The following is a 110,936-nucleotide window of genomic DNA, read 5'->3' as shown; positions in this document are numbered from 1 at the left end:
CACCAGCGCCGACGTCGTCCACGGCATCCTGATCCAGGGCACCAACGTCAACACCATGCTGGTGCCCGGCTACATCTCCGAACAGCTCATGCGCTTTAGCAGGACCGGCGACTATCTGATGCCCTGCCAGGAGTTTTGCTCCTTCGGCCACGAGGGCATGTGGGGCAAGGTCAAGGTGATCAACAAGACCGAATTCGCCGATCGCGCGAAGGGTGGCGGGAGGCTGAGCTGTGTTGGCGAATAGGAAACTCATCCTCGCCCATTTCTGGCTGGCCTTTGCGGTGTTCGGCTTTGCGCTGACGCTCGGCGCCTGGCAGATGTTCATCCGCAGCCCGATCGGCACCTGGCTGTCCAATCCCGAGCTCTATTACCGCTCGCTGACCGCCCACGGCACGGTGATGGGCTACGTCTTTCCCACGCTCGTCGCGATGGGCTTTGGCTATGCCATCAGCGAGTCCGCGCTGGAGCAGCGCCTCGTCGGCGTGCGCTGGGCCTGGACCGGCTTCTGGCTGATCGTGGCGGGCGCGATCATGGCAATGGTCCCGGTCGCACTCGGCCGCGCTTCGGTGCTCTACACCTTCTATCCGCCGCTGATCGGCAACGTCTTCTACTACCTCGGCGTCGTGCTGGTCGTGGTCGGCTCCTGGATCTGGGTCGCGCTGATGGCGATCAATCTGCGCGTCTGGCGGAAGGCCCATCCCGGCGCACCGGTGCCGCTGGCGATGTTCGCCAATGTCGCAGGCTCCTATCTGTGGGCCTGGACCGCGGTCGGCGCCGCCCTCGAGCTGCTGCTCCAGATCATTCCCGTCGCGGCCGGCCTGAAGGCCACCATCGACGCGGGCCTTGCCCGCGTGTTCTTTTCCTGGACGCTGCACGCCATCGTCTATTTCTGGCTGATGCCGACCTACATCGCCTATTACACCATCGTGCCGCGCGCGATCGGTGGCCGGGTCTATTCCGACAGCATGGCGCGGATCTCGTTCATCCTGTTCCTGGTGGTGGCGATGCCGATCGGCATGCACCACACCTTCGCCGACCCGCAGGTCGGCGCCGGCTTCAAGTTCATCCATTCGGCCTTCACGGCGCTGGTCGCGCTGCCGACGCTGCTGACCGTGTTCACGATCTGCGCCTCCGTCGAGATCGCCGCGCGCCTGCGCGGCGGCCGCGGCCTCTTCGGCTGGATCAGGGCCCTGCCCTGGGACAATCCGATGATGCTGGCGCTGGCGTTCTCGTTCGTCATGCTCGGCTTCGGCGGCGCCGGCGGCCTCATCAACATGAGCTACCAGCTCGACGCGTCGATCCACAACACGCAATGGATCACCGGCCATTTCCATCTGATCTTCGGCGGCGCCATCGTGATCATGTACTTTGCGATCGCCTATGATCTGTGGCCGCATCTGACCGGGCGCGAACTGATCGACCTCCGCCTGATCCGCACCCAGCTCTGGCTGTGGTTCATCGGAATGATCATCACGACCTTCCCGTGGCACTGGGTCGGCATCCTGGGCATGCCGCGCCGCATGGCCTATTTCGACTTCGGCGATCCCGCGATCGCGCCGCAGGCGCTCTCGGTCACGTTCTCCGCGATCGGCGGCTTCATCCTGCTGGCATCGGGCATCATGTTCATCGTCATCCTGGCACGTGGCATGCGTGCGCCTCGGGCTGACGCCGGTCCCTATCGCTTTGCGCTGGCCGTGCATCAGTCCGCGACCGTGCCGGTCGCGCTCAACACGCACGCGCTGTGGGTGGCGCTGATGATCGTCCTCACCCTCACCAATTACGGCTACCCGATCGTGACGCTGGCGCTGACCGAGGGCACGTCGGTGCCGGCCGTCTATGTGGGAGCGCAGTGATGAGCGCGCGCGACCTCTTTACCTTCCGCAACAGCCATTTCAGGATTGGCGTCGGCGTCACCGCCGCGATCCTCGTCGTGACGGCGATCACCGGCTTCATCGTGCTGCCCTTCGCGCAGCCCTGGGTTCAGTTCGCCAATGTCTGGGATGCGATCTGCAGCGCCGCCGGCGTGCCACAGCGCGCGGCGAATGTTACTGCGCCCGAGCAGACGAAACGCCTGTCGGAGGTCGTGCTAACCTCGCATACGCTGTCGCGTCCGAGCCAGGAAGCGATCGGCCGCGGCGCGACGCTGGCGCAGCGATGCGCGATTTGCCACGGCCCGACCGGCATCAGCCGCGCGGATTCGCCCAATCTCGCCGGCCAGTACGCGGCCGTCATCTACAAGGAGCTGCACGATTTCCGCTCCGGCGCGCGCACCAATGCCGTGATGTCGCCATTCGCCGTCAATCTGACGGACCAGGAGATCGCCGATCTCTCGAACTATTATGCCTATCTGCCGCGGCCGGCAGCCTATCACCCGACGCCGCAGCTGCCGAAACCGAGCATCGTCATCTACGGCGCGCCGATGCGCGGGATCGCGCCCTGCGGCTCCTGCCATGGCAGCCTCGACAACAAGACCGGCAGTCCGTGGCTCGAAGGCCAGTCCGAAGCTTATATGAAGGCACAACTCCAGGCCTTCGCGTCCGGCGAGCGGCGCAACGACATCAGCCAGCAGATGCGCAACATCGCGCGCGCGATGACGCCGCAGGAGATCGAGCAGGCCGCGGCGTACTACGCCTCGCAGCCGCCGGATGTGGTGAAGGCGGTGGATTGAGCCTCACTGTCATTGCGAGCGCAGCGAAGCAACCCAGAATCCCTCCGCGGAAAGACTCTGGATTGCTTCGTCGCTGCGCTCCTCGCAATGACGGCGGAGAGAGTGTGCCTCGGTCGTAAAATTACGAAGACGCCAACTTCGGCCGGCCGTAGATCGCATCAGCCCGCTTCTCGAATGCGATGGAGAAGCGCGCGAACGCGGCATCGAACATCGAGCCCATCAGCATCGCCAGCATGCGGCTCTTGAACTCGTAGGCGAGGAAGAATCCGACGTCGCAGACGCCCTCACCCTTGGGCTCGAAGGTCCAGCGGTTCTCGAGGTTGCTGAACGGGCCTTGCAGATATTCGACCAGGATATTCAGATTGGCGCGGTCGAGCGTCACGCGGCTGGAGAAGGACTCCTTGACCAGCTTGAACGACACCGTCATGTCGGCGACCAGCACCTCGGTGCCGTCGGGTTTGGCCATCCGCTGGCGGATCTTGAGCGCGCTGCACAGCGGCACGAACTCCGGGTAGCGCTCGACGTCGGCGACCAGATCAAACATCTCGGACGCGCTGTGATGGACACGGCGCTTGCTTGAAAATTTGGGCATGGCGGTTCAGCGGGCAGTCGCGGCCCGTGCGGCCTTCAGTCTCGCAAAGTCCTCGCCGGCATGATGCGACGAACGGGTGAGCGGGCTCGCCGACACCATCAGGAAACCCTTGGTGTAGGCGACCTTCTCGTAGGACGAAAACTCGTCGGGCGGCACATAGCGCATCACGGCGTGGTGCTTGCGGGTCGGCTGGAGATATTGCCCGATGGTCAGGAAGTCGACGTCGGCGGAGCGCAGATCGTCCATCACCTGCTGCACCTCGTGGCGCTCCTCGCCGAGGCCGACCATGATGCCGGACTTGGTGAAGATGGTGGGATCGAGCTCCTTGACCCGCTGCAACAGCCGGATCGAGTGGAAGTAGCGCGCGCCTGGCCGCACCGTGAGGTAACGCGACGGCACGGTCTCGAGATTGTGGTTGAAGACGTCGGGCCTCGCCGCGACGACGACCTCCAGCGCGCCCTCCTTGCGCAGGAAGTCCGGCGCCAGGATCTCGATCGTGGTCGACGGGCACGCGGCCCGGATCGCACGGATGGTCTCTGCAAAATGCTCGGCGCCGCCATCGGCCAGATCGTCGCGGTCGACGGAGGTGATGACGACGTGGGCCAGCCCCAGCTTGGCGACGGCCTCGGCGACGTTCTGCGGCTCGGCCGCATCCAGCGCATTGGGCATGCCGGTCTTGACGTTGCAGAAGGCGCAGGCCCGGGTGCAGGTGTCCCCCATGATCATGAAGGTCGCGTGCTTCTTGTCCCAGCACTCGCCGATGTTCGGGCAGCCCGCCTCCTCGCACACGGTATGCAGGCCGTTGGCGCGCACGATGTTGCGGGTGTCGGCATAGCCGCGGGTATTGGGAGCGCGCACGCGAATCCAGTCCGGCTTCGGCGGCGAAGCGGAATCAGGGCGATTCACCTTTTCAGGGTGACGCGGGCGCAACGGGTTCGAGATGGTGTCGACAATAACGACCATGGGCTGTCCGGTCTGTTCAGGTCCTACCTAGTCGGTCTGGCTGCCTGCCGCAACCCGGCTCGCGCCGCTTCAGGGAACATGGCAGATATGGGCAATATCCTGCTCTGTTCTCAGGCGATTCTCACCTCGAATGGCTCCAACCTCGAAAGCCTCTCCACCGCGGCTCGGCAAGGCCCTGAAGCGCGCCTTTTTCGGCCGCAGCGTCCACGAGGTTGCGCCCGATTTGATCGGGGCCACCATGCTGGTCAACGGCGTCGGCGGCCTCATCGTCGAGGTCGAGGCCTATCATCATACCGAGCCGGCGGCGCACTCCTACAATGGCCCGACGCCGCGGAACCAAATCATGTTTGGGCCGCCCGGCTTTGCCTATGTCTACCGGTCCTACGGCATCCACTGGTGCGTGAACTTCGTCTGCGAGGAGGAAGGCTCGGCCAGCGCCGTGCTGATCCGCGCGCTGGAGCCGACGCATGGCCTGGCGGCGATGCGCCGCCGCCGCCACCTTCAGGAGGTGCACGCGCTGTGCTCGGGCCCGGGCAAGCTGACCGAAGCGCTCGGCATCACCATCGCGCACAACGCCCTTCCGTTGGACCGGCCGCCGATCGCGCTGCATGCGCGGACAGAGGAGGTCGAGGTGGTGGCCGGCATCCGGATCGGCATCACCAAGGCGGTCGAGCTGCCCTGGCGCTATGGCGTCAAGGGCTCGAAGTTCTTGAGCAAGCCGTTCCCGAAGTAGGCCTAGAACCCGTTCCGATGGAAGGGACTCTAGATTCTAGTTTTGACGCGTTTTCTTGACGCGAACCGGTTTCCACTTCGCTCGAAAACGCTCTACGACGCCTGCTTCAGCCGCTCCAGCGCATCCAGCAGCTTGGCCTTGCGGGCCAGCGCCGCCTCGCGCTTTTCGCGCTCCTCCTCGACGACCTCTTCGGCCGCATTGGCGACGAACTTCTCGTTCGCCAGCTTGGACTCGGCGCGCTTGATGTCGGCGTCGGCCTTGCCGATCTCCTTGTCGAGGCGCGTGCGCTCGGCGGCGACGTCGATCACGCCCTTCAGCGGCAGCGCGGCCACCTCGCCGCGCACGAGGAGCTGGACCGCACCATCAGGTGCGCGGTCGGCGAAGGAGATGTCGGACAGCCGTGCCATGCGCTTGATGACGTCGGTCCAGCGCGGCGCGCGTTCCTTCGTCTCGGTCGAGGCGCCCGCGAGCACCAGCGCCGTGAGCGTTGCCGGCGGGATGTTCATCTCGGCGCGCACCGAGCGGATCTGCGTGACCAGGTCGATCACCCAGCCGATCTCGGCTTCCGCCTTGGGATCGGTGAAGTCGGCATGGTCGAAGATCGGCATGATCAGGACCGGCGAGATCAGCGGATCGGTCGGCCCGGCTGCCGCGGCGAGCATCGCGAGTTGCTCCGGCGTCGGCTCGGACGGCTTCAGCGGCCATTGCGCCAGCGCCAGCAGGCCGTCGCGCTTGGCCGTCACCTCCCACAGCTCTTCGGTGATGAAGGGCATGAAGGGGTGCAGCAGCTTCAGGATCTCGTCGCGCGCCCAGGCGACCATGGCGCGGGTTTCGTCCTTGGCGGGGCTGTCCGGACCGAGCAGCACCGGCTTTGCGAGCTCGACATACCAGTCGCAATAGACGTTCCAGACGAAGCGATAGATGGCGCCTGCCGCGTCGTTGAACCGATAGGCTTCGATTGCCTCGGTCACCTCGCGCGTGGTGTGCGCGCTCTCATGCGCGATCCAGCGGTTCAGCGTCTCCTTGGCCTTCGCCGGCTCGAAACCTTCGGGCACGGCGCAGTGGTTCATCTCCGCGAAGCGCGACGCATTCCAGAGCTTCGTCGCGAAATTCCGGTAACCCTCGACGCGGCTGGTGGCGAGCTTGATGTCGCGTCCCTGCGCCGCCATGGCGGCCAGCGTGAACCGCAACGCGTCGGCGCCGTATTCGTCGATCAGGTTGAGGGGGTCGATGACGTTGCCCTTCGACTTCGACATCTTGGCGCCCTTCTCGTCGCGGACGAGGGCGTGGATGTAGATCGTCGAGAACGGCACTTCCTTCATGAAGTGCAGGCCCATCATCATCATCCGGGCGACCCAGAAGAAGATGATGTCGAAGCCGGTCACCAGCGCGTTGGTCGGGTAATAGCGCTGCACTTCCGGCGCGTCCTCGGGCCAGCCGAGCGTCGAGAACGGCCACAGCGCCGAGGAGAACCAGGTGTCGAGCACGTCCTCGTCACGCGTGATGAAGCCTTCGCGCTTGTTGCGGTCGAGCGCCATCTCGCGGCCCTGCTCGGCCGTGATGACCTCCTGCTCGACGTAATAGCCGAGCGCGTGGCTGACGGCCTCCTCCTCGGTCTCGGCGACGAACACCTTGCCATCGGGGCCGTACCACGCCGGGATCTGATGACCCCACCAGAGCTGGCGCGAGATGCACCAGGGCTGGATGTTCTCCATCCACTCGAAATAGGTCTTTTCCCAGTTCTTCGGCACGAACGTCGTTTCGCCCGAACGCACCGCTGCAATCGCGGGCTTTGCCAGCGTCTTGGCGTCGACGTACCACTGGTCGGTCAGATAGGGCTCGATCACGCTGTTCGAGCGGTCGCCGTGCGGCACCATGTGGGTGTGCGGCTCGATCCGCTCGACGAAGCCGAAGGATTCCAGCCGCTCGACGATGCGCTTGCGCGCCGCGAAGCGGTCGACCTTGTGAAACTCCTCGGCGAACTGCGAAGCGCCTTCCGGCAGGTTGCGCAGGTAATCCTCATTGTCGACGAGGTCGAGGCAACCTTCCCTGTCGATGACGCTGATCCGGCCCAGGCCGTGGCGATTGCCGACCTCGAAGTCGTTGAAGTCGTGCGCGGGCGTCACCTTCACCGCGCCCGAGCCCTTGTCCGGATCGGAATATTCGTCGGCGACGATCTTAATCTTGCGACCGACCAGCGGCAGGATCACGTTCTTGCCGACCAGCTTCTGATAGCGCTCGTCATCGGGATGCACGGCCACGCCGGTGTCGCCGAGCATGGTCTCGGGCCGCGTGGTGGCGACGACGATGAAGCTCGAGGAATCCTCGGGGCTGAACGTCTTGCCCTCGATCGGATAGCGCAGATACCACAGGTGGCCCTTGACCTCGGTCTGCTGCACTTCGAGGTCGGAGATCGCGGTCAGCAGCTTGGTGTCCCAGTTCACCAGCCGCTTGTCCTTGTAGATCAGGCCGTCGCGATGCAGCTCGACGAACACCTTGATGACGGCCTTCGACAGGCCCTCGTCCATGGTGAAGCGTTCGCGCGACCAGTCGCAGGAGGCGCCGAGGCGCTTGAGCTGGTTGATGATGGTGTCGCCGCTCTCGGCTTTCCACTGCCAGACCCGCTCCAGAAACTTCTCGCGGCCCATCTCGCGGCGGCTGGGCTGCTGACGCTCCATCAGCTGCCGCTCGACCACCATCTGGGTGGCGATACCGGCATGGTCGGTGCCGGGCTGCCACAGCACGTCGCGGCCGCGCATGCGCTCGAACCGGCACAGGATGTCCTGGAGGGTGTTGTTGAGGGCGTGGCCCATGTGCAGCGAGCCCGTCACGTTCGGCGGCGGGATCACGATGGTAAAGGGCACTGCGTCGCGGCGGTCAGGGCGGCCGGCCCTAAAGGCAAGGCTGTCCTCCCACACGACGGACATGCGGGCTTCGATATCGGCGGGCTGGTAATTTTTCTCGATCATGGGCTGCTAGAAAGCCGCGCGCGGGGGGCAAGTCAACGAAAAGGTCCGGGAGAGGATCAACGGAAAGCCCGGCGGCAAGACGGCTTTCCGGCCGGTCGGCAGGCCAAACAGGCGCATAAGCGGGGCTTTATGAGGGCTCGGGAGCCGCCCTCACCTGCCGCCGCGCGAGACCCGCTCGATTTCGGCCTTCACGATGCGTTCAACGAGGCCCGGCAGGTTGTCGTCGAGCCAGGATTTCAGCATCGGACGCAGCATCTCCTTGACCAGATCTTCCAGCGTCCGCGCATTGCTGCTGAGCACCGTGTGGGCCAGGGAATTGAAGGCGGATTCGACCGCCGAGACCGTCGATTGCGCCAGGATCGGCTGTTGAGGCGGCAGCGGCGGCGCATCGTAGTCCACCGGCGGATAGGACGGTGTCGAGCGCAGCAGCGGCGATTCGGCGAATTCCAGATCGTCGCGCGGCTCGACCTTGCGGAAGCTCGGCGGCGGTGGCGTCGGCTCTGGATCCAGCGCCATCTCGTCGGTCAATTCGAGCACGTCGGGTTCAGGTTCGGGCTCTGGCTCAGGCGCACGGACCTCGGGCGCAGGCGTAGCCGCGTCCAGCCCCGCCAGCAGAGCATCAATATCGTCCTGGTTATTGGATGCATCCGCCGCAGGTGCGGGCGGCGGCGGCGCTGGAGCCGGCTTCACAGCCACCGGCGGCGCTGGCTTCTCGGCAGCAAGTTTTGCGGGAGCGACCTTGGATGGCGGAATGTCGTTCATGGCTGGCGGCTTCGGCGCAGCTGCAGCGGGCGTGGGCTTGGCAGCTTCGGCCGGCGGCGGCTTGGCCTCATCGTCGGCAATGATGCGCCGGATCGAGGCCAGAATCTCCTCCATCGAGGGTTCTGTGACCTTTGCAGGCTGCGTCATCTCCGACTCCACATCATCAACGCCCTCGCATGCGTTGTTTTACACCAAGCACGACAGGATTGGCCGGTTCCGCAACGGACGCCCCGACATTTTCGTCGCGGCAGCCCGACTTGTCCCCAGTTCACGGCTCAACGTGCGGAGGTGCGCCCCTGCCCTCGGCACTCAAGCCTTTACGCACACGACATCAGGTGCCGGGCGAATCGACCCGCATCTTCTTGGCAAGGCTATGTCAGGGATTTTGATGATTGCAAGCAAAGCACCAGTCGGCCCCGGCTGTTTGCGAGGCCGACCGGATGACTACGGACCTTAGCGTCCGTCAGGCGTGCGCACGCCGGCCCAGCTGTCGCGGACCTGATGGTAGTGAACGCTCGGATCATAAACCGTGGTCGCAAGGCCGAGGACCTGCGGCGACAGACGGCCGATGGCGGCCAGAACCTGATAGGACGCGACCACGCGGTCGTGCTGGGCGGTGACCAGCGCGACGCGCGCGTTGACCAGCGCCTGCTGCGCGTTGAGCACGTCGAGGGTGGTACGCTGGCCAGCCTTGGCTTCTTCGCGCACGCCGTTCAGCGCGATCTCGGACGCCGTGACCTGCGCCTGCGCGGACTGCACCTGGGCTTTGCCGGCCTGTAGCGAACCCCACCACTGCACGACCGTCGCGCGGGTCTGATCGCGGGTCGTTTCGAGGTTGAGACGCTGCTGCGCCAGATTTTCCTTGGACTGACGGATCAGCGAATATGAATTGCCGCCATCGTAGAGCTGCCAATTCGCCTGCGCGATGGCGGACGCGTTGAACGACCTGTATTGAATCAAGGACTGTTCGTTCCCCTGCGTGGCCCCCACCTGCAACGCGATCGTCGGCAGCAGCGCGCCTTCGGCGACCTTGACCTGCAGAAAATTGACGTCGATGCCGAACATCGCGGCCGTGACGTTGGGATTTTCGATCAGGCCGAGCTCGACTGCCCCGGCGAGGCTTGCGGGCAGGAAACGATCCACCGGCGAGCCAGGCGCGAGGTTCGTCGGCTCGTTGCCGATGATGCGGCGGAAGTTCGCGCGCGTCGTGGTGAGATTTGCTTCGGCCGTGAGGGCCTGCGTCTTGCCGGCCGCCAGCTGCGCTTCCGATTGTGCAACGTCGGTGCGCGTCACTTCGCCGACGTTGAAGCGGTCACGCGTCTGCTTCAGCGTCTGCTCGAGCACGCGCACGTTGCTGCGCTGGACTTCGAGCGTAGCCGCATCGCGCAGATAGTCCATGTAGATCGAGGCGCCCTGGAGCAGCACGCTCTGATCCAGGCTGCGCAGCGCTTCGCGGGAGCCGGAAACCTGGCTCTCGGCGGCGCGCGTCCTGTTGCCGGTGATGTTGCCGTTATAGAGCGTCTGCGTGACGGTCACACCCACGCTGCGCGGCACGCTGGGCCCGTTGATTGGTGAGTTGCCCGGCGCCGGCGAACTCAGCGTATCCTGATATTGATAGCCGCCGTTCGCCGTCAGCGCGACCCTGGGGCGATATCCCGACAACGCCTGAGGCACGTTCTCGTCGGTCGAGCGCACCTGGGCGCGCTGTGCGTTGAGCTGCGGATTGTTCTGATAGGCCCGCACCAAGGCGGCATCGATCGTGTCCGCCAAGGCAGGCGTCGGCCCGGCAAGCGCCAGCAGCAGGACCGAAACCGCAGCTCCGGTGAAGAGCTTCACCCCATGCATCCCTTAAATTCCGTTCATTCTAACGCCCCGCTCGTGCCCGCGAGCTAGGATACCGTCTACCGAGTGGAGTCGTTGCCCCTCAGCAACATAGGCTGCCAATTGGCGCAACGGAACCACCTGAAGGTAGTTCCCGGTGGAAACTCTTCACGTGCAGCATCCGGGCCACACTTCTGATTCAGAACGGGATTTTAACGGGCCAAAGCCCTCAATCGGACCTTCAGAAGACGAAAGCGGCGGCCCGTTCCAACCCGGGAAGGACCGGAGCTGCGGCATCGAACAGCGCCCGATGGCCGAATTCACCGTGGGTATGGGTCACGATCACGGCCCGGGGGGGCGTGGACTGGGCCGACACCCCCACGAGGCGCCCGCCCTCCTTGAGCTGCCCGAGCAGCGCTTCTGGCGTCACCTCGAAGGCGCCGTTGAGGATAATGACGTCATAGGGAGCGGCAGAGGGATCCCCTTCGGGGCAGGCTGCAGCCTTGCACGTGACGTTGGAGAGGCTGGCGCAAGCATCCTTGGCCTTCGCGGCCAGGGCCGAATCACATTCCGTCGCGGTGACTTGACGGGCGAGCCTGGCCGTCAGCGCGGCGAGGTAGCCGGTGGCGCAGCCGACCACCAGCACGTTGTCACCCTCGCTGATTTCGGCGGCCTGGAGCAGCTTGCCGGTCAGTTGCGGCTTGATCAGGAACCGCTTGGCCCCACCTTCGCTCACGTCGAGATCGAGGTCGAGATAGGCCAATGCCTGCCTGGCAACCGGCACGAACGCCTCGCGCGGAACCGTGAGCATCGCGTCGAGAATACGGCGATCGGTGACGTCATTGGTGCGCACCTGGCCATCGACCATTTTTAGGCGCGCGGTCGAGAAACCGGACATTTGCGGACCCTGCAATGCGGACGATGCCGCGGACGAAATTTGGCGGCATCTTTGGAACAGGCTCCGCGAAAACGCAACACGTCCGTTGGCCCCGGCGGACCAGGATGCCAACCCACGGCGTCGAGCTGGTCGGTCAGCTATTCGATCGTGACCGCGAGGCGGCCGATCAACGCGGCGACTTCGTCGAGCCGCGCCGAATCGTGCGCCTCGACGGCGCGCGCGAGGTAGGCCAGGCATTCATCATCGCTGAGTTCGGGAACGTCCGCTGGCAGAATCGAGGGGGCCATTTCGGAACGGTCGACCAGGACGTCTTGCATGGGAATCAGCTCCGTAAAAATCCGGCACTCGCAATCTCGATTTAAATTGGGTCGAATTGGCGTCGCCCTCATGACGCGACCGCGCCCGCACGCACACAACTGCTTGAGTGCGATTCTGGGCGGGATTTGCGCGGATCACTGTTGAAACGTCGCCTGAAGTGGTGCGGTAGTGACATTAGAATGCGGGCACAGAACATTGAAAATACGTTGAAATTTCATGTGCGCTCCGCAAGCCCACCGCCGCCCGGAATGGAGCGTCCGTGCGACCGTGTCCCACCCTGCGGGTTCAGACGACGGTTGCAAGGTAGAGCTGCGTGTCGAAATAGTCTGCGGCCCGCACGGGTGCGGCGACGCCGGCATCCGTCATGAAGAAGTCGCTGACCTGCTGGAGCCATTTCACGACGGTCCCGTCGGAATAGAGCCGCTTCCATTCGCGCGAGGAATAGAGCTTCCGGGCCTTGAAGGCTTCCGCGATGTCGGCGCGACCGAGCGTCGGCCGGCCCCAGAGCTGAGCGGTCGCGACCTCAATGTCGTTGATGAGAAAGCCCCGGCCGCGGCCGAGCGCCAGATAGTTGCGAAATACGCGTTTGCTGGTTTTCTCTCCGGTCATCGGAGCTGCCTGAACGCCTCCATCAGTACTTTCGAACGATGGACTTCGCCGCCGCCGGCGCGGGCGCTGCCGGCGAGACCGAGAAAGTAACCCAGGTCGACCAGCTGTTCGGCCGGTTCTCGGTCTCAAGGTCCTTGTAGCCTCGGACATTGAGATAGCCCTGGTAGCCGTCGGACATCGGGATCATGAAGCCGATCTGCGGACCGATGCCGACCGCCTGGCCGCGGAAGCCACCGAGCTTGGCGCCGGGACCGCTATCGTCGGTGATCTGCTGGAAGAAATAGCCGGCGATGCCGATGTGAACGTTCTTGCTGACGAACTGCGAGGCAGCCCAGTCGACATGAAAATCCATGCCGTTCTGATACTGGAGGGCCCCGTTCATGAAACTATAGGTGAGGCCGCCGACGATCGAGAATTCGTGTCCGGTCTTCAGATCGAGATAGGTGTAGCCGGCACCGACGTCGATCGCGGGGAAGCCAAAACTCAGATTGGCGAGCCGGCTGGAATCATAGGTGCCGCTCGGGATGTTGCCGGTGATGTAGACCAGCTCGTTGTGGACGCCCTGATTCCATTTCAGCGTGCCCTGGTAGAACACGTCGGTCAGCGTCGTGCGGTTGTCGGTGGCGCTGCCCGAGATCGTATTGCCGCGCGGACCGGTCAGCGTCGCATCGATGCCGGCGCCAATGTTGCCGGGTGCGGTGAGCACGGTGAAGCCGGCTTGGCCGCCCAGCACCGGCATCGGCGAGGTGTAGGTGATGCCCATGACGAGCGCGTCGGCATGTGCGTTGAGGCCGGCGGTCACCGAGCCGGGGCCGGCGGCTCGACCGCATATTTGATCCTGACGCTCTGGTCGGCGATGGCGTAGGAGCCCGGCTCCTGTGGCGAGATCGCGTATTCGAACCGTACACCGGCATAAGCCACGCCATCGCGCTGCTCGCTGGTGTTGACGCTCTGCAATTGCCGCGTCACCGCGTTGCGCACCTGAAAATCCGGCAGTTCGGGCGGCGACGTCATGTAGTTCGGTGCCAGGACCAGGACACTCAACGTGGTTTTCTGGCCGATCACGACCCGCGGCGGGTCGATCGTCACGTGCACGATCGGCTGGAGCGCCACTGATTGCTGCGCATGCACAGCCTGCGGCGGGAGTGTGCCGCCGAGCAGCAGGGCGATGAAGCCGATCCAAACTCTCACTGCGACGCCCTCCCCTGGGCTGGAGCGGCCGCCTGGATCGCGAATTTGAGTTTGAGGAAATCCGCAGGTGAGGTCTGGACCTGACGCATCCAGGCTTCGGCGGCGCCGGCAGTTGTGACGTCCTGCGGTGTGATCGTGATCTTCTTTCCGCCTTTCTGATTGGGATCGACGCGCATCTCGTCGGCCTTCTCATCCGGCGGTGCAGGGTCATCCTGCTCCTGCTTGCGGCGCTTGGCTTCACGCGCATCCACGGCGGCCTGAACGATGGCGCGGTTCGTCTTCGCGGCGGCGTTGCTCGGCTGCGCCTTGAGCACCTCGTCATAGGTCTTGAGCGCTTTCTCATAAGCGTGGTTCTGCGCCTGCGCGTTGCCCAGCGCGAATTTTCCCTCCAGCGTGTCAACGCGCGAGAATTCCTCGGCAGCGGCAAGAAAATCGTACGCACGGTAAGCCGAGATTCCGCGCCACATCGGATCTGCGAATGTTGTTTTCGCAGCGGCATAGTGGCCACGGTCAAATGCAAGCCGTCCCTGCTGATCCGGCGTCAGCCAAAGATTGGTAAAGCGCGATGCCTCCTCGGCTCTCGAGGCGCTGGCGTGCGTCACGATGAAGAGAGCCAGGACCCACGTCACCGTCGTACCGCGCCGGAACCAGAGCAGACTCAACAGCGCCAGCGGCGGCAGCAGCCAATAGCCCTCATCTCGCCATTGCGTGCCGAACGCATCCCCCTGGGCGGCCTGGAAACGCGTCTCGATCCGGCGCTCCAGTCGTACGATGTCCGAGCCGTCGATACTGACCCGGATGACGTCCGCGCCGGCCGGCAGCGCCGATGTGTCCGGGCTGACCGCGAATATAACGAGACCATTGCGGCCGGCCGCCTGCCGGACCGTGGCCGCATCCGCCGTCCCGAGATCGTCCGCGACCAGCAGGACCGTTCCGGGGACCGGTTCGGCCGCCAGCGCGTCGGCCGCCAGCGCGACGGCACCCGCAACGTTCTTGCCGTCCGCCGGCATCAACCCCGGCCCAAGCGCGGCCAGAAATGGCTCGATCACGGAGCGGTCGTCGGTCGGCGGCATCACCAGATGCGCGGTTCCCGCAAAGGCCACGAGCCCGGTCCTGGCGCCCGCGCGGGCCGCAAGCAGGTCCCGGATCTTCTGCTTGGCGCGTTCGAGGCGCGAGGGCGCCACATCGGTCTCATTCATCGACGATCCGACTGCGAGCGCAATCATCAACGGTGCCTTGTCCTCGACGAAGGGCGGAAGCTCCCGGCGCCAGGTCGGACCGGACAGGCCGATGATGCCGAGCATCATGCCGGCTGCTACGAGATAGACCGGGTTGACGTGGCGTCCCTGTCCCGGCCGCACGATGAGATGCGTCAGCAGATGCGGCGCGATCACGCCACCCCATTGTGCGCGGACATCCTGCCGGCGAAGCAGCACCGCAAACACGACAGCGAGCGGGATCAGCGCGAGCAGCCAAAGCGGGCGCAACAGATGGAAGGACATGGTGGCTGCGTCACGCATGGCTGACGCTCCGCATCCGGCGCCACTCGCTGCCGAGCAGGAGCCAAAGCCACAAGAGCAGACCGATCGCGATGGCCAGGCCGAACGGCCATTGAAACAGCGGCAGCTTCGGCCGCCATGACAAGGTCTGAAGCTTGGTCGGCGCGAGGCGATCGATATCGGCATAGATCGCCTGCAACTGCGCGCCATCCTCGGCGCGGAAAAAGTGCCCTCCGGTGGTGTCTGCGACGTGCTGCAAGACGGCGAGGTCGACACGGTTCTCGCCCGAGGCTGCGGGATCACCGACTCCGATGGTGTAGACCGTGACATCGTTCTGACGAGCGATGTCGGCGGCGTGCTCGGGCGGCACCCGGCTCGCCGTATCGTTGCCGTCGGTCAGGAGGATCAGGAGCTTCTGTTTCGCCGTGCTGGCTGCAAATGTCTTGATGGCGAGCCCGATTGTGTCGCCGATCGCCGTCTGCTGGCCGGCCATGCCGACCCCTGCCTGATCGAGCAATTGCTGCGCCGTCTGGAGGTCTTGCGTGAATGGCACCTGCACATAGGCCCTGGTGCCGAACAGGATCAGGGCGACACGGTCGCCCTTGCGGCGGGCGATGAAGTCTCTGATCACGCGCTTGACGCCGTCGAGACGGGTGAGCGTCGAGCCGTCCGGCGCCTTGAAATCGCGCTGGTCCATCGATCCCGAGATGTCGATCGCCAGGATCAGGTCGCGCGCGGAGACCTCGCGCGTCACCGCGTCGCCGACCCATTGCGGCCGGGCCAGCGCCACAACCAGCAGCGTCCAGATGGCCACCGCCGCGACCATCTGGACGGCGCGGCGTTCGAGGACGACCGCGCCGCGCTGCGGTGTCTGCCCGGTCGCCGCCGCCAGCCTGTCGAAGAAGGGCACCTGGATCGAGGCCTGCCGCGCCCGGTATGGCGGCAGCAGCCACCACGCCAGGACTGGCAGCGGCAACAGCAGAAGCAGCCATGGCCAGGCGAATTCAAGCATGATGCCCCCTGATCCATCGGCGCACGAGACGGACCAGAGATTGCAGCTCGGCGCCATCAGGCGGAATTCGCTGATAAGGCCCGCTCGCGAGCAGGCGGCCCACCCCGTGAGAAAACTCCTCGCCTCCATAGCTGCGATCGAGGAAGGCCAGCCATGCCGGCCCGACCAGTGGCGCCACTCGTTCGCGCGGAAAGGCCGCGAGCGCCGTGCGCCGCACCAGCACGGTCAGCTTCGACAACAGCTCCGACGGCACCGAATTGCGCGCATGCTCGATGCTATCAAGCTCCGCGAGCGCTTCGCGGCGATAGCGGTTGACACGGCGCAGATGCGCCACGCGCCACACGGTAGCGCAGATGGCCACGAGCAGCAGGGCGATCGCAAGCCTCGCCTCCCAGGTCTGTGGCCAGAGGCTGACCTCGCGCGGCAGCGGGAAGTCGATCAGGCCGGCTACCGGGTCGGCAGTCACGGACGTAGCCTCAGCCAAGGGCCGCCTCCGTCTGGTTATGCGGGGCCGCGCGGCCACGACCGGCCGGCAAACCACCAAGAAGACGCCGAAGCTGCGCAGCGGTGTCCTCCGCCGCGCTCAACGGCAGGACAGGAATTCCGAACTCGTGGGTCCAATCGAAGATGCCCTTCAGGCGGTCCCGAGTGAGCTGCGATACGCTCTTGCGGACGCTGTCGCGGCCGACATCGAGCCGGATCTGCAACTCGCCATCGGTCACGGTCATGCTGGCCGACGGTGGCAGATCGCTTTGCAGGGGATCATGGACCATCGCGGCAATCACGTCATTGTGCCGCGCCAGCGCGGCCACCATATCGCGCGTGGCAGCGTCCGCACCGTCAAAATCGCTGATGATGATCACAGCGGCGTCGTGCGGTGCCCGACGCCTTGCATGATCGAGCGCTGTGTTGAGCATCGTCGGCGCGGACACCAGACCGCGCCCGACGCCGAGCGCTTGGTTCTGCGTGACGACGGCCGCGAGGATCTGGAGCACGGTCGCCCGGCTACGACGCGCCCTCACCTCGATGCAGTCTCGATCGTTGAACACGACGGCGCCGATGCGATCGCCGACGCCTAGCACCCGCCACGCCCCGATCGCTGCGGCCTCGGCCGCCGTCACCGATTTCATCGCATGCCGGCTGCCGAAGAACATCGACAGGCGCTGATCCACCACCAGGATCGTCTGCCGGTCGCGCTCCTCGTTGAACACCCGGATATGGGGCTTGCGCAGGCGCGCCGTCACCTTCCAGTCGATCGAGCGGACGTCGTCGCCGGGACGATAATCCCTGATCTCCTCGAAGTTCAAGCCACGGCCCCGCATGCGGGAGGCGAAGCGGCCGGACAAAAGGCTATGCACGGGCTGGCGCGGCAGGAACGAAACCTTGCGTCCGCGATGTTCGAGCGCGATCAGATCGTGGAGACCGACATAGACACCTGTCGTATTGGCTGATGTCTCGGTCATCACGGCCTCAGGCTGCTGCAACCAGCTCGGTAATCTTGTCGATCACCTGATCGGGCGTAACGCCCTGCGACACTGCCTCGTAGCTGAGGATGATCCGGTGGCGCAGGCAGTCGTGGATCACCGCGCGCACGTGGTCGGGCGTCACGAAATCGTATTCATCGAGCCAGGCGCGAGTCCGCGCGCAACGATCGAGCGCCAGGCTGCCGCGCGAGCTGGCGCCGACCTGTATCCATTTGCTCAGCGGTTCGCCATAGCGCCCGGGAAAGCGCGTCGCGTAGATCACGTCGACCATGTACTTCTGAACGAGGTCCGAGACGAAGATGCCGTCGATCTCACCACGTGCGTCCAGGATCGTGTGTTGCGGGATCGGCGGCGGCTCCGAGGTGTGGTCCTTCGGTGCTTGCGCGTTCTCGGCGCGATTGAGCCGGATGATCTCGCCCTCGGATGCCTCGTCGGGGTAAGTGATGACGACATGCATCAGGAAGCGGTCGAGCTGCGCTTCGGGAAGCGCATAAGTGCCTTCCTGCTCGATCGGGTTTTCGGTCGCGAGCACCATGAAGAGGTCCGGCATCTTGTAAGTCTTGCCTGCAACCGTGACCTGGCGTTCCTCCATGGCCTCGAGCAGCGCGGACTGCACCTTCGCCGGAGCACGGTTGATCTCGTCAGCCAGCACGAGGTTGGCGAAGATCGGTCCCTTCTGGAACTGAAACTGGCCGCCCTTGTCGGTCTGGACGTAGATCTCGGCGCCAGTCACGTCCGACGGCAGGAGGTCGGGCGTGAACTGCACGCGCGACAGATCGGCGGCGAGGTTCTTCGCCAGCGTCTTGACCGCGCGGGTCTTGGCCAGACCCGGGAGACTCTCGATGAGCAGATTACCGTTGGCCAGGAGGCCAATCAGCATGCTCTCGACCAGATGATCCTGCCCCAGTACGGACTTTCCGATCCGTGACTTCAGCTCCAACACGGCGTCGCGGGCGGGCGAGCTCTTGGAGGATTTTGGCTCTGTCACAGCTCTCAACTGATTCATGCGAAGATCGGCGTTGCTGTCGATGAGAACGAGCCCCAGCCGCCTGGCTCGGCGGCGGGGCTCATGTGCTTGTCGCGCTATTTCGGTGCCGTCTTGTCGAGCGTTTTCATCAGCCCCTCGACCATCTGGTCGATGCTGAAGCTCGCGGAGCGCTGGCTCGGCGGATATTCCTTGAAGGTCTGCAGAAACGGCGCCACCCGCCAGGTACCGTACTGGATCAGATAAGCATTCTTGGCGAGCCAGTCGTAATACTGGTCGGAGACGACGTCGGCCCGCTCGAGCGGGTCCATCCGCAGGTTGAAGACCTTCGGCGCCCGCAGACAGGTGAACGGATTGGCCCAGACTTCGAATCCGCCGGGCTTGCGCTGCTCGCAGAACACGATCTTGAAGTCGCCGTAGCGATAGGCAAAGACTTCGCCATCATCATTGAGATAGTAGAAATCGTTTCGAGCCGATTTTCCCTGGCCCGTCAGTAGCGGCAATTGGTTGTACCCATCGAGATGCACCTTGGCGGACTTGCCATTGAGGCTCGTTCCCTTGAGCAGCCGGTCCTTGATGTCGGTATCGCCGGCTGCAGCCAGCAGGGTCGGGAACCAATCAAGGCCTGAGATCATCTCGTTGGAGACGTCGCCGGCCTTGATGCGGCCGGGCCAACGAACCATGGCCGGAATGCGCCTTCCCAATTGGTGTCTTTTTCGCTGCGGAACGGCGTCGTTGCGGCATCCGGCCAAGACCATTGGTTCGGGCCGTTGTCGGTGGTGTAAACGACAATCGTATTGTTGGCGATGCCTAGCTCGTCGAGCGTCTTCAAGAGCTTGCCGACATCCCCGTCATGCTCGATCATGCCGTCCGCATAATCGTTACCAGGCATGCCGCTCTGTCCCTGCATGGACGCGCGCACATGAGTAAAGGCGTGCATGCGAGTCGTGTTCATCCAGGTGAAGAACGGCTTATTCGCCCTCGCCTGCCGCTGCATGAAGTCAATCGCGGCCGCCGTCGTCTCGTCGTCGACCGTCTCCATCCGCTTTCTATTGAGCGGGCCGGTGTCCTCGATTTTTCCGTCGGCGGATGCTTTGAGCACGCCGCGCGGGCTGTTGCTCTTGGTGAACGTCGTATCGTTCTTGGGATAATACGGGCGCTCCGGCTCCTCCTCGGCATTGAGGTGGTAGAGGTTGCCGAAGAACTCATCAAAGCCGTGTTTGGTGGGGAGATACTCGTCCCGATCGCCGAGATGGTTCTTGCCGAACTGGCCGGTCGCGTAGCCGAGCGGCTTGAGCGCCTGTGCGATGGTCACGTCGCGATCCTGCAAGCCAACCGGCGCGCCGGGGATACCGACCTTGCAAAGGCCAGCGCGCAAGCAGACCTGTCCGGTGATGAACGTGGAGCGGCCGGCCGTGCAGCTGTTCTCCGCATAGTAGTCCGTGAACATCATCCCTTCATTAGCAATACGATCAATGTTCGGCGTCTTGTAGCCCACGACCCCGCGCGTATAGGCGCTGATGTTCGACTGGCCGATGTCGTCACCAAAGATGACGAGGATGTTGGGCTTTGCCGTACTGGGCTGCTGAGCAACTGCGGGCGATCTGACAAGGGGGGACAGGCTCGTCGCGATTAGGGCCGCTGCGAACAGACCACGAAGCAGCGGTCTCCGGCCGCTGTCGATCGGATTTGCTTTAGCGTCGGCCTTGTCTTTGACGTCGTGGCTCATGTGACATTCCCTATGTGGCCGACGGCCCTTTATGATAGTGGAGACTCGGGCGACCTCACCACGCACCGAAATCCGACATGGCTGGTCGAGGTATCGACCGGCTCAGCGTGGCGCGCCGCGGGGCGATAGCGGCGGCAATAGTTCGGCGCGCAGAGATGCGAGCCGCCCTTCAAGACTTTGCGCGGGATGCGGATGTCGGGTTGACATGGATCAAAGCTCGCCTCCTCGCGGCCGCCGCGGGGATTTCTGGGAATGCAGCAGGGCTTCGCGGCGTCGGCGGCATGCTTTGACGACCACCAGTCCGAGGTCCACTCCCAGACATTGCCGATCATGTCGTGGAGGCCGTAGCCGTTCGGCGGGAAAGCCATGACCGGCGAGGTACGCTCGAACCCATCCTCGCCGAGATTCTGGACGGGGAATTTGCCCTGCCAGATGTTGGCCATGTGCTTGCCGCCCGGCATCAGCGCATCCCCCCAGGCGAACTCCTCGCCGTCGAGGCCGCCGCGCGCGGCGAACTCCCATTCCGCTTCCGTCGGCAGCTCCTTGCCGGCCCAGCGGGCATAGGCGGCCGCATCGCTATGGGAGACATGCACGACCGGATGGTCGTCGAGGCCCTTGATGTTGCTGCCGGGGCCGTAAGGATGACGCCAGTTGGCGCCGCGCATGAAGGACCACCATTGGCTCCAGTCGGTGAGATCGGTGATGCGCGGCAGCGGCTCGAACACCAGCGAGCCGGCGTAGAGCATCTCCTTCAGCGCGCCGGGATAGTCCTTGGGGTCGGGAACGATCTGCGCCTCGGTGACGTGGCGGGTCGCGTTGACGAATTGTTTGAACTGCCGGTTGGTGACGGGGGTGCGGTCGATCCAGAAACCGTCGACGGAGACGCGGTGGCTCGGCGCCTCCTCGGGATAATGATGGTCGGATCCCATACGGAAGGTCCCGCCGGGAATGAAGACCATCTCGCCGGTCTTCACGTCGTCCGGCAACCACTCGCAGTGATCCGTATCCGCCCGCAGCATCGTGGAAACTCCGATACGAGTATTCCACCCGATACTATGGCGCGGACTTCAGCAGGCGTCGACGGGAGTAGATTGCCCGGCATTCTGGACGCATTGTCTGGTCCCCTCTTCTTGGCGCCGAGGGTGCGAGATGGGTGTCGTAGACTTGCGTCAGCATCTCTCCCTCTTTTGCGAACATTCTTCGAGTGCGCGGCAACACTATACCGCCTGCCCCACCCCGCGGTTCGCAGAGCGATCGTCGCCGGTATCGCCTAGGTTGCAAATGGTATCCGAAGATTGGATGCCCGTGATGTGCAGTTTGTGCCAAGACGTCGCGCCGATCGGTGAGGCTTAACGACACATGTCGCAAATTCCTCAATTCACAGCGTCATGTGGTGCACAGCTCGCGTTAAAATCGGTGATAATTTACCTCAAAGCGCGAACTCGGCTTGTCGTACCCACTTCGCGTTGTGGTGGTATTCGGCCGCCGCCTGCCGCAGAATTGTCGCGCTTGAGTAACAGGGTGCAGCCATGGGCCAATTCCTTCTGGTTGATTCGCGTAAGCTCGACGGTTTCGAAGGTCTTCACCAGGCCGTTCACGGCTCGCACGTCGATGTCATGCAGCTCGGGCGCGGGCGATTGCGCGGATCGCTGTCCCATGTCGGCATCGGCGATTTCTCGCTCAGCATCGGCACCTTCAGCGTCGGCATGCGTACGCAGCGTGTCTCCAGCGACGACAAGCTGATCATCGGGATGCTGCTCGCGGCCGAAGAGCGCGTCACCCACTGGTCCTTCGACATGCGTCTCAACGACGTGCTCGTGATTCCGCCGCTGCTCGAGCATGACGGAATCTTTCACGGTGCATCCGCTTACGCCGCCATGCGCTTCGACATCAACGAGGTCGCATCGCTGTTCGGCGGCGAAGCGAGGCTGAGCAATCCCGACACCTGGCGCAGGCGCGACCATTTCCGGGCGGACCCCAATAGCGGCGCGATCGCCGCCCATCGTCTGGTCCGGATCATGTCACATCTGCGCACCTACAGGAGCGGCCTGACGCCCTCGACCGCCGATTTCTGGAGGCGATCGATCGTCGAATGCATGGCGGCCAACGTGATGTCGTCGCTACCGCCCGACGACACCGGCTGGCTGCCTTCGGCAAGGCGGCTGATCCGCCGGGTCGAGGAGTATCTCGACGAGGCCGGCACGCGCCCGGTGCATGTCTCGGAGATCTGCGCCGCTCTCGGGGTGTCGCGCCGCACCCTCCATCGCGCGTTCCAGGAGGTGTTCGGCTTGGGCCCGGTCAGCTTCCTCAGGCACAAGCGGCTGTGCGCCGTACATTCCATTCTGCATGAGAGCGTTCCCGGCTCGACGACCGTGGCCGCTGTCGCCATGCAGCAGGGCTTCTACGAGCTCGGGCGGTTCTCGCAGTATTACCATGCGATGTTCGGGGAACGTCCGTCGCAGACCCTGGGAGGACGAACTGTCCCTCGCCTGAGGGTTCAACCCTCTGAGCATGAATTATAGGCGCCTGGTTCGGCTGTGCCGGGGGACAGCTATGGTCCGACCGATTCCCTCTCAGCCGGCCGACTGCCCAGCCGTGCACCGGGCCCAACGCGGCGGCCGCGGGGTGTGTTAAGCAATTACAACGCAAGCAAAGCTTTGAGTTTGCTGGATTTTGGCTCCCCGCAGCCACAAGCCTCCCCCTCGCCCGCCCGACATACTCGGCCGCTCTAAAGAATCAGAGCCATCGGGCGCGTTTGAAACGCAGGTACAGCACTGTGCAAAGCAGGATGATAACGCCCACGACGACAAAATAGCCGTATTGCGTCTTCAGCTCGGGCATATTTTCGAAGTTCATGCCGTAGATTCCGGCGATCGCGGTGGGCACGGCCAGTATGGCGGCCCAGGCGGCCAACTGCCGCGTGATCACGCCCTGACGCTGCTGCTCCAATAGATTGCTCACCTCAAAAACCGACGTCAGAACATCTCGCAGGGAGTTCACCATCGCTTCGACGCGCCGCACATGGTCCAGGACGTCCTGGAAATAAGGACGAGCGTTGGAGTCAAGACACGGCGTCTCGAGGTGCACGAGCCGGCCACAGACCTCCGTCATCGGGCCGATAATTCGCTGGAAGCGGATCAGCTCTTGGCGAAGCCCGAAGAGCCGTTTGACGTCCGCGCGGCTAAGAAAGCTGTCGAGAGCGCTTTGCTCCATGTTGAGAACGCGTTCCTCGATCGTCTCGACCACCGGAAGATAGCCGTCGACGATAAAGTCGAGGATGGCATGGAGAACGTAGTCGGGGCCATAGCCCAGCAGGCTGGGGGCTGCTTCGAGCTGGGCGCGGAGATTGCTATGCGCGCGCGCCGAGCCATGCCGAACCGTGATGATGAAATTCTTCCCGACGAAAATTGCGGTTTCCCCATAGGCGATGCGGTCATGCTCGAGATGGGCGGTGCGTGTCATCACAAACAGCTGGTCGCCATAAACGTCGACCTTCGGCAATTGGTTCGCTTTCAGCGCATCTTCAATCGCAAGAGGATGAAGCCCATAGTTCTTCTCGAGCTGTTCAAGCTCTCGTTCCGGAGGCTCGAATAACCCGATCCAGACAAACTCGGATTTGCCCTTGCAATCGATAGGCTCGTCCAATGAAACGGCTTTTGCCTTCTTGCCATGACGATACAAATGGGCTGCTACGACGCTCACAACGAGCTTCCTCCAAACTTGTCGAGCGGTGTGCACCACCCCGTCACCTTAGATCGCCTGCCTTCATTTTGTTGCAGGCTTGGAGCGCGGGATGGTTCGGATTCAATCTGACGGTCGGGCATCGCGTTTGACCCGCGCATGTTGACGGTCAAGCACCAAGGCTAAGATGCGCACAACGACGTCGATCTGCGCATCCGGTGACGAAGGGCGATCATCAGGGTCGAATGCGAGTCCAACGACGGCATTCCTGCCTTCGTCCGTCTCCACGGGCCAGAAATCAAAGCGGGAGGCCAGATTGGGGTAGATGCCACTGCGTATGACAGTTCCAGTCGCCAGGGACGATCGTGCCGCCTCCAACTCGGCCTCCTGCGGCTCCACGTCTCCGACTTGCTCGAGGGAAACCACCCTGCCCTCCGTAACGAGCATCACGATGACGGGAACCTGGAAGAGCGTGGCCAGTGCCCGGGACGTAACCGAGACGATCGTCTTCGTATTGTCGGCCGCGACGACATCACGGCAATAGCCTTGCAGCAAGGTCGCGCGCCTTCTTGACAGCCTCGCTTCGGTCGCCCTCTGCTGGGAGGTGAAGGCAACTGCACTCACGATGACCCCGACGACGAACAGCAGCCCAATCGCCCAGATGTTCGCGGGGTCATCGACCGCCAATGAGTAGCGGGGCTCGGTCAGGAAGAAATTGAATGCCAGAGCACCTAGTGTCGCCGAACAGAGTGACGGACCGAGGCCGAGACTCACCCCTGCGATGATCACTGGAAGTACGAAGATAAGCGACAGGTTGGGGATAGTGACGCTGCTGTCAATACCGACAGCGATGACCGTCGCGGCGGCGGTCATGGCGATTGAAGCAAGGTAGCGCGCCAGTTCGGATGCTACCGGCCCCAGAAGGGGCTCGGCATCAGGCGCCGGCGTGATGTCCTGCGGCAGCTTCGATTCAACATCCGTCACCACTTGAACTCCCGCCTGGCAGGCGACACGCGTCGGCCGAAAAGCAAGCCCGTCAGAGTGCGCTCGCAGCGCTGATGGCTAACCGAGCATACAACAACTCCATCCACATGTGTGCGCATGAAAGGCAGATTCAACGTCGCGCGAAGCGCGCCGCCGCCTAGACTGTCAGGTATTTGATTTTCCGATCGGCGGCTGGTTGAGGCAGTGCCGCGGGTCAGCCATGAGCGCGCGATCATTCCCGTCGAGGGCGCGAAGAGGTGATCGACCGCGTGGGGGGAGAGACAGACTCGGCCAGATATTTCGCACGCCATTTCGGCCCTGGGCCGCGCATGTAGTGATTTTCCGGCCGGTATCTGGCGGACGGTCCGTACCAGGCCGGAAACAGGAACGTCATCAGCACCTCAAGGGCGCGATAAGTGAGTAGCATCAGCCTAGCGAACGATTCCCTTGCCATATTGCCCCCGAAGATTCGCCAGACGCCGCCGATACCCGCGTTCGCACTCTTGGGAGTGAGATCGCGGGTCAATCCGGAATGAATTGGTTCGATCCTCGAGGCAGACCGGCCGCGATGGAAATCGCCACCTCGCCATCCTGGCCTCCACGAACGGATATCGCAGGGAAGCATGATGTGGGTGATCGGATAGGAAATCGAGATAGCCCGGCGTCCGCTCATATAGGCGCCGCATAGTGGGCACGACAGCCCGAGAGCCGGAGTTCATCAGTTGCCGTCGCGAGCAACGGCAGACGTTTGGCGGCCATGACGGTCGTCGCAATGCTGGCAAACGGTCGTCGGCCGGCGGTGCGCTAGTTCTTCTTCTTGGACGCCTTTGCCGCATCAGTGGCGCGGGCGCCGCCCCAGGGATCGTACTTCTCGTCAGGCACCGGAATCCTGTCCAGCGCGGCCTTGTAAGCCTTCTCGTCGACCTTTGGGCGGCGCTCTTGGCTTCTCATCCTGGTGACGGCCGCCGTCGCGCACATCATCCATCGCCTGTCGGAGGCAACGATCAACCGTCCTGGTGCAGGCAGCAGTGCGGAGCCCGACCTGAGATCGGTGACGGCACGAAGCGCCTACATGCGCAACGAACGTTGACCGCGCCTCAACCTCGTCCCGATCCTATGCCGTTCCTATGAGATAAGCCTGCCTGTCCCCTCGAAATCATACTGGCCGCGAACGATATTGGTCGCGCCATTCAGGGCAAATTCTCGTTCCAGTGCGCCCGCGCACCCACTGTAAGGAGTATCTTCGTGCTCCACCCCGCTCCCTTCACCGATCGCGATCAAGTGGTCGAGACCATGATCTCGCTCACCCATCTGTCGAATCTCAATCGCGCGATCGTCGCGGGCCGTGGTAGCGCCGAACTCTATCAGGCGCTGCGCCAGCGCGGCTTCACCCGAATTGGAATGCCCTCCATCTTCTTGCGCAAGCCGGCCTTTTCCGTCGGCCTCATCACCGTGCAAGACATGTTCAGTGAGTTCGAGTTGGCGCTGTCCCAGATCGCACCATCTCTCGGCACGACCGCTGCAATCGCGGTGCTGATCAAGTCGAACGAGGCGGGCTTCGCGCTCAAGGTCCGCAAGAAGCTCGAACAGCTCGGCTTCCGAATCGAGGCCGGGGTCAGATGCCGTCAGGGCTTCGTGATGTCCGCCTACCGGCAGGATTCTGCCCAGATGAAACGGGCGGCCTGAAACGCGGAGCTGCGGCTGATTCCGTCTATATGAGCTTCCTATGCGGCGACGCCGCAGGCGCTCTCGCTTTCCTACATCCAGCACGTCATCATGCTGCAGCAGGCACGTTGCGGCGAACGATCGCGATGTATTGGGAGCTTTATGACGTCGCCCTACTACCTCGCCATGGCCGCCTTGTTGGGCCTGGTGACAACGTCCTCCCCCCTGATCGGCGCGGCGATCGGACTTCACGCCCCCTTTTCAAAGCGTCCCCTAGCCTGCCTGCTCGCCTTTGCCGCCGGCTCGCTGATCTCCGCGCTTGCGATCGAGTTGGCCTATGAAGGCGCGCAATCGCTCCATCATCAAGGCTTCAGTGCCCGAACCGCGTGGGCCTTCGTCAGCACGGGATTCGCGGCCGGTGCGGTCATCTACTATTTCGCCTCGCTGTTCCTGGAGAAGAGAGGCGCGGCCGTTCGTTACGTGACGCAGTTCCGTGAGTTTGCGCTGGCGCGCAAGCATGCGGACACCAGCGAGCGCATCCGGCTTCTGTCCAGCTCCGACTTGATGCGGCATCTGCCGCCAGAGGACATCGAGCCGATCCTGGAGAGCATCAGCGGAAAGAGGCTGGCGAACAGAGAAATCCTGTTCCGCGCCGGCGACGAAGCCGACGCGCTGTACATCGTGGCGCAAGGCAAGGTGGAAGTTCTGAACGGCGCGACAGCGGATACCCGCAGCGCGCCGCTCGCGGTGCTCGGCGAGGGACACGCGTTCGGAGAAATGGCACTGCTCAGCGGCGGCCCGCGCACTGCGACCATACGCGCCACGGAGGACACCGAGTTGCTTGTGATCGCCAAGGCCGATTTCCAACGGCTTGTCGCCAGCGATCCTCGTCTCGCCGGGGCCGTCACGCGGATCAGCCATCAGCGTGCGATCAGCAATCTCAGCAAGGGCGGCACTGATGCCACGATCTGGGCCAAGGTCGCCAGCGGCAGCCTGGACCTCAATCGCCATGAGGCCGGCGAACTGCTGACCACGACAGCCAAAGGCGCCGGCATGGCCATCGTGCTCGGCAACATCCTCGATACCATCCCCGGCTGCCTGGTCATCGGCGCCAAGTTCACGAGCTTCGGCAATTTGTCCCTGACCCTGATGCTCGGCATGTTCCTCGGCGGCATTCCGGAAGCTGCCGCCAGCGCCTCGATGCTGACCAAGGCCGGGTACCGTAACGCCGCAATCTACGGCCTTTGGTCGACCGTCCTCATCGCCGGAATTCTCGCCGCCGCAGCCGGAAAAGCGTTCATTGGAAATACCGAGGCCCTGGCGGCGATCTTCGCCCAAGCGGTCGCCGGCGGTGCCGTGCTCGCACTGGTCGCCCACGCCATGATCCCCGTCGCCCTCGCGGAAGGCGGCTCGCTGGTCGTCCTGCCCACGGTCGGCGGCTTTCTGTTCGCCCTCTATCTGGCGCTGGCGGAGACGCTAGTCTGATGCTTGTGGGCGCTCAGCGTTAGGCTGGCTCGATGGTATCCGGGCGGAAGCGTGATTGGCGACCAGCAGGAACAGGCCACCGCCATCGGCCAATTTCAGGTCCGTCGATTCGGCCTTGGCCTCGCGAATGGCGGCATCAGAAAGCGCGTTCCGGAACCTCATGGCCCCCCCCCCCCCCGCGATTGAGTGACCATCCGATTCCGCATCGGATGACATCGAATTTGGGGGTATCCTGGAGGGGTCTCGCGGGGGGACAAGACCGTACCCCACAAAGTACCCCCAAACGTGCCGAATGGCGACGAACACGGATGGACGAGATAGAACAGAAGAGGACAGCAAAAAGCCCTGATTTTTCCAGAGCTTATCCGCAATCTTTGTTGAATCTTGGTGCGTTTGAAGAGGCTTGGAAACAGCCTGATGGCTCCCCGGGCTGGATTCGAACCAGCGACCATCCGATTAACAGTCGGATGCTCTACCGCTGAGCTACCGAGGAAAAGGCGAACCAGTCGTTCGCGCGCGGCTGCGTATAACAAAGCCGCTTGCGCTTGCAAAGGACGAATTCGCGATCCTGCACAATGCGCCGAGGTAGGGCCGCCGCCCCTCCCCGGGCTCCCGTCAGGTCAAACTATTCGGCGACGAAGGACGTGGTCTTGGTTCCGGAGTCGTAGCGCAGCCGAAGCGCGGTGATCTTGCAGAGGTTGACGTTCTTCCAGAGCACGGATTCGTCATAGTTCTGCCAGTCGACGCGGATGTTCCAGACACATCCCTCGTCGTCCTCTTCGAACTCGACATAGGTGCTCGCCTGGTTCTGCAAAACCTTGTCGAGCTCGTTCTCCCATTCGTCCAGGCCGTCGTCCGGCGCGTTGAAGCCCAGGAATTTGATGGCATAGCCGGTCTCGTTGACGACGGTGACGTTGCGGGCGTCGGCCGCGAACGACGGCGTAGCGGCGATCGTAAGACCGATCGCGATCAGTCCGGACAGAAAATACTTCATGTGAAATTCCCCCGATCGAAAGAGGCTCCGGTGCCTGACGTCGATCCGCGCAGGCACCGCGGCAACAAATGGCGTTGCCTCGAAGAATTCACCCGGAGCGCGATCGAGCGGTTCAACACGCGATCGATCGACGCTCCGGAGCGTGCGCGACGCGAGACGCGCACGGGCAGTTCATATCGATTCGAATTCTCCGCAGCAATGAACCGGCGTTCATAGATCGGCGGTGTTTGTTTTCTCCGGCACGGGCGCCGGCACTGCGGCGCCGTTGCTCTTTCCCGTCACGGCGCCGACCAGCGCTTTCACGGGATCCTCGCCCGGCGCAAACCCGCTCTGGCGCAGGATCTCGTCGATCATCGGGCGCAGCGCGTGCACCTTGAGGAGCTCGCCCGCAAGCCCTTCGCCGAAGCCGACATTGCCGCCGCCGGTGCCATTGCCGCCGAACGCGCCGCCGGTGTGCAGGATGCGGACGTCCTTGAGATTGCCGATCGGCTTCACCATCTCGGCCAGCGCCGAGGGCATGGTCTCGATCCGCTTCTTGGCGAGTTCGAAGTCGATGACGTTGGCGCCGAGCTTGTTCTGCGCCTCGTTCTTGAGCGTGATGATCGCGGCTTCGGCCTCGCCGATATTCCTGACGCCGACAGCCTTGATCTTGTTGGACTCGGCTTCCGCGGTGGCCAGCGTCTTGACGGCCTCGGCGCGATCGAGCGAGGCCTTCTTTTCGGCCTCGGCCGCGACGATCAGCTCGGTCGACTTGCGCTCGGCCTCGGTGCGCGCGGCGAGCACCTGGGTGAGACGGGCGCGATCGGCGACCTCGACCGCGCGTGCGGTCACGACCTTTTCCTCCGCGGAGACGGCGAGCGCCTCGGCGGTCTTGGCGTCGGCGACGGCTTCCGAGGTCTGCTTGCTCTTGGCCGCGATCTGGATCTCGTTCTCCTGCGTGGCGATCTGGATTTCGCGCTGCGCGTCGGTCTTGCGCTTGTTGATGGCGAGATCCGACTCGATGACCGCGGTTTCCTTGACCTGCTTGGCGCCGGCCTCCTTCTCGGCAACGGCGTGGTCGGTATCGATGCGGGCGTTCTCCTCGGTCAGACGCGCGGTCTGGGTTGCGGTCGCGACCTCGGCGCGGGTGCTCGCGGTCTTGTTGGCGATGTCGCGCTCCTGCGAGAGCTCGGCCTCCTTCTTGGTGCGCTCGATGGTCAGGGTCTGCTGCCGAGCCTCGAGGTCCTTTTGCGCAATCGCCACCTCGTTGTCGCGCACGATCGAGTTGCGGTCGCGCCGGCGTGTCTCAGTGACGGTCTTCAGCTGGGTCAGACCTTCGGCGTCGAAGAAGTTTTCCGGATTGAAGAATTTCACATCCGTCTGGTCGAGCTTGGTCAGCGACACCGATTCAAGCTCGAGACCGTTGGATTTTACGTCCGATTCCACGGTCGCCTGCACATGCTTGACGAAGTCGCTGCGCTTCTCCTGCAACTCCAGGATGGACATGGTGGCCGCCACCGACCGCAGGCCGTCTACGAATTTTGCCTCGACCTGGTTACGCAGGGCTTCGGCGTCATTCGTCAGCGCGCCCAGCGTCTGGCTGGCGAGCGCAATGCTCTCATCGTCAGGACGGACGCGCACGTAGAACTCGGCGACGATGTCGACGCGCAGGCGGTCCTTGGTGATCAGGGATTCCCGCTCCTTGCGCTCGACGGTGAGCCGCAGCGTCTTCAGGTTGACGCTGGCGTAGGAGTGGAAGATCGGCAGGATCATGGCGCCGCCGTCGAGCACGACCTTCTTGCCGCCGAGGCCGGTACGCACGAAGGCCTCGTCGCGAGTGGCGCGCTTGTAGAGGATGGTGAAGACGATCCCGAGGACGACGATCAGCGCGACGCCGATCATGGCCGGGACTGCGATATCGAACATGACTTTCTCCGATAAATGACTTGTCAGCTGCTTAGAGTCGGCTTGGAAGGTTTCAGTTCATCGTCGGCCTTCACCGCGACGAAACGGGTGCCGTCGCGATCGACCAGCAGGACCATCGTTCCCTGCGGCAGGGGCGATGACGACGGTGCGGCGACCGCCCAGACGAAATGGCGGTTGCCGTGGATGTCGGCGACGCTGACGCGGCCCGGCGGCCCCTGATCGAGCGGGCCGATCACGACCTCGCCGACGCGGCCGACGAGATCGCCGAGGCCGACGGCATAGCTTTCATCCTTGGGAATGACCCGCGCGATGCCCCTGCTTGCTGCGCGGACCAGCGGAATCGAGACGGCGACCGCTCCGACCGAGGCGAGCGTTGCCGGCAAGGGACCGGCCACCATCCGCGCGATGTCCTGGATCAGGAAGCCGGTGATGGAGAAGGCGCCGAGCAGCAGCAGCAGCAGGAAGATCAAGAGCGGCACGCCGCCGACATTGATCCAGGAGATGGCGTTGATCACGCCATTGTCGCTGGGGTGACCGAAATCGATGTTGGTGCCGAGCATCTCGCTGAGCGAGGCCCCGACCAGCATCGAGACCACCTCGATCGAGCCGACGATGAGGATCATGGCCGCCGCGATCGCGAACGGCCTGACCTCCGGCGACATCACGTGTTCGAGCAGAGCGCTCATGACACATTACTCAGGAGCGCGACTTCAACCGCGCCAGCCTCGCTGCAATCTCCTTGTCGCGATGCAACGTGCTGAGCTCGTCGATGTCGCTTGAATACGGGATGGCTGCCGGAACGCCGGTGGCGCGCGCCACCGCCCTGCCCGCGCGCAAGGCCTTCGCTGCCGCCGAGGCACCCCCGGACTTCCGGGGCGACGTCGTGGCCTGATGGCTTGCGTGAGCCTCGCTCTTTTCGAGATCGGCGCGGCGCTGCTCGGCATCTTGCAATGCTGACAGCACGGCGCGCAGCGACGTCACGCACTGTTCGATCTTCTCGTTATTCTCGTCGATGGCCCGGGAAAGCACCTCGAGCTGCGCCTCGAGGTCCATCTGCCGCGCAATGCCGGCGCGGGCGAGATCGTCGCGGCTATCCGCGATCGCACCCTCGATCTCGGGCGTGAGATCGGTCATCTCGCGTTCGATCTCGGTGCGGCGCGCATTGAGGCGGTATTCCTCGGCGCGCGCGGCCGCGAGCGCATCGCGCGCCTCGCTTTCCGCACGCTCGATCTCGCGGATGGCCTGGCCAACCACTTTGAGCTTGTTCTTGCCTTCCGCCTGCTCGATCGCGTCGTAGGCGATCCCGGCAATCAGGCGCCCGACCCGGGACAGGAAATTGTCAGGGGCAGCAGCGATGGTATCCATAGCGTTCTCCTCCTCTGGCAGATTGTTCGGCGTGACACCGTAATGAACTTCAAAGCCGTCGTCGGTGCGGATGAGGTGCGCGGGCGCGCTCTGGCCCCAACCCTCGGCATAGCCGGCATAGTCGAAGGGCACGCTGAAGCGCCCCTGCACGGTCGCAATCGAAATGGTGGCGGGGCCCTTGATCTTGACGAGCTTGTCGTCGAGCGGCAGGCGGCGGCCCTGCGCCGCGCGATAATCGGCGCGGTCGCGCAGACCCAGCGTCACCAGGCGCGACGGCAGTGCGGTTTCTTTCCGGATCGGCTCATAGGCATGGGCATGGAGCAGGACGACATTGGAGCCGACGTTATGGCTCCGCGCCACCTCGTCCAGGATCTCCATCATGCGGTCATAGGCCCTGAACGTCGCCTCCATGGCGGCCTTGGCGGCCGGGTCGGGGGCAAGCCTGTAACGCAGCGCGGACGGCGCGTTTCGGGGCGACGGGCTCATCGAAAGCACTAAAGCACCAATTTGGTGCTTTAGGAAGAGGAAGTCACTGATCCTTGGGCACTCCATGGATTGGTCGCTGGCGGCCATTGGTGCGTTCAAGGCGGCGGATCACTCCTGGATCACCGCCGATCAAGACTACTTGCACGCGCGGGTTGCAATTTTAGGCGAACCCAAGGGAAACCGCACTGGTCAACGTTGCCGCCGACCATCCGACTGTTAATCGGCTGGTCGATGTCCCGACACTTCCATTTTTATAGCCCGGATGGAGCCAGCGTAATCCGGGGCCCCTGTGTCCGCTGGGCGCATCCCGGATTTCGCTGCGCTCCATCCGGGCTACAGCATCGCCTCACGGCCGCCGGCACACCAGGTCGATCTCGATCAGCGCATCATAGGCGAGCCCGGTGACGCCGACACACGTGCGAGCCGGCAAACGATCCGGCGGAAAGAAGCTGCGATAGGTCTCGTTCATTGAGGCGTAGTCTTCCTTGAAACGCGTCAGATAAATCCGCGTCATCACGACGTGCTCGAGGCCGAGATCGAGGCCGGCAAGCACCACCTTCAAATTCTCCATCACGGCCCGCGTCTGCGCCTCTATGCCGTCGGGCAGCACACCCGGCGCCTGCGGCGTGTCCGGCATCTGGCCGGTGACGAAGACAAACCCCTCGGTCTCGACGGCGTGGCTGAAGGGCGCGACCGGCTTCGGTCCGCCGCTGATCATGTGGAATTTCACTTGAGATGTCCTTGTTAAGTCGCGTCCCGAAACAGGCGCTTGCTGAGGATGGCGTGCACGCCCCAATTACCGTCGACGACCTGGGTGACGCCAAAATCGACGGCGGCCGACATCAGCGCGATCGCCTCGTCCTCGCTGAGGCCTTTGACGTTCATCAGGAAGCGCCGCATTTTCCGGAACGCATCCTTCATAGCGAGGTCGAGCGAGGATTTTGTGTAGACTTCGCTTTGGCCCTGCGCGCCGAACTCGGCGAGATAGTTGGGATGGCTGAACCCGGTCAACACCCAGTCGGTCTCGGTCTCGATCAGGGGATAAGAGAGATCGGCAAAGGGCTGGCCGGCCAGTTCGGCCTTCTTGTGCAGGATCACCTCGAACGTCCCTGTCATCGAACATTCGATCGCGGTGCCGCTGAGCTCGCCGTCGCCCTGCGTGGCATGGGAATCGCCGACCGAGAGCAGCGCGCCGGGCACCGAAACCGGAAGATAGACGGTAGACCCCTTCCCCAGCCGCCAATTGTCGAGATTGCCGCCGAAATAGGACGGCGGCACGGAGTCGACGAAATCGACCTCGCGCGGCGCCACCGCGATCACGCCGAAATGCGGCCTCAGGGGAATGCGGATGCCATCGAGTACGGCATGCCGGCGCTTCACCGTGGCGGGCGCGACGGGGACGCCGGGATAGTCGTAGGTGGCGTGCACAACGCCGAAGGGGTCGGTCTGCGGCTCCCAGCGATAGGAATAAAGCGCCCGGGCGTGCGGCTCCTCGGGATCGGCGAAGATCTCGTAGATGGTGACGACCTCGCGCGGCTTGGGACCGCCGAGAAACTCGTTGTAGTGATAGCCCCACCAGGCCGCGACCGAGGAGCCGAACACGCGGCCGGCATGGTTCGGATTGCGGCTCGCACGCGGCACGATGTCGAGGATGCGCACCTCCAGCACGTCGCCGGGCTGGGCATCCTTCACCGCGACCGGCCCCGTGCAGATGTGCACGCCAAATCCTTCGCCGGCGCCGCGGCCGAACACACTCGCGTCCATCGGACCAGCGCCCCGACGATCGACGTTCTTCTTGTCCCGTGTCCAGCCGAACACGCTTTCAGCACCGGCATCGCCCGCGATCATCATCTCGGGCGCGTCGGAGGCGTGCTGCGTCAGCGTCTCGATGGTGATGGTGTCGCCCGAGGCGATCTCGATTTGCGGCGATAACGAGCGGCTGAAATAGCCCCAATGGACGCGGCTGGCCTCGACCGGGAGATGGTGATGCCCGCGTTCCGTGGTCGTCCGATCCTCGGTGCCGGCACACGCAACGGTGCTGCGTGCCTCGACGCTCGAATGCACGCGGAGCTGCGCCAGCGCCTCCTGCGGCCAGCCGCGCTGGCCGGCAATGCCGTGCTGCAAGGTCGCCCGCTCCGCCTCTTGCTGGCGAAACTCGCGCGGCGGCAGGCCGAAGCGATGACGGAAAGCGCGACTGAAATGTGCGGAATCGCCAAAGCCGTAGGCATAAGCGATCTCAGAGATCGAACGATGCGCCTCGGTCGGATTGGACAGATCGGCCCACGCACGCTGGAGGCGGCGCTCCCGGACGTAATGGGTGAAATTGTCGCCGACCGTCTCGAACAGTTTTTGCAGGTAGCGCTCGGAAATCCCCTGGGCCTGCGCGACGCGCGCCGGCGCCAGTTCGGGATCGTCGAGCCGCCGCTCGATGGTCTGGCAGATGCGATGCAGCAGTGCGGCCTGCGTCGCACTCGATCCGGCATCGGACGTCGAGGCCGTCAGTTGATGCGCGAGCGTCAGGAGCAGATCAACGAGCGACTGCGCGACCGAATTCCATTCGGCATCGCTCAGCATGTCGAGCGTGCGCGCGGTCGCGTCCAGCAGACGCGAGAACACATCGGCAAAGCCGCTGGGTGAAACCACGCGGGGCTCGCCGAGCCGCGGCTTGCCCGAGAGGCGTCCGTGCAGCGCTTCCGAGGTCACCGACAGCACGATGGCCCGCATGTCACGCTGGAACACGATGCTCCAGTCCCCGCTCCGTGGCAGCAGCACGAGATGGCCGACCGGAACGATGCGGTGGCCGCCGGCACTCTTCAGCACCATGCCGTCCTCGACCGGCATCAGCGCGATCGGAAGGTCTTCATTCGGTTGCGAAAGAGGCGCGACGCTTTGCGCGCCAGCGGCCATGCGCGTCAGCGCAACACCTGGGGCATGGCGATGCGATGCGGTTGCATGTCCGTCAAAGAAGGAATGGCCGGTCGCCGGTTGCAGGCCGACCGCCGCCAGCACGTCCCGCCAGGCTTCGGGGCGGTCGTCTTGCGCGTAGGACTCGCTCGTGAACGGCCGGAAGCTCATCGGATCAACCCAGATTGCAGTTGATCGAAGCAACCTCTGTGCCAGACGAACGCGGTCATCCGTCGCAGCAACGGGCCGCAAATGAGGTTCGGTGGTCAAGCGTTCATCCGAGAAATGGAATTTCCTTCAGAGTGTTAGAGCCCAATTGCTGCATCAAGCACGCTGTGTAGCCCGGATGGAGCGAAGCGTAATCCGGGATTCGGGCCACCATTGATGCTGTCCCGGATTGCGCTTCGCTCCATCCGGGCTACGGGGCATCAATCGCAGCGAAAGATGTTCTTGCGGATCGTGCCGTGGACGCCCCAATTGGCGTCGACGACCTGGGTGACGCCGAAATCGGCGCCGACCGACAGCAGCGAGATCGCCTCGTCCTCGCTGAGACCGTGCACGGTCATCAGGAACCGCCGGAGTTTTCTGAACGCATCGCGCATCGCACGGTCGAGGCTCGAGTGGTTGGCAATCTCGGTTTGCGCATCGGCGCCGAGTGCGGCGAGATAGTTCGGATACGTGAAGCCGTAGAACGACCAGGCCTGATCGGTCTCCAGCATCGGATGGTCGAGGCCCTCCAGGTTGGTGCCGGCCAGATCAGCCTCCTTGTGCAGGATGAACTCGAAATCGCCGGTGAGCGAGGTCTCGATTGCGGTGCCGCCGAGCTCGCTGTCGCCTTGCGCGGCGTGGGGATCGCCGACCGAGAAATAGGCGCCGGGGACTGCGACCGGATAGAACATCCGCGCGCCCTTGCCGATGCGCCAGTCGTCGATGTTGCCACCGGTGTAGCTCGGCGGGATCGAGCTGACGAAATCGGCTTCCGACGGCGCGAGGCCCATGGTGCCAAAATGCAGACGCGTGGGCACCCTCACGCTCGACAGAATGTTTTCGCGCTTCCTGACGGTGTCGTGATCGACACGCACGCCGGGATAGTCGATGGTGGGATGCACGATGCCGTCGGGGTCGGTCTGCGGTGTCCAGACGTAGTTGTAGACCGCTTTCGCATAGGGCTCGCCCGAGGTGTCGAGCTCGAAGATGGTGACGACCTCCCGCGGCTTCGGCTCCTCGATCAGGTCGTGATAGTGAAAGCCCCAGTTTGCGGCGACGTTGGAGCCGAAGCAGCGGCCGACGTGGCAGGCGCTGCAGCTCGGCCGCGGCCTGATATCGAGGATGCGCACTTCCAGGATGTCACCGGGCTCGGCGCCTTCGATCGCGACCGGTCCGGTGAGGAGATGCACGCCGATCCCCTCGCCCGCGCCACGGATGAAAGGGCCTTCGACCGGGCCCGAGCCGCGGCGCGCGACCGCCTTGTGCTCGCGCGTCCACTGGAACACGCTCTCGGCGCCGGGATCGCCCTGGATCATGCGCTCGTAATCGTCATTGGCATGATGGGTCAGCGTCTCGATGGTGGCGCGATCCCCAGAGCGCAATGTCAGGGCCGGCGTCACCTTTTTGGAGAAATAGCCCCAGTGGACGGTCTTCGGCGAAACCGGCAGCGTGAAATGCTTCATGAGATGGCCTCTTCGGGAGTCTTGAACCTTACGAAGGCAGCGCTCATCGCACCGCCTCCGGAGTCTTGTCGGCTTCCATCACGCTGAGGAAACGCGCCGTCAGCGGATTGCGGGGATTGGTGAGCACCTCGTGCGCCGGCCCCTCCTCGATGATCGCGCCGCCGCTCAGGAAAGCGACGCGGTCGGCGACTTCATCGGCAAAGCGGATCTGGTGCGTCGAGATGATCATGGTGAGGCCGTCGTCGATGGCGAGCCGCCGGATCACTTCCAGCACCTCGTTGACGAGCTCGGGATCGAGCGCCGAGGTTGGCTCGTCCAAAAGCAGCACGCTTGGGTTGGGCGCCAGCGCGCGGGCGATGGCGACGCGCTGCTGCTGACCGCCGGAGAGATGTCGCGGCAGCGCGTCGGCGCGATGCGAGAGACCGACACGGTCGAGCAGCTCGGTGGCGGGACGGTCGGCGTCGATGCGGGTCATCCCGTGGACCCAGCGCAAAGGCCCGGCGATGTTTTCGCGTGCCGACAGATGGGCGAACAAATTGAACTGCTGGAACACCATGCCGACACCGACGGTTGCCCGCTCGTTGGCGATCGCCCGCGGTGACAGCAACTTGCCGTCGTCGCCAAAGCCGAGGCGGCGGCCGCCGACGCGCACGGTGCCTCCGTCCCAGCTTTCGAGATGGTTGATGCAGCGGAGCAGCGTGCTCTTGCCCGAGCCGCTGGGGCCGAGCAGCGCGACCACTTCGCCGACGCGAACGGTGAGATCGAGGCCGCTGAGCACCTTTTGCGTGCCGTAGCTCTTGGTGAGGTCCTTGGTTTCGACCGCGATGTTGTTGCGCGCGATCGTCGCGAAACGCCGCGTACGCTCCTCTCTGGTCAGAGCAAGCGGCGGCGTTTCGGTCAGCTCTGCCTGCGCGGGTTCGGGATCGGCGACGGTCGCCTCCGCAAGCTCCAGCTTGGTGCCGAGATCGACGCGGCGCCAGGGCAGATAGTCGGCGAGCTTGCGCTCCCGCCCTTTGGCGCGGTCGAGATCGAGCAGCCATTCGACGAACAACTGGATGACGCTGATGGCGAAGGTCAGCACGAGGTACAAGAGGCCAGAGGCGAAGAAGATCGAGAAGAAGTCGAAGGTCGAGGACGCCAATTGGGTCGAGCGCAAGGTCAGCTCCTGGACTGCGACGACGGACGCCAGCGAGGAATTCTTCAGCGCGCTTACCGCTTCGTTGCCGAAGGCCGGGATCATGGTGCGGATCGCTTGCGGCGCGATCACCCGCCACATCAGGATCCGCGGCGTCATGCCGAGCGCCTGTCCGGCCGTCACCTGCCCGCGATCGACGCCGAGCACGCCGGCGCGCAGCATCTCGGCGATGAACGGCGCCTCGTTGCAGGCGAGCGCGAGGCCGGCGGCAAGCACCGCCGGCAGCTTGATGCCGATATGCGGCAACGCGTCGTAGGCGAACACCATCTGAAGGATCAGCGGCGTACCGCGGAAGATCACGGTGTAGGCCCTGGCGATCGCCGCCAGGGGCCAGAAGCGCGAGAGCTGCATGCCGGCGAGGATCAATCCGAGGATCAATCCGCCGCCGAGCCCGAGGGCGGTCACCTCGAGGGTGAGCTCGATGCCCTCGAGCAGATACGGCATGCTCAGGTAATGGAGGAACAGCGACATCAGTCAGCCGTCAGAATGTCCGGCTCCTTGAAGTTGTTCACGTCGAGCCCATGCTTCTTCAGAAGCTCCATATGCGTGCCGGCCTTCTGTACCTCGATCAGTGCGGCCAGCACGGCGTCGCGGAATTTCGGCTTGTCCTTCCGGACGGCGATGCCGACCGAATACGGGATCGTCACCGCGATCGCCTTCTCCAGCTTGTCCGGATAGGCCTTCACCGCACTGTCGACGGTGTTGACGTCGTTGATGTAGGTGTCGGCGCGGCCGGCCAGGATCGCCTGGATGCAGTTGGCGTTGTTGTCGTAGAGCTGGATTGTCGGCTCGGCCTTGCCGGCCTTCTTGCATTCCGGGATCAGGGCCTGGATCAGGGGCACCTCGACATAGCCGGTGTTTTCGGCGGCCGCCGTGCCGCACATCGACATGTTGATGCCGTTGATGCCCTTCGGATTGCCCTTGGCGACCAGCACGCCGTCGAACACTTTCGAGTATGTGATGAAGTCGGCGGCCTTGGCGCGCTCCTTGGTGGCGTAGATGTCGGAGATGACGATGTCCGCCTGGCCGGCAGCGAGTGTTGTGAGGAGTGCTGCGAAGGTCACCGGCTTGTAGGTCAGCTTGAAGCCGAGGCATTCGCCGATGGCTTCGCCAAGATCGATGTCGAAGCCGATATATTTGCTGGGATCCTTCGGGTCGATTGTCTCATAGCCCGGCGTGTGCGGGTTGATCGCGTTGACGAGGGTCTTGCCCTTCCAGTCCGGATATTTCTCCTGGAGTGCGGCGCAAGCGGCGGGCGCGGCGGCCTGCGCGCTCAACGGTGCCGCGGCGACGAAGCCGAAAGCGATGGTGGCGCCGAGCGCGACCTTGCGCCATGGCAATGATGCGCGTGCGATCCCCCGTGCAAGGGGCAATACCCGTGTCTCCATCTCCAGCTCCTTCGAATTGTCATGGCACTGGCCATGTTCCAGATCTTGGGAACGAGCCTAGGTGGAGTGCGGACGGGAAAGCTTGTCCGCGGGCGTACAAAAAATTGGATGAATGGGGCCCGCGAATTGGGCAGCCCGCTGCACAAAAACTGTTCGTGCGTCAGGTGTCCTGCGGCACGCAATTCCGAATTCGGGAGAACCAAATGATCTCGCGCGACGCAATGATCTGCACGGTTGGAGAATCAATCAGTCAGGATATTTGACAGAGATATGACGTTCGCTGACGGAAATGAGGCGCGGGGCAGACGCATCTGTGGACGACGTCCACAGCATCTCACCGCTTTCCACAGCCTGTCCGCAGCATATCCACAGGCCGACTATGCCGGATTCGCGAGGCCGCACGAGCCACTTGCTGCGCACAAACCCACAGGGCGGCTATGTCAGCCGCCGGCCAGGTCGAAGACGGTGCGGCAAGCCTCGCTCAAGCTTGAGCGGTTACGGCGCAGACAGGCCGTGATGGCGCGGACGTTGGGGATCTCGCCGGCGCAGAGCCGGTAGACGTCGGGGGTGCAGGCCCGACGCTGCTCCGGAGTTCCCTGCTGCGCATTGGCGGCGGAGGCGAACAGCGCCAGGAACAGCCCGACCGTCGAGGCGCGGCGCGCCCGGCTCCTCGCACTCGCAAACCGTAAGAACCTTGCCTTCACGACCAAGTCTCCCGTCTGCCTTGCCCGCCCCCGGCCTTCGCTGGCCGGTGTCGTGCCGAGGGGTAGGAGAAATAAATCGCGGGGGATGTGATCTCTTTCACACTGCGGCCGGACGGGAGGAACGTACGGTTCCGCGGGGATTTTAAGGAATCGCTAACCAATCAGAGTTCGATCGCCGGATCGTTAAAATGCGAACGATCGGCTCAATCGGGTAACAAACCGGCTTTGCGACATTGCGCCATCCGCGTTCTGCGAGGGTGCGATGAGCGAAGCCGAATTCAACTTGCTGCTGGATGCCGTCCGGGACGCCATGGTCTATCAAGATTTCGCGCCCGAGCCGGAGGAGGAATTCGTGCCCCGCTCGTGGTCGTACGTCGCAACGCCCAAAGCCGCCAATGACAATGAGGGCGCCTGGCCCCTTCTGCCGTTTCCGGACGGCTGGTACGCGGCCGGTTGAGGCCACTTTCAACGTCAACCGATGCGCCCGCTCCCGCCGGCGTTTTGCTATCGGCCATGCGCCGGAACGGCGCGGCGCCGATCAGGTCTTGACCCGCTCCTCGCCGTCCTGCGGCGCCCGGTCGGGTGCGGCCGGCGGAAAGATGCTGTCATAGATCGCACGGGCCTCGCGAATGAGGCGAGCCCGCTCCAGCTCGGATTTCGGGACAAATCGGACGACGTCGCTCACGTGCTCTCCAGCTCCAGGGGTTCGTGACGCATCACTTCGCAGATGCGAAGTCTATGCCATCGGGCCTGAATCGCTGGTGTCCGCCAAGCCCCGGGCAAACCCGGTGTACACGGCCTGGCAGGCCTCAACCGCGTGCTCCGCGGAACGCGCGGTGAGCAAAATTTATGATGAAATATCAGGAGGTTGTTATGGAGGCCACGACCAGAATTGAACTGGTGTACACGGTTTTGCAGACCGTTGCGTAACCACTCCGCCACGTGGCCCCGTAAGGGCGGAGCAATATAGGGGATCAATGGCTTAGGCAACCCCGACCGGGCGTTTACGCCTTTGCCGCGCCGGAACCGGCGAGATATTTCGCAAGAATCGCATCGGTCGGGCCGGCCGCGGTGATCCGCCCCTCCTCCAGCAGGATCGCGCGGTTACAGGTGCTCTGGATCAGCTCGATGTCGTGCGAGGCCAGCACCAGGATGCCGGCACGGGCCACGATCTCGTCGAGCCGCTGCCGCGCCTTCCGGCGGAATTGCTGATCGCCGACGCCGATCCATTCGTCGAGCAGCACGATCTCGCCGTCCACGGCGGTTGCGACCGCGAAGATCAGGCGCAGCATCATGCCACTGGAATAGGTGCGCAGCGGCAGATCGAGCCTGTCACCGAGCTCGGTGAACTCGGCGATCTCCGCCCGGCGCGCATCGATCTCGGAGCGCCGCGCGCCGATCACGAGCCCGCGGCGTATGATGTTCTCATAACCTGTCGCCTCCTCGTCGAAGCCGGCCGACAGGTCGAACAGCGACAGGCAGCGGCCAAGCACGTCCACGCTGCCGGCGGTCGGATGATAGATGCCGGCGAGCACCCGCAGCAGCGTGGTCTTGCCGGCGCCGTTGGCGCCGATGATGGCGACGCGGTCGCCGGCGCGGATGTCGAGACTGACGTCGTTGAGCGCGGAGACGATGTGCGGCACCGTCGACGTCCGGCGCAGCGTCACCGCGCTGACGAAGCGGCTGCGCAGCGAACGGTCGCGGAACGACAGCACCGGAAAGTTGACCGAAACATTGCGAAGCACGATGTGGGCAGCAAGGCTCATGCGCGCCTCACAGCCAATACGCCACGCGGTGGCGGTATTTTGCGTAGCAGCCGAAGGCGATGACCGCTACGACGATCGCATAGATCACCCCGAGCAGCCATTGTTGCGGATCGGTCGGCTGCGACAGCAGCGGCCTGCGCACGAGGTCGAGCAGCGTCGCGAACGGATTGGCGCGGATCAGCCAGTCGAACGCGGTGCCGCGCAGGGCGTCCTCGGTCCAGATGATCGGCGTCAGGAAGAAGATGAATTGCAGGCCGCTGACGATCGCCGTGCCGATATCGCGAAAGCGCGCGCAGAGCATGCCGAGCGCGACCGAACCGCCGAGCAGAACGAACAGCAGGATCGCAAAGCCGGGCACCGCCAGCAGCATGTTCCAATGCAGCGGCCAGGGCATCACGATGTAGAGCAGCACCACGATCACCAGATGATGCGCGAAGATGAGCACGTTGCGCGCGATCATCTGGAGCACATGCACGATCAGCGGCGCCGGCACGGCCTTGATCAGGTGGCCGGACGCCACGAAGATGCTTGAGCCTTCCTGGAGCGTCGTCGCGATCAGGGTCCAGACGATCAGGCCGACGGCGAAGGGCGGCAGGAAACCGGCGATGTCCTGCTTGAACAGTGCTGCGTAGACCGTGCCGACACTTGCGATCGTTGCTGCCAGCGTCAGCGTGATCCAGAGCGGGCCGATCACGGTGCGCCGGTAACGCAGCGAAATGTCCATCAGTGCGAGCGTGCCCCACCGATCGGGCCGCGCCGCCTGTGCGAGGATTTCCTTCGCCGCTGGCTGAATTCGACTGCCCCTTCCGCTTCCGGCTTTCCGATTCTGCGACAGGATAGCCGCTCATCAGCCGCTGGTCTCTATCCGGCCGCCGTGCGCCGGGCAATCAACCGTACGGAGGATGATGAAGGCCGAGGTCAGGCCCGCTTGCGGCGGCGGAAGTCGCGTCGACCGCCCTTTGGGGCCGGCTTCGGAGCCAGTTCCGGCATCTCGGCCTGCACCTCGCGATAGCGGGTCAACATCCGTTCAAAACTCGCATTCAGCGTCTCGGCGATGTCCGGACGCTTCTCAAGACTGGCCAGGATCGTCGCGGCGGCCTCGATGGTCGACAGCCCGTCCTTGCGCGGCTCCTTCCGCAGGCGGCCGTAGCGTGAGGGATTCGCCGGGTTGAGGATGACGCGCTGGCATTTCAGCATCCAGGGGTTGCGCCACCACAGCGCCTTGGCCTGGCTCCAGGTGCCGTCGAGCAGCACCACGCCTTCGAGCTTGCCGAGGATCGAGCGCTGGTTCTCCGCCACCTCGCCCTTGCGGTTGAGCGCCAGAATCTCGCCCTCGGCTTCGAGATCGGCCGCGCGGGCCGAGCCGAGATAGAGCACCGCCCAGTGCGAGGCGTTCTCTATCGGCCGCCCCAGCGCCTTGGACAGGCTCGGCCAGGACAGGCCGACCCGCACCGTGGCATCGTCGAAATGCTTCGCAAGCAGCCGCGCGGTGCCGAGCGCCCTATCCTGCTCCTGCGGATGCTGGAGGATCAGGAGCGAAAGCCGGTTTTCAACCGGCGTGACGCTGTCGCAGATGCACAGCGGCATCGGCTTCTGGCAGTGCGGGCATTCGGGGATCGGATCGGCCGGCGCGGCGGCGGTGGGGTTCGACATGGCCGCCGCTATACGCTTCGAACGGCCGTTCAACAACCTATTCCGCGGGCGCAGCGAGCGGACGCGGCTCGGAGCGGCGGCGCAGGCGGTCGATCAGCAGGTAGATCACGGGCGTCGTGTAGAGCGTCAGGATCTGCGAGACGAACAGGCCGCCGATGATGGTGATGCCGAGCGGACGGCGGAGCTCCGTGCCCGGACCGGTCGCGATGACCAGCGGAATGCCGGCGAACAGCGCCGCCATGGTCGTCATCAGGATGGGGCGAAAGCGCGCCTGGCAAGCCTCGAAGATCGCCTCCGCCGAGGACAGGCCGCGCTGGCGCTCGGCATCGAGCGCGAAGTCCACCATCATGATGCCGTTCTTCTTGACGATGCCGATCAACAGGATGATGCCGACGAAGGCGATCACCGTCAGCGGCGTGTTGGTGAGCTGCAAGGCGAGCAGTGCGCCGAGCCCGGCGGACGGCAGCGTCGAGATGATCGTCAGCGGATGGGCGAGGCTCTCATAGAGCACGCCGAGCACGATATACATCGCCACCAGCGCGCCGAGGATCAGCAGCGGCTGGCGGCCGCTGGTCCTGGCGAAATCGCCCGCGTTGCCGTCGAAACTGCCGCGAATGCCTTCCGGCATGTGCAGCTCCTCGACCGCGCGCTGCACGTTCTGGGTGGCGGTCTGAAGCGGCACGTCCGGCAACAGGTTGAACGACACCGTGGTCGAGGGAAACGCCTGCGAATGATAGACCGCCAGCGCAGCGAGCCCGCGCGTCGCATGCACCACGGCCGATAGCGGCACCTGCGCGTCATTGGCACCGGCGACATAGATGCGATCGAGGTTGGATGGGTCGACCTGGAATTTCGGGTCGATCTCCAGCACGGTCATATACTGGTTGCGCTGGGTGTAGATGATCCCGATCTGCCGCTGCGAAAATGCATTGTTGAGCGCGTTGTCGATGTCCTGGACCTTGACGCCGAGCGCCGAGGCCTTCTGGCGGTCGATCGAGAGCGTGAGCTGAAGCCCGCCGGGATCGCGGTCGCTGGAAATATCGGTGATGCCCTCGACGCTCTCCATGCGCTTGGCCACGATCGGCGCCCACTTCTGGAGCAGGCTGAGATCGGTGCTGGTCAGCGTGTACTGGTAGTCGGAATCGCTCTGCCTTCCGCCGGCACGGACGTCCTGGGCGGCGAACATGAACAGGCGGATGCCAGGCACCGGGTACAGGGCGCGCCTGAGACGGTCGATCACGACCTGCGTCGAGACGTGGTCGCGCTCCTCCGGCGGCTTCAGGCTGATGAACATCGTGCCGCGGTTCGAGGTCGCTCCCCCCGGCCCGCCTCCGCTGCCGACCGTCGAGCCGATGCCGGCCACGGCCGGATCCTGCATTACGATGTCGGCGAGCCGCTGCTGCAGGCCGAGCATGGATTGGAACGAAATGTCGGCCGAGGCGCGCGTCGCGCCGATGACGAAGCCGGAATCGTCGGTCGGGAAATAGCCCTTGGGGACCTTGATGTAGAGCGTCACCGTGAGGCCGATGGTGGCGAAGAACACCAGCAGCGTCAGCAGCGGATATTGCAACACGGTGCGCAAGCTGCGGGCGTAAAACGCGACCACGCGCGACAGCGAACCTTCGATCACCCGATCGAACAGCGTTGCGGACCCCGACGTGGTCTGCCGGATGTAATGGGCGCAGATCATAGGCGTGACCGTCAGCGACACCAGCGTCGAGACCAAGATCGCGAAGGTCAGCGTCAGCGAGAACTCGCGCAAGAGCCGGCCGACGATGCCGTCCATGAAGATCAGCGGCGTGAAAGCCGCGATCAGCGACAGGCTGATCGAGACCACGGTGAACCCGATCTGCCGTGCCCCTACCAGGGCCGCCTGGAGCGGCCGCATGCCATGTTCGAGATTGCGGTACATGTTCTCGATCATGACGATGGCGTCGTCGACCACGAAGCCGACCGAGATCGCCAGCGCCATCAGCGACAGATTGTCGATCGAGAAGCCCGCGACCCACATCCCGGCACAGGTTCCGGCCAGCGCCAGCGGCACGGAGATGCCGGCCGCGATCGTCGGCGTCAGCCGCCGCAGGAACACGAACACCACGACCATCACGAGGACGGCGGTTGCCAGCAGCGTCCACTGCATGTCGAGCACGCTGGCGCGGATCGTGCTGGTGCGATCGACCAGCGTGGAAATATCGACACCCGCCGGGATCCATTGCTTCAGCGCCGGGATCAGCGCCTTCACCCGGTCGACGGTGTCGATGACGTTGGCGTCGCCCTGCTTGGTGATCTGGATCAGCACCGCCGGCTGCTTGTTGAACCAGGCGATCGAGCGAGCGTTGCGGACGGAGTCCTCGATGTCGGCGACGTCGGACAGCCGGACGAAATTGCCGTTCGAGCTCTTGATGATGATGTCGCGGAACTCTTTCGCGGTCCGCATCTGCTTGTTCAGCGACAACGTCTCGCTCTGGCGCTCGCCGTTGAAGATGCCGACGGGACCAAGCGGGTTGGCGTTGATGATCGCGGTCCTGACGTCGTCGGTGGCGATGCCGGCGTTGGACAGTGCGACGGGGTTGAGCTGCACGCGCACCGCCGGCTGGTCGGCGCCGCTCACCGTCACGTCGCCGACACCAGGCACCTGCGAGATGCGCTGCGCGAGCACGGTATCGGCGACGTCGTAGATAGCGCTGGCGGACAGTGTCTTCGAGGTCAGCGCCAGCACGAAAACAGGCGCGCCGGCCGTGTTCGCCTTGCGGAAACGCGGCAGCGTCGGCAGGTCGCTCGGTAGGTCGATCAACGCCGCGTTGATCGCCGCCTGCACGTCGCGCGCGGCCTTGTCGATGTTACGGCCGATGTCGAACTGGAGCTGGATGCTGGTCGTGCCGAGCGACGACGTCGAGGTGATCTGGTTGATGCCCGCGATCTCGCCGAGCCGACGCTCCAATGGCGAGGCCACCGTCGCCGCCATGACGGACGGGTCGGCACCCGGCCGGCTGGCCGACACGAAGATGGCGGGGAAGTCGACGTTCGGGACCGAGGCGACGGGCAGGAACTCGTAGGCGACGACACCCAGCAGGAACAACCCGATCGACAGCAGCGTGGTCGCGACCGGGCGGCGGATGAACGGCTCCGAGATCGATGCCATCACTGCATCCCCTCGGTCGCGCCCGCGACCGGCGGACCGCCGGATTCAGCCGGCGGCAGCGCCTGCTCGAGGCGGCGGTTGATGCGGTCGAGCGCGAGGTAGATCACGGGCGTGGTGTAGAGCGTCAGCAGCTGGCTCAGCAGCAGGCCGCCAATGATGGAGATACCGAGCGGAAAGCGCAGCTCGGCGCCGGTGCCGCTCTCGATCGCGAGCGGCAGCGCGCCGAACAGCGCCGCCAGCGTCGTCATCATGATCGGACGGAAGCGCAAGAGACAGGCCTGCACGATCGCCTCGTTCGGCGACATCCCCTGCCCGCGCTCGGCCTCGAGCGCGAAGTCGATCATCATGATCGCGTTCTTCTTGACGATGCCCATCAACAGGATGATGCCGATCAGGCCGATCACCGAGAGGTCCTGCCCGCACAGCATCAACGCCAGGATCGCGCCGACGCCGGCCGAGGGCAGCGTCGACAGGATGGTGATCGGGTGGATATAGCTCTCATAGAGCACGCCCAGCACGATGTAGATCGTGATCACGGCGGCGAGCAGCAGCCAGGGCTGGCCGGCGAGCGCCTTGGCGAATTCGGCGGCATCGCCGGCATAGACGCCGACGATGCTGTTGGGCATCTCGATCCGGGTCTCGATCGTCTTCACCGCCTCGACGGCATCGCCGAGCGCGGCGCCCGGGGCGAGGTTGAAGCTGAGCGAGATCGACGGGAATTGCGCCTGGTGCGAGATCGCGAGCGGCGCCGTGGTGCGCTTCAGCGTCGCCACGGCGGAAAGCGGCACCTGGGCGTTGGGCGCGCCCACGATGCTGCTCGCCGCGCCCGGCAGATACAGCTTCGACAGGATCGAGGGATCGCGCTGGTACATCGGCAGCGCCTCCAGCACCACGCGGTACTGGTTGGCCTGGCCGTAGATGGTCGAGATCTGCCGCTGCGCGAACGCGTCGTTGAGCGTGTCGGTGATTCCTTGCAGGCTCACGCCGAGCTGTCCGGCCCGGGTCCGGTCCACGTCGAGCTGCGCCCGCAGGCCGCCCTCCTGCGCCTCCGAGGACACGTCGCGGAACAGTGGATCGCGCCGCATTTCGGCAACGAGCTTGCGCGCCCATTCCGACACCAGCGCCGCATCAGTGCCGGTCAGCGTGTACTGGTATTGCGAGCGACTCGACTGGGTCGAGATCTGCACGTCCTGCACCGGCTGGAAATAGACGGTCATGCCGGGGATGGCCGACACCCGCTCCTTCAGCCGGGTCACCACCGCGCTGACGTCGTCGCGCCGCTCGCCGCGCGGCTTCAAGGTCATGACCAAGCGCCCGACATTGGTGGTCGGGTTGACCGAGCCCGCCCCGATCACCGAGACCACGCCGACCACATCAGGATCGGCCTTGATGGCGTCGGCCGCCTCGGCCTGCCGCTTCTGCATCTCGGTGAACGACACGTCGGGTCCCGCCTCCGTCACCGCCGTGATCGAGGCGGTGTCCTGAAGCGGCAAAAAGCCCTTTGGCGCGACGACGTAGAGGACGAGGGTCGCGACCAGCGTGGCGAACGTCACGAGCAGCGTGGCGCGCTGGCGTTCCAGCACCCAGAGCAGCGTCCGGTGATAGAACTCGACGGTGCGGTCAATGAAGCGGCTGATCGCGGCCAATCCCGGCACCGCCAGTTCCTCATGGGCGTGCTTGAGCAGCCGCGAGCACATCATCGGCGTCAGCGTCAGCGAGACCACGGCCGAGGTCACGACCGCGATCGTCAGCGTCAGCGCGAATTCGCGGAACATGCGCCCGACGAGGCCCGACATGAACAGCAGCGGGATGAACACCGCGATCAGGGACACCGTCAGCGAGATCACGGTGAAGCCGATTTCGCTGGCCCCCTTCAGCGAGGCCTCCATCGCGCCATCGCCGTTCTCCATGTGGCGGACGATGTTCTCGATCATGACGATGGCGTCGTCGATGACAAATCCGGTGCCGATCGTGAGCGCCATCAGCGACAGATTGTCGAGGCTGAAGCCGGCGAAATACATGATGCCGAAGCTGGTGATCAGCGACAGCGGCAGCGCGACGCCCGCGATCAGCGTGGCCCGCAGCGAGCGCAGGAACAGCAGCACCACCAGCGTCACCAAGACGACGCTGAGGATCAGGGTGAACTGCACGTCGCGGACCGAGGCGCGGATGGTGACGGTGCGGTCAGAGACGATGGTGAGGTTCACGCCGGCCGGAATGGCGCGCTGGACTTTTGGGATTTCCGCCCGGATCTGGCTGACGACATCGATGACGTTGGCGCCGGGCTGGCGCTGGATGTCGATGATGACCGCCGGCGTGCCCTGGTACCAGCCGCCGGTGCGGTCGTTCTCGAGGCCATCCACGATCTGCGCGACGTCGCCGATCGTGACCGGCGAGCCGTTGCGGTAGGCGATGATAACAGGCTTGTAGGCGTCGGCAGCGGCGATCTGGTCGTTGGCGGCGATGATGTAGGATTGCTGCGCGCCGTCGAGCGAGCCTTTTGGCCCGGAGACGTTGGCATTGGAGATCGCGGTGCGCAGATCCTCCATGGCGATGCCATAGGCGGCGAGGCGCGCCAGATCCGCCTGGATGCGCACGGCCGGCTTCAGCCCGCCGAGCACCGAGACCCGGCCGACGCCGGAGATCTGGCTCAGCCGCTGCGCCAGAAGCGTGTCGGCGATGTCGCTCATCGCCCGCAGCGAGATCGTGTCGGAGCGAAGCGCCAGCGTCATCACCGGTGCGTCCGCCGGGTTCACCTTGGCGTAGGTCGGCGGATAGGGCAGCGTCTTGGGCAGCACGCCGGCCGCCGCGTTGATCGCGGCCTGCACGTCCTGGGTCGCGCCGTCGATGTCGCGGTTGAGATCGAACTGGAGCGAGATCTGGCTGACGCCGAACGAGCTCGTCGAGTTCATCGCCGTCAGCGACGGGATCTGGCCGAGCTGCCGCTCCAGTGGCGCGGTGATCAGCGAGGCGATCACGTCGGGGCTCGCGCCCGGAAGCTGTGTCGACACCTGCACGGTCGGGAAATCGACCTGCGGCAGCGCCGAGACCGGCAGCGAGAAATAGCCGAGCGCGCCCCCGATCAGCAGGGCGATGCCGAGCAGCGAGGTCGCGATCGGGCGGCGGATGAAGGGTTCGGAGACGCCCATGGGATCTGCCTGCCGCTCAGGCGGCTGTTGTCGGGATCATGGCTGCTTGGCTCCAGGTCCCGATGCCCCCGGCCCCGGTGCCGGTCCGGTCTGCCCCTTCTGGTCGCCTTCGCTGCTGCTCCGTTTGCGGTGCTCGCCGTCCTTGCCCTGTCCGTCCTTTTGCCCGTCCTTGGCCTGCCCATCCTTCTTCTGGCCATCCGGGCCGCGCGTGCGCTTGCGCGGGGCGAGATCGGCCGACGGTGTCTGGTCATCGCGGCCGACGACCACCTTGGACCCGTCGGACAGATTGGCAAAGCCCGTCGTGACGACCTTGTCGGTCGGCGACAACCCGCTGGCAATGACGGCGTCATGCTCGTTCTGCTGGGTCACGGTCACCGGCTTGGCGGAGACGACATTGTCCTCGCCGATGACGTAGCTGAAGGTGCCGATCGGTCCGCGCTGCACCGCCGATGTCGGCACCACCAGCGCCTGCATCAAGGTCTCGACCTTGAGGCGGACATTGACGAACTGGCCCGGCCAGAGCTGGTAATTGGCGTTGGGGAATTCCGCCTTGAGCTTGAGCGTGCCGGTGGTCTGGTCGACCTGGTTGTCAATGCCGGTGAGCTTGCCGGTGTCGATCACGGTGATGCCGTCATTGCCGAACACGTCGACCGCGAGCGTGCCCTTCGACGCCGCCGCGTTGACGCGCATGATCTGCTGCTGCGGCAGGCTGAACCACACCGCGATCGGCTGCAATTGCGTGATCACCAGGAGGCCCGTGGCGTCGGCGGCGTGGATGATGTTGCCCTGGTCGACCTGCCGCAGGCCGGCGCGGCCCGAAAGCGGCGCCACGATCTTGGTGTAGCTCAACGTCGCTGCCGCATTGTCGATCGCGGCCTGGTCGGCCTTCACCAGCGCCTCGGTCTGCGCGACCAGCGCGCGCTGGGTGTCGGCCTGCTGCTTGGAGCCGGCATTGGAAGCAGCGAGTTGCTCGTAGCGCGTCAAGTCGATGCGCTGGTTGGCGAGCTGGGCCTCGTCCTGCGCCTTCTTGGCGACCGCCTGGTCATACGTCGCCTGGTAGAGCGCGGGGTCGATCTCGCCGAGCACGTCGCCCTTCTTGACGTCCTGGCCCTCGGTGAATTTCACGGCGATCAGCTTGCCGTCGACCTGCGAGCGCACCGTCACGGTGTTGAGCGCGCGGATCGCGCCCACGCCGTCGAGATAGACTGGCACGTCCTGAATGCGCGGGGTCGCCGCCAGCACAGGCACCGGCAGATCGGGCCGCTGGTTGCGGCCATTCGCCTGCTGCGGTTGCTGATGCCAGACGGTCCAGCCGAAATAGCCGAGCCCGCCAAGGATGGCGAGCGTGATCAGGGTCATGACGAAGCCGCGGCCGCGCGATTTCTTCGCCGTCCCTTCTTTCGCGCCTTCCTTCGTATCCGGCTTAAAGAGCATTGACCGGTTTCTCCATTCGCGGCTCCCAGCCGCCGCCGAGCGCCTGATATAGGCTGACGATGGCGAGAAGCCGTGCGAGTTGGGCCTGCCACAACGCATCTTCGGCCTGAAATAGTGTCTGCTGGACGTTCAGCACAGTCACGATGTCGGCCGTGCCGGCGCGCAATTGCTGCTCGGCGAGATCGAAGGCGCGCTTCGACGAGGTAACGACATCGCGCTGCAATTGTAGCTTGATCGTGGTCTGCTTGATCGAATACAGCGCGTTGTCGACGTCCGCAAACGACTGGATGATGGTCTTGCGGTAGGTCTGAAGCAACTCGTCCTGCCGCGCCTTGGCGAACTCGAAATTGCCGAGGATCTTGCCGCCGTCGAAGATCGGCTGCGTCGCGCTGCCGACGAGCTGGAAGAACGCAGCATGCGGCTGGAACAGCGACACCAGCGCCGAGCTCTGATAGCCGCCATTGCCGGTGAGCTGGATCGTCGGAAAGAATTGCGCGCGGGCATTGCCGATGTTCGCGGTCGCCGAGGCGAGCTGTGCCTCCTGGCGGCGGATGTCGGGCCGCTGCGTCAAAAGCTCCGACGGCAGGCCGGGCGTAACGCGCGGGATGGCGATCTTGTTCAGCGAGCCGCCGAGCACGCGGACGCTCTCCGGCGGCCGTGACACCAGCACGGCGAGTGCGTTGACGTTCTGGTCGAGCGTCTGGCGCAGCGGCGGCACCAGCGCCTTCTGGTTGGCGACCACGCTCTCCTGCTGGGCGACGTCGAGATCGGTCCCGGTGCCGGCCTTGCGGCGCTCGCGAATGGCATCAAGGATCCGCTGCGCGCTGGCGATGTTGCTCTGGGCGGTGCGCAACCGGTCCTGCGAGGCCAGCACCTGGAAATAGGCGTTGGCAACGCCTGCCAGCGTCGTGAGCGCGACGACGTCACGATCGAACCGGTTGGCATTCGCCGTCTCTTCCGCGGTTTGCAGCGCGTCACGGTTCTGGCCCCAGAAATCGAGCTGGTAGCTCGCGCTCAGCGAAGCCGAATAGTTGACGACCTCGCGGCCGCCGATGGACAGGCCCGAGGCGCTCGAACCCGAGGTGCGTGAATAGGTTTCCGATCCGCCGCCCGACAGGCTCGGCAATAGCGCCGCGCCCGCCTGCCGCGCCTGGGCGTCGGCCTGGACGATGCGCGCGACGGCGGCGGCGATGTCGAGATTGACGGTCTGCGCCTCCTCCATCAGTTGCGTCAGCTCCGCGGAGCGAAAGCCGCGCCACCAATCCAGCGACGGCGGCGCATCCGGCTTGCCCGCGTATTTGTATTGCGTCGGAACATCGAGTGCGGGATCGGGCAAATCCTGCGTCAGCACGCAGGCGCCTGAACTGGCGGCAAGGCACGCCACGGCAGCCCATCGCGCCGCACGCGACGCCCGGAACGTAAGGCCGGGAGATCGCCTCATGGCGACCGCAGGACCATCCTGTGTCACATCCACCCCCCGCCGGGCAGATCGATCCGCCACCGCACAGCCGGATTAACCGATTCGTGGCGGGCCGGCCGGGGGCGATTATGTAACTCGTTCACAGCCGTGATGCTTTCTGCGGAACCTGAAGTTCATACTAGCGGGGCGCGGAACAGGGGGACAGTCCCGCACCTGCGAAATGCGGCCCCGAATGCGTCAATGTCGAACTCGCGCAAATACAAAAGATGCCTGTGTCACAGGGCTTTTTTGTATTCCAACCTCGCTCCGAGGCGCATTCAAGCTTACCAAGATTTCATGTGATATTGCTGCCGCGCCGACGCCAGCGCCACCGGTCCCGGCGGGCGCTCCACCGAAACCTGCGCCGCGGCGCACCGCAGCTTCCCCGGCCTTGGCTGAGCGCATGGCGCGCTATGATCGGCGGCTGGCCTGCAATTGCGCTGTGCACACGGCGGTGGACTGCCGGAGGTACCCCGCCAGCACCTTGGCGACCGGCGCAACGCGCACCTATATCATGCGCATGATTCGACGCTGACCGTTTGCGGGGCGCCCTCGGGTCCAGCGATATGAGGCGTATGGGGGCGCCTGGCTCGCGGTCGGACAGTATCCGTTCAGGTGATGGATCCGCCGATGTCGCATATCATCTCGGTGACGTCAGACACCATAGACACAGTGCTTGCCGATCTGCCGCGCATCGTTCGGCTCGCACTCAGTTTTGGCGCGCGGCTGCGGAGAGGAACGCTCGACGTCACCCTGCCCGACGGACGCGTGATCCGCCTCGGCGGCCAGGAGCCGGGCCCGAATGCGGCGATGCGGCTGCACAATTACGGCTTCGCGTCGCGCCTCATCAACGGCGGCGACATCGGCATCGCGGAGGCCTATCTCGCCGGCGACTGGGATACGCCGGACCTGACGCAATTCCTCTACCTGTTCTGCGTCAATCACGATCTGATCCAGGCCATGCTGAACGACAAGCCGCTGATGCGGTTCGTCCAGCTGCTGCAGCACTGGTTCAACCGCAACACCCGCCGTCAGGCGCGGCGCAACATCCACGCCCATTACGACATCGGCAACGCGTTCTATTCGGCCTGGCTCGATCCCGGCATGACTTATTCCTCGGCGCTGTTTGAGGAGAGCACCTCTGATCTCACGGCAGCCCAGACCAATAAATACCGCCGGCTCGCCGAGGCGCTCGACCTGAAGCCGGACCAGACGCTGCTCGAGATCGGCTGCGGTTGGGGCGGCTTCGCCGAGTTCGCCGCAAAGACCTTCGGCACGCGCGTGGTGGGCCTCACGATCTCGACCGAGCAGCGCGATTTTGCGCAGAAGCGCATTCACGAGGCGGGCCTTGCCGACAAGGTCGAGATCCGTCTTCAGGATTATCGCGACGAACGCGACCGCTACGACCGCATCGCCTCGATCGAGATGATCGAGGCCGTCGGCGAGCAGTTCTGGCCGAAATATTTCGCCCAGTTGCGGGACCGGCTGCTGCCCGGCGGCCTCGCCGGCATCCAGGCGATCACCATCCAGGACAGGCTGTTCCAGAGCTACCGGCGCGAGGTGGACTTCATCCAGCGCTACGTCTTTCCCGGCGGCATGCTGCCCTCGCCCGCCGTGCTCAAGTCGCTCGGCGACAGGTTCGGCCTGCCCGTCATTCGCGAGCGCATCTTCGGGCAGGATTATGCCAAGACGCTGGCCACCTGGCGGAATAACTTCCAGACGGCTTGGCCGGGCCTCGTGCCGCTCGGCTTCGATGACCGGTTCCGGCGGCTGTGGGAGTATTACCTGTCCTATTGCGAGGCCGGATTCCTGTCCGGGAATATCGACGTCAGGCAAGTCATCTTCGCAAAGCAGCAATAGGGGTTTGCGGGGTCGGCTTGCAAGGGTCGCTTGTAAGGCCCGCCACCCTACTTTAGGGTCGCGCCCACCCTATGATCCAGCCGGTAATTGCCTGACATGACCATCAAAAATGACGTTGTCGAAGCCATCGGCAACACCCCGCTCATCAAGCTCAAGCGCGCCTCCGAACTGACCGGCTGCACCATTCTGGGCAAGGCCGAGTTCATGAATCCGGGCCAGTCGGTGAAGGACCGCGCCGGGAAATGGATGATCCTGGAGGCCGAGAAGCGCGGCGAGCTCAAGCCGGGCGGTCTCGTGGTGGAGGCGACCGCCGGCAACACCGGAATCGGCCTCGCGGTCGTGGCGAGCGCGCGCGGTTACCGCACGCTGATCGTGATCCCGGAGACGCAGAGCCAAGAGAAGAAGGATTTTCTGAAGCTGTGCGGCGCCGAGCTGATCGAGGTGCCGGCCCTGCCCTATGCCAATCCCAACAATTATCAGCATGTCGGCCGCCGGCTCGCCGACGAGCTGCGCAAGACCGAACCCAATGGCGTGCTGTTCGCCGACCAGTGGAATAACCTCGACAATGCGAAGGCGCACTACGAGTCGACAGGCCCCGAGATCTGGGAGCAGACCGGCGGCAAGGTCGACGGTTTCGTCTGCTCGGTCGGCAGCGGCGGCACGCTCGCCGGCGTCAGCCGCTATCTGAAAGAGAAGAACAAGAACGTGAGGATCGCCTGCGCCGATCCGCATGGCGCCGGCATGTTCGAATATTTCCGGAGCGGCGACGCCAAGGCGACGCCGGGCGGCTCGATCACGGAAGGTATCGGCCTCAACCGTGCGACCGCAATCGTCGAGAGCGCGAAGGTGGATGACGCCTATCTTGTTCCCGACGCGGAAGCCGTCACGGTGATCTACGAACTGCTCCAGCACGAAGGCCTGTGCCTCGGCGGTTCCACCGGCATCAACATCGCCGGCGCGATACGACTCGCGAAACAGCTCGGGCCCGGCAAGACCATCGTCACCGTGCTCTGCGATTCCGGCAGCCGCTATCAGTCGAAGCTGTTCAACGCCGACTTCATGCGCGCCAAGAACCTGCCGGTGCCGGAATGGCTGGAGAAGCGCAGCAACATCAAGCCCCCGTTCGTCTAGGCCAGGAGGGCTGTAGCCGCCTGTTTTAGGTGTGGCGGTCGCCGCCGGGCCAGAACAACAGCGTCAGTGCCGTAGGGTGGGCAAAGCGTCAGCGTGCCCACCATGCTTGCCGCGATCGCCGTGGGATGGTGGGCACGGCGCGACGCGCCTTTGCCCACCCTACGAGATCACCGCAGGATCTGGCTCAAAAACAGCTTCGTGCGGGCGTGCTGGGGAGCGGCGAAGAACTCGTTCGGCGTATTAGCCTCGATGATCTGGCCGGCGTCCATGAACACGACGCGGTTGGCGACCTCGCGGGCGAAACCCATTTCGTGGGTGACAACCAGCATGGTCATGCCCTCCTCGGCGAGGTCGACCATGGTGTCGAGCACTTCCTTGACCATTTCGGGGTCGAGCGCCGAGGTCGGCTCGTCGAACAGCATCACCTTGGGGTTCATCGTCAGCGCGCGTGCGATCGCGACGCGCTGCTGCTGGCCACCGGACATCTGTCCCGGAAACTTGTTGGCCTGGTGCGGGATCTTGACGCGCTCCAGGAATTTCATCGCGTTGACCTCGGCGTCCTTCTTCGGGATGTTGCGCACCCAGATCGGCGCCAGCGTGCAGTTCTCCAGGACGGTCAGATGCGGGAACAGGTTGAAGCTCTGGAACACCATGCCGACCTCGCGGCGGACCGCATCGACGTGCTTCAGGTTCGGCCCGAGCTCGATGCCGTCGACGACGATCTCGCCCTCCTGGAATTCCTCGAGCGCGTTGATGCAGCGGATCAACGTCGACTTACCCGAGCCCGAGGGGCCGCAGATCACGATGCGCTCGCCCTTCGCGACCGCAAGGTCGATGTCGCGCAGCACGTGGAACTCGCCGTACCATTTGTTGAGGCCGGAAATCTTGACGATGGGGTCGGACATGATGACCTCGATCAGTTGCGACGGTGGGCGTTGAGGCGATGCTCGACGAAGAGCGAGTAGCGCGACATTCCAAAGCAGAAGATGAAGTAAATAATCCCGGCGAACGCAAAGCCGGTGAACGCGGTCGACGGCGTCGACCATTTCGGATCCGAGAACGACGCCCGGAGCGAGCCCAGCAGATCGAACAGCGCCACGATCGAGACCAGCGACGTGTCCTTGAACAGCGAGATGAAGCTGTTGACGAGGTTCGGAATGACGTGGCGCAGCGCCTGCGGCAGCACAATCAGCGAGGTCGTCTTCCACCAGGACAGGCCTAGGGCGGCCGCCGCCTCGCCCTGACCGCGCGGGATCGCGGCCAACCCGCCGCGGACGTTCTCGGCCTGATAGGCGCCCGTGAACAGCGAAATGCCGATCAGCGCGCGCACCAGACCGTCGACCGTAAAATTGCCCGGCAGAAACAAAGGCAGCATGTAGGTCGCGAAGAACAGCACGGTGATCAGCGGCACGCCGCGCCAGAACTCGATGAAGGCGATCGAGAAGATCCGGATCAGCGGAATGGTCGAGCGGCGGCCGAGCGCCAGCGCGATGCCGATCGGCAGCGAGGTGACGATGCCGGTCACGGAGACCACCAGCGTCACCAGAAGCCCGCCCCACAGATTCGTGGCCACGACCGGCAGGCCGCCGTGATCGAGCCCCATGAGCTTGATCACGGCCGCGATGGCGATGAAGGTGCCGATGCTGGATGTCAGAGCCCGGCCGCCGGTGCGAACGCCGCCACCGACAACGAAGGCGATCAGGGAGACGACCGCCGCCGTGATGGCGAAATCGGCCCAGACCGACTGGCCCGTTCCCTGGAGCTGGTCACGCAGCCAGGTCAGCGGAAAGATCAGCCAGTAGATCGCAGTGCCAAACAGCACGATGAGATTGCCGGCAACCCAGAAGAGCGGTGCGATGGCCGAGGTCTTGGCGAGACCGAGCAGAGCCTGCCCTGCGCCGATGATGCTGTCGTCGAACAATTGCAGCAGGCCGGCCGTCCAGCTCAGGCCGAACCCGGTGATGCCGCCGCCGTGCAGCAGAAAGAACGCCACCACGGGAAATGCGAAGAAGAAGAGACTTGCGTTCAGTCCTTTCGCCGGCAGGCGCGGAATGAGCAGCGGCAGCAGCAGAACCGCCGCCAGGATCAGCGAGAGGTTGACCCGCCAGCGCTCGGCCTCGGGATAGAAGCCGTAGATCAGTTGCGGCAGCTTGGCCTGGATGTAGGGCCAGCAGGCGCCGACCATAAAGCCGGTGTTCTCGGTCAGGCATGCCGTGCGATCCTTGCCGGTCCAGACCGCATCGACCAACAGGAACCTGACGGAGGGAACAATGGTGAACCAGAGCAGCAAAGCGCCCACGATCGTGAGCAGGATGTTGGTCGGCGAATTGAACAGGCGGGTGCGTACGAGGCCAATGAAGCCCGTGGTCTTCACCGGCGCGGGACGCTCGGTGAGCAGGTCCCGGCGGACGTAGGCGGACGAGGTGATGTCGCTCATGCGCCGAGGCTCCGGCTGACGCGCCAACCGTACACGCTCATGATGGCGCTCGTGAGCAGCGAGATCAGGAGGTAGACGCCCATCGTCATGGCAATGATCTCGATCGCCTGACCGGTCTGGCTCAGCGACGTGCCGGCGAACACCGACACAAGGTCAGGATAGCCGATCGCGACCGCGAGCGAGGAATTCTTGGTGAGGTTGAGGTACTGGTTGGTCAGCGGCGGCACGATGACGCGCATCGCCTGCGGCACGACGATCAGGCGGAGCGTGGTGCCGCGGCTAAGGCCGAGCGAGGATCCCGCCTCCATCTGCCCCTTGTGGACGGACAGGATGCCGGCGCGCACGATCTCGGCGATGAAGGCGGCGGTGTAGGTCGACAGCGCCAGCGTCAGCGCCACGAATTCCGGGATGATCCGCGAGCCGCCGGCGAAATTGAAGCCCTTGAGCTGCGGCACCTCGAAGCTGAAGGGCACACCGAATACCAGCATGGTGGCGAGCGGCAGGGCGAACAGCAGGCCCAGCACATAGGGCCAGATCCGGATCATCTGCCCGCGCTGAAACAACGCGCGCCGTGCGTAGATGCGCAAGGCCAGCGAAGCCACGATGCCGAACGCCAGCACCGCGAGGAACGCCTCGAAGCCGCTCTCGCCGATCGGGCGCGGAATGACGAGGCCACGATTGCTGACGAAGGCGAAGCCGAGCAGCGAGATGCTCTGCCGGGGATTTGGCAAGGCCGCGAGCACCGCCAGGTACCAGAACAGGATCTGGAACAGCAGCGGCAGGTTGCGGATGATCTCGACATAGATCTCGCCGACGCGCGACAACAGCCAGTTGGGCGACAGCCGGCACAGCGCGACGATGAATCCGATCACGGTGGCGAAGAAGATGCCCACCACCGAGACCACGAGCGTGTTCAAAAGCCCGACCACGAACACGCGCAGGAACGTGTCCGAGCCGGTGTAGGAGATCAGGGTCTGGTTGACGTCGAAGCCGGCATTGTTCCGGAGGAAGCCGAAGCCGGCGGCAATGTGCTGGTTTTCGAGGTTGGCCCGGGCGTTGGAGACGATCTCGTAGCCAATCCAGCCCAGGATCGCCGCGAAGGCAAACTGGACGGCAACGCCGTTCCAGCCTGCCTTGCCGCCCAGAACGCGCCTGATCTTCAGCGCGATCTGGGCCGGCGGTTTTCGAGCCTCGGTGCTCATCGCCGCGGATCAGGCGGGATCAGCGGATCGGCGGCGCGTACTGAAGACCGCCCTTATTCCAGAGATTGTTGAGGCCACGGCTGATGCCGAGGGGCGAACCGGCGCCGACGTTGCGGTCGAACACCTCGCCGTAGTTGCCGGTGGCCTTCACGATCCGCACCACCCAGTCCTTGGTCAGGCCGAGCTGTTCGCCGAAATTGCCGTCGCTGCCGAGCACGCGCTTCAGCTCGGGATTTTCCAGTTTCGCCTTCTCGTCGACGTTCTTCGAGGTCACGCCGAGCTCTTCGGCGGTAACCAGGGCGAACAGCGTCCATTTCACGATGTCGAACCACTGGTCGTCGCCGTGACGCACCATCGGCCCGAGCGGCTCCTTCGAGATGATTTCGGGGAGCACCATATGGTCGTTGGGATTGGCAAGCTTGAGGCGGTTGGCGTACAGGCCCGACTGGTCGGTCGTGAAGACGTCGCAGCGCCCGGCTTCATAGGCCTTGACGGTCTCGTCGTTGGTGCCGAACGCGATCACCTCGTACTTCATGTTGTTGGCCTTGAAGTAGTCGGCGAGGTTCTGCTCGGTGGTGGTGCCGGTCTGGACGCAGACCGAGGCGCTGTTGAGCTCGAGCGCCGAATTCACCTTGAGCGACTTCTTCACCATGAAGCCCTGCCCGTCATAATAGGTCACGCCGGTGAAGTTGGCGCCGAGCGAGGTGTCGCGCGAGATGGTCCAGGTGGTGTTGCGCGAGAGCACATCGATTTCGCCGGATTGCAGCGCCGTGAAACGATCCTTGGCGGACAACGGCACGTACTTGACCTTGGTCGGATCGTTGAAGATCGCCCCTGCGATCGCGCGGCAGAGGTCGACGTCAAGCCCGGTCCAGTTGCCCTTGTCGTCGGGCGAGGAGAAGCCGGGCAAGCCTTGGCTGACGCCGCAGGACAGCATGCCCCGGTCCTTGATGGTCTTGAGCGTTTGCGCATCGGCGGCCTGGGCGGAGAGGCCGGCGGCGAGAGCGAGAGTGAGAGCCAGAGTTACGCGTTTCATGGGCTGAAGGCCTTTCAAAGTCGTCTCAAGGTCAGGAATGGCGTCTTTGGGATCGTCTCCGCCAGGGCTAGCCGCATCAAGACTAGCCTTGCAAGAGTCATGCTGGAAAACCTTGCCGAACACTCGCCCATCCCGGGAGGCCATACCTTAATCCCCGCCGCAGGCGCCCGCCGATATGGCTGTGACGCAAGGTCCGGTCAGACGATGGATCGAAGGTCGCGGCAGCCCCTCAACATGCGGCGACTGAATAGCACCCGCGCATCTCAGAACGACTGGCGAGCCGGGTCAAGGGGTTGACGGGACTCTTCTGTGTTCTGTTATTAACGGCGGCGGCCTTCGGCCGGCCCGGGGGCGCGGCGCGCCCGGTGGAAACGCGGTTTTGAAAGCAGACGCATGGATTCCTCGCACCCCTCCCAACAGCACGCCGAAACCCGGCTGGTGACCTCCGGCCGCGACACCAAGGCGCAGAAGGGGTTCGTCAATCCGCCGGTGTTTCACGGTTCGACCGTGCTCTATCCGACCGCCGAGGACCTGCACGCCCATCGCGGCGAGTTCCAGTACGGCCGCCACGGCACCCCCACCACCAGAGCGTTCCAGGAGACGCTGATGGCACTGGAGGGGCCACAATGCGCCGGCGTCGGCATCGTGCCGTCAGGCCTTTCGGCGATCTCCACCACCCTGCTCTCGGTGCTGAAGACCGGCGATCATCTGCTCGTCTGCGACAACGTCTATCGGCCCTCGCGCAATTTCTGCAACGGCATGCTCGCGCGCCTTGGCATCGAGACCACCTATTTCGATCCGCTGATCGGCGCGGGCATCGACAAGCTGTTCAAGCCCAACACCCGCGCGGTGCTGGTGGAGGCGCCGGGCTCGCAGTCGTTCGAGATGCCTGATATCCGCGCCATCGCCGAGGTCGCGCATGCGCGCGATGCGCTCGTCATCGACGACAACACCTGGGCGACGCCGCTCTATCATCGCTCGCTCGACCAGGGCGTCGACATCAGCATGCAGGCCGCCACCAAATATATCGGTGGCCATTCCGACATCATGTTCGGCACCATCTCGGCCAACGCCAAGACCTGGCCGCAGATCGCCGAAGGCATCCGCCTGCTCGGCGTCTGCGCCGGCCCTGACGACGTCTTCCTCGCGCTGCGCGGCCTGCGCACGCTGTCGGTACGATTGGCGCAGCATCATCGCTCCGGGCTCGACATGGCGCGCTGGCTCGCAGCTCGACCCGAGGTCGCGCGCGTGCTGCATCCGGCGCTCGAAACCGATCCCGGCCATGCGATCTGGAAGCGCGATTTCACCGGCGCCTCGGGCCTGTTCAGTATCGTGTTGAAGCCGGCGCCGCAGAAGGCCGTCGACACCATGCTCGACACGCTCAAGCTGTTCGGCATGGGCTTCTCCTGGGGCGGCTTCGAGAGCCTCGTGATTCCCTTCGATTGCGACGCCTATCGCACCGCCACGAAGTGGTCGCCGGGCGGCCCGACCCTGCGACTGCACATCGGCCTCGAAAGCGTCGACGATCTCAAGTCCGATCTCGATCGCGGCTTCGCTGCCCTCAAGGCGGCAATGTGAGCCTGCTCACAAGGCATCGCGCCTCGGGACGCGGCAATCGCGCGCCGGCGGACGCGCAAAGCGCGCGCCGCGGGAACGCGCAACCGCCGCAAACGTTAACGCGGATGCGCCAACAAAGGGTTTGAACCGCTGACGTTTGGCGCTAGCCTCACCAATCGACTCCAATCCGGACGCGGAGCATGGGAACGTTGGTTCTGCTCGATCTGATGGGCGGCGTGGCGCTGTTGCTGTGGGGCCTGCACATGGTCCACAGCGGGATTCTGCGCGCCTTCGGCCCGGACCTTCGGCGGCTGCTCGGCAAGGCGCTGGGCAACCGATTCAACGCATTCGCCGCCGGGCTTAGTCTCACCGCGCTGCTCCAGAGCAGTACGGCGACGGCGCTGATCACCAGCTCATTCGCGGCAGAAGGCCTCGTCAGCCTCACTGCCGCGCTCGCCATCATGCTGGGAGCCAATGTCGGCACGACGCTAATCGTGCAGGTGCTGTCGTTCAACATCGCAGCCGTTGCGCCTGTCTTGTTCGTGCTCGGTCTCGTCGCCTTCCGCTCCGGCCCGCGGTCGCGGATCAAGGATATCGGCCGCGTCTTCATCGGCCTCGGCCTGATGCTGCTGTCGCTGCACATCCTGCTCGACACGCTGGCTCCGGCGGAGAACGCGCCGGGTGTTCGTGTCATGATGTCGGCGATCACGGGCGATCCCGTGCTTTGCATCGTCATCGCCGCGCTCGTGACCTGGGCGGTGCATTCGAGCGTCGCCAGCGTGCTGCTGGTCATGTCGCTGGCCTATTCGCAGTTCATCACGCCTTACGCAGCCCTCGCGCTGGTGTTGGGGGCCAATCTGGGCAGCGCCATCAATCCCGTGTTCGAGGGTGCCCGGCGCGACGATCCCGCGAGCTACCGCCTGCCGCTCGGCAATCTCGCCAACCGCGTGATCGGGATCGCGCTGGTGCTGCCCTTCCTGAGTGGGATCGCCGAGCACATGCACGCCTGGCAGCCCGATCTCGCCAGGATGACGGCGGCCTTCCACATCGCCTTCAACGTGGGCACGGCCGTCATCTTCATCGGCCTGCTCGATATCATGTCCCGGCTCCTGACCCGGCTGCTGCCTGATCGCGTCCGGGAGGACGATCCGGCCCGGCCGCGCTATCTCGACGAGAGCGCGCTGGAGACGCCGTCACTGGCGCTCGCCGACGCCGCGCGCGAGACCTTGCGCATGGGCGATCTGGTCGAGGTCATGCTGCGCAAGGTCATGGCGGCAATGATGACCGGCGACCGTGCGCTGGTCGACCAGGTCACGAAGATGGACAATGTCGTCGACAGCCTCGACGAAGCCATCAAGCTCTACGTGACGAAGCTGATGCGGGGCAGCCTCGACGAGAGCGAGGGGCGGCGCGCGATGGAGATCATTTCCTTCGCGATCAACCTCGAACATATCGGCGACATCATCGACAAGAGCCTGAGCGAGCTCGCGACCAAGAAGATCAAGCGCCGCTTCCAGTTCTCGGCCGAGGGCGCCGAGGAGCTCGCCGCCTTCCACAAGCGCACGATGGACTCGCTGCGGATCGCCTTCGGGGTCTTCATGTCGGGCGATGCCAACGAAGCGCGCAAGCTGCTGGTGGAGAAGACCACGCTGAAGAACACCGAGCTCGCCGCCGTCGAGCGTCATCTCGACCGCTTGCGCGAGGGCCGCCCCGAGACCATCGAGACCACCTCGCTGCATCTCGACGTGCTGCGCGACCTGCGCCGCATCCACTCGCATATCTGCTCGGTCGCCTATCCCGTGCTCGATGCCGCCGGCGAGCCTTATCGCAGGAGTGAGGCGGATACCGCCCTGCCCGCCTCCGGCGCGGCCTCGGCGTTACCGCGCTAGCGGCGCGTCTCAGCGTTCCAGCGTTCTTGAGGCGCGGCCGCGGTTCTTGATGATCAGCATGATGTTGCGGACATAGATGATGGTCGCGAGCGCCTGTCCGAGGATGATGACGGGTTCGCGCTTCACGACGCCATAGACCAGCGTCATCAACCCGCCGCCCATCGAGCAGAACCAGAACGCCATCGGCACCACACTGTTGCCGGCCCGCTCGCTCGCGATCCACTGCACCAGGAACCGCGCGGTGAAGAACAGCTGCGCGACGAGGCCGAATGCCAGCCAGAAATCGAACTTGGCGACGAAGACGTCGTAGAGATAGTTGTTCAACGCCTGACCGTATTGGATGATCATGCCTTCACCTCAGTCACATCTGGTGTCGGCTTCTTGCGGCGGATCAGCCACCACACGCCGACGAGATCCATGATGCCGATCCACAGCCGGTCGAAGAAACCATAGTTTGACACGCCGGAACGGCGCGGCCGGTCGATCACGTCGACATAGGCGATCTCGTAGCCCTCGCGGCGCACCAGCGCCGGCAGGAAGCGATGCAGCCCGTCGAAATAGGGCATCATCAGGAACACGTCGCGCCGGAACGCCTTCAGGCCGCAACCGGTATCGCGCGTTCCGTCCTTCAGGATCGCATTGCGGACGCCGTTCGCCACGCGCGACTGGAATTTCTTGAAGCCGGTATCCTTGCGTCCGACACGCTGACCGGCAGCGAGGCCGACGCGCCCCGCCCCCTTCTCGACCGCCGCGATCAGGTCGGGCAGGAAGGCGGGATTGTTCTGCCCGTCGCCGTCGAGCGTCGCCACGATCGTGCCGCGCGCGGCGCGCACGCCACTGCGCACTGCTGCCGACTGGCCGCCTGATCTGGCATGGCGAAGCTGCCGGAGATTGTCGCGCTGCTGCATGACCGCGCCGAGCCGTTCGCCGGTCGCGTCCGTCGAGCCGTCATTGACGTAGATGATTTCATAGGCCCAGCGGCCGTCGAGCGCCGCGCCGATCTCCTCGATCAGCGGCGCGATGTTGTCGGCTTCGTTGCGCACGGGAACGACGATGGAAACCGAAGGCTGGGACGACGACAAATCGAAAGCTCGTGGTTGGAATTGGCCTGCCCCGGGGAACCGTCGGTCCCGGCAGGCAGCCGCTTTTATGGGGCGGATGCCCCGTGGGCAACCCTTTTGAGGCGGCCCGAGACCGCCCCTGCGAGAGGCACAATGGTGCCGTCGGCGCGGATGGCAAAGCCGAGCCTCCGGGCCGCGAACCAGTAGCGCACTGCCATGGCGCCGACCATGCCGACCAGAGCGCCGGCGACGACGTCGCTCGGATGATGCGTGAGCAGCACCAGCCGGGTCAGCAGGATCACGATTGCGTAAGTGAACATGAACACGCGCAGGCGCGGCCACAGCGCCGAGACCGCAAACGCCAGCGCGAACGCCGTCACCGCATGACCCGACGGCAGGCTGGCATAAGCCCCCGTTCCCTCGAACGGGATGAAGTTGAACGGATCGGCCTTGCCGCTCACGAACGGACGTCCGCGACCGATGAGATATTTCAGGATCTCGGCAACGAACACGGACAGGGCGACAGACAGAAACATGAACTGCAGCCGCGTACCGAGGCCGAGCAGCAGCCCACGACGGGTGCCGTGCAATCCCGCTGCAACGAGCGCCAGGACCACCAGCGTCCCCCCGAGCACCGAGAGCACATACTCGTCCTTGCCGAAATCGGTGAGGATGCGGATCGGCCACAGGCTCGGCGTGCCGCGCGTCGGCATCAGCTGGATCTCGGTCTGATCGAACGCGAGCATCAGCGCGATAATCAAAGCCGCACCGGCCGCGCTGAGCCACAGCGAATGCCGCGCCAGCTTTCGCGCGGCTTCGGCGCGGCGTGAATGCGAAGGTGTACGGACGAGCTGCGCCAGGGCACGGCCCGACACCGCGAGCAATTGCGCGGGATAGCCCGGGCGCGGCGTGATGTCGGCTGGCGCCGGCATCTACTCAGTGCCTTCCGAGCGGAAGATCGAGATCGAGATCGCGCGCCCTTGCGAGAAATTATAGCCGTCGATGCGCGTACCGACCTTGTAGCGCAGCCCGATCGCCTCGGCCCGCTGCACGAAGCTGCGCTCCGAGCGCTGCTCGATCAGCGCGAAGCGGCAGCTCCCCTGGCGCAGGAAATCCGCCGCGCCCGAGCCGTCGGTCAGCAGCGTCTGCGTGCCCGTCAGGAACACGAGGCTCGGCTCGTGATAGCCGGCGGCGGCTGCCTTCGGCCCGACGCAGGTGACGTTGCGAAGCGCGCGTGCGATCTCGATGCTCGGAAACAGCGGTGTCAGCGACGGCAGCACGATGCCGTAGACCACGACCGCGAGCATCAGGGCTGCGACCAGCGCGTTGAGCAGCGACCGCTCGGCGCGATTGGTGTCGAACAGCCACCAGGCGAACAGACCGAAAATGAGCGAGGCCGCAATGAACGGCCAGGCCACGAACGCCGGTTGCCGCGTCAGCATGACCGCGCCGACCACGGCGATGATCGAGGCGGCAGCGGGAATCGCGAACCACCAGGCCGAGCCGCGCGCGAGCCACGAGCGCGACAGGACGTTGCGCTCCAGCGCACCGACGGTGAGGATCGCGATCGCCGGATACAGCGGAAGCACGTAATGCGGCAGCTTGGTCAGCACCGCCTCGAACACGATCCAGGACGGAATCAGCCAGGCCAGCAGGAACTGCGCGCCGGGCTCGCGCCGGGCCCGCCACACCGCCGGCGCCGCCATCGCCGCAAGCGGCGCGCCCGGCCAGAATGTGATCCAGAACAGCGCCAGGTACAGTCCGGGCGGCGCGCCATGGGATTCCTGGGCGCCGATTTTGCTCAGCATGTCGCCGCCGACGGAATCGGCGAAGAAGGCATCACCCGCGCGCCAGAAGATCGCGACGAACCAGGGCAGCACCAGCACCAGCATCCACATCAGGCCCCAGAGCGGACGCAGCTTCCACAGCCACGAGGCATCGCGGTCCTGGATCGCGAGCGCGACGATGGTGAGGCCTGCGAACATCAGGATCAGCGGACCCTTGATCAGGATGCCGACGGCGAGCGCGGTCCAGAAGATCGCGGGCCAGCTCCAGGGCGGATGGGTCTCATCCTCTGCGCGCTGCCACGACAGATAGGCGCGCGACATCGCGCCCATCGCGGCGGTCACGCAGAACAGCAGCATCGCATCGGTTTTCGCCAGCCGCGCCTCGACGCCGAGGAGCACGGAGGCGCACATCAGGAGCGCGGCAAGCACAGCGGCGCGCCGCGTGACGAAGCCGAGCGCGGCCCAATAGGTCATCAGCACGGCGCCGATGGCGCCGATCAGCGACGGCAGCCGGTACACCCAGATCCGCAATTCGGCCTTCGGCAGCTTGAGCGCGGACGCGGCTTCAACCGCGGCCGATTGCAACCAGTAGATGCCGACCGGCTTCTTGTAGCGGACGTCTTCCTGAAAACGGATGTCGACATAATCGCCGCTCTCGACCATCTGCTTGGTCGCTTGCGCAAAGCGCGCCTCGTCGCGGTCAACGGGTGGGATGGTGAAGAAGCCCGGCAGGAATAGCAGCAGCGCGCAGAGCAGCAGGAAGCCGACCGCGCGGGCGTGGCTGGCCGTGGCGTAGTCCAGCATAAGCACGAGCCGGCTGCCCGGATTCACGGGCGCTTTCGGCTCGCGGGGTGCTCCAAAACGGGGGCTGGGATAGGTCTCGGCCATTGGTTCCGCTTACGCTGAAACCGTCATTCCGACAACCGGTTAAGGCGGGGTCATTGAATTCGAATGACAACTGTGTCCGCGGCGCCAGTGGCGTCGATGACGGTGAGCCGCGCAAAGCCCGGACCGGGCGGATCGATCAGGCGCTGGCGGCGCCCGTCGATCTCGCCGAGTGATGTTCCATTAACCATGATGGTCATGGGAAGGACGCCGCCGGCGACCTTCACCGGCATGGCTGCGCTCCCCTCGCCGCCGGAACGGTCGACATCGATCCGCGAGCCGTTCAGCGGGAACTGGATGTGCAGCGCCTGCTCGCTGCCGGTCCGCACTAGGTCCCCGACCGGGCGGAACCGCTTCAGCGGCAATGGCAACTTGGCGTTGCTGGCGACCAGGGTTCCCTTCGGCGGCTTCGGCAACGGGGCCAGCGTCTTGCCGGTGCGCGCGAAGGCGTCGAACAGGATCGGGGCTGCGGCGACGCGGCCGATCAGCCCGGGAACCGGCGCGCCGTCGGGCCGGCCGACCCAGACGCCGATGGTCATGCGGCCGTCGAAGCCGACCGACCAGGCGTCGCGATAGCCGTAGGAGGTGCCGGTCTTGAACGCGATCCGGTTGTGGGCGGCATTTTCGGGCGGCGGCGTGCCCAGGAGCACGTTGCCGACCTGCCAGGCTGCGACCTGGTCCAGCAGCCGCAGCGGTTCCCGATCGTCCCGGCCGGTCATGAGGTCGCGCAATGGCATGGTGGTGCCGAGCCGGGCGAAACCCGTATAGAGCTGGGTGAGGTCCTGCAGTGTCACACCGACACCGCCGAGTCCCATCGCGAGCCCCGGTGCCTCGTCCTTGGGCAGAACCAGATTGCCGCCGGCCTGTCGCAGCCGCGACGACAGCCGGCTGGCGCCGACGCGGTCGAGCAGCACGATCGCCGGCACGTTCAGCGACAATTGCAGCGCCTTCTTCACCGGCACCGTGCCTTGAAACGTCATGTCGAAATTCTCCGGCGCGTAGGAGCCGAAACGGACGGGCCGGTCGTCGATCAAGCTGTCGGGGTGGACGAAGCCGTCCTCGAAGGCGAGCCCGTAGATGAAGGGTTTTAGCGTCGACCCCGGCGAGCGGACGGCGCGTGTCATGTCGACCTGCCCCGCCCGGCTCTCGTCGAAATAATCGGCCGACCCGACGCGGGCGAGCACGTCGCCGCTCTCATTGTCGACCACGAGGATGCCGACCGAGATGTTGGGCCCGAGCGCAATGGCGCGGTCGCGCGCCAGCGGTTCCAGCACCTTCTGCAGATTGGCGTCGAGCGTCAGCTTGATGACCGGCGCGTCTTTGACGGTTGAGAGTGCAGTGTCGGAGGCATGCGGCGCCAGCACCGGCATCGGCTTGCGCAGCTTGGGCACGGGAACGGCCTTGGCCTGCATCGCGTCGTCGGTGCTGACCACGTGCTCCGAAACCATGCGGTCGAGCACGCGGTCACGGGCTTTACGTGCGGCCTCGGGATAGCGATCGAGCCGGCGCGTCTCCGGCGATTGCGGCAGCGCCACCAGCAGCGCGGCTTCCGCCAGCGACAAGCGCTTCGGCTCCTTGCCGAGATAGGCGATCGAGGCCGAGCGGATGCCTTCGAGATTGCCGCCATAGGGCGCGAGCGCGAGATAGAGGTCGAGGATATCGGCCTTGCTCATGCTGCGCTCGATCTCGATCGCGCGTACGATCTGGCGCAGCTTGGCATAGAGCGAGCGCTGTCGCCGCGGCTCCATCAGGCGCGCAAGCTGCATGCTGATGGTCGAGCCGCCGGAGACGATGTGGCCGCGCGTCGTGAGCTGCAGTGCGGCGCGCCCGAGAGCGAGCGGGTCAAGACCGTTATGCGCGTAGAAGCGCTGGTCCTCATAGGCGAGCAGCAGCTTGAGATAGGTCGGATCGACGTTGGCCTTGGCATCGACCGGCAGCCGCCAGCGGCCGTCGGCCATGGCATACGCGCGCAGCAGTTTTCCGTTGCGATCGACGACTGTGGTGGAGACCGCGCGGGACTCGTCGAGCGGGAGAGGACCGAGGGAATAGACCCAGGCGACGAAGCCGACGACGGCGAGGATGAAGGCGAAAGCGGCAACCGAGAGGACACGATGACCCCAGCTCCGCACTCCGTCATGGCCGGGCTTGTCCCGGCCATCCACGTTCTTTTCTTCAGCACGAAAGTCCGTGGATGCCCGGGACAAGCCCGGGCATGACAACTGAGTATGAGGCGTCACCTCGCTCATCACTTCGCCGCCCGCACCTCGACGTTACCCGTCCCGGTCCGGCCGTAGCGCGAGGGATTGTACATGTCCTCGACATAGGCCTGGGGCAGCACGTATTTGCCGGGCGAGACCGCGCGCACGATGTAGGCGACAGTGAAGACCGACTTGGAGTCCGAGGCGCGATCGACCGCCGCCGTGAAGCGGTCGTCGCGGAACTCGGTATCTTCAGGCTCCTCGCCGTCCTCGATCCAGTCCAGCGTCCCGCTGTCGCCCGACGACACCAGCTTCGGGTTGTCGATCTCGAGGCCCGCGGGCAGATAGTCGGACACCATGATGTGGCCGTACTCGGGCTTCGCCTCGGTGATCTTCAGCACCACGGCGAAACGCTGGTTCTGCTTGACCTTGCTGATGTCGGCGGGCTTGCCGTCGAGCGTGAAGTAATTGCGCTCGATCTTGAAGCCATTCGATGCAGCCGGCTCCGGCGTGACAGGCGAGCCCGACACCGAGACCACCGCCTGGACCGGCGCATCGCCGGTGTTGGTGATCTTCAGCGGCTTGCCGTCCAGCGTCACGGCCTTGTAGCTGCGGTACAGCGCGGTCTGGACCGGTTGGCCGTCGACGTCCATCGACAGGTTCTCCTTGGCCAGCGCGCGCGCCGCCAGCACCAGCCACGCATTCTCTTGCGTCGAGGTGTAGGGCGTCAGGCCGCGCGCGGTCTCGACCCGCGACACCGCCTGCGTCAGCGTCGCCTTCGGCGCGTTGCCTTCGCTGGCGAGCGAGACCAGCGCTGCGGCATCGCGCAGCTGCGAGCCGTAGTCGGTGCGGCCGAACTCCAGCACCGGTTTTGGCGCAAGGCTGTCGAGCGCGGCGCCGTAGACGCGTTCCGCGCGGTTGCGGTCGCCGACCAACGCCAGTGCCGCTGCAAGCTGTGACTTCGCGATCGGCGTTGCGAGGTTGGCGAGCTTGGTGTCGGCGAGGTAGCGCAGGTCGCCGATCGGAGCAGCGCCGTTACGCGCGAGCACGTAGAGGCCGTAGGCGAGATCGCGCCCGCCGTCCTTCTCCGGCTCGTTGCCGTTCACGACCGAGTTGCGGATACGGTCGAGCGCGTTCTTGAACAACACGTCCGGCACCGCAAAGCCCTTCTCGCGGGCGCGGGTGAGGAAGTCCGTCACGTAGGCGTCGAGCCAGGCGTCGTCGCCTCCGGCCGACCACAGGCCGAACGAGCCGTTGGAGCCCTGGCGCGCCAGCAGCCGCTCGATCGCATCGCGGATGCGCTGGTCGACCTCGGTGTCCATGGCCAGATGCGCGCCGGCGGCGAGCTCGTTGACATAGAGCAACGGCAAGGCACGGCTCGTGATCTGTTCGGAACAGCCATAGGGGTAGCGGTCGAGCGCCTTGAGGATCGTTGCGGCGTCGAGGGCCGTCGACAGGCTGGCCGAAACCGAGACGCTGCCGGTGCCCGGGACGAGATCGGAGAACATGTCCGAGGTCAGCGTCAGGCTTTCACCCTTCGCCAGCGTCCGGATCGAACGCCGCGCCAGCACCTGCGTCGCCGCCTTGACGTCGAGCGCATAGTGACGCGCCAGCGCAAGGCCGTTCGGTCCCTTGATGTCGACGTCGAGCGTCGCCTGCCCCGCCGCCGTCGCGTCGATTGCGAGCGTAAACGCGCTGCGCTGCTTGGCGGCGAGCTTGACCGTGGTTGCAGGATTGCCGGTCATCTTCACCGGGCCGCCGGTCTTCACGTTGATGACGTAGTCGCCGGCCTGGCCCTCGACATTGTCGATCTCGAGGTTGACCGTGCCGTGGTCGCCATTGAGCAGGAAGCGCGGCAAGGTCGTGGTCAGCACCACGGGATCGCGGATCACGACATCCGTGTTGGCGCGGCCGAGTTTCGTGGCGGTCCACGCCACCGCCATCACGCGCGCGGTGCCGGCGAACTCGGGGATATCGAAGCTCACTTCGGCGGTGCCGTCGGCGGCGACCGTAACGATGCCCGAGTAGAGCGCGAGCGGCTTTTGCGCGGGCGGAGAGCCCTGCAATTCGCCGGCGCCGGCATCGCCGCCGGACTTGATCTGTCCGCGCGTGCCCGACATGCCGTCGATCAGTTGCCCATAGAGATCGCGGATCTCCGCGCTCAGGCGGCGCTGGCCGAGATAGTAATCGTCCGGTGCCGGCGGCTTGTAATTGGTGAGGTTGAGGATGCCGACATCGACCGCAGCGATGACGATTTTGGCGTCCTCACCCGGATTGAGCCCGTCGAGCTTGACCGGGATCTTCAACATCGCATTCGGCCGGACCAGTGCCGGCGGCGTCAGCTTCACCTGGAGCGTGCGGGTCTGCTTGTCGATGCCGAACCATTTCAGGCCGATCGCCCGGCCCGGCATGCGTTGCGCAGCCGCATCGAGCGGGCGGCGGAGCGTCGCCACCACATAGGCGCCGGTGCCCCAGTCCTTGCCGACCGGCAGCCTCACCTGCGCGGTACCTTCCCTGACGTCGATGGTCTGCGTCGTCAGCAGGCGGTCGCCGAGCACGTTGACGGTGAGCTTGCCGGCGCTGCGGACGTTCACCGACACCGTCATGGTGTCGCCGGAGGCGTATTGCGGCTTGTCGATCGAGGTCTCCAGCAGGTCCGGCGTATCGGCGCTGCCGTCGGAATACCAGCCGACGTCGAACTGCACCGAGGTCACCGGACCGTCGGCGTCGTTCGACTTCACGTCGAGTCGGTAGCGGCCGGGCTGCGGGCTCAGCGAAATCCGCGACGGCTTGTCGGCAGCGATGGTCACGTCGCCGTCGGAAACGCGCGAAGTCGATTTGACCGGCTCGTACTCCCAGTAATTGTTCTGGCGGTACCACTGGTAGCGCGACTCCGTCTTCAGGAGCTCGTAGCGCAGGCCGTCGCGGCGCAGTCTCTCACCCTCGGGCGAGACGAACACGACATCGAACTCCGCCTTGTCGCCCTCGGCGACGTTCTTGTCGCCGAACAGCGGCTTGATGCCGATCATGGCGTTGGCGGGCGCGACCGGCAGCACGATCTTGCGCTCGACGGCGCGGCCGCCGGTCTCGACCATGCGAACGAAGATCTGCGCCTCCTGCGGGCGCGTCGAGGCGGGCTGCTTGTCCAGCGTCGCCGGGAAGGTGGCAACGCCGTTGGCGTCGGCTTCCGGCAAATTCTCCAGCGGCGTGCGCTCGTTCGAGGTGGTCTCCTCGTCGGCGACGCCGAACTGGTAGCCGGCAAAGCCCGGGCGCTCGCTCGCGGGCGCGACCAGCATGTCGCCTTCGAGCTGGAGACCGGAGGCCGGCGCGCCATAGAGGAAATGGCCATCCGCCTTGAGCTCCACCGGAGCGTTAGCTTTGATCAGCTTGTCCTTGGCGGACAAGTCGAATTCGATCCGGTCAGGGACGTAGTCCTCGACCATGAAGGTGGTTTCGCCGACCGACGAGCCCTTCGGATCGGTGAAGGCGCGGACCCGCCAGGTCCCGGTCGGGACGGCCGAATTGAGCGGCACCGACAGCGTGCGGCCGCCGGCGCCCTGGTCGGCGAGCACGGCGCGGCGGAATTCGACGCCGTCGGGGCGCTCGATCACCAGCGTCAGCGGCCCGCCGGCAACGGCGTTGCCCTGCCCGTCGCGCAAGAGCGCGGTGAGATAGACGGTCTCGCTGGAGCGATAGACGCCGCGCTCGGCATAGACGAAAGCATCGGCGCCCGATGGCACCGCCCGGCCCGAAACGCCGCGGTCGGACAGGTCGAAAGCCGAGGTCTTCAGGCTCAGGAAGGCATAGTCGGCCTTCTCGCCCGTGACCGTCAGCATCGCCGGCGACAGGCCGCCCTCGCCGCGTGCAAGGCCCGCCTCGAACAGCATATGGCCGCTGTCGTCGGTCTTGCGGGTCGCCAAAATCTCGTTGTTGCGTGCAACCAGCCGGACCTCGGCCTTGCCGACCGGGTCGGTCGTGGCCAGCGAATTGACGAAGACGTGGATGCCGTCATTGCCGGAATAGGCGGTCACCCCGAGGTCGGAGACGATGAACCATTGCGTTGCGAGCTGGTAATCGTCGTCCGAGCCCGGCCCCTTGGCCGCGGCGGTCATCACGTAGACCCCCGGCTGAAGCTCGCCGAGCGCCTGGTCGACCGGGAATGCGGTGGTGACGTCCTGGTTCAGCGTCATCGCGGTCGCGAGCTCGCCGGTCCAGACCTTGACGCCACGCTCGCCGCCGAGATCGGCGAGCTGGTAGCGCGACAGCGTCTTCTGGAAATCGCTGTCGACCACCGTGTTGATCAGGTTGCGGTCGCCGATCCTGAAGACGTTGACGTTGACCGCGGGCGTGTTGACGCTGACCACGGGAATGCCGCGCTGGCCGGTCCGCGGCAGCACATAGGCGCGGCTGGTGAAGCGCACGAAGGGCTTGCGGTCGCGGACATAGACGTTGAACTCGGCCGATTTCGGCAGGCCCTCCTTCACGGTTGACGGCAGGCCGGCGCGCAGATTGATGTTGTAGCGCTCGCCGTGCTTCAGCCCGTCGACGCAGAGCTGCTTGCCTTCGGCCGACAGCGCCGGCTTGTCCTGGCCTGCCAGCGCGAGGTACGGCGCGAAATCGGTGCGCTTGGCCAGCTCCTCCGAGAACTGGAAGCAGGCGCGCGGGCTCGCCGAATCCGAGTCCACGGTATAGTCGAGCAGCCGGAAGCCGTGCTCGTCGCGCATCTTCTCGTATTGGCCGCGGACGTCGGCGACCTCGCGCATGTCGAGCGACAGCCGCAGCGCATCCAGCGCCGGCCGCCACAGCTTGCGTTCGGCCAGCGACTTGCCGAGCACGGCGAGCGCATCCGCCTCCTCGCCCGGATTGCCGGCGCGCTGGTAGGCGATGTAGGCGGCGGTCGAGGCCCGCTCCAGCAGGAACGTCTGCTCGCTCGAGCTTTTCGGCGAGATCTGGAAGATCACCTTGGCGAGCCGCAGCCAATTGCCGGTATCCTCCGGCGTGGTCGCGGCGATCTGGCCGAGCACCGACAGCCCTGCGCGGAAATCATTGCGCCGGAAGGCGGCGTCGGCGTCGGTGCGCAGCGTCGCGCTGGTCTTGGCGACCGGCCCCGCCTCGCTCTTGATCTGAGCCTCCAGCTTGATCGCGGAATCGGCGAGATCGTCGCGCTTGAACGCCTTGTCGGCGGCCAGCGCTGCGCTAAGGCCGAGCGCCAGCGTGGCGCAGAGTGTGACGGCGCGAACAAGGCCGATCATAATGGACTCCCGGAAATCGCGGCGAACGCCGCGTGAGCATGACATGCGCGGAAAGGTGACGGACTCAAGGCGATGGAACCAAAGGTGCAAATCGTCGCATTCGCCATGACAAGGCAAGCCCTGAGGAGACCGATCGAGATATCGCCGCGCACGCCGTCCTTATGGCGCAGCCATACCTGACCGATCGACCGGCGGCCGTGTCCCGGAAGCTGGCCAGCGTTCCCGGCGATGTAATCCATCGTCCAGTCCGCTGCCGCTCAACCCGGCACCCTGACACCCCACCGTTCCGCTTAGTCGCGGCGTTGAGGAAAACGGTTCGGTTCAGACTTGGCGGGAGCGAGGATTTTTCATATCTGGCGTGTTAGAAGACCGGCAGGCGGCAGCCGAGGCCGGCATCAAGACGGTCCCATAGCTCAACTGGATAGAGTAGCGGATTTCTACTCCGCGGGTTGCAGGTTCGAGTCCTGCTGGGATCGCCATTTTTCCAAGGCAAAAAGCCAAGTAATTCCAAGGCTTAAGCCGCTCGCGAAATTTTGTTAGTACACGGATCGACTAGAACGAATGCCGGACAAAGCCGGCCAATGTCGCCCGATGTCGGGCAAAATTACCGAACTAATTCCCGAACTGATTTCGCACAGCGAAACGCGCGCGGCGCTGGCATTCCAGATACGTACACAATCTGTGTATGAAAGTAGCGCATAAAGCGCTATGTCGTCTGTTTCGCCCAATGAAGGTTGCGCCGTGGCGCAAAGCGCCGGCTGCACGATTTTCGTGCAAAACAAGGTCTGTTTTCTGGACTTTCGTCGGTCTGCCAGGCTTGGTTGTGCCCTGCTACAATTGCACCAAACGGGGGGCGTGAGTGTCCGGGCATATCGTTCTAATGAAAATGGCGATGGGGCGTCTCCCAGCCGTTGATGTCGCAGTTATCTGTGTTCACTCGGGATCGCCTACGTCCTCATCTATATGTTTGCTGCGGGGATTGACCTCTCGACGACCGTGACAGATGCGGCCCGGTTCACCTACGTGTACAATGCTGCCCTATTCGGCTCGTTTTTCTTCGTTTTCCACTACGTCACACTGACGATTTATGCGGTCACCTTCCTTTTTGATAAGGTGAACAAAATTAAGGTGATTTAGCCATCGTCCGGCCGGATCCTCGAGCGAAAATTCTCGCGCTTGGTCGACGCCAAGGCAGCGGCGATCATCGAGCTCGCAAACGAAGCCGCATGATCAGGATGACGCCCGACGCCTTCCGCGCCCACCTGGCGCGGCTCGAGATCTCGCAGCAGGGTTTTGCGCGCTTGATCCGCGTCAGCCCGCTGACCGTGCGCAAATGGCTGCGCCAGCGCGAGCCGCTCGAGATCCCGCGCGCGGTCGAGCTGCTGCTGCCGCTGCTGACGCCGGCGAAGGTGCGCCGCCTGGTCGCCGAGCTCGAGGCCGCCGAGGCGCCTTAAGCCTGGCGGCCGCCGGCGCGTTGACACGGCGCCGGCGATGCTTATCTGCGCCCCATGCGACCCTTTGAGTTTTGCGTTCCCAAGGCCGCCAAGGCCGTGCCATCCGGCCCCGACTGGATCCACGAAATCAAATATGACGGATACCGCGCCCGCCTGGTGCGCGCCGGCGATCGCGTCCGGCTCGAGTCCAAGGCCGGCCTCGACTGGACCTGGCGCTTCCCCTTCATCACCGACACCGCGCGCAAGATGCGCCAGGAGGATTCGCGATCGACGGCGAGATCGTCGTGCTCGACCTCCGCGGCGTCTCGGATTTCGACGCGCTGCATTCCGGCCGCCACAACGCCGAGGCGCAGCTCTACGCCTTCGACCTGGTCGGCCTCGCCGGCGACGATTTGCGCCAGCTGCCGCTATTCGAGCGCAAGGCCGAGCTCGGCAAGCTGCTGCGCGGCCGCGCCGAAGGCATCTTCGTGGCGCCATTCGAGCCAGGCGCGATCGGCCCGGATCTGTTCGCGGCCGCTTGCGAGATGGGCCTCGAGGGACTCGTCTCAAAGCATCGCGAGCGGCGCTATCGGCCGCGCACATGCGACTGGATCAAGGTCAAGAACCGCGCGCATCCGGCAATGTCGCGCCGGTTTGAATAAAACAGACCGGCGCCAGGATTCGCAGCGCGGCCCGCTAATGCGTTAAAACCACCCCGCCCGCCACTCGGTCGCCTCGAGCATGAAAAAACCCGCCACGGTCGCCCGTGGCGGGTTTCTCGCACCTCCTGATCCCCCAACCAGGCGGCGCTGCGGTCGACCGCGGCAGCAACGCGGCCGGCCGGATCCGTCAACTCTCGAGCCAGGCCTCGACGACCCAGGCGACGAGCAGGATGATTGCGGCGATCGCCATCGCCTCGAGCTGGCCGATCAAGGCAACCCCCGCCGGCGCCGGCGCCGCCGATCGGTCACGCCGTAGACGGCGAGCCAGAGCACATAGACCAGCGCGATCGGCGAGATCAGCAGCGCGCCGATCGCGCCCGCGACGCGCGTGCAGCCCTGGCAGCGATCGGCGCTCATTGCACGCTGACCCTGGCCGTGCCGCCCATGCCGAGCGCATCGGCGCCGGCGCAGCCGAGATCGACGCAGCGGCCGCGGACGAACGGCCCGCGATCGGTCACCACGGCGCGGATCGCGCGGCCGTTGGCGAGATTGGTGATCGTCACCTCGCGGCCGAACGGCAGCGTCTTGTGCGCGATCGTGAACGGCGCCCGCGCGAACGTGTTGAACCTGGCGCCGGACGCCGTGCGGCGGCCGTGGTAGCCATCGCCGACGCCGTATTGCGAGGCCTCGCAGATCTCGGCCGCGGCCGCGCTCGAGACCAGACAGGCGAGCGCGAGCGCCGCGGCAAAAGCGGTTTTCATGTTTCAGATTTCCTTTTGGTGATGCGGAGTCTAACCGCGCGCCTTGATCAGGTCGGCGAGCAGCTCGGCGCCTTTCTTGACGCTGTTGGTCGCGCTGTGCAGATGCGCGAGAACTTCCTGCAGGCGTTGCTCCTGCTCGGTAAAATCGCGATCGTCGCGGCCGTCGTCGAACAGGATCCGGCGAATATTGTTGAGGATCGCTCTCATCTAAGCCTCGCCCTGATTTCCGCCGTCAATGCGTCGAGCGCACTGCGCAGCCCGACGTTTGATTCCGCGATGCTATCGGCGGCCGCGATCCGCTCGTCGTAACTCTCGGTCAACTTGTTCTCGAGCATCTGGATCCGCTGATCTTTCGCCGCTTCCCGTTTTTCCGATTTGTAGATCACCCACAGCAGCACCAGGCAGATCACGCTGCCGACGCCCAGCTTGGTAATTTCCTGCGCGAGCTCGCTCATTCCCCGTTTCCCGGCTGTTAAGGCATTTAAGCCAGGATCACTCCCAGCCTGCTTGAAGGTCTGACGCTTCACGCGGGTTAGGACCGGCCGGCCGTTGACGCGGCCGGCCGGTCCGCTTTCGTCTCAATCGTCGTCGCGCGGCTGCAGCAGCCGGTCGATCGCGCTGCGCGGCGGCGCCGGCGCGGGTTGCGGCGGCGCCGGCGGCGCGATCGCCGGCACTGGCTCGATCGGCGGCGCAGCTGCCGGGAATTGCGCCCTCGCCGGCAGCACGCGATCGCGGATCCGCGCAATGACGCCGCGGCGCCCGGCCGGCTTGGCGGCGCCTGGTGCCGCAGCCGTGCCGGCGTCGATCGAGGCCGGCCGCGGCGCCGGCCGATGCCAATGACAACCGCCGACGCCGCCCTCGACCTGGCTATCGATCCAGTCCTGGTCATAGGCGCGTTTGCCGCGCACCTCATACTGCGGCGCCTCAAAGATCCGGCACTCGCCGCCGGCGATCGAGCGCGGACCGGAATGACCGCAGCCGGCCAGGAACAGCGCGAGCAGCGCCAGAGCGACAAGCCTGGTCATGCGCACCTCCCCTCGCTTTGGATCCAGCGGCCGCCGCGGTCGCGACACGCGCGCCAGGTCTTGCGCAGCTCGGTCGCCTCGCCGATCGCGCGCGCATCTTCGGCCGCGATGTCGGCGAGCGCGCGCACGTAGCCCGATCGGTAAACCTGGTGATGCCAGACGCCATAGGCGGCGAGCAGCGCGAGCGCCGCGACGGCCGCCGCGATCAACTTCGCGACCAGGCCGGACGCCTGCAGCGCCGCCATGACCGCCTTGAGATAGATCATTGCCGTTCCCCCGTTGTGACGGCGAGCGTCGACGTCTTGATCGCGCGCCAGGAATTGTAAGCGATGAATGCGAGGCCGCCGGCGCCGAGCAGAAGCCAGACGCCTGACGGCAGCGCCGCGACGTGTTCCCACACCGTCGACACCAGGCCCGGATGATCGTCGACGACGTCGCGATGATCGGTGAAAAAATCCCAGGCGCGCGTGACGGAATCGCTGACGGTCTGCCACACGGCGCCGGCGCCTGCGGCGATCGAGCTCCACAGCGCGACCAGGAAATTGCGCCTGGCCGGCACCACTTCCGGCGCGAGCTGCGTCACGATCTTGGGATCCGCGCCGGCGCGCGCCGCGCTGACCGGCCGATACCAGCCAATGCTGCCGTCCGGCTGGATCTCGGTCTCTGCCCTGGCGAGCTCGGCGCGCACCTGGTCGGCGATGCCGTGGAATTCGTCGACCGAGGACGGCAGCACCAGCGCGAGGCCGCGATCATTCATGAAGCCAGACAGCGCGCCGCTGGTGCCGCTGCCCCAGCGCCCATCGAGCACGCCAGGCGAATAGCGCCGCGCCTTGAGGCGCCGCTGCACGTCGTACAGCACGGCATCGCCGCGCACATCGGGATCGAGCGGCTGCACATTCGGCGGCGCGGCCGGCGGCGAGCTCGCCGGCGCCGGATCCTCGAGCTCGTCGACCGGCGCGCCGGTTTCGGGATGCGCGAGCATCACCACACGCCCGAACGCAGGCGCCGCCGATTTCGGCTTGCGACCGCCGTTGTCGACGAATTCAAAATGCATCCAATCCGGCCGCGACGTGTACCAGCCGCCCCACATCGCGCCTTGCCGACAGAAGGCGTCGACAACGAAATGCGGCATCGTCCCCTTTTTGACGCCGAGCGCATTCTCGCCGGCGTTGAGATCGATCGCCGCGGCATAGGCATGGTTCGACCACTTCGTCGAGGACCCGCGCACCATGCGATGATAGTAGGCGCCGGCGTAATTCGAGACGCCGGCCGCATCGATCTTTTTCTGATCGCGACCGCAATAGTCCCAAATTTCGTTGAGCGCCGCGAGCAGCGCCGGCGCGGCCTTGCGATGGAACTGGATCGCCTTAACCCGCCTGCCCTCGTAATACATGGCGAACGGCGGCACGACCGGCACCATCTGCGGCGCGATCTGCCCCTTGCCTGGATCCCCATAGAAGGCGTTCCGCGCGGCTTGCGTGTCTTTCGGCCACGTCACTTGCGACATCGATCGTTCTCCAAATGCATTGCGGAAAGCGTGCCGTCGAGGCTTGCTCGGAACGGTTGTAATGGGGTAAGGACGAACCCCACCTGCCGGGGGAAAAATGGGTTCCAAAGAACAACACTGGCACGTCCCAGCGCTGGACGGGCTTCGCGGGATCGCCGTTCTAGTCGTGATCTTGTGTCACGCGCCGCCGACCTATCAGCTGCATGGCGGTCACATCGGCGTCGATCTTTTCTTCGTGCTGAGCGGCTTCCTGATCACGTCGATTCTGCTCAACGAATGGCGATCGACGGGCCGGATCAGCATCCCTCATTTTTACTTGCGCCGAGCCTGCCGGCTGTTCCCGGCGGCCTTCTCAGTGCTTCTGTTTGCCACGGCCGCCGCGCCCTTCATTCAGCCGGCCGAGGAGCTCCACGGCCGCCTTAAGGATGCGACGGCCGTTCTGCTCTATGTGTTTAACTGGCGCCTGGTCGACCTCTACACGAGCGGCGTCGGATATTTTCACAACCACATGCTGAGCCATTACTGGTCGCTCTCGGTCGAGGAGCAATTCTATCTGGTGTGGCCGGCGCTGCTGCTGCTACTGCTCCGCTTGCGAGCGCCGCGGATCGCGATGATCGCTTTTTTCGCCGCCGGCATCATCGCCCCTGCCGCCGGCCGCGCCCTGCTTTGGGAACACGGCCCCTCCCCGGAAATCTATTTCCGCAGCGACCTGCGCGTCGACGGGCTTATGTGGGGCGCGGCGCTTGCCTGGCTCGCACATCAAAATCTCATCCCCGCAAACCTCGAGGTTCGCCGCTACGCCGGCCTGGTCGGATTTTCGGCGCTGAGCCTTTTCCTTTACTTGTCGCAATTCGACATGGTCAGCGACGGATCAAACTATCAATGGGGCTTCTCGCTTGTCGGCCTGCTTGCTGCGCTGATGATCGGCTCGACGATCGTCGCACCGCATGCCATCTTTTCCAGATTGCTAGGCCTTGGCTGGCTTCGCTGGACCGGAAAGATCTCATACGGCCTTTACCTATGGCACGTCCCCGCCTTTGTCTTGACGACGAACATTCCCGTCAGCGCGAACACGCGGATGCTGATCGTTTTCGCCTCAACCTTCGGCGTTGCGGCTCTTTCGTTCCGATACTACGAAACGCCCTTCCTCAAATTGAAAGAACGCTTCGGTTACGCGCCGCCCAAAGGCTACGAGTCTCGGCCCCGCGCATCGACATACCCGTAAAGATAGATTCCGACATCACCTTGCGCCGCGAACACCCGCCAGCGGATCTGCGCGAGCGCATTCGTTCGCTTGCGGAAATCGCCGGTTTGAAACGAGCCGGCCGTTTGCGCCCAAAGTGACGCATTGCGGCCGCCGAACAAACCGAGAACGCCGACGTCGGCCTCGTCGAGTGATGTAAACAATATGCCGTTGGCGCTGGAGCCCGGATTGCACGCGCCATGAAACAGTGCCTCCACACTGACGCCAGGCGGAACACCGGCGAGCGTGATCGTGTTGCCAGTGTTGTTCGCCGGAGCAACTGCGGCCAACTCCGCGACGTTGGCAGACCAGTGAAATTCGTTGCCAACCTGCGTAAACTTAACCCATTGCGACGAGGCATCGGTTTTTGCCGAGCCGACCCGACGCTTAAGCGTGTATCCGCTCGGCATCGTTGGCGCTGTCGCAGAAAGGGAAAACACCGCGTCAACCGCGCCGGACGTCGGATTCTTGATCATGAAAAAGTGGTACCAGGTATTCGGCGCGATCGATCCGGTATCGAGGCCGCCGCCATTCGTCGTCGCAACCCATCCTGACGTGGTCTTGTTGAGCGAGGCGCTACTGACCAGACTGTCAGATGCGCCGTCGTCGGTTGCGACACCCGCCGAGACCGTAAGAGTCGCGGATGATCCCGGCGTCGACAAGATCAAGCCGTCGATATAACCGCGAAGGACGCCGGGGACGCCGAGGTTCTGCCGAGCTTGCGGCTTGTTTGCCACATCCGACAGGTTGTTGGCGCTCGACATATCGCCCGCACCAGGCTGACCGACGACATTGAGATTCCAGTCGGCAGCCGTTCCGCTGCCGTTGGTTTTGTCAACATTGATCGTCAGCGCGGTACCGCTGTAGGTCGCGAGCCCCTCCATCCAATTTGACGCGTTCGCCGCCGAGCTGGCGCGCACGCGCGCGCCGTTCTGATAGGCCAGGCCGGCCTGCGTGGCGAAGGCCTGCGACCCCATGCCGATCGTCCGCGACGTCGTCGACGTGCCGCCATAGCCCGCGCCGGCCGGCCCGGTGTTGCCCGGCGCGCCGACGCTTGCCAGCACTTGCCAATAAGTCGCGTTCGGCGCCGGATGGCCGGCGCTCGGCGTTTCGTTGATATAGACGTAAGATGCCCCCGACGTCGTCTGGACATCGCCATAGGAATAGGTCGCGGTGTTGTCATAGGCGCCGCGGAAATTGAATCCCTTGTAAATGCCAAGATACGTCCAGACGCCGGCGACCTTCGCCCATGTCTTGCCCGTCGTCGGCTGAAACGCATACTGCCCATCATCGCCGAGCGACGGATCCGGCTCGGTCAGGCCGACATCGACGAAGACAAAGAATCCGGTCGTGTTGAGCGCGGCGACGAGCTCGTTGACGGTCTGCATCGCCTGCGCGCCGGCAAATCGCTGCGGCGAGACTTGCCAGCCTGCGCCCCACCGCCCCAGGGCGGAATGACAAGGTGCGTCACGTCCGTCACGTCGGAAATCACCGACTGAAAATTGCCGATCTGGAGAATATCACCGGGCCGTGCATTGGTGCCCGACCAGATCGCGCCGACACCCGTGACGATCGTACCGCCGGCCGCCACGGAAACCGTGCCGGTCGAGTAACTGACAAGCGCTGTCATCGCTTCACCATTTTCGAGAGTTGGAAATTAAATCAGGCGCCAGGCGCAGACAGCTGCGATCGCAGCCATTCAAAAACGTCGGCGCCATCGGGACGCGCGGGAATGGCCGCGAGCATCTCCGCCGGCGTGGTGCGGCCCTTCGACGAATCCCGCAACGCCTTGCGATAGCCGGCCCACGCGGCGCGCGCCGCCTCGGCGATCGGAAAGTCAGGCAACACAAACTTGTCGGTGTCGGCGAGCTCGCGCCGCACGGCGACCACGACATCGATCATCCGGTCAGGCTCCGGATCCGGCTCCGTCTTGGCCACGATCGTCAGAGTGACAGGATCGACCATCTGCGTCCGCGCATCGATCGGTTGATTGTCGGCGATCAACACCTTGCAGCCTTCAAAATGGCTCGTCTCGAAACCATCCCCGTGATCTGCCCCGTTGCCATAGGACATGATCTGGCCGGTCGTGATGTTGTAATGAATGTTCATCGCTTCGCCGCCATTGCAAAGATGGTCGCACCCGCCAAGATCCCGCACGAACTGGCAACTCCGATTTGAGCCGCAATCGAAATAGATACGTTGCCGCCCGTACCCGTAATTGCGACGGCACCGGACAAGGGCGTTAGCGCACTTTGCCCGGTTGGTAGCGCCACTTGATAGTAATTAACTTGAGCGCCATTGAGCAGGAGGCGGAATTGTCCCGTTTCTGTAGCGGGAGAGCCGCTAGCAAACATCGAGTTCACGTTCACGTAAACCACGATAGTCTTGCCCGACAGTCCCGTCGTATCTATCGACATGTTGAAGCTGAAAAACGACACCCAGTTGCCAAAACCGGCGCCAGCAACGTTCGAGCCAAGCGTTTGAACGACCGGCACAGTCACCGCGTTGTCGCCAATGCTGAGCGACTGGACGCCGAGCGCCTTGATCACGCCGGACGCGGAGTCGATCGAGTTGGCCTTGAGATAGATGACGTCGATCGAACCCGCCGCAATGGCCTTCACGTTGAAGGTGCCATCGAGGTACAGGTTGCCACTTAGCCCGGTTGCCGGAACCCCGTTGAGAGTTCCGACCGTGAACACCGGCACCGGCGCGCCGCCGTTATAGGCCGGCAACTGGATCTGGAATTTGTCGGCGACGACAGTGAACGTGGAGATGCCGCTGCCGCCGTTCACCAGGCTGAAGCCCGTGGCATAACCGTTGACGTCGAGCGTCACCGCATATGACGCCGCGGCATAGCCGTCGAGCGTCGCAATCGCCGTTGCGCTATTCTGCACAAATGCGGTGGTCGATCCCCAAGTCGCCGTTGCCGTGTCCGAGAACGACGCAAATGCAGCCTCGGTCGTGACGGCGACCAGGTCGACGCGCTCGATCTCAGCAAAGGCCGCGTCTGACCGCGCCGAAAGCTGCGATCGCAGCTCCTGCTTGTCCAGAGGCCCCTGCGCGGCGATGTCAGACGCAACAGACGCGATGCGGTTCAACGCTTCCTGGACCTGATCGCGCAGCGCGTCCTGAAGCGTCGTGACCTGGTACCTGATGCCCTCGATCAGCGACTCCAAGGCGACCGTGTTGTTCGCGATCGTGATCGTCGGGGCGGAGACGTCGGCCGTGGCGTAGGGACCGCGCAGCTTGCCGGGCGTGACGGCCTGGACGCGCACCCTCAGCGCCGCCAGCGTCACCACCTGGTCGAACCGGTTATCCGCGCCCTCATACACCTGCGCCCAGGTCTCGCCGGCGTCATAGGAGATGTCGGCGACGTAGTACTCGGCGCCGGCGGACGGAAACCAGCTCGCCGAAAGCTTCGGCTCGGCAATGCCCTGCCCGAAATTGGCATTGATGCCGACAATCAGCGGCACCTTGCTATCGGACGGGAATTGCGGCGACGGCAGCAGCGGCGGCGATCCAAGGTCAGTCGTATGCACGCGCTCGTCGTCGACGACCAGAGATAGCGTGCACTTATCGCCGTTCGGCACGCCACCGAGCACGACGCAAAGCTTTGACTCGCTGACGCCGGTCCCGAGCTCGAACGATGGATATTCGCCGCCGTCCTCGCGCTCGAGCACAGCCGCGAGCGTCGTCGACTGCGCGGCCTCCGCGGCCGCCAGCCCGCCAGCATTCAGCACGGCGAGCGAGGGATCGCCGCCCTCGGTGCACAGCACCGGGCCGAACGATTGCCCGTTCGGCTGGCGCAGGCGAATAAAAAACGGTCCGCTATCCCAAGTCGGCGCGGGATCGAGCGTCAGGGTGCGGCCGCTGACATCGATCACCTCACCGCCATAGCCGTAATTCTGCGGCAGCTCGGACTGGACACGCAGCACCTGGCCGAAGGTGATCGCGCGGCCCTCATATTCGACGCCGAGCTCGACGGTCTCGCGCCGGTAGATCGACTGCAGGTAATAGAACGCGCATTCGCGGAACGCCTGGTCGCGGTTGACGACGCCATCGATGCGCTTGGGCTCGGCGTTCGCCGCGACAAAGCCGTCGCCGCTCGGCGGATACTGCACCTGCGCCGGCAACCAGGTCTCCTCGTCGATATACTCGACGATGACGGCGTCGGGATCTTCGTCGCCAAGCATGGTGAAACCGACCTGCGTCGAATCCCGCACGATCTCGCGATCGGTCAGCAGCATGGTCGGCACGTCACGCCATTCGTCGCGGACGATCGAGACAGTGTCGCCGAGCCAGAAATGCCGCGCTCGCGACGCCGTCAGGATCTTGTCGAGCGCCTCAGGCACTGCGATGGCAGTCGAGACGCGGTAATCAAAGGTATCGCCGCGGCTGTCGCAGCCGGCGGCGTGATTGACCACGGCGTTGAAGTCGGTCTTTGAGATCGCCAGACCGGAGCCATATTGCGAGTTGGTCGCGGCATCCAGGAAGGCCCACGCCGGATTGCGGGTAGCCTGCAACTCGAACGTGGAGCCGGTCCAGACCAGCAGCTTGCGGGTACCGAGCACGCCGAACTTGTAGGAGCCCTGCGTCGACTGCGAGGCCTTGAGCCGGATCGCGACGGTCGAGACGTCGGGGAATGAGTTGCTGCCCTTCAGGAACGTGCGCAGGCCTGCCCACAGCACCGTGTCGACGCCATATTTCGATTGCGAATTGATGCCCATGCGGCTGAGCCGCACCAGGTAACGACCGGGCGCGACGTCCACCTTGGTGGTGTCTCGCACCGGCGAGCTCGAATTAAATTGCTTGGTGATCTCGAACAGCGTGACATATGGCCCGGTCGCGACGCCGAGATCATCGCAAGGCGCGTACTCCGCCTTGAGCGTACACCTCGAATAGCCGCAATTATTATCGTCCTGGTTGACGGTGAAGCATCCGGCCGGAAACACGACGTCGATCGCGATCGCCTGCGTCTGCGTGCCTGCAGGGTTAGCCACAAACGGGCCGAGTGGCGCGCCATAGGTGAGCGGCCCAAAGCCAGCATCGTACTGACCGCCCTCATCACCCCCACCGTCCGGCAGCTGCTGGCCCGATACCTCGACCGACTGGTCGACATTGGTCGGGAACAGCGTGACGGTTTCGCCCGGCTCATAGAATGCAACCTGCGCACCGGGGAACGTTGCCGAGATGCCATCCTCCGGCGTCCAGAACACGGTGTCGTCGAGATAAAGCGCCTCATAATCCATGCTGCCCATAGTCGGCGACAGCAGCACGTTGAGAAATTGATCGTTGCCGACGAATTCGCCCCAGGGCGTCGCGGCGAAATCCGGGCAGGCCTTGAGCCGCCCGTACCACACCGGCAGCGGCTGGCCGAGCCTGGCCGTGTTGCCCTGCGCCTGGACCGAATAGATCTGGTCCTGCGTCGCATCCGGCGTATTGGTCGCGCCGGCCTTGGGCATGACCAGGGCATTGACGAGAAGCGAACCGCCGACCGCGATCGTGGCGCCGAGCGCCGCCGCGCCGAAGGTGCCGGCGCCGAACGCCGCCCCCAGCAGCCCGGCCGCAGCGCCGCCCGTGACAACGGTTGCAAACGCAGCGACCGCGACCAGCGCGACCAGGCCGATGACCTGCTTGGCGCCGCCACCGCCGCCGCCGAGCGGATAGGATACGAACCGCACATTGTCCTTGGCCGCGATGCGCCGACGCGACCAGCCCTTGCGCAGCACCGCCTCGCCGTTGATCTCGAGGACGGTCGGCAACCCCTTCCGGAATTGCCAGCCATAGACAGGATCGCGCTTTGCCCAGCCGGTGCGGCGCAGGAAGGCCGTCACGGTCTCGCGCGGCCGCGGCTCGGCATGCGCGACCTCGAGGCCGGGCATGACGAGATGCAGCACCGGGCTTCGCGCGCGTTTCGCCCGGCGCTGCCGGCGCGTATTAGCAGGCTCGGCGGTGTGCGAAGCCGGCAGTTTTCTTGCGGTCCCGTGCATCAGATTCTCGGCTCGAGGAATGTCAATTGCTTCCAGCCCATTTGCCGAAGCGCCAGCGGCGCCTCGCAGGCAACTCCCGTCTTATCGTCGCAATGGATCACACGGCCCTCAGGCCGCAGCCAGACGCCGACATGCGCGGGAAAGCGCGCATGAGCCATCAGCACCAGCGCACCGTCCGCGGCCGCCACAAGGCCGCCAGGACCGTTGGGAACGGAGACCCACCTCGCCCGCTCCGGATTGCGATCGAACTCGGCCAGCACCCAGCGGCGCGAGAAATCGGACGGCACGGCGACGCCGGGCAACTCGCGCCCAAACAGCTCGCGCTGCACATGGCAGGCAAAATCCCAGCAGTTGCGGGATTGCCAGGCCCAGGGCTCGCCTATCAATGGTGTCAGGAAGGCCGAACGCTGCGTCATGTCGGCAGAAGGCTCGGAAACTGGACGTAATCATAATTCTTGGTGATGCGCGGAAACCGCTTGTTCTGCAGGCTTTTCACCATCACCGTTCCGGTCAGCGAATTGCCCACCATTTTGGCCCCGCGCAGCTCAAACTCGACCGGGCCATAGGCCGGCTCGGTCAGGTCGCTGCCGAGATATTCGCGATACAGAACCGAGATATACTCGCGCACGCCCTGCGCCGCGCGGATCTTCGGCACCAGCTCGCGACCGACATTGTCGATCTTGATCGCAGTCGACGGCGGCTGTCCCTCGCGCTGCTCCGGATATTTTGCCTCGAATGGACACGCAATGAAGGTCACGGTCTCGCCACCGTTGCGCGGCGCGCCGACCTCGATCCCGAGCGCCATGTCGTCACCGACATTGGCAACCACGCGCGCCGGCTGATCGAATGATGATTGCCAGATCTCGAGCGTGTAATACACGCGCGCGCCTGGCGGACAGGAGGCGTAGGCCTCGAGCAGGGCCTCGTTATGCGTTGGCATCAGACGTCGTAAACCCTGAGTGTCATGCTGACGGCGACAGCCCTGGCCCCGACCGGGCGAAAGGTCGGCGCACCTCCGGAAAACTGGCAGACCTTCGTTTCAAACGCGGCACCAAGGCGAACAGGCGCGGTAAACCGCGACGTGCCGTTGCCAAGATCGTCCTTTACCCACGCGACGAAAACATCGAAGGCCGAGGTCTTCATCACAATGGTCTGGCTGATGGTGCCGACATTGTCCCCCGGCCGAGATCGAAGGCGAACATTCCCCCCCTCCATTTCGGTCGCAATGGGATCGAGCATTCGCTTGATCGGCGAGATCGAATTCAGGTCGGGCGCATACGGCACCGCATCCGGCCATGCTGGGATTGTCATGTCACTGCCCCGTGAACGGCTTGACGCCGAACTGATTGCCAAGCACGCGCCGGCCGGTTCCGCTGGAAAGGGATTTGCCGACTGCGTCATCCATAAATTTTTCGATCGTAATCGTAACGTCGCCATTCGGCGCCTTGGCAGCGGTCGGTTTGGCATCGCTGTAATTGTTGATGGTGATCGCGCCGTCCGCGCCCCGCTGCCGCGCGATATCGTTCGGAACGATCTGCGAGCCGGCCGGCAATCGCACCTTTTCCGGACCACTCTCGCCGACCCAGGTTTCGCCGCCGCGCCAGCTGTCGGTCCCAGCTGCGTTTTGCCCGACCGGCGCGGTCGGGCCGAAACCGCCGATCCCATCGGTCGCGAAGCTGCCGCCACCGAACAGGCCGCCCAGGCCGCCCTGCAGCGAACGCATCAGCGGCCCGACGACGAGCAGCTTGATGATCACCTCCTCGATCGCGCGCAGCGTCGACTTGGCAAAGCTGGCGAAGGCCTGCTCTGCGGTTTGCGTGCCGTCGACCGCGTCGGCGAGCGAACTGGTTAGACCGCTCGAGATCGTCGATCCGATCTCGCGATTTACATCGACCAGGGCAGCGCAGCCGCCTCGCTCGAGGCCATCGCCGCCGGAATGTTGTCGCCATAGATCCCGCGCAGCTGCTGCGCGATCGTGACATCTTCCTGCGACAGGAACGCCGTTCCGGCGCCAAACTTGATTTCACTGGCAACCCGCGCTTTCGCCAGCGCCTCGCCGGCGGCGCCGGCGGCGCGCGCGATCTCGTCGATCTTTTTCGCGGTATCGCCCTGCACAGGGATCCCGGCCTGCTGCGCCGCGGTCAATAGCGCGCTACGTGCGCGAAACTCCTCGAGCGCGCCGGCCCCTAAGCCGACCGCTTGCGTGTCGGCCTGCAGCCGCGACGTGTGCTTTTGCAGCGACTCGATCGCCCGATCATATTGATCATTGACGTCGGCCTGCGCCTTCGCCGGCGCGATCGAACTATCGCCGCGCAGCTTGGTCTGCACGTCGATCGCGTCCTGCATCTGGCGCCGGACCGCGTTCGGGTTGTTGAGGCCGGCCGCCAGCTTCGACCTGGCGGGATCGTCGGCGAAACCAGGCTCGCCCGGAAAGATGATCCCGAGGCTTTTAGGATCCGAATTGAGGCCGAGCTCGCCAGTGATTTCGGTCAGCTTGGTCCAGAACGATGACGATCCGGCATCAGCGAGGATGCCCGGCAGACGCTTGATCGCGTCATAGAGCGAATTGGCCTGCGTCACCGCCGACGACATCGTCTCGATGATCTCGATCCAGCTCTGATGATAGTTGACACCGAGCTTTGCCAGATCGTCCTGGATCGGCTTGAACTTCTCGGCGAGAACCTTCTGCGCGTCCTCTAGCCGCGTCTTGAGCTCGATCGCCTGGCCGACCTGCTCGTCGGAAACGATCTTGTCGGCCGACAGCTTCTGCGCGGTCGACAGCATCTGATCGAGGAACGTCGCATCCTGGCGCAGGCGATCGGTAATCTCAGGACCAAAGGCATTCTTGGCGATGTCGAGACCGGCCAGGCGCTGGCCGGCTTCAAACGCTTCGCGGATCAGCTGCACGGTCGCGCGCAGCTTTGTCTCGGTATCCGTCGCGCTCGTCAACGCGCCGGCGCCGGCGTTGCCGTCGAAATTGCCGGCCTTCTGCAGCTCGGCGACGCGCTGCTCGAGAGCGCTCCCGCCGAGCGCGGCGCGCGAACTGTTGTTGAAGCGCTCGAGCGCCTCATTGACCTGGTCGACGGTCAGCCGCAGCTGCTCGCCCGACTTGGTGAAGCGCTGGAAAAAATCGGTCGAGACATTCGCCTTTGCCGCCTTCTCCGCGGTTTCGTTGAACTCCTCGATTTTCTCCTTGGCGAGCTCGGTTGCGTAGCTCATCAGCTTGAAGACGCCGACGATCCCCGAGATCGCCAGGCCGAGCGGCCCCAGCACGCCGAGGATCGAGCGAAAGCCGAGCACGGCCGCGCCCGATGCGCCCTGCGTCGCAAGCACCGACGCATTCATGTCAATGAATCGCTTAGTGATGTACTTGGTCGCGGTCGACGTCAGCCCCTTGGCGCTTTCAATGTTCTTTTGAAAGCCGTCCATATTGAGCAGCATCGGGATCCGCAGTGACGGAGGAGGCATCAGTCATCCAACCTTGTGCTTTGCGAGCAAGTTCTCGAAATCCTCATCGCTCATCGCTTCCGGTTTTTCCGGATCCGCGTTCGCCCGGTTATACCCATCGATGTACGCGACGATTTCCCACAGCGAGAGATCCTCGACGACGCGCGGCGACCAGCCGAACCGCGCGCCGATCGCGATTAATTCGGAGCGTCGGAGGCGTCCGTCGTCGTGGTGAAGCCGGTTTGCTGCGCCCCCGCCGGCTCGGCTTTTCCCTGGTCATCGCCCGCCGCCGGATCCTTGCCGACCGGATCGTCGGGCACGCCGACCATGACCGCCTCAATGACCGCATAGGCAAGCAACACGCTCGACGTCAGCGGATTTTCGTCGACGTGGTTGCGGACCGCTTTCATCGCAGCGTCCGGCGCCATGCCGCCGCCGATCAGGCCGAGCCGGATCGGCTCGCGCACATCGTTAAGCCGCCACGTTCCGGATCCGAGCCGCGTCATCACGGTCGCGATGCCGGCCTCGCATTTGGCCTCGAGATCGAGGATCAGGCCGACCTTGGCGAGGCAGAACTGATCCTCGCCGCCGGCCCATGCAATCGTTCGCAATCCGTTTGCGCTCATGACCCCTCACGCCTTGGCAAGCACGTCGGCGACGGCCTGCTCGATGTTCTCTTGAATGTCCGGCATCAGCTTGCGCGCCGTGTTGTAGAAAAACGGCTCGGCCGGCCGCTCCGTGGTGCCGTACTCGATCGCCAGCGCATAATCGTAATCGACGCCGGCGCCGGCCCGGATTTCCTTGCTGGTCGTCTCGCCGCCGGCGACGACCTCGAGCTCGAGCTCATTGCGCCGGCGCCGCACCTTGACGGAGTCGCGCAACGTGCCGCTGACGACCGGCGCCTCGGCCTTGATCGCGCTGGCGAGCTCGTCGGCCTGCTCTTTCAGCTTGCCGGCGAGCTCGCGTTTCAGCTTGTAGGACAAGCCGGAAAACCAGCTCTGCAGCTCGTCATCCGGCTCGGACATCACGTCGCATCCACCCAGGTCACTTCGCCGTCATTCTTGAACGACAGGTCGACGGTCACCTTGTTGCCGCGCGTGCCGGCCAGCTTGAAGCTGGTCAACTTGAAGAAGCCGGCGTAGTGGCCGAGATCGGCGTGATCGAGCTTGATCTGCATGTTCTTGCCTTCGGCGCTCAGGAACCATTCGTTCCACTTCGTGAACGCCTCGACGGCCATGACGCCGGTCCCGGCGCCGCTGGCCGAGAGCGCATTGATGTCGGTCGCTTCCCAGGCGGCCGCTTCCGGATCCGTGCAATCCGGCAGTACCGTCGTATTGGTCGAGGCCGCCAGGTCGAATGACTTGGTCGTCAGGCCGCACGGCTCGGCAAAGGTTTCGGGGCTGGCGCCGTCGCCGAGCAACAGCAGCAGTTTGGTTCCGGGCAGGACAGTCGGTTTCGCCATGGTCTTTCCCCTTCACTGGAAAACGGCCGCGGGAATTCGCGGCCTGGTCGTCGCGCGCATGGCGCAAACTAGGTTGAGGCCTCGAGCAGCGCGCGAAAGGTGATCGCGCCGTGCCGCGTCAGCCCATCGGGATCGCGCAAATATTGCGCGTCGGCGAGCTCGAACACGGTCACGTTGAAGCCGTCGACCGTCAGCGGCTGATCGTCGAGCGCCGCGATGATCGCGGCGCCGATCTGCTTCGCCTCGACATAGCCGACCCCGCGCGACCAGACGTCGATTTGCAGCGACACCTCGACGCCGTCGATGCACTCGGCTTTGTCCGGCAAAACCTGGCCGTCGCCGAGTGACACGTAAGGATAGGTAGGCGCGCTCTGCACCTGGTCATAGACGCGCTTGCCGACGATCGGCAGCACGCCCTCGGCGCGCAGCGCCCTGATCAGTGCATCCTGCAGCGGCAGGCTTGGATCTCTCATTGGTTGGCGTCCTGGTCGACGATGACGCCGGCGCCGGCGCCGGCGGCGAGGATCTCGCGAACGGCCGCCTCCGGAACGCGCGGATAGGTTAATCGTCCGATCGCGCTGGTGCGGCCTGTTCCTGCATCCGTCCGATTGGGCGCGGATCGAGCTGACCAAGGATGGCGAGGATCGATCCGACGATGATTGCACACTCGCCGCGCCAGCCTGGCAGCTGGTTCGACGCATAGACGCGATAAGCGCCCGCCGCGGCCTTCGCCGCCGTCCAAGAGACTAGCCCCATTGATCAGACCACCATGACGGGTTTTGCGAGGAAGGCGTCGAGGTTTTTCCGGCTCGAGACCGGATTCCAGCTCATGAGGATTCCGGCCTGCAGCAACGCGATTAGCGGATCGATTTTGGCGCGGCCGGCGACCTGTTTCGTGATCATGTCGGCGTTGCCGCGCTGCTCGACCTTGGCATTGCCGACGCACCAGCTCATGAGCGCCTGGTCGGCGTGCCAGAACGTGCCCTGCGCGAGCTTGATATCGATTCCGTAAACCGCTGGCGTCAGCGCCGGACCCTGCAGCAGCCGCCGTAGCTGCTCGTCAGTCACGCCGGCGCCGAACAGGAATTCAAAAAGCACGCCCGCCCTGTTCGGATCGACGCCGACCGCGTTTTCCGCCGGCAGCAACCCGCTATCGACGACGCGCGCGGCATAGCTCGCAAGGTCGGCGTGCGCGGCGCCGATGTCGAGGATCCTAAACGAACCCTCTTTTTCAAAATCCTCGAGATGGCCGGCGATGTCCTTGCGGCGCTCGAGCACGATCGGATCTGCCCAGCCGTAGGACCACGACAGCCAATGCCGGGTTTCCTTTTCTCGGCCGATCACTGAGAAGCCGAGCAGATCGTCGCGGCCGCCGCCATCGGCGCCCATCGTGACCACTTCGCAGCGCGCGAGCAGCGACTCGAGATCGAGTGTTTCGACGACCTGCTGATCCCAGAGATCGGCGGCGCTCCATCCATCGTCCGCCGTACCCGTGCCGATCTCGATATTGAGATGTTGCGAGGCCCAGATCTGCACGGCCTCGGCGCCCTTCTCGCGCTCGCTCGAGAACTCGGCGAGCATCGAGGCGACCGTGATCGGCCGGTTGATGTTCGGCATCACCATCGGCCAATGCTCCGGATTCATCCAGCGCGGCTCGACGTTCGCGCGGCGCTCCTCGCGCGTCAGCGTCGCGATTTCGCGCGGCAGCTCATAGAGCAGCGGCAAGGTCGGGCGTATGACCTTTCCGCGATAGACGCCGTCACGCACGTTGCGAACGAACTTGAGCTCGCTTTTGAACGCGCCGGCCGGCGCCTCGTCGCTCTGCGTCGTGGTGATGACGAGAACACCCTCCTCGGTCTTGTCGAGACCGCCGCGGATCTGGCGCAGCACGCGCGACGTGTGCGCGCGCTTGCCGAGCAGATGCAGCTCGTCGAGCAGGACGAAGATCAGCGCCATCGCGCCGGTCAGGATCTTGAGGTCGAAACTCGCGATCATGATCTCGGATTTCGTGACGAGATCCTCGATCGTCTTGTCGTAGTCGCGCGGCTTGAAGCGACGACGCAGATCCGGCGACTCCTCGATCATGCCGACCGCCTGCTCATACGCGCGATCGGCGACGGCCTGCGTCTCGCCGATAAACAAGGCCGTCGCGCGCGGCCGATAGTTCATCAGCATCGCGACCAGCATCAGCGCCGCCGAATAGGTCGTTTTCGACGAGCCCTTCGGCACCAGCGCAAAGAAATCGCGGATCATCCGAACCCGGTTGACGGGATCCCAGCTGCCGAACACGGCGCGTACCAGGTCGCGAAACCATTAACCAGACGCATCGCCGAGCCGCGGATTGCCTGGCACGTCCGGCAGGCGGATCTCGTCGAACAGCGCGACGCCCATATCCGCCTCGCCTGCGAACAGCGGCAGATCCGGCACCAACGACCGCCCATCGCGCAGGCGCGTTTCCCAATCCGGGCAGGACGTATCCCACGGCGTCACGAATTGAGACCCTGCTGCCGCCGCGCCATCAGCTCGCCCAGCGTCGACCCGGCATCAGGCGAGCGCGCGTCGAGCTCGGCCTGCTCTTTCTTGCCGAGCTTAGGCGCCTTCACCGGCTTATCGGCGCCGGCCTGCTTGCGCGGCTGCTGCGACGCCGTCTGGCCGTAGAGCATCAGATCGTTGCGCTCGAGATACTTCTGGAATTCCCGGATTGCCGAGACGTTGCCGGCGTTGACGCCCTCGAGCAGTTTCATTCCCAGCTGCGCGACCAGGCGATCACGCGCGACCTGCGCAAACTTGAGCTCGGAAAAATAATGCTTCCGCAACGTCGGCGCCGTGACGAAAAGCGCGGCCGCGATCCGCGGCGGCGACCAGCCGAGCGCGACTAACAGGCTGACACGATTCCGGTTTTGCTGCGTCGGCACATGTTGAGGCCGACCGCGCTCGCCCCAATTGGGCGGCACAGGATCACCGAACAGGTCGAAAACATCAGCCATAACGAAAAAAAACCTGCGAATGAGAGTGGGGCCGGTCTCAGGAGCAAAAGCTTGGCGACTTTTGACCCACCCTGCCCCTTGAGTTCGACGTCGTTCGGCGTCAACGGGCGTTCGATCGCGATGCGCTCGAGGTTGTGCGCGACATGGGCAAGCACGCCGGCAAAGGCGGCCCTGGCTTCGTCATCGCTGACGTTCTCATCCATCGGTCGAAATCGGGGGGCGGGTGCATCGGCTTCTACGAGGCGCACGTGAGTGCGTCGCGCGGCCCCCGGCCATAGTCAGGTGGTTGCAAGGGAGGGCTTTTTTCGGGTAAACGGGGGGCAGGTTAAACGGGGTCAGGTTAAGGGGCGAAACGGGGCGAATCTGCCGCGCTTCGTGGAACTTGGTCACACTTCAGCCCAGCTTGCATTGCTCGGTGACAAGGTTCGACCGCCGGCTTCGGCACCCATGTATGCGGCGCATCAGTGGATTGCTCGCCGTTTCAAGCCACGACCCAAACGGAAAGCAGAAAGAGAGGCTCATGCCCACAATCGCTTTGGTCGACGATGACAGCAACATTCTCACATCCGTCTCGATCGCGCTGGAGACGGAAGGCTACCGCATCATGACTTACTCCGACGGCGCCTCCGCGCTCGACGGCTTCCGCACCACCCAGCCCGATCTTGCCATTCTCGACATCAAGATGCCGCGCATGGACGGCTTGGAAATGCTGCGCCGGCTGCGGCAGAAATCCGACCTGCCGGTGATCTTCCTGACCTCCAAGGACGAAGAGATCGACGAACTGTTCGGCCTCAAGATGGGCGCCGACGACTTCATCCGCAAACCGTTCTCGCAGCGCGTGCTGGTCGAGCGCGTCAAGGCCGTGCTGCGCCGCTCGGCGCCGAAGGACCCGACCGTCGCGCCGAAGGAGAACGATGCCAAAGCGCTCGACCGCGGCCTGCTGCGCATGGACCCCGAACGGCACACCTGCACCTGGAAGAACGAGCCGGTGGCGCTGACCGTCACCGAATTCCTGATCCTCCAGGCGCTGGCGACCCGGCCCGGCGTGGTGAAGAGTCGCAACGCGCTGATGGACGCCGCCTATGACGACCAGGTCTATGTCGACGACCGCACCATCGACAGCCACATCAAGCGGCTGCGCAAGAAGTTCAAGGTGGTCGACAGCGAGTTCGAGATGATCGAGACGCTCTACGGCGTCGGCTACCTCTTCAAGGAAGCCTGAGGCTCACGCGCCTTTTCCTTCTCTTGCTCGGTCATGATCGAAATCCTCAATCCCAAACGCCGCGCTGATGCAGCGAGGCCTGCTCGAGCTTCTGTTTCTCGGCGTCGTGGTACGCCTTCGATACCGTGTGGATGTTGTCGGGATCCCAGAAGCGGACAGGATCGCCGCGATGCGCCTCGGTATGGTCGGCGACAGGACTGTTGTCGGCAGGGTAGACGCCGTCACAGAGCACGCCGGTTCGCTGGCACACGTAAGCGTCACGCAGATGGACCTGGTCCTTGAGCCTGCGCCAGCGCGCCAGCTTGTACCACTGGCGCCAGGGCGGCTCGGCGCGTTGCTGCTTGACTGGCGCTGCCATCTCACAAAAGGAAGGCCGGCGCAGCGTCATCGCCGGCCGGCCTAGTCAAGGGAGGAAACACCCAAGGAGGGCAGCGGCAGCACAGGAGCGCGCTACCGCACACCCTAGACACGCAAGAGCCCGGCACAATGGCCGGGCTTTGTGGATGGTTGCGCTTCGCGCGTCCCCTTGACTCGGTCTCACCGAGAAGGGATGCGCCGAAAGCCTTGACCGCTTCCGCTCGAGCTATTCCGCGACCTTGGCCGCGGCGCTAGCTCTAGATCACTCTCGTCGATCGAGATTTGAGTGACGCGCCCGAACATGCTGATACCGACACTGAGTCGGCCAGTTGAGTCAAATCTTTCCACCTGGCCGCAGAAGTAAGCGAACGGTCCCGACGTTACCCGCACCAGCTCGCCGAGCTCGAATTTGCGCTCGCGCTTTGATTTCGGCGTGTTGCCGATCGCCTCGATGTTGCGCAGATCAATGACGTCCTGCCCCTTGAGAACAGGCACACACGGCCCGACGCGCATGACGTCAATCACACCGTCGACAGCGTAGAAGCGTCCAAACTTGACCTCGAAATCAGGCACCAGGATCGCGCCGCAGATCAACGGCGACCTAACCTGCTGCGTCAAAACCTTCTCGTAGCCGCGGTTATAGCGCGCCACGCTGCGCGTTTCGGTCTGCATTGGCAGCCAGGCCGAGATATTCCTTTGACGGAATGTCCGCATCACGTTGAGCTGCAGGTGCGGATGCACGCGCAGGATATACCAGCGATCAGGCTCGACCGGCACCTCGCGCGGACCGTGCAGCAGATCGAGATCGACATAGCCGACGATTTCGCCTCGCACGTGATCCCGCGGCCGCAATGTTTGGTTCATGCGCATTCCCCCTCCTCGCTCGACCAGCTGCCGTCGCGATGCGGCGGCCACGGCGCCGGCACGCGCAGCGCCTGTTTGGATTTTCGCAATCGGAAATTCGGATGTAGCGCCGGCAGGTTGTGCACCGCCGGATCGAAGGCCTCGGTCCAGACCCGCTCCGCTTCGATCTCGACGCCGAGCCAGAGCGCCAGGCGGTCGCGCCAGGCCGCAAACTGCGGCGTTCCCAGCTCGACCTGGTGCCACGCTTGCGGATCCTCGCCGGCAAACTTCGCGATCGCCGCCAGGTCGGGTTGAGGCGGCCTGGTCGACCACAAGCCGCGGCCGCGCTCGGGATCCTCGGCCAGGCGCAGCGGCCTCGAGCCGATACGCGCGGCGAGCTGCAATCCGGCGAGCTCGTAGCCGTCGATCCAGCGCCGCTCCGGCGCCGGATCCGGCAGCCTGGCGCTCGGAAACTCCTCGAAACGCCGCTGACGGATCCACAGATGAAAATTCGGCACCGCGTCGCGCTTCAACCGCTTGAGCATCTCGACAAACGGCACGATCGCCGCCCTGCAAAGCCGTTGCTTGTCCGGCTCGAGCAGCCGGAACTCGGCGAGCGCGAGATCGCGCCGCATCGCCTGGTGACCAGGCCAGCTCTGCCAGGCCGGCTCGAAATCGGCCGGTTCGCTTTCCTGAAGATCCTCGCGATCGCCCTCTCGTCCCCTGGAAGGGGATTTAGGGGAAGATTCAGGTTCAGGTTCAGAGTTTAGACCCTCTGCCGAGTCATAGGGCTGGCGTAGGGCTGGCGCAGGGCTAACGGTTTCGGAGGCCGGATTTAGCCCTGTCTGCGGCATAGGGCTAACTTCACGTGAAACACCCTCAAATTCGCCCCTGGCGGCCGCTTCGATCACGTCGGGATCGACGTCGAGCATCAACCGGATCAGGTCGCTGGTGCGCTTGCCTTTGCACTCGCCGTTGCGCCGGCCGTACTCGTCGATCCATTGCGGCAGCCGCGCGATCGCGCCGATCTGCTCGAGCCAGGCCAGGCGGTTGCGCACAGTCTGCGTCGACAATTCCGTGTCATCGGAAAGCGTCGGGATCGATACGAAGCAATAGCCGTCACCGTCGACGTAAAGTGACGCCATAGACAGCGTCAGCTTTGCGTGCGGATTGTTGAGGCGCAGGTTCCTCGCCCAGGCGTGCGCCTCGTCGGCGGCGATGCGTCGCGCGCGCCGTTTCTCGGTCGTCATCGTGGCAATGCTCTTAAGGTTTCGATTCAACTGGACGCGGTAAGCAACGGAACGGGTTTGGTCAGCGCGGCCCCATCAGCATGAACTTCACGATTTGGTCGTCGGAATAATTCCAGAACAGGCCGCGGTTGATCGCGTCGTCGAGGCGATCGAGCCAGCGCGACGGGAAACGCTTCACCCTGACCAGGTGATCTCTAACGGCGGCGAGCTGCTCGGCCGGCAGTGCGTCGGCCTCATCCTCGCTCATCAGCTGGCCGGTCGAGCGCACGTAAACCGCGATATCGAGCTCGCCGAGCTTGGCGGCCTCGAGCACCAGCTTTTGAATGACGTTCGCCAGCTTGACGGCAGGCTCGCCGCCGGCGCCGAGCGTCGCGAGAATGAGATCAGCCGACATCCGAGCCCCCGCGCGCCAACGTGGGCTGTACGGCCGCCGCAGCGGTGCCGGCGCGCACTTCGACGGCCTCGCACGCCGGCGTGTTGCCGCCGATCTGGATCCTGGCGCTGCCGCGAAACCATTCCTTGTAATGATCCTGGCGGCCGTTCGGCTCAATGCGATGCCGCGACACGCAAACGATTTCGCAGCCCTCGCGTGTGCAGACCTTGCGAGAGTCGCCGTTCGGCGCGCGCGTCTTTTCGCTCCACTTGTGATTCATTTTGCAGCCTCATCGGCCGCAAACAGATCGCCGGGCTCCTCGAGCTCCCGCGCGCCGGCGTAGCGCATCGCGATCAGTGCGCGCGCGACCAGGTGCCAGACGTGGATCCGCAGCCGCGGATAATTCTTGACCTCGCCGCCGCGCTGGCACTCGCCGCGATCGAGCTGCTCGCGCGAGCGGCCGCGCAGCGTCTCGACAGAATAATCGCCGATGTCCTTTGTGCCGCCGGCGTTCCGGATCCGCATCCGCGCGATTTCTGTGACCTTGCGCGTGATCGCCGAATGCAGCTCAACCCGAACAACGATCATCTGGCGTCCCCCGTGTAGAGCGTCGGCCGCTTCGGCGGCGTCTGCGTTGACCGCTGATCGAGCGCGCTGCGACCCGGCAACGGATCGCCGAAAAACGCCGACGCCACCGAACGCTCTTGCGCGAAGGCGCGCGCGCGCTCCTGCTCGGCCGCCTTTTCCGCGGCGCGCTTGTCCTGCCAACTTTTCAAACGTTTCGGCGCCGCAGCTGCGGCCGGCGCTTCTTTGGCGAGGCGCTCGGAACGCCGGTGACTGTTGTACGCCTGCTTACAGGCCGCCTCGGACCGTCCCGGCATGTTCGCCGCAACACGAGCCCAATCGCCGCCGGCGCCCTCGACTGCGGCGCAGAGCCGATCGAGCTCCGCGGCCGTCCAGAGATTGCGAATCTTGTGAACAGGCCAGCTCATCGCGCGTCCCCCTGCTGTTGAACCGATGCCGGCCCGACCAGCTGCGCCAGGAAGGCGCGGCCGAGCTCCGTGACCTTGAGCGCCGTCGTCGTGGCGTGCAGATAATCCTTTCCGCACAGATGCCGCGCCATTTCGCCGGCAATCGTGCCGCCGGCGTCGACCGCGATCAGTGCGAGCTGCTCGGCGAGCTCATCATCGTCGACCGGCAGGCGCGTCTGCAGTGCGCCGTCAACGATCTCAGGCGCCGGACAATCGAACAGCGACATTTGCGGCGCGCGGTAAGGCTCAGTCAGTGCGACGACCGGCGGCGCCGTCACGGCGTCGCGCAGCGCGTGCAGGCGCGACCAGCCGGCCTCGCGCAGCTGCCACTGGCCGCCGGATTGATAGGCCATCTCGCGCGCTTGCCAGCTCGCGCCGAGCACGTCCTGCATCGCCGCGCGCTTCGGATGGCAGAAATCCGAAAGGATCGTCAGCTGCTCGAGCTCGGTCAACTGGAGCGCGTCGAGCTCGACCGGCCGCAGCCATTCCGACCCGGCGAGTTGGTCGATCGCGACGACGTCGTCGGCGTCATAAGGCGCGCGATCGACGACCTGGTTGTCGGAAATCGTGACGACGTCCGCGACGGCCGCGGCAACGCTGGCCCCGTCTGATGTTGCATTTGCCGCAGCCGTCACGGTCTCGCCGGCGTCGGAGGGCATTCCGGCGGCGAAACTTGAATCTTTTGCATCCGGCTCGATCTCGATCGGCGGCGCGCCGGCCTGGTTGCCGCAGGCGTCCCAGCCAGGCGGCAACGGATGCTTGGCGTCGACGCGCGCAAACATCTCCAGAACCGGCAGCGGCCGGCCCTCGTCGTCGCAACCGACCATCGTCGCGATCATGCGCCTGTAGTGATCCGGCTTGCGCGAATGCTCGCGCGGCCGTTCGCGATGATTGGACCCGTACTTTTCCGAACCGGCCGGTTTAGGCAGGCCGCGGCCGCGCTTGAACAGCAGCAGCAATTCATCCTGATCCCAGGCGATCAGGCCCGAACCGCTGTCGTCCGGAAACTGCGCATCGGTCTTGGTCCAGACAAAGCACGTTGAATAAGAATCCATCCCGAGCGCCTGCGCGCAGGCCCAAGCGAGCGGCATCATGACCTTTGCGAGCGTCACCTCGCCGGTTTCGACGACGGTGACCTCGATCTCGATCTCGACCAGCGTCAGCAAATGCGCGCGCGGGATCCAGAAGAACGACCAGGCATCAGGCAGCAGCGTGTCACGTGCCTTGCGCAGAAACGCGAGGATCTCCGGCCAGGTCATGGTCGGATAGTGGTTCTCATAGGCCCGGTCGCCGATGCCGCCCTTACGTTCCCATGGGCAATCGATGTAGTTCGCCGGATAGCGCTTGCCGGTCGGTAACGTGATCGACTGCTCGGACAGCACGGCCGCCAGGTTGCGGCGATGCGCCCGCCCCTTTTCCTCGGCTCCGATCTTGAGCAGATCCATCGCGACGCGTGCCTGGCCGGACCGCATTTCCTCGGCCTGGCGCTCGAGCGCCTGCTCGAATTCGGCCGCATCCATCGCGGCCAGGCGCTGCGCCCGCGACGACAGTTTGCGGTCGATTCCGGCTTCCTGCAGCGTCACGCGCAGCGGCTTGGCGGTCCCGAGCTCAGCCTCGGCTCGATCGGCGCCGGCGCCGCCGGCGTCGGAAAACTGTTCCTCGCCGGAACAGTTTCTAGGCCGCCCCTCGGCGAGGTGACCGGCCGCCTTGGCCAAGATCAGCATATCGCCGAGGCGCCGCTCGGCGCGAAACCGGATCCGCGCCGCCCTGATCTCGAGATCTTTGTTTTTCGCCTGCCTGGCATAGGCCGACCAGGCCGCCGCCTGGCTGCGGATCTCGAGCACCTCGTCGACCGCCTCCGCGGCGGCGATCGCGCGCTCGGCCGCCTCGTATCGTGCGAGCTCGGTCAAAACGGGATCTCCTCGAGCTGGTGCCGCGCCGGCAGGGTTGCGAGCAGGCCGGCGAGGATCTTGTCGAGGCTCGGCGCCTCGCCGCGCACGCGGCGGTTGATGCTGTTGTCGCGCTTGGTCGACCAGCGCCGATTGGCGCGGCGGTTGTCGAGCGTCTGGCCGTTGATATGATCGACGACGTGCTTTGCCAGGTAATCGTCATCCCGCGGCTCGCAGCGGATCTGCAGCTCGCGATGCATCCGCACCGTGTCGCGCCGCGCGCCCGTGTTGCGCTTGGCGTAGAGGAAACATTCCTTGCCGCGGCCGCCGTGCCAGACGTTCCACTGCCATTGCATCAGCCAGTCGAAATCCTCGGCGTCGACCAGCGTCCAGATCGGCTCGCGCGACGACAGCCAGACGCGGCGCCACGGCGTCAGCGTCAAATCCGGCAGGCCCTGCTCGAAATCGACCGCGCGCGCCCCGATGATGTTGACCGGCGCCTACATCATCACAGCATCCCCAGCGCTTGCATGTAGGTTTCGAGGATGGCCTCGAATTCCGCGCGCTCGTTCGGATCCTGCGCGCGCATCCTGACGATCGCCTTGAGTGCCTTCGTGTCGTAACCGTTTCCCTTGGCCTCGGCGTAGACAGCAGCGACGTCGTCGGCGATCGCCTTTTTCTCCTCGAGCAGCCGCTCGACCCTCTCGATGATCGATTGCAGCTGATCCTTGGCGATCTTGCCGGCGCGGGTTTCCGCCTTGCTCATCGATGCACCACCGTCAGCATGACCGGGCGGAAATTGTCGCCGGCGTGCAGCACGCGCGCCTTGCGATAGGTCTGCACGTCCGGCATCAGCTCGGCGGTCACGAGCACGGGCAGGAAGGCGTCGCCGTCAAACAGGATGATCGGCGGCACGCCCTCGGCGTCGATCGCGACCATGCCGCGCGCGACCGGACGGTCGCCGTCGAGCAGCGTGACGGCGCAGGCCCGCACGGCCGAACTCATCGCGGCCACCGCGCGCGGATGATGCGCCAGGCCGCGCCGCGCTCGCCCTCGAGCGGCCAGGCGATCACGATCGTGGTGATGCCGAGCGACAGCAGCACGGTCCCGAGCATCGCCCAGCTGAGCAGATCGTCATCCATCACAGATCCCCGCCGTCCTGCAGCGCCGCCAGACGCGCCGCGGTTTCCCGCTGCTGATCGAGCAGCTGCGAAATTTCCATCTGGCGATTGAGCTTTTTGCGCCACGGCTCGGCGCATGACCTGGTCAAGGCTTTCCAGACGACGTCGCCGATCCGGCTGTTAAGCAGCGCGTTGAGCGCCTCGCCGTCCGGCGCGCCGCGCGGCGGCGTCGCGATCCAGTCCTCGCAAACCCTGGTCGAGCGATTCGCGATCAACGCGAGCTCGGCCGCCAATTTCTGCTTAAAAACCTTGCGCAGCTCGACCAGGACCGGCGCAAACCACCGATGATCCCTGCGGGATTTACCGAGGATTTCCTCGGCGCCCATTTTTGCGCCCGCGCTGCCTCTCCGATAGCTTGGTTTCATCATGAGGAACCCAAACCCTTATTCGGCGCCATTCGCCGGCTCATCGATCCGCCACAGCGACGGCCTGGCGCGCAGCTGGCGCTCGGCCAGGGCGCGCTGGAAATTAAGGAAGGTGCCCGGCGCCAACGTCCCGGTCCGGCGCCAATTCGAGACTTGCTGCGCCGGCCGGCCGCTGATTTTGGCAGCCGCGAAGGTGCCGCCGACGCCGTCGATCACCGCGTCAGCGGTCTCGAGCAACGGCCAGGAATCACATTGGCGAATCATCGACACGGCCCGGAATATACACGTTACGTGCATTTTCCAAGCATAAGCGGATATAAAATTGTTAGGAACCAACGTATTCAGCACAGTGCCGGCCATGACCCGGCACGATCGCGACAACAGCCTCGACACGGTCGCAGGCCGCCTCAAGCGGACCCGCGAGGCGTTCAAAATGAACCAGGCCGACTGGTGCCGGCTGGTCGGGATCGAAACCCAAGCCTGGAATAATTACGAAAGCGGCCGGCGCCGGATCTCGATCGACCAGGCGATCAGGGTCTGCCAGGCGACCGGCGTTACAATCGACTGGATTTACCGCGGCCTGATGAATTCATCACTGCCGCCGCAAGTGCAGATCGAGCTGCAGAAAAAGCGCTAGCCGTCACCCTTCAGAGGTCGCGCCGCCAAGCGCCGCAAATGGTTCAGGCGCCGCAGCAAGGGCGGCACCGACAGCGCGAAAAACACGTAGAACACAGCCCAAACTAATTCCTGCTTGCTCGGCACCTGCAGCGCGAAAGCCGGCGGCACCACTACAAGATTGTGGATAATCGGGCTGGCGCCGGCCAGCGCCAGCGCCGGCAGCACTCCAAAAACCATCGATATCAGGATCACGGCGAAGCCAAGGCAGAACCCGGCGCCGCCGCCGACCGTGTTGACCAGCAGCAGCGCCAGCGGCGCAGTCACGCCGAGCGTCGCCAGCGCCCAGCACAGCGCGCGCGACACCGACGGCGAAGCCTCGGCCGCCGCAAGGCCGGGCCGATTCTCCGCAGCGACGTCTACCCGCCAGCCGAGCCGTTTGGCGCGCTGCCAGGCGCTCAAACTGCCTGATTGCTCGATCAAGAACTGATCGAGGCACTCGCCGGTCATGGCCAACACTCTGCGTGCATCCTCCACGGATTCCGGCAGCTGCAGCGCCAACTGTAACGCTAGACGGCGCAGGCCATCGGTTTTTTCAGACGATTGCATTCCCATTTGCATTTCCTCGTGTCCCTGCAGCCCCTCAAAATAAACGTCGTGTGCATTTTGCTAGGAATTTATGCACTGCCCGTGTATACCGTTGACGCGAATCCCAGCGGAGTCTTGCCATGCACCCCGTCCCTGACCTTGCCGAGAAGGCGCCATCCTCCCCCCATCGGGAAACCTTGGCAATGGACACAATTTCCGGACGCGACCCCGCGCCAGCGCAATCCCCCCGCATGGTTAATGATGCTGCATCACGCATCTATGCGGCTTGGCAACCGCACGTTGGTCATGACGAGGCGATGCACGAGGCCCGCGCATTCGCCGCGCGTTTTCACGTCCTGATCGACGGTCCGCTGGCGCCGCTTCCCGACGAGGCCGAGCTCGACACTACGCTCGCGGCCGTCGCCGCGGCGATGACGTTCCTCGACGCCGCGGCGCAGTGAGGACCGCATGAGCCGGCGATTGCCATCGGATTATTATTTTTACCTGGCGCTGCTGAAATCCAGCCCCTTTGAGCGGCGCCCGCGCGGCTGGCGCTACGGCACCCGGCGGATCGGCGACAGCGTCGTCGACCGCCTGGTCGCCGCCGGCCGCGCGCAAATCATCGGCGATCGCGTCCACCTGGTCGAGGCCGAGCGATGACGGCGCGCCCCCTACCCGCGGATCCGCTCGAGCTGCGCCTAGCGCTCGAGGCCGTGTTTGACGGCCGCGCCACCATCGGCGTCCCCGAGCTCGCCGCCCTGATCCCCTTGCATCGGGAAACCATCGCGCGGCATGTTGCCGCCGGCAACCTGGTGGGCCGGCTCAAAGGCCTCGGCCGCACCAGGCGCCATCGGGTTTTTACGATGGCCGATGTCACCCGGTTTGTGCAGCAGCTCGCCGAGGCCGACCTATGTCCATCTATCGCCCAAAACGCTCCCCCTTCTGGCACTACGATTTCAGGATCGACCGTTATCGATTTTCCGGCTCGACCAAACTGCGGAATGAGGATGACGCGGCCCGCTTTGAAGAGGCCCGCAAGGTCGACGCGCAAATCATCGTCGACCGGATCCGCGCCGCCGGCGCCGAGCCGCTGACGCTCAAGGCCGCTTGCGATCGCTGGTGGAACACCCACGGCGCAAAACTATCCGACGCCAAGATCAAATCCGCGCTCGATCGCCTGGTCGAGATCATCGGCGCCAAAACCTATTTGCACGACATCAATGACGACATCGTCTCGCGCATGGTCGAGGAGCGCGCCAAGGACGTTCGCCGCGACTCGACCGACGAGGAAGGCCGGCAGCTGTATCGGTCGATCACCTCGACCACGGTCAATCGCACGCTCGACCTGCTGCGCCGCGTGGTGCGCCGCGCCCGCGACAATTGGAATGCGGCGATCGTCCGCGAGCCGACCTGGAAAAAACACCGTCTCAAGGAAAAGCGCCGACACGTGCGCGAGATCTCGGCGACGGAGGAAACCGCGCTCGATCAGATCGAGGATCTCGACTTTGCCGAGCTGCGACGCTTTGCGATCATCACCGGCCTGCGCCGCAAGGATCTGCTACTGACCTGGTCGCAGGTCGATTTCGAGCTCGCCGTCATCCGCGTCGTCGCCAAGGGCGGCGTGCCGCGCGTGCTGCCACTTTCGGCCGAGGCCTATGCGCTGCTATGGAAACGCCGCGGCCAGCACGCCGAATTTGTTTTTACCTACAAGGCAAAGCGAACCTGGAAAGATCGCACCCGGAACGGCCGCAAGCTTGGCGATCTCGTCAAAGGCCAGCGCTACCCGATCACCTATTACGGCCTAGGATCAAACAAGCGGAAATGGAAAAAGGCCGGCGTCGACGCCCGGATCCACGACCTGCGCCACACGACCGGAATGCGCACTTTGCGCAAAACCGGCAATTTGCGCGTGGTGCAGAAGATCCTCGGCCATACCGACATCGCGATCACCGCGAAATTCTACACCGACGCGACGGTCGAGGACATGCGCGCCGCGATGGAAGCGACCGCGCCGCGACAGGTCGAGCAGATCGAGCCGAAGGAGATCGAGGACAAGAGCAGCAAATGACGTTGACGCTCAAACCGATCGGCCCGCGCGACTATTCGGTGCGCGACGACGGCCAGAGCATCGGCCGGATTCCGTACGCCAGCGAACGCTCGCCGGCAATTTGGATCTGGAATGTCATCGTGCATATTCCCGGGGGGCTTGCCGATCGGCACGGCGAAGGATCTCGAGACCGCAAAGGCCGAATTCAAAGCGGCCTGGACGGCGTTCAAGGCCAAGCAGACGCCGGACGCGCTGGCGCAGGCTTACAAGGAGATGAACCTGCGCGAGCAGGACTGAAAGGATCCCGATCGATGACGCGCAAACAACCTGATCGCGAGCTCGAGGCGATGGCCGCCGATCTCGCCGAGGCGTGCCAAGGCCTGTCCCCGCTCGAGAGCGCTCTTGATTGCCCAAGGGATGCGCGAGGTATATGGCGGCGAGTGGGCAATCGAGGCGCACGGCGACGACACCTTTTCGATATTGCGGAAAACCTGAAAGGATGATGACGAGAACCCGATCCGAGTCGAACACACAGCCCTGATCGAATACCTCGCGCGAGACAGCGATGGCGGTTTCTGGATCGACATTCGCGTCGACCAGCCCGGCGAACAACGAAAGAACCCTGCCCGCCCCGGTAACGCTTAGGTTCAAGGATTCAAGGCTGCGTCATTTCAAGGAGAGGCGGTTTCCTTCGGTTCCTCGTGCGAAAATCGATCTCCTTGAGCTGTTCGATCTTCGTTTGGGTTAGAGTTAGGTACTCAGAATCGGGTGAAAAGTGGTTGCGGTTGCCGCTCAAAGCGTCAGTCTTTTGATCGAGCTTGTCGCAAGTAGATATGAACGAGTCGATTAAGGACGCGAGCGAGTCAGCCGGCGCCTTTTTCATCAGCCAGTTTTGCAAGGACATGCCAGCCTTATCCGCTCGGCGTGTTTCGTATCTTAACTGGGATGGTTTCATTTGCGAGATAGCCCGGTCAACTATAGGAGAAAAATCGGGCGGCTGATAAACACGATAGCGCCTGTTGTGGGGACGATTGTGGAAATTGAAGCCAGGCGCATAGGATCGATCGGCCACAAACACGATAGAGGCCTCGCCCTGTGGCTTTGGAGTAATAAGATCGCCATTTTTGTCCTCCCAAACTGCGTGGAATTCAGCCGTTAGTAGAACCTCCGTCCACTCCCAAATTGTCCAACCGTAGACTATTCCGCCGCCATCATGGCGCACCTTTTCTTCGACGCCGTCCGAACACCAGCCAAACAAACCATATGCATCGCTTCTGACGGGGACGAACTCTGGTTCGCTACCTAGCATGTGGCTGAAGGTGATCACGTCCTGTGTGATCGCCTTCGGCGTAGTTTCGCGACCCACCTCTTCAGGCTGAGCAGCAAAGTGCTCCTCTGACATTTGTTTCTTTCGGGTGAAGCTTGGATCCATACATCACGTCCAGTTCAACAAACTGCTATAGCGTCGGGCCAGCGACGAACTTGTACCAGAATTCCCATGGCCGGTCGACGCGGCTTAGGCTGTGCCATCCTTGCCTATATCTGAGGTGCGCGGAGCATATATTTCAGCAAGCTTTTCCGGCCCCGGATATTCCCCTCGCCAGAGTTGCGGGAAGGCTGGCCTATTTAGGATCGAGGGCTCAAGGAATGCGATTTCGGCCGATATTATGTCGGTGTCGAACTTGATCCTTGCGTGGAGTGCTACCCCTCCCTGGGATGCAGCGCTTTTGAATTTTAGCCACGCTTCTTCCTCAAATGGCCTAGATCCAAAAAAGGTTCGTGCGGCATTTACTGCCCGGAGGGTGTTATCGATAAAATAGATCGTCAGGCTTTGCGCATTCTCGTCGCCCCATAATGTTCGTCTAGCGGCATTCAGGACGCCAGCGCTTTGCTCAAGTCGATCAAAGGCGATCCGCATGTCCTCTTTTTTGCCCAAAGCTAACGATCGGTGCATCACCTCAAGATTGGCAGTGACGTTTTCGATAAGGACTTTCATGTCCATAAGTTCGGCGGCGCGCTGACGAAGACGCTCATAGTGAGCGAAGTTATTTTGCCGGACCAATTCCGACAGCTGGCGCCGCATCGGAATGATGGTCCAGTATGCTGCGATTGCTGCGGCGGTTGCGGCAAGCAGCGTCATGCCGGCGCCTAACGCATTGCCCGCGAAGCCAATCCAGGCGTCAGGGCTGGCGGATTTCGTGGCCTGCCAGATGGGCCCTGCAATTCCCAGCCAGCCAACTGTCGCCATGATCCATAGGATTGCGACTCGCGATGCCCGGCCAATTCCTGTCGTTCATTGATGCCCCCTCGCAGAGCTTCTACCTTAGGGCGAGTACACAGGGAAGCATCCCCAAAAATAAATTCCCGAACGCACCGCCCTCAAGAAGGCTCTACGGTTCGCAGATTGAGCCGCCGCTGGATTTCCTCGAGCTCGCGCTTTATGGCTCGCATGTGCTCGGCGGCGTTCACAACGCCTGCGACATGACGTTTTTCGATCTGCGGCCGGCGTCGGCCGAGGATGAATTCTGCCGCGAGCAGCGGCCGGAATGATTCACCTGAAAGGATCCCCGAAATGAAAACAATCGCAATCGGCTTCGTGGTTATCTATCTCCTGTTCGTCTTTGTTCGGGCCTCGCCCGAGGGCGCCGTTATGATTGGGACGGTAGCCCTGATGATCGGCTTGGCCGTCTTCTATCCCACCGGCTTTGCCATCCTGCTCGGCTCTGTCTTTCTCATCTGCATGGCCGTGGCTCTTTTCGTCTGGACGCGCAAGGCCTGGCGCTGGTCTCGGCGGGATGGGTAGTTCGGCAAGCAGCGGCTTTCCCGACCCTTCACGGACTCCTTTGGCATCAGACCTCTCGCAGCGGCAGCAGTAGTAGCTCACGCCGATCGGCCGGCCCGTGAAGCGCTCGATTCAGAAAATGCGAGTCCCGAAATAATTCCCGAACCGATGACGACGGCACCATTAAGCCTTTGGGCGATTGGTAGAAAGAGCTGGCCCCGCAAATTCGGACAGTAGCTTGAGTGGATTTTCTGCCTGACAGCGGCGAGGATTCTTGCTGCGAATCAGGAGCGAAGATGACGAAGAAGAGCCGCCGGAC

General features: G+C 64.4%; 112 protein-coding genes, 3 tRNA genes and 1 pseudogene (1 of these 116 running past the window's edge). 24 read left to right on the top strand and 92 right to left on the bottom strand.

Going from position 1 to position 110,936, the window contains the following annotated elements; genetic code table 11:
• The 3 genes in view from QJT78_RS06425 to QJT78_RS06415 are tightly spaced (each overlapping or abutting the next) and all read left to right on the top strand, a layout consistent with a single transcriptional unit that may run on beyond the window.
• Window positions 1–244: the 3' end of a cytochrome c oxidase subunit II gene (locus QJT78_RS06425; RefSeq protein ID WP_028147569.1), read on the top strand. The gene continues 320 nt to the left of window position 1, outside the view; the window shows 244 of its 564 coding nt (coding positions 321–564); its start codon lies beyond the left edge, outside the window; the stop codon is at window positions 242–244.
• The gene (locus QJT78_RS06420; protein ID WP_028147570.1) at window positions 231–1,853 is read left to right on the top strand and encodes a b(o/a)3-type cytochrome-c oxidase subunit 1; all 1,623 of its coding nucleotides are present in this window, start codon (window positions 231–233) and stop codon (window positions 1,851–1,853) included. The genes QJT78_RS06425 and QJT78_RS06420 overlap by 14 nt, the downstream gene beginning before the upstream one ends.
• A complete protein-coding gene (locus tag QJT78_RS06415) occupies window positions 1,853–2,668 on the top strand; it encodes a c-type cytochrome (protein ID WP_028147571.1) in 816 nt (271 codons plus the stop codon). Before QJT78_RS06420 ends, QJT78_RS06415 begins: the two co-directional genes overlap by 1 nt.
• A gap of 121 nt (window positions 2,669–2,789) precedes the next feature.
• Here QJT78_RS06415 and QJT78_RS06410 read toward each other — a convergent pair whose 3' ends face one another.
• Together QJT78_RS06410 and lipA are read right to left on the bottom strand one after the other, a co-directional pair.
• Window positions 2,790–3,260: a ubiquinone-binding protein gene (locus QJT78_RS06410; protein ID WP_028147572.1), complete on the bottom strand. Its 471-nt coding sequence runs from the start codon at window positions 3,258–3,260 to the stop codon at window positions 2,790–2,792.
• Window positions 3,261–3,266: 6 nt separating this feature from the next.
• Window positions 3,267–4,223 carry a lipoyl synthase gene (gene lipA, locus QJT78_RS06405; RefSeq protein ID WP_028147573.1) on the bottom strand — a complete coding sequence of 319 codons (957 nt, stop codon included), beginning with the start codon at window positions 4,221–4,223 and terminating at the stop codon, window positions 3,267–3,269.
• A 130-nt stretch (window positions 4,224–4,353) separates the two neighbouring features.
• Here lipA and QJT78_RS06400 point away from each other — a divergent pair, with 130 nt between their 5' ends.
• Entirely contained in the window at window positions 4,354–4,956 is a 603-nt protein-coding gene (locus tag QJT78_RS06400) for a DNA-3-methyladenine glycosylase (protein ID WP_028147574.1), read from the top strand.
• A 92-nt stretch (window positions 4,957–5,048) separates the two neighbouring features.
• Here QJT78_RS06400 and QJT78_RS06395 read toward each other — a convergent pair whose 3' ends face one another.
• The 15 genes and pseudogenes from QJT78_RS06395 to QJT78_RS06325 form a co-directional block, all read right to left on the bottom strand.
• Window positions 5,049–7,925, bottom strand: coding sequence for a valine--tRNA ligase (locus QJT78_RS06395; protein ID WP_028147575.1), 2,877 nt, complete (start codon window positions 7,923–7,925; stop codon window positions 5,049–5,051).
• Between the two features lie 150 nt (window positions 7,926–8,075).
• Window positions 8,076–8,834, bottom strand: a complete 759-nt coding sequence (locus tag QJT78_RS06390) for a DUF2497 domain-containing protein (RefSeq protein ID WP_028147576.1) — start codon at window positions 8,832–8,834, stop codon at window positions 8,076–8,078.
• Between the two features lie 306 nt (window positions 8,835–9,140).
• Window positions 9,141–10,532, bottom strand: a complete 1,392-nt coding sequence (locus QJT78_RS06385) for a TolC family outer membrane protein (RefSeq protein ID WP_028147577.1) — start codon at window positions 10,530–10,532, stop codon at window positions 9,141–9,143.
• A 217-nt stretch (window positions 10,533–10,749) separates the two neighbouring features.
• Window positions 10,750–11,406 (bottom strand): protein-L-isoaspartate O-methyltransferase, encoded by a 657-nt coding sequence (locus QJT78_RS06380; protein ID WP_028147578.1) that lies wholly within the window; start codon window positions 11,404–11,406, stop codon window positions 10,750–10,752.
• Between the two features lie 137 nt (window positions 11,407–11,543).
• Window positions 11,544–11,723, bottom strand: coding sequence for a hypothetical protein (locus QJT78_RS06375; protein ID WP_028147579.1), 180 nt, complete (start codon window positions 11,721–11,723; stop codon window positions 11,544–11,546).
• A 286-nt stretch (window positions 11,724–12,009) separates the two neighbouring features.
• On the bottom strand, window positions 12,010–12,333 hold the full coding sequence (locus QJT78_RS06370; RefSeq protein ID WP_028147580.1) for a hypothetical protein: 324 nt from the start codon (window positions 12,331–12,333) through the stop codon (window positions 12,010–12,012).
• Window positions 12,334–12,355: 22 nt separating this feature from the next.
• Window positions 12,356–13,135, bottom strand: coding sequence for a transporter (locus tag QJT78_RS06365; RefSeq protein WP_244433270.1), 780 nt, complete (start codon window positions 13,133–13,135; stop codon window positions 12,356–12,358).
• Window positions 13,132–13,524, bottom strand: a complete 393-nt coding sequence (locus QJT78_RS06360; RefSeq protein WP_038943739.1) for a BatD family protein — start codon at window positions 13,522–13,524, stop codon at window positions 13,132–13,134. The genes QJT78_RS06365 and QJT78_RS06360 overlap by 4 nt, the downstream gene beginning before the upstream one ends.
• Window positions 13,521–15,044, bottom strand: coding sequence for a VWA domain-containing protein (locus QJT78_RS06355; protein ID WP_212480357.1), 1,524 nt, complete (start codon window positions 15,042–15,044; stop codon window positions 13,521–13,523). The genes QJT78_RS06360 and QJT78_RS06355 overlap by 4 nt, the downstream gene beginning before the upstream one ends.
• Complete coding sequence (locus QJT78_RS06350) at window positions 15,037–16,035, bottom strand: VWA domain-containing protein (protein ID WP_028147582.1); 999 nt, start codon at window positions 16,033–16,035, stop codon at window positions 15,037–15,039. Before QJT78_RS06350 ends, QJT78_RS06355 begins: the two co-directional genes overlap by 8 nt.
• Entirely contained in the window at window positions 16,028–16,519 is a 492-nt protein-coding gene (locus QJT78_RS06345; protein ID WP_063629831.1) for a DUF4381 domain-containing protein, read from the bottom strand. The genes QJT78_RS06350 and QJT78_RS06345 overlap by 8 nt, the downstream gene beginning before the upstream one ends.
• Window positions 16,512–17,498 carry a DUF58 domain-containing protein gene (locus tag QJT78_RS06340; protein WP_028147583.1) on the bottom strand — a complete coding sequence of 329 codons (987 nt, stop codon included), beginning with the start codon at window positions 17,496–17,498 and terminating at the stop codon, window positions 16,512–16,514. Before QJT78_RS06340 ends, QJT78_RS06345 begins: the two co-directional genes overlap by 8 nt.
• A 7-nt stretch (window positions 17,499–17,505) precedes the next feature.
• Window positions 17,506–18,525 carry an AAA family ATPase gene (locus QJT78_RS06335; RefSeq protein WP_049807709.1) on the bottom strand — a complete coding sequence of 340 codons (1,020 nt, stop codon included), beginning with the start codon at window positions 18,523–18,525 and terminating at the stop codon, window positions 17,506–17,508.
• A 77-nt stretch (window positions 18,526–18,602) separates the two neighbouring features.
• Window positions 18,603–20,233 (bottom strand): annotated as a pseudogene (locus QJT78_RS06330) (arylsulfatase).
• Between the two features lie 29 nt (window positions 20,234–20,262).
• Entirely contained in the window at window positions 20,263–21,252 is a 990-nt protein-coding gene (locus tag QJT78_RS06325) for a formylglycine-generating enzyme family protein (protein ID WP_028147586.1), read from the bottom strand.
• Between the two features lie 510 nt (window positions 21,253–21,762).
• Here QJT78_RS06325 and QJT78_RS06320 point away from each other — a divergent pair.
• Complete coding sequence (locus QJT78_RS06320; RefSeq protein ID WP_028147587.1) at window positions 21,763–22,755, top strand: helix-turn-helix domain-containing protein; 993 nt, start codon at window positions 21,763–21,765, stop codon at window positions 22,753–22,755.
• A gap of 214 nt (window positions 22,756–22,969) precedes the next feature.
• Here the strand turns inward: QJT78_RS06320 and corA are convergent, their stop codons facing one another.
• From corA to QJT78_RS06305, 3 genes are all read right to left on the bottom strand, one after another.
• The gene (gene corA, locus QJT78_RS06315) at window positions 22,970–23,935 is read right to left on the bottom strand and encodes a magnesium/cobalt transporter CorA (RefSeq protein ID WP_038943735.1); all 966 of its coding nucleotides are present in this window, start codon (window positions 23,933–23,935) and stop codon (window positions 22,970–22,972) included.
• A 102-nt stretch (window positions 23,936–24,037) separates the two neighbouring features.
• Complete coding sequence (locus tag QJT78_RS06310) at window positions 24,038–24,898, bottom strand: DUF4118 domain-containing protein (protein ID WP_049807711.1); 861 nt, start codon at window positions 24,896–24,898, stop codon at window positions 24,038–24,040.
• 804 nt (window positions 24,899–25,702) lie between these two features.
• Complete coding sequence (locus QJT78_RS06305) at window positions 25,703–25,849, bottom strand: hypothetical protein (protein ID WP_155257714.1); 147 nt, start codon at window positions 25,847–25,849, stop codon at window positions 25,703–25,705.
• A 294-nt stretch (window positions 25,850–26,143) separates the two neighbouring features.
• Here QJT78_RS06305 and QJT78_RS06300 point away from each other — a divergent pair, with 294 nt between their 5' ends.
• Together QJT78_RS06300 and QJT78_RS06295 are read left to right on the top strand one after the other, a co-directional pair.
• Complete coding sequence (locus tag QJT78_RS06300; RefSeq protein WP_038943734.1) at window positions 26,144–26,584, top strand: hypothetical protein; 441 nt, start codon at window positions 26,144–26,146, stop codon at window positions 26,582–26,584.
• Window positions 26,585–26,725: 141 nt separating this feature from the next.
• Window positions 26,726–28,048, top strand: a complete 1,323-nt coding sequence (locus QJT78_RS06295; protein WP_028147591.1) for a cyclic nucleotide-binding domain-containing protein — start codon at window positions 26,726–26,728, stop codon at window positions 28,046–28,048.
• Between the two features lie 418 nt (window positions 28,049–28,466).
• Here the strand turns inward: QJT78_RS06295 and QJT78_RS06290 are convergent.
• From QJT78_RS06290 to QJT78_RS06240, 11 genes are all read right to left on the bottom strand, one after another.
• A tRNA-Asn gene (locus QJT78_RS06290) sits at window positions 28,467–28,541 on the bottom strand.
• 132 nt (window positions 28,542–28,673) lie between these two features.
• Entirely contained in the window at window positions 28,674–29,042 is a 369-nt protein-coding gene (locus QJT78_RS06285; RefSeq protein WP_038943733.1) for a hypothetical protein, read from the bottom strand.
• A gap of 210 nt (window positions 29,043–29,252) precedes the next feature.
• Window positions 29,253–30,947 (bottom strand): flotillin domain-containing protein, encoded by a 1,695-nt coding sequence (locus QJT78_RS06280; RefSeq protein WP_028147595.1) that lies wholly within the window; start codon window positions 30,945–30,947, stop codon window positions 29,253–29,255.
• A 23-nt stretch (window positions 30,948–30,970) separates the two neighbouring features.
• The gene (locus tag QJT78_RS06275) at window positions 30,971–31,633 is read right to left on the bottom strand and encodes an OB-fold-containig protein (protein ID WP_038943732.1); all 663 of its coding nucleotides are present in this window, start codon (window positions 31,631–31,633) and stop codon (window positions 30,971–30,973) included.
• Window positions 31,634–31,643: 10 nt separating this feature from the next.
• Entirely contained in the window at window positions 31,644–32,807 is a 1,164-nt protein-coding gene (locus QJT78_RS06270; RefSeq protein ID WP_049807706.1) for a PspA/IM30 family protein, read from the bottom strand.
• 337 nt (window positions 32,808–33,144) lie between these two features.
• The gene (locus tag QJT78_RS06265; RefSeq protein WP_028147598.1) at window positions 33,145–33,528 is read right to left on the bottom strand and encodes a RidA family protein; all 384 of its coding nucleotides are present in this window, start codon (window positions 33,526–33,528) and stop codon (window positions 33,145–33,147) included.
• Between the two features lie 14 nt (window positions 33,529–33,542).
• Window positions 33,543–35,873, bottom strand: a complete 2,331-nt coding sequence (locus tag QJT78_RS06260; RefSeq protein ID WP_038943730.1) for an acetamidase/formamidase family protein — start codon at window positions 35,871–35,873, stop codon at window positions 33,543–33,545.
• A gap of 257 nt (window positions 35,874–36,130) precedes the next feature.
• Entirely contained in the window at window positions 36,131–37,372 is a 1,242-nt protein-coding gene (locus QJT78_RS06255; protein ID WP_028147600.1) for an acetamidase/formamidase family protein, read from the bottom strand.
• Window positions 37,373–37,415: 43 nt separating this feature from the next.
• Window positions 37,416–39,038: an amino acid ABC transporter permease/ATP-binding protein gene (locus QJT78_RS06250; protein ID WP_281460196.1), complete on the bottom strand. Its 1,623-nt coding sequence runs from the start codon at window positions 39,036–39,038 to the stop codon at window positions 37,416–37,418.
• The gene (locus QJT78_RS06245; RefSeq protein WP_028147602.1) at window positions 39,038–39,955 is read right to left on the bottom strand and encodes an ABC transporter substrate-binding protein; all 918 of its coding nucleotides are present in this window, start codon (window positions 39,953–39,955) and stop codon (window positions 39,038–39,040) included. The genes QJT78_RS06250 and QJT78_RS06245 overlap by 1 nt, the downstream gene beginning before the upstream one ends.
• Window positions 39,956–40,395: 440 nt before the next feature.
• Window positions 40,396–40,659, bottom strand: coding sequence for a hypothetical protein (locus tag QJT78_RS06240; RefSeq protein ID WP_028147603.1), 264 nt, complete (start codon window positions 40,657–40,659; stop codon window positions 40,396–40,398).
• Window positions 40,660–40,921: 262 nt separating this feature from the next.
• On the opposite strand from QJT78_RS06240, the gene QJT78_RS06235 reads away from it, so the two are divergent.
• Window positions 40,922–41,116, top strand: a complete 195-nt coding sequence (locus QJT78_RS06235; RefSeq protein WP_014495402.1) for a hypothetical protein — start codon at window positions 40,922–40,924, stop codon at window positions 41,114–41,116.
• A gap of 81 nt (window positions 41,117–41,197) precedes the next feature.
• On the opposite strand, the gene QJT78_RS06230 is transcribed toward QJT78_RS06235, so the two are convergent.
• From QJT78_RS06230 to QJT78_RS06190, 9 genes are all read right to left on the bottom strand, one after another.
• Entirely contained in the window at window positions 41,198–41,344 is a 147-nt protein-coding gene (locus QJT78_RS06230; RefSeq protein ID WP_008132040.1) for a hypothetical protein, read from the bottom strand.
• A gap of 189 nt (window positions 41,345–41,533) precedes the next feature.
• Window positions 41,534–41,607: transfer RNA gene (locus QJT78_RS06225), tRNA-Cys, on the bottom strand.
• Between the two features lie 56 nt (window positions 41,608–41,663).
• Window positions 41,664–42,425 (bottom strand): ABC transporter ATP-binding protein, encoded by a 762-nt coding sequence (locus tag QJT78_RS06220; RefSeq protein ID WP_028147604.1) that lies wholly within the window; start codon window positions 42,423–42,425, stop codon window positions 41,664–41,666.
• 7 nt (window positions 42,426–42,432) lie between these two features.
• Complete coding sequence (locus tag QJT78_RS06215; protein WP_028147605.1) at window positions 42,433–43,149, bottom strand: ABC transporter permease; 717 nt, start codon at window positions 43,147–43,149, stop codon at window positions 42,433–42,435.
• Between the two features lie 194 nt (window positions 43,150–43,343).
• Window positions 43,344–44,078 carry a tRNA-uridine aminocarboxypropyltransferase gene (locus QJT78_RS06210; protein ID WP_028147606.1) on the bottom strand — a complete coding sequence of 245 codons (735 nt, stop codon included), beginning with the start codon at window positions 44,076–44,078 and terminating at the stop codon, window positions 43,344–43,346.
• Window positions 44,079–44,115: 37 nt separating this feature from the next.
• Window positions 44,116–47,220 carry an efflux RND transporter permease subunit gene (locus QJT78_RS06205; RefSeq protein ID WP_038943727.1) on the bottom strand — a complete coding sequence of 1,035 codons (3,105 nt, stop codon included), beginning with the start codon at window positions 47,218–47,220 and terminating at the stop codon, window positions 44,116–44,118.
• A complete protein-coding gene (locus tag QJT78_RS06200; RefSeq protein WP_028147608.1) occupies window positions 47,220–50,369 on the bottom strand; it encodes an efflux RND transporter permease subunit in 3,150 nt (1,049 codons plus the stop codon). The genes QJT78_RS06205 and QJT78_RS06200 overlap by 1 nt, the downstream gene beginning before the upstream one ends.
• A 36-nt stretch (window positions 50,370–50,405) precedes the next feature.
• Window positions 50,406–51,803 (bottom strand): efflux RND transporter periplasmic adaptor subunit, encoded by a 1,398-nt coding sequence (locus QJT78_RS06195; protein ID WP_028147609.1) that lies wholly within the window; start codon window positions 51,801–51,803, stop codon window positions 50,406–50,408.
• Window positions 51,793–53,244, bottom strand: a complete 1,452-nt coding sequence (locus tag QJT78_RS06190; RefSeq protein ID WP_028147610.1) for an efflux transporter outer membrane subunit — start codon at window positions 53,242–53,244, stop codon at window positions 51,793–51,795. Before QJT78_RS06190 ends, QJT78_RS06195 begins: the two co-directional genes overlap by 11 nt.
• A gap of 648 nt (window positions 53,245–53,892) precedes the next feature.
• Here QJT78_RS06190 and QJT78_RS06185 point away from each other — a divergent pair.
• Both QJT78_RS06185 and QJT78_RS06180 read left to right on the top strand, forming a co-directional pair.
• Window positions 53,893–55,122 (top strand): cyclopropane-fatty-acyl-phospholipid synthase family protein, encoded by a 1,230-nt coding sequence (locus QJT78_RS06185; RefSeq protein WP_028147611.1) that lies wholly within the window; start codon window positions 53,893–53,895, stop codon window positions 55,120–55,122.
• A 96-nt stretch (window positions 55,123–55,218) separates the two neighbouring features.
• Entirely contained in the window at window positions 55,219–56,253 is a 1,035-nt protein-coding gene (locus tag QJT78_RS06180; protein WP_028147612.1) for a cysteine synthase A, read from the top strand.
• A 167-nt stretch (window positions 56,254–56,420) separates the two neighbouring features.
• On the opposite strand, the gene QJT78_RS06175 is transcribed toward QJT78_RS06180, so the two are convergent.
• Genes QJT78_RS06175 through QJT78_RS06160 form a run of 4 tightly spaced genes read right to left on the bottom strand, consistent with a single transcriptional unit; the run spans window position 56,421 to window position 60,928 of the window.
• A complete protein-coding gene (locus QJT78_RS06175) occupies window positions 56,421–57,158 on the bottom strand; it encodes an amino acid ABC transporter ATP-binding protein (protein WP_028147613.1) in 738 nt (245 codons plus the stop codon).
• Between the two features lie 11 nt (window positions 57,159–57,169).
• A complete protein-coding gene (locus tag QJT78_RS06170) occupies window positions 57,170–58,690 on the bottom strand; it encodes an amino acid ABC transporter permease (RefSeq protein ID WP_028147614.1) in 1,521 nt (506 codons plus the stop codon).
• On the bottom strand, window positions 58,687–59,892 hold the full coding sequence (locus tag QJT78_RS06165; RefSeq protein ID WP_028147615.1) for an amino acid ABC transporter permease: 1,206 nt from the start codon (window positions 59,890–59,892) through the stop codon (window positions 58,687–58,689). The genes QJT78_RS06170 and QJT78_RS06165 overlap by 4 nt, the downstream gene beginning before the upstream one ends.
• A gap of 19 nt (window positions 59,893–59,911) precedes the next feature.
• Window positions 59,912–60,928, bottom strand: a complete 1,017-nt coding sequence (locus QJT78_RS06160; protein WP_028147616.1) for an amino acid ABC transporter substrate-binding protein — start codon at window positions 60,926–60,928, stop codon at window positions 59,912–59,914.
• Between the two features lie 393 nt (window positions 60,929–61,321).
• Between QJT78_RS06160 and metC the strand changes: the two genes are divergently transcribed.
• A complete protein-coding gene (gene metC, locus QJT78_RS06155) occupies window positions 61,322–62,506 on the top strand; it encodes a cystathionine beta-lyase (protein WP_028147617.1) in 1,185 nt (394 codons plus the stop codon).
• 179 nt (window positions 62,507–62,685) lie between these two features.
• Window positions 62,686–64,374, top strand: coding sequence for a Na/Pi cotransporter family protein (locus QJT78_RS06150; RefSeq protein ID WP_038943949.1), 1,689 nt, complete (start codon window positions 62,686–62,688; stop codon window positions 64,372–64,374).
• 9 nt (window positions 64,375–64,383) lie between these two features.
• On the opposite strand, the gene QJT78_RS06145 is transcribed toward QJT78_RS06150, so the two are convergent.
• The 7 genes from QJT78_RS06145 to QJT78_RS06115 form a co-directional block, all read right to left on the bottom strand.
• Window positions 64,384–64,722 carry a lipid-A-disaccharide synthase N-terminal domain-containing protein gene (locus tag QJT78_RS06145; RefSeq protein WP_028151722.1) on the bottom strand — a complete coding sequence of 113 codons (339 nt, stop codon included), beginning with the start codon at window positions 64,720–64,722 and terminating at the stop codon, window positions 64,384–64,386.
• Window positions 64,719–65,456, bottom strand: a complete 738-nt coding sequence (locus QJT78_RS06140) for a glycosyltransferase family 2 protein (protein ID WP_028151723.1) — start codon at window positions 65,454–65,456, stop codon at window positions 64,719–64,721. The genes QJT78_RS06145 and QJT78_RS06140 overlap by 4 nt, the downstream gene beginning before the upstream one ends.
• A 65-nt stretch (window positions 65,457–65,521) precedes the next feature.
• Window positions 65,522–66,367 (bottom strand): phosphatase PAP2 family protein, encoded by an 846-nt coding sequence (locus QJT78_RS06135; RefSeq protein ID WP_038943950.1) that lies wholly within the window; start codon window positions 66,365–66,367, stop codon window positions 65,522–65,524.
• Window positions 66,368–68,110 (bottom strand): glycosyltransferase family 39 protein, encoded by a 1,743-nt coding sequence (locus tag QJT78_RS06130; RefSeq protein ID WP_028151725.1) that lies wholly within the window; start codon window positions 68,108–68,110, stop codon window positions 66,368–66,370.
• Window positions 68,111–68,160: 50 nt separating this feature from the next.
• Window positions 68,161–70,353: a penicillin-binding protein 1C gene (gene pbpC, locus QJT78_RS06125; protein WP_212480362.1), complete on the bottom strand. Its 2,193-nt coding sequence runs from the start codon at window positions 70,351–70,353 to the stop codon at window positions 68,161–68,163.
• Entirely contained in the window at window positions 70,353–75,557 is a 5,205-nt protein-coding gene (locus QJT78_RS06120; protein ID WP_028151727.1) for an alpha-2-macroglobulin, read from the bottom strand. Before QJT78_RS06120 ends, pbpC begins: the two co-directional genes overlap by 1 nt.
• Window positions 75,554–75,796 (bottom strand): hypothetical protein, encoded by a 243-nt coding sequence (locus tag QJT78_RS06115; protein WP_155257944.1) that lies wholly within the window; start codon window positions 75,794–75,796, stop codon window positions 75,554–75,556. The genes QJT78_RS06120 and QJT78_RS06115 overlap by 4 nt, the downstream gene beginning before the upstream one ends.
• 163 nt (window positions 75,797–75,959) lie before the next feature.
• Here QJT78_RS06115 and QJT78_RS06110 point away from each other — a divergent pair.
• The 3 genes from QJT78_RS06110 (at window position 75,960) to QJT78_RS53125 (ending at window position 77,652) form a co-directional block, all read left to right on the top strand.
• Window positions 75,960–76,036, top strand: a tRNA-Arg gene (locus QJT78_RS06110).
• Between the two features lie 747 nt (window positions 76,037–76,783).
• Window positions 76,784–77,011, top strand: a complete 228-nt coding sequence (locus QJT78_RS06105) for a hypothetical protein (protein ID WP_038953443.1) — start codon at window positions 76,784–76,786, stop codon at window positions 77,009–77,011.
• 284 nt (window positions 77,012–77,295) lie between these two features.
• The gene (locus tag QJT78_RS53125) at window positions 77,296–77,652 is read left to right on the top strand and encodes a hypothetical protein (protein ID WP_309248054.1); all 357 of its coding nucleotides are present in this window, start codon (window positions 77,296–77,298) and stop codon (window positions 77,650–77,652) included.
• Between the two features lie 267 nt (window positions 77,653–77,919).
• Here QJT78_RS53125 and QJT78_RS06095 read toward each other — a convergent pair whose 3' ends face one another.
• The 7 genes from QJT78_RS06095 to QJT78_RS06065 form a co-directional block, all read right to left on the bottom strand.
• Window positions 77,920–78,069 carry a hypothetical protein gene (locus tag QJT78_RS06095; protein WP_155257945.1) on the bottom strand — a complete coding sequence of 50 codons (150 nt, stop codon included), beginning with the start codon at window positions 78,067–78,069 and terminating at the stop codon, window positions 77,920–77,922.
• Window positions 78,066–78,413: a septal ring lytic transglycosylase RlpA family protein gene (locus QJT78_RS06090; RefSeq protein WP_028151729.1), complete on the bottom strand. Its 348-nt coding sequence runs from the start codon at window positions 78,411–78,413 to the stop codon at window positions 78,066–78,068. Before QJT78_RS06090 ends, QJT78_RS06095 begins: the two co-directional genes overlap by 4 nt.
• 30 nt (window positions 78,414–78,443) lie before the next feature.
• A complete protein-coding gene (locus QJT78_RS06085) occupies window positions 78,444–78,620 on the bottom strand; it encodes a hypothetical protein (RefSeq protein ID WP_155257946.1) in 177 nt (58 codons plus the stop codon).
• Window positions 78,617–78,868, bottom strand: a complete 252-nt coding sequence (locus tag QJT78_RS06080; protein WP_028151730.1) for a hypothetical protein — start codon at window positions 78,866–78,868, stop codon at window positions 78,617–78,619. Before QJT78_RS06080 ends, QJT78_RS06085 begins: the two co-directional genes overlap by 4 nt.
• 123 nt (window positions 78,869–78,991) lie before the next feature.
• Complete coding sequence (locus QJT78_RS06075) at window positions 78,992–79,438, bottom strand: hypothetical protein (protein WP_028151731.1); 447 nt, start codon at window positions 79,436–79,438, stop codon at window positions 78,992–78,994.
• On the bottom strand, window positions 79,435–79,704 hold the full coding sequence (locus QJT78_RS06070; RefSeq protein ID WP_028151732.1) for a hypothetical protein: 270 nt from the start codon (window positions 79,702–79,704) through the stop codon (window positions 79,435–79,437). The genes QJT78_RS06075 and QJT78_RS06070 overlap by 4 nt, the downstream gene beginning before the upstream one ends.
• Window positions 79,701–80,945, bottom strand: a complete 1,245-nt coding sequence (locus QJT78_RS06065) for a M15 family metallopeptidase (protein WP_049807752.1) — start codon at window positions 80,943–80,945, stop codon at window positions 79,701–79,703. Before QJT78_RS06065 ends, QJT78_RS06070 begins: the two co-directional genes overlap by 4 nt.
• Before the next feature lie 97 nt (window positions 80,946–81,042).
• On the opposite strand from QJT78_RS06065, the gene QJT78_RS06060 reads away from it, so the two are divergent.
• Window positions 81,043–82,170: an acyltransferase gene (locus QJT78_RS06060; protein WP_080586676.1), complete on the top strand. Its 1,128-nt coding sequence runs from the start codon at window positions 81,043–81,045 to the stop codon at window positions 82,168–82,170.
• Here the strand turns inward: QJT78_RS06060 and QJT78_RS06055 are convergent.
• The 16 genes from QJT78_RS06055 to QJT78_RS05980 all read right to left on the bottom strand — a co-directional run bounded on the left by QJT78_RS06055 (window position 82,134) and on the right by QJT78_RS05980 (window position 96,277).
• Window positions 82,134–83,576 carry a hypothetical protein gene (locus QJT78_RS06055; RefSeq protein ID WP_038943954.1) on the bottom strand — a complete coding sequence of 481 codons (1,443 nt, stop codon included), beginning with the start codon at window positions 83,574–83,576 and terminating at the stop codon, window positions 82,134–82,136. The genes QJT78_RS06060 and QJT78_RS06055 overlap by 37 nt on opposite strands.
• A 274-nt stretch (window positions 83,577–83,850) precedes the next feature.
• Window positions 83,851–84,297 (bottom strand): phage tail assembly chaperone, encoded by a 447-nt coding sequence (locus QJT78_RS06050; protein WP_038943955.1) that lies wholly within the window; start codon window positions 84,295–84,297, stop codon window positions 83,851–83,853.
• A complete protein-coding gene (locus QJT78_RS06045) occupies window positions 84,294–88,178 on the bottom strand; it encodes a host specificity factor TipJ family phage tail protein (protein WP_038953441.1) in 3,885 nt (1,294 codons plus the stop codon). The genes QJT78_RS06050 and QJT78_RS06045 overlap by 4 nt, the downstream gene beginning before the upstream one ends.
• On the bottom strand, window positions 88,178–88,594 hold the full coding sequence (locus QJT78_RS06040; protein ID WP_028151735.1) for a hypothetical protein: 417 nt from the start codon (window positions 88,592–88,594) through the stop codon (window positions 88,178–88,180). Before QJT78_RS06040 ends, QJT78_RS06045 begins: the two co-directional genes overlap by 1 nt.
• Entirely contained in the window at window positions 88,591–89,118 is a 528-nt protein-coding gene (locus tag QJT78_RS06035; protein WP_028151736.1) for a DUF1833 family protein, read from the bottom strand. The genes QJT78_RS06040 and QJT78_RS06035 overlap by 4 nt, the downstream gene beginning before the upstream one ends.
• On the bottom strand, window positions 89,118–89,462 hold the full coding sequence (locus QJT78_RS06030) for a hypothetical protein (RefSeq protein ID WP_155257947.1): 345 nt from the start codon (window positions 89,460–89,462) through the stop codon (window positions 89,118–89,120). The genes QJT78_RS06035 and QJT78_RS06030 overlap by 1 nt, the downstream gene beginning before the upstream one ends.
• 28 nt (window positions 89,463–89,490) lie before the next feature.
• The gene (locus tag QJT78_RS06025) at window positions 89,491–89,934 is read right to left on the bottom strand and encodes a hypothetical protein (protein WP_038953440.1); all 444 of its coding nucleotides are present in this window, start codon (window positions 89,932–89,934) and stop codon (window positions 89,491–89,493) included.
• A gap of 128 nt (window positions 89,935–90,062) precedes the next feature.
• Window positions 90,063–91,646, bottom strand: a complete 1,584-nt coding sequence (locus tag QJT78_RS06020; RefSeq protein WP_157790433.1) for a hypothetical protein — start codon at window positions 91,644–91,646, stop codon at window positions 90,063–90,065.
• Between the two features lie 176 nt (window positions 91,647–91,822).
• A complete protein-coding gene (locus tag QJT78_RS06015) occupies window positions 91,823–92,251 on the bottom strand; it encodes a gene transfer agent family protein (RefSeq protein ID WP_049807755.1) in 429 nt (142 codons plus the stop codon).
• Between the two features lie 6 nt (window positions 92,252–92,257).
• The gene (locus tag QJT78_RS06010; RefSeq protein WP_080586677.1) at window positions 92,258–92,650 is read right to left on the bottom strand and encodes an HK97 gp10 family phage protein; all 393 of its coding nucleotides are present in this window, start codon (window positions 92,648–92,650) and stop codon (window positions 92,258–92,260) included.
• Window positions 92,650–93,087 (bottom strand): phage tail tube protein, encoded by a 438-nt coding sequence (locus QJT78_RS06005; RefSeq protein WP_028151739.1) that lies wholly within the window; start codon window positions 93,085–93,087, stop codon window positions 92,650–92,652. The genes QJT78_RS06010 and QJT78_RS06005 overlap by 1 nt, the downstream gene beginning before the upstream one ends.
• Before the next feature lie 68 nt (window positions 93,088–93,155).
• Window positions 93,156–93,560, bottom strand: a complete 405-nt coding sequence (locus QJT78_RS06000; protein ID WP_028151740.1) for a DUF3168 domain-containing protein — start codon at window positions 93,558–93,560, stop codon at window positions 93,156–93,158.
• 286 nt (window positions 93,561–93,846) lie between these two features.
• On the bottom strand, window positions 93,847–95,376 hold the full coding sequence (locus tag QJT78_RS05995; protein WP_244433268.1) for a terminase TerL endonuclease subunit: 1,530 nt from the start codon (window positions 95,374–95,376) through the stop codon (window positions 93,847–93,849).
• 24 nt (window positions 95,377–95,400) lie between these two features.
• Window positions 95,401–95,577 carry a hypothetical protein gene (locus QJT78_RS05990; protein ID WP_240537652.1) on the bottom strand — a complete coding sequence of 59 codons (177 nt, stop codon included), beginning with the start codon at window positions 95,575–95,577 and terminating at the stop codon, window positions 95,401–95,403.
• Window positions 95,574–96,002, bottom strand: coding sequence for a hypothetical protein (locus QJT78_RS05985; RefSeq protein ID WP_240537653.1), 429 nt, complete (start codon window positions 96,000–96,002; stop codon window positions 95,574–95,576). The genes QJT78_RS05990 and QJT78_RS05985 overlap by 4 nt, the downstream gene beginning before the upstream one ends.
• Complete coding sequence (locus QJT78_RS05980; RefSeq protein WP_162136479.1) at window positions 95,963–96,277, bottom strand: hypothetical protein; 315 nt, start codon at window positions 96,275–96,277, stop codon at window positions 95,963–95,965. The genes QJT78_RS05985 and QJT78_RS05980 overlap by 40 nt, the downstream gene beginning before the upstream one ends.
• Window positions 96,278–96,594: 317 nt before the next feature.
• On the opposite strand from QJT78_RS05980, the gene QJT78_RS05975 reads away from it, so the two are divergent.
• A complete protein-coding gene (locus QJT78_RS05975) occupies window positions 96,595–97,296 on the top strand; it encodes a response regulator transcription factor (protein WP_208086687.1) in 702 nt (233 codons plus the stop codon).
• A gap of 46 nt (window positions 97,297–97,342) precedes the next feature.
• On the opposite strand, the gene QJT78_RS05970 is transcribed toward QJT78_RS05975, so the two are convergent.
• The 14 genes from QJT78_RS05970 to QJT78_RS05905 all read right to left on the bottom strand — a co-directional run bounded on the left by QJT78_RS05970 (window position 97,343) and on the right by QJT78_RS05905 (window position 104,945).
• The gene (locus tag QJT78_RS05970; protein ID WP_049807983.1) at window positions 97,343–97,654 is read right to left on the bottom strand and encodes a hypothetical protein; all 312 of its coding nucleotides are present in this window, start codon (window positions 97,652–97,654) and stop codon (window positions 97,343–97,345) included.
• Window positions 97,655–97,833: 179 nt separating this feature from the next.
• Window positions 97,834–98,517, bottom strand: coding sequence for a transcription termination/antitermination NusG family protein (locus QJT78_RS05965; protein WP_157790397.1), 684 nt, complete (start codon window positions 98,515–98,517; stop codon window positions 97,834–97,836).
• Window positions 98,514–99,746, bottom strand: a complete 1,233-nt coding sequence (locus QJT78_RS05960; protein ID WP_028153785.1) for a helix-turn-helix domain-containing protein — start codon at window positions 99,744–99,746, stop codon at window positions 98,514–98,516. The genes QJT78_RS05965 and QJT78_RS05960 overlap by 4 nt, the downstream gene beginning before the upstream one ends.
• A gap of 61 nt (window positions 99,747–99,807) precedes the next feature.
• Window positions 99,808–100,140: a hypothetical protein gene (locus tag QJT78_RS05955; RefSeq protein ID WP_028153786.1), complete on the bottom strand. Its 333-nt coding sequence runs from the start codon at window positions 100,138–100,140 to the stop codon at window positions 99,808–99,810.
• The gene (locus tag QJT78_RS05950; protein ID WP_049807985.1) at window positions 100,130–100,399 is read right to left on the bottom strand and encodes a hypothetical protein; all 270 of its coding nucleotides are present in this window, start codon (window positions 100,397–100,399) and stop codon (window positions 100,130–100,132) included. The genes QJT78_RS05955 and QJT78_RS05950 overlap by 11 nt, the downstream gene beginning before the upstream one ends.
• The gene (locus QJT78_RS05945; RefSeq protein ID WP_028153787.1) at window positions 100,396–100,707 is read right to left on the bottom strand and encodes a hypothetical protein; all 312 of its coding nucleotides are present in this window, start codon (window positions 100,705–100,707) and stop codon (window positions 100,396–100,398) included. The genes QJT78_RS05950 and QJT78_RS05945 overlap by 4 nt, the downstream gene beginning before the upstream one ends.
• Window positions 100,704–101,111, bottom strand: coding sequence for an SANT/Myb-like DNA-binding domain-containing protein (locus QJT78_RS05940; protein WP_028153788.1), 408 nt, complete (start codon window positions 101,109–101,111; stop codon window positions 100,704–100,706). Before QJT78_RS05940 ends, QJT78_RS05945 begins: the two co-directional genes overlap by 4 nt.
• A complete protein-coding gene (locus QJT78_RS05935) occupies window positions 101,108–103,060 on the bottom strand; it encodes a hypothetical protein (RefSeq protein ID WP_028153789.1) in 1,953 nt (650 codons plus the stop codon). The genes QJT78_RS05940 and QJT78_RS05935 overlap by 4 nt, the downstream gene beginning before the upstream one ends.
• On the bottom strand, window positions 103,057–103,482 hold the full coding sequence (locus QJT78_RS05930) for an HNH endonuclease (RefSeq protein WP_240537777.1): 426 nt from the start codon (window positions 103,480–103,482) through the stop codon (window positions 103,057–103,059). The genes QJT78_RS05935 and QJT78_RS05930 overlap by 4 nt, the downstream gene beginning before the upstream one ends.
• Before the next feature lie 65 nt (window positions 103,483–103,547).
• Window positions 103,548–103,805 carry a DUF2312 domain-containing protein gene (locus tag QJT78_RS05925; RefSeq protein WP_028153791.1) on the bottom strand — a complete coding sequence of 86 codons (258 nt, stop codon included), beginning with the start codon at window positions 103,803–103,805 and terminating at the stop codon, window positions 103,548–103,550.
• The gene (locus QJT78_RS05920; protein WP_038945117.1) at window positions 103,802–104,044 is read right to left on the bottom strand and encodes a hypothetical protein; all 243 of its coding nucleotides are present in this window, start codon (window positions 104,042–104,044) and stop codon (window positions 103,802–103,804) included. Before QJT78_RS05920 ends, QJT78_RS05925 begins: the two co-directional genes overlap by 4 nt.
• Window positions 104,041–104,181, bottom strand: a complete 141-nt coding sequence (locus QJT78_RS05915) for a hypothetical protein (protein WP_157790316.1) — start codon at window positions 104,179–104,181, stop codon at window positions 104,041–104,043. Before QJT78_RS05915 ends, QJT78_RS05920 begins: the two co-directional genes overlap by 4 nt.
• A complete protein-coding gene (locus tag QJT78_RS05910) occupies window positions 104,181–104,546 on the bottom strand; it encodes a hypothetical protein (protein WP_038945118.1) in 366 nt (121 codons plus the stop codon). The genes QJT78_RS05915 and QJT78_RS05910 overlap by 1 nt, the downstream gene beginning before the upstream one ends.
• Window positions 104,547–104,603: 57 nt before the next feature.
• Window positions 104,604–104,945 (bottom strand): hypothetical protein, encoded by a 342-nt coding sequence (locus QJT78_RS05905; RefSeq protein WP_155258158.1) that lies wholly within the window; start codon window positions 104,943–104,945, stop codon window positions 104,604–104,606.
• Between QJT78_RS05905 and QJT78_RS05900 the strand changes: the two genes are divergently transcribed.
• Window positions 104,944–105,222, top strand: a complete 279-nt coding sequence (locus QJT78_RS05900; protein ID WP_028153794.1) for a helix-turn-helix transcriptional regulator — start codon at window positions 104,944–104,946, stop codon at window positions 105,220–105,222. The two genes, QJT78_RS05905 and QJT78_RS05900, sit on opposite strands and share 2 nt — an antisense overlap.
• Here QJT78_RS05900 and QJT78_RS05895 read toward each other — a convergent pair.
• Window positions 105,219–105,815, bottom strand: a complete 597-nt coding sequence (locus tag QJT78_RS05895) for a DUF4118 domain-containing protein (protein WP_157790315.1) — start codon at window positions 105,813–105,815, stop codon at window positions 105,219–105,221. The two genes, QJT78_RS05900 and QJT78_RS05895, sit on opposite strands and share 4 nt — an antisense overlap.
• A 176-nt stretch (window positions 105,816–105,991) precedes the next feature.
• Here QJT78_RS05895 and QJT78_RS05890 point away from each other — a divergent pair, with 176 nt between their 5' ends.
• From QJT78_RS05890 to QJT78_RS05875, 4 genes are all read left to right on the top strand, one after another.
• On the top strand, window positions 105,992–106,249 hold the full coding sequence (locus QJT78_RS05890) for a hypothetical protein (RefSeq protein ID WP_155258159.1): 258 nt from the start codon (window positions 105,992–105,994) through the stop codon (window positions 106,247–106,249).
• A gap of 7 nt (window positions 106,250–106,256) precedes the next feature.
• Window positions 106,257–106,448, top strand: coding sequence for a hypothetical protein (locus QJT78_RS05885; protein ID WP_038945120.1), 192 nt, complete (start codon window positions 106,257–106,259; stop codon window positions 106,446–106,448).
• A gap of 250 nt (window positions 106,449–106,698) precedes the next feature.
• On the top strand, window positions 106,699–107,856 hold the full coding sequence (locus tag QJT78_RS05880) for a tyrosine-type recombinase/integrase (protein ID WP_038945121.1): 1,158 nt from the start codon (window positions 106,699–106,701) through the stop codon (window positions 107,854–107,856).
• Entirely contained in the window at window positions 107,853–108,338 is a 486-nt protein-coding gene (locus QJT78_RS05875; protein ID WP_240537778.1) for a hypothetical protein, read from the top strand. Before QJT78_RS05880 ends, QJT78_RS05875 begins: the two co-directional genes overlap by 4 nt.
• 152 nt (window positions 108,339–108,490) lie before the next feature.
• Here QJT78_RS05875 and QJT78_RS05870 read toward each other — a convergent pair whose 3' ends face one another.
• A complete protein-coding gene (locus tag QJT78_RS05870) occupies window positions 108,491–109,267 on the bottom strand; it encodes a hypothetical protein (protein ID WP_049807986.1) in 777 nt (258 codons plus the stop codon).
• 84 nt (window positions 109,268–109,351) lie between these two features.
• A complete protein-coding gene (locus QJT78_RS05865; protein WP_038945123.1) occupies window positions 109,352–110,083 on the bottom strand; it encodes a hypothetical protein in 732 nt (243 codons plus the stop codon).
• Window positions 110,084–110,106: 23 nt separating this feature from the next.
• Here QJT78_RS05865 and QJT78_RS05860 point away from each other — a divergent pair, with 23 nt between their 5' ends.
• Together QJT78_RS05860 and QJT78_RS05855 are read left to right on the top strand one after the other, a co-directional pair.
• Window positions 110,107–110,385: a hypothetical protein gene (locus QJT78_RS05860; RefSeq protein ID WP_028150966.1), complete on the top strand. Its 279-nt coding sequence runs from the start codon at window positions 110,107–110,109 to the stop codon at window positions 110,383–110,385.
• A 22-nt stretch (window positions 110,386–110,407) separates the two neighbouring features.
• Window positions 110,408–110,638: a hypothetical protein gene (locus QJT78_RS05855; protein WP_028150967.1), complete on the top strand. Its 231-nt coding sequence runs from the start codon at window positions 110,408–110,410 to the stop codon at window positions 110,636–110,638.
• A gap of 46 nt (window positions 110,639–110,684) precedes the next feature.
• Here the strand turns inward: QJT78_RS05855 and QJT78_RS05850 are convergent.
• A partial coding sequence (locus QJT78_RS05850) for a hypothetical protein (RefSeq protein ID WP_281460195.1) occupies window positions 110,685–110,936 on the bottom strand: 252 nt, incomplete at its 5' end.

The sequence above is a fragment of the Bradyrhizobium sp. Mp27 genome, assembly GCF_029953005.1.
GTDB lineage: Bacteria > Pseudomonadota > Alphaproteobacteria > Rhizobiales > Xanthobacteraceae > Bradyrhizobium > Bradyrhizobium barranii.
This window is presented reverse-complemented; position numbering and strand designations above follow the sequence as displayed.

Excerpts from the sequence above, each read along its gene's own strand:
- QJT78_RS06415 (WP_028147571.1), top strand. The coding sequence starts at position 1,853 with ATGAGCGCGCGCGACCTCTTTACCTTCCGCAACAGCCATTTCAGGATT.
- QJT78_RS06410 (WP_028147572.1), bottom strand. The coding sequence starts at position 3,260 with ATGCCCAAATTTTCAAGCAAGCGCCGTGTCCATCACAGCGCGTCCGAG.
- lipA (WP_028147573.1), bottom strand. The coding sequence starts at position 4,223 with ATGGTCGTTATTGTCGACACCATCTCGAACCCGTTGCGCCCGCGTCAC.
- QJT78_RS06400 (WP_028147574.1), top strand. The coding sequence starts at position 4,354 with ATGGCTCCAACCTCGAAAGCCTCTCCACCGCGGCTCGGCAAGGCCCTG.
- QJT78_RS06395 (WP_028147575.1), bottom strand. The coding sequence starts at position 7,925 with ATGATCGAGAAAAATTACCAGCCCGCCGATATCGAAGCCCGCATGTCC.
- QJT78_RS06390 (WP_028147576.1), bottom strand. The coding sequence starts at position 8,834 with ATGACGCAGCCTGCAAAGGTCACAGAACCCTCGATGGAGGAGATTCTG.
- QJT78_RS06385 (WP_028147577.1), bottom strand. The coding sequence starts at position 10,532 with ATGCATGGGGTGAAGCTCTTCACCGGAGCTGCGGTTTCGGTCCTGCTG.
- QJT78_RS06380 (WP_028147578.1), bottom strand. The coding sequence starts at position 11,406 with ATGTCCGGTTTCTCGACCGCGCGCCTAAAAATGGTCGATGGCCAGGTG.
- QJT78_RS06375 (WP_028147579.1), bottom strand. The coding sequence starts at position 11,723 with ATGCAAGACGTCCTGGTCGACCGTTCCGAAATGGCCCCCTCGATTCTG.
- QJT78_RS06370 (WP_028147580.1), bottom strand. The coding sequence starts at position 12,333 with ATGACCGGAGAGAAAACCAGCAAACGCGTATTTCGCAACTATCTGGCG.
- QJT78_RS06355 (WP_212480357.1), bottom strand. The coding sequence starts at position 15,044 with ATGCGTGACGCAGCCACCATGTCCTTCCATCTGTTGCGCCCGCTTTGG.
- QJT78_RS06350 (WP_028147582.1), bottom strand. The coding sequence starts at position 16,035 with ATGCTTGAATTCGCCTGGCCATGGCTGCTTCTGCTGTTGCCGCTGCCA.
- QJT78_RS06340 (WP_028147583.1), bottom strand. The coding sequence starts at position 17,498 with ATGACCGAGACATCAGCCAATACGACAGGTGTCTATGTCGGTCTCCAC.
- QJT78_RS06335 (WP_049807709.1), bottom strand. The coding sequence starts at position 18,525 with ATGAATCAGTTGAGAGCTGTGACAGAGCCAAAATCCTCCAAGAGCTCG.
- QJT78_RS06325 (WP_028147586.1), bottom strand. The coding sequence starts at position 21,252 with ATGCTGCGGGCGGATACGGATCACTGCGAGTGGTTGCCGGACGACGTG.
- QJT78_RS06320 (WP_028147587.1), top strand. The coding sequence starts at position 21,763 with ATGGGCCAATTCCTTCTGGTTGATTCGCGTAAGCTCGACGGTTTCGAA.
- QJT78_RS06305 (WP_155257714.1), bottom strand. The coding sequence starts at position 25,849 with ATGAGAAGCCAAGAGCGCCGCCCAAAGGTCGACGAGAAGGCTTACAAG.
- QJT78_RS06295 (WP_028147591.1), top strand. The coding sequence starts at position 26,726 with ATGACGTCGCCCTACTACCTCGCCATGGCCGCCTTGTTGGGCCTGGTG.
- QJT78_RS06285 (WP_038943733.1), bottom strand. The coding sequence starts at position 29,042 with ATGAAGTATTTTCTGTCCGGACTGATCGCGATCGGTCTTACGATCGCC.
- QJT78_RS06280 (WP_028147595.1), bottom strand. The coding sequence starts at position 30,947 with ATGTTCGATATCGCAGTCCCGGCCATGATCGGCGTCGCGCTGATCGTC.
- QJT78_RS06275 (WP_038943732.1), bottom strand. The coding sequence starts at position 31,633 with ATGAGCGCTCTGCTCGAACACGTGATGTCGCCGGAGGTCAGGCCGTTC.
- QJT78_RS06260 (WP_038943730.1), bottom strand. The coding sequence starts at position 35,873 with ATGAGCTTCCGGCCGTTCACGAGCGAGTCCTACGCGCAAGACGACCGC.
- QJT78_RS06255 (WP_028147600.1), bottom strand. The coding sequence starts at position 37,372 with ATGAAGCATTTCACGCTGCCGGTTTCGCCGAAGACCGTCCACTGGGGC.
- QJT78_RS06250 (WP_281460196.1), bottom strand. The coding sequence starts at position 39,038 with ATGTCGCTGTTCCTCCATTACCTGAGCATGCCGTATCTGCTCGAGGGC.
- QJT78_RS06245 (WP_028147602.1), bottom strand. The coding sequence starts at position 39,955 with ATGGAGACACGGGTATTGCCCCTTGCACGGGGGATCGCACGCGCATCA.
- QJT78_RS06235 (WP_014495402.1), top strand. The coding sequence starts at position 40,922 with ATGAGCGAAGCCGAATTCAACTTGCTGCTGGATGCCGTCCGGGACGCC.
- QJT78_RS06220 (WP_028147604.1), bottom strand. The coding sequence starts at position 42,425 with ATGAGCCTTGCTGCCCACATCGTGCTTCGCAATGTTTCGGTCAACTTT.
- QJT78_RS06215 (WP_028147605.1), bottom strand. The coding sequence starts at position 43,149 with ATGGACATTTCGCTGCGTTACCGGCGCACCGTGATCGGCCCGCTCTGG.
- QJT78_RS06210 (WP_028147606.1), bottom strand. The coding sequence starts at position 44,078 with ATGTCGAACCCCACCGCCGCCGCGCCGGCCGATCCGATCCCCGAATGC.
- QJT78_RS06205 (WP_038943727.1), bottom strand. The coding sequence starts at position 47,220 with ATGGCATCGATCTCGGAGCCGTTCATCCGCCGCCCGGTCGCGACCACG.
- QJT78_RS06200 (WP_028147608.1), bottom strand. The coding sequence starts at position 50,369 with ATGGGCGTCTCCGAACCCTTCATCCGCCGCCCGATCGCGACCTCGCTG.
- QJT78_RS06195 (WP_028147609.1), bottom strand. The coding sequence starts at position 51,803 with ATGCTCTTTAAGCCGGATACGAAGGAAGGCGCGAAAGAAGGGACGGCG.
- QJT78_RS06190 (WP_028147610.1), bottom strand. The coding sequence starts at position 53,244 with ATGAGGCGATCTCCCGGCCTTACGTTCCGGGCGTCGCGTGCGGCGCGA.
- QJT78_RS06185 (WP_028147611.1), top strand. The coding sequence starts at position 53,893 with ATGTCGCATATCATCTCGGTGACGTCAGACACCATAGACACAGTGCTT.
- QJT78_RS06180 (WP_028147612.1), top strand. The coding sequence starts at position 55,219 with ATGACCATCAAAAATGACGTTGTCGAAGCCATCGGCAACACCCCGCTC.
- QJT78_RS06175 (WP_028147613.1), bottom strand. The coding sequence starts at position 57,158 with ATGTCCGACCCCATCGTCAAGATTTCCGGCCTCAACAAATGGTACGGC.
- QJT78_RS06170 (WP_028147614.1), bottom strand. The coding sequence starts at position 58,690 with ATGAGCGACATCACCTCGTCCGCCTACGTCCGCCGGGACCTGCTCACC.
- QJT78_RS06165 (WP_028147615.1), bottom strand. The coding sequence starts at position 59,892 with ATGAGCACCGAGGCTCGAAAACCGCCGGCCCAGATCGCGCTGAAGATC.
- QJT78_RS06160 (WP_028147616.1), bottom strand. The coding sequence starts at position 60,928 with ATGAAACGCGTAACTCTGGCTCTCACTCTCGCTCTCGCCGCCGGCCTC.
- metC (WP_028147617.1), top strand. The coding sequence starts at position 61,322 with ATGGATTCCTCGCACCCCTCCCAACAGCACGCCGAAACCCGGCTGGTG.
- QJT78_RS06150 (WP_038943949.1), top strand. The coding sequence starts at position 62,686 with ATGGGAACGTTGGTTCTGCTCGATCTGATGGGCGGCGTGGCGCTGTTG.
- QJT78_RS06145 (WP_028151722.1), bottom strand. The coding sequence starts at position 64,722 with ATGATCATCCAATACGGTCAGGCGTTGAACAACTATCTCTACGACGTC.
- QJT78_RS06135 (WP_038943950.1), bottom strand. The coding sequence starts at position 66,367 with ATGCCGGCGCCAGCCGACATCACGCCGCGCCCGGGCTATCCCGCGCAA.
- QJT78_RS06130 (WP_028151725.1), bottom strand. The coding sequence starts at position 68,110 with ATGGCCGAGACCTATCCCAGCCCCCGTTTTGGAGCACCCCGCGAGCCG.
- pbpC (WP_212480362.1), bottom strand. The coding sequence starts at position 70,353 with ATGAGCGAGGTGACGCCTCATACTCAGTTGTCATGCCCGGGCTTGTCC.
- QJT78_RS06120 (WP_028151727.1), bottom strand. The coding sequence starts at position 75,557 with ATGATCGGCCTTGTTCGCGCCGTCACACTCTGCGCCACGCTGGCGCTC.
- QJT78_RS06115 (WP_155257944.1), bottom strand. The coding sequence starts at position 75,796 with ATGGATTACATCGCCGGGAACGCTGGCCAGCTTCCGGGACACGGCCGC.
- QJT78_RS06105 (WP_038953443.1), top strand. The coding sequence starts at position 76,784 with ATGATCAGGATGACGCCCGACGCCTTCCGCGCCCACCTGGCGCGGCTC.
- QJT78_RS06095 (WP_155257945.1), bottom strand. The coding sequence starts at position 78,069 with ATGAGCGCCGATCGCTGCCAGGGCTGCACGCGCGTCGCGGGCGCGATC.
- QJT78_RS06090 (WP_028151729.1), bottom strand. The coding sequence starts at position 78,413 with ATGAAAACCGCTTTTGCCGCGGCGCTCGCGCTCGCCTGTCTGGTCTCG.
- QJT78_RS06085 (WP_155257946.1), bottom strand. The coding sequence starts at position 78,620 with ATGAGAGCGATCCTCAACAATATTCGCCGGATCCTGTTCGACGACGGC.
- QJT78_RS06080 (WP_028151730.1), bottom strand. The coding sequence starts at position 78,868 with ATGAGCGAGCTCGCGCAGGAAATTACCAAGCTGGGCGTCGGCAGCGTG.
- QJT78_RS06075 (WP_028151731.1), bottom strand. The coding sequence starts at position 79,438 with ATGACCAGGCTTGTCGCTCTGGCGCTGCTCGCGCTGTTCCTGGCCGGC.
- QJT78_RS06070 (WP_028151732.1), bottom strand. The coding sequence starts at position 79,704 with ATGATCTATCTCAAGGCGGTCATGGCGGCGCTGCAGGCGTCCGGCCTG.
- QJT78_RS06065 (WP_049807752.1), bottom strand. The coding sequence starts at position 80,945 with ATGTCGCAAGTGACGTGGCCGAAAGACACGCAAGCCGCGCGGAACGCC.
- QJT78_RS06060 (WP_080586676.1), top strand. The coding sequence starts at position 81,043 with ATGGGTTCCAAAGAACAACACTGGCACGTCCCAGCGCTGGACGGGCTT.
- QJT78_RS06055 (WP_038943954.1), bottom strand. The coding sequence starts at position 83,576 with ATGCAGACCGTCAACGAGCTCGTCGCCGCGCTCAACACGACCGGATTC.
- QJT78_RS06050 (WP_038943955.1), bottom strand. The coding sequence starts at position 84,297 with ATGAACATTCATTACAACATCACGACCGGCCAGATCATGTCCTATGGC.
- QJT78_RS06045 (WP_038953441.1), bottom strand. The coding sequence starts at position 88,178 with ATGCACGGGACCGCAAGAAAACTGCCGGCTTCGCACACCGCCGAGCCT.
- QJT78_RS06040 (WP_028151735.1), bottom strand. The coding sequence starts at position 88,594 with ATGACGCAGCGTTCGGCCTTCCTGACACCATTGATAGGCGAGCCCTGG.
- QJT78_RS06035 (WP_028151736.1), bottom strand. The coding sequence starts at position 89,118 with ATGCCAACGCATAACGAGGCCCTGCTCGAGGCCTACGCCTCCTGTCCG.
- QJT78_RS06020 (WP_157790433.1), bottom strand. The coding sequence starts at position 91,646 with ATGCCTCCTCCGTCACTGCGGATCCCGATGCTGCTCAATATGGACGGC.
- QJT78_RS06015 (WP_049807755.1), bottom strand. The coding sequence starts at position 92,251 with ATGAGCGCAAACGGATTGCGAACGATTGCATGGGCCGGCGGCGAGGAT.
- QJT78_RS06010 (WP_080586677.1), bottom strand. The coding sequence starts at position 92,650 with ATGTCCGAGCCGGATGACGAGCTGCAGAGCTGGTTTTCCGGCTTGTCC.
- QJT78_RS06005 (WP_028151739.1), bottom strand. The coding sequence starts at position 93,087 with ATGGCGAAACCGACTGTCCTGCCCGGAACCAAACTGCTGCTGTTGCTC.
- QJT78_RS06000 (WP_028151740.1), bottom strand. The coding sequence starts at position 93,560 with ATGAGAGATCCAAGCCTGCCGCTGCAGGATGCACTGATCAGGGCGCTG.
- QJT78_RS05980 (WP_162136479.1), bottom strand. The coding sequence starts at position 96,277 with ATGGATGAGAACGTCAGCGATGACGAAGCCAGGGCCGCCTTTGCCGGC.
- QJT78_RS05975 (WP_208086687.1), top strand. The coding sequence starts at position 96,595 with ATGCCCACAATCGCTTTGGTCGACGATGACAGCAACATTCTCACATCC.
- QJT78_RS05970 (WP_049807983.1), bottom strand. The coding sequence starts at position 97,654 with ATGGCAGCGCCAGTCAAGCAGCAACGCGCCGAGCCGCCCTGGCGCCAG.
- QJT78_RS05965 (WP_157790397.1), bottom strand. The coding sequence starts at position 98,517 with ATGAACCAAACATTGCGGCCGCGGGATCACGTGCGAGGCGAAATCGTC.
- QJT78_RS05960 (WP_028153785.1), bottom strand. The coding sequence starts at position 99,746 with ATGACGACCGAGAAACGGCGCGCGCGACGCATCGCCGCCGACGAGGCG.
- QJT78_RS05955 (WP_028153786.1), bottom strand. The coding sequence starts at position 100,140 with ATGTCGGCTGATCTCATTCTCGCGACGCTCGGCGCCGGCGGCGAGCCT.
- QJT78_RS05950 (WP_049807985.1), bottom strand. The coding sequence starts at position 100,399 with ATGAATCACAAGTGGAGCGAAAAGACGCGCGCGCCGAACGGCGACTCT.
- QJT78_RS05945 (WP_028153787.1), bottom strand. The coding sequence starts at position 100,707 with ATGATCGTTGTTCGGGTTGAGCTGCATTCGGCGATCACGCGCAAGGTC.
- QJT78_RS05940 (WP_028153788.1), bottom strand. The coding sequence starts at position 101,111 with ATGAGCTGGCCTGTTCACAAGATTCGCAATCTCTGGACGGCCGCGGAG.
- QJT78_RS05925 (WP_028153791.1), bottom strand. The coding sequence starts at position 103,805 with ATGAGCAAGGCGGAAACCCGCGCCGGCAAGATCGCCAAGGATCAGCTG.
- QJT78_RS05920 (WP_038945117.1), bottom strand. The coding sequence starts at position 104,044 with ATGAGTTCGGCCGTGCGGGCCTGCGCCGTCACGCTGCTCGACGGCGAC.
- QJT78_RS05915 (WP_157790316.1), bottom strand. The coding sequence starts at position 104,181 with ATGGATGACGATCTGCTCAGCTGGGCGATGCTCGGGACCGTGCTGCTG.
- QJT78_RS05910 (WP_038945118.1), bottom strand. The coding sequence starts at position 104,546 with ATGGGCGCCGAGGAAATCCTCGGTAAATCCCGCAGGGATCATCGGTGG.
- QJT78_RS05900 (WP_028153794.1), top strand. The coding sequence starts at position 104,944 with ATGACCCGGCACGATCGCGACAACAGCCTCGACACGGTCGCAGGCCGC.
- QJT78_RS05905 (WP_155258158.1), bottom strand. The coding sequence starts at position 104,945 with ATGGCCGGCACTGTGCTGAATACGTTGGTTCCTAACAATTTTATATCC.
- QJT78_RS05895 (WP_157790315.1), bottom strand. The coding sequence starts at position 105,815 with ATGGGAATGCAATCGTCTGAAAAAACCGATGGCCTGCGCCGTCTAGCG.
- QJT78_RS05890 (WP_155258159.1), top strand. The coding sequence starts at position 105,992 with ATGGACACAATTTCCGGACGCGACCCCGCGCCAGCGCAATCCCCCCGC.
- QJT78_RS05885 (WP_038945120.1), top strand. The coding sequence starts at position 106,257 with ATGAGCCGGCGATTGCCATCGGATTATTATTTTTACCTGGCGCTGCTG.
- QJT78_RS05880 (WP_038945121.1), top strand. The coding sequence starts at position 106,699 with ATGTCCATCTATCGCCCAAAACGCTCCCCCTTCTGGCACTACGATTTC.
- QJT78_RS05875 (WP_240537778.1), top strand. The coding sequence starts at position 107,853 with ATGACGTTGACGCTCAAACCGATCGGCCCGCGCGACTATTCGGTGCGC.
- QJT78_RS05870 (WP_049807986.1), bottom strand. The coding sequence starts at position 109,267 with ATGGATCCAAGCTTCACCCGAAAGAAACAAATGTCAGAGGAGCACTTT.
- QJT78_RS05865 (WP_038945123.1), bottom strand. The coding sequence starts at position 110,083 with ATGGCGACAGTTGGCTGGCTGGGAATTGCAGGGCCCATCTGGCAGGCC.
- QJT78_RS05860 (WP_028150966.1), top strand. The coding sequence starts at position 110,107 with ATGCCCGGCCAATTCCTGTCGTTCATTGATGCCCCCTCGCAGAGCTTC.
- QJT78_RS05855 (WP_028150967.1), top strand. The coding sequence starts at position 110,408 with ATGAAAACAATCGCAATCGGCTTCGTGGTTATCTATCTCCTGTTCGTC.